Annotated in this window: 111 protein-coding genes and 1 tRNA gene (2 of these 112 cut by a window edge); 49 read left to right on the top strand and 63 right to left on the bottom strand. The window is 60.1% G+C overall.

Annotated elements, in window-relative coordinates:
- The 4 genes from JK176_RS01905 to JK176_RS01890 form a co-directional block, all read right to left on the bottom strand.
- On the bottom strand, positions 1–1252 hold the 5' portion of the coding sequence (locus JK176_RS01905) for a TonB-dependent receptor domain-containing protein (RefSeq protein WP_211586117.1). The gene continues 1712 nt to the left of window position 1, outside the view; only the first 1252 of its 2964 coding nucleotides appear in the window; its start codon is at positions 1250–1252; the stop codon falls past the left edge of the window.
- A 276-nt stretch (positions 1253–1528) separates the two neighbouring features.
- On the bottom strand, positions 1529–3169 hold the full coding sequence (gene groL, locus JK176_RS01900; protein ID WP_062495641.1) for a chaperonin GroEL: 1641 nt from the start codon (positions 3167–3169) through the stop codon (positions 1529–1531).
- 50 nt (positions 3170–3219) lie between these two features.
- Positions 3220–3510, bottom strand: coding sequence for a co-chaperone GroES (gene groES, locus JK176_RS01895; RefSeq protein WP_211574164.1), 291 nt, complete (start codon positions 3508–3510; stop codon positions 3220–3222).
- 129 nt (positions 3511–3639) lie between these two features.
- The gene (locus tag JK176_RS01890; protein ID WP_099285287.1) at positions 3640–3846 is read right to left on the bottom strand and encodes a DUF4169 family protein; all 207 of its coding nucleotides are present in this window, start codon (positions 3844–3846) and stop codon (positions 3640–3642) included.
- Positions 3847–3888: 42 nt separating this feature from the next.
- Here JK176_RS01890 and JK176_RS01885 point away from each other — a divergent pair, with 42 nt between their 5' ends.
- Both JK176_RS01885 and JK176_RS01880 read left to right on the top strand, forming a co-directional pair.
- Positions 3889–4599, top strand: coding sequence for a dienelactone hydrolase family protein (locus tag JK176_RS01885; protein ID WP_249194101.1), 711 nt, complete (start codon positions 3889–3891; stop codon positions 4597–4599).
- 106 nt (positions 4600–4705) lie between these two features.
- Complete coding sequence (locus tag JK176_RS01880; protein WP_249194100.1) at positions 4706–4969, top strand: hypothetical protein; 264 nt, start codon at positions 4706–4708, stop codon at positions 4967–4969.
- 51 nt (positions 4970–5020) lie between these two features.
- Here the strand turns inward: JK176_RS01880 and JK176_RS01875 are convergent, their stop codons facing one another.
- On the bottom strand, positions 5021–5911 hold the full coding sequence (locus tag JK176_RS01875) for an S-methyl-5'-thioadenosine phosphorylase (RefSeq protein WP_211586116.1): 891 nt from the start codon (positions 5909–5911) through the stop codon (positions 5021–5023).
- A 286-nt stretch (positions 5912–6197) separates the two neighbouring features.
- Here JK176_RS01875 and hemF point away from each other — a divergent pair, with 286 nt between their 5' ends.
- Both hemF and JK176_RS01865 read left to right on the top strand, forming a co-directional pair.
- On the top strand, positions 6198–7115 hold the full coding sequence (hemF, locus tag JK176_RS01870; RefSeq protein ID WP_211586115.1) for an oxygen-dependent coproporphyrinogen oxidase: 918 nt from the start codon (positions 6198–6200) through the stop codon (positions 7113–7115).
- Positions 7112–8194 carry a hypothetical protein gene (locus JK176_RS01865; RefSeq protein WP_211586114.1) on the top strand — a complete coding sequence of 361 codons (1083 nt, stop codon included), beginning with the start codon at positions 7112–7114 and terminating at the stop codon, positions 8192–8194. The genes hemF and JK176_RS01865 overlap by 4 nt, the downstream gene beginning before the upstream one ends.
- 5 nt (positions 8195–8199) lie before the next feature.
- Here JK176_RS01865 and JK176_RS01860 read toward each other — a convergent pair whose 3' ends face one another.
- Positions 8200–8763 carry a Smr/MutS family protein gene (locus tag JK176_RS01860; RefSeq protein WP_349291890.1) on the bottom strand — a complete coding sequence of 188 codons (564 nt, stop codon included), beginning with the start codon at positions 8761–8763 and terminating at the stop codon, positions 8200–8202.
- A gap of 156 nt (positions 8764–8919) precedes the next feature.
- Between JK176_RS01860 and JK176_RS01855 the strand changes: the two genes are divergently transcribed.
- Together JK176_RS01855 and JK176_RS01850 are read left to right on the top strand one after the other, a co-directional pair.
- Complete coding sequence (locus tag JK176_RS01855; RefSeq protein WP_211586113.1) at positions 8920–9177, top strand: hypothetical protein; 258 nt, start codon at positions 8920–8922, stop codon at positions 9175–9177.
- Positions 9178–9255: 78 nt separating this feature from the next.
- Positions 9256–10440: a lipase family protein gene (locus JK176_RS01850; protein ID WP_211586112.1), complete on the top strand. Its 1185-nt coding sequence runs from the start codon at positions 9256–9258 to the stop codon at positions 10438–10440.
- Between the two features lie 79 nt (positions 10441–10519).
- Here JK176_RS01850 and JK176_RS01845 read toward each other — a convergent pair whose 3' ends face one another.
- The 4 genes from JK176_RS01845 to JK176_RS01830 all read right to left on the bottom strand — a co-directional run bounded on the left by JK176_RS01845 (position 10520) and on the right by JK176_RS01830 (position 14865).
- Positions 10520–11995: a cytochrome-c peroxidase gene (locus JK176_RS01845; protein WP_249194096.1), complete on the bottom strand. Its 1476-nt coding sequence runs from the start codon at positions 11993–11995 to the stop codon at positions 10520–10522.
- Positions 11996–12076: 81 nt separating this feature from the next.
- Positions 12077–12895, bottom strand: a complete 819-nt coding sequence (locus JK176_RS01840) for a site-specific DNA-methyltransferase (protein WP_077802466.1) — start codon at positions 12893–12895, stop codon at positions 12077–12079.
- Complete coding sequence (locus JK176_RS01835) at positions 12892–14034, bottom strand: murein transglycosylase A (protein WP_211586108.1); 1143 nt, start codon at positions 14032–14034, stop codon at positions 12892–12894. Before JK176_RS01835 ends, JK176_RS01840 begins: the two co-directional genes overlap by 4 nt.
- Positions 14035–14070: 36 nt before the next feature.
- Positions 14071–14865, bottom strand: coding sequence for a Tim44/TimA family putative adaptor protein (locus tag JK176_RS01830; RefSeq protein ID WP_211586106.1), 795 nt, complete (start codon positions 14863–14865; stop codon positions 14071–14073).
- 208 nt (positions 14866–15073) lie between these two features.
- Here JK176_RS01830 and secB point away from each other — a divergent pair, with 208 nt between their 5' ends.
- Positions 15074–15595 carry a protein-export chaperone SecB gene (gene secB / locus JK176_RS01825; RefSeq protein WP_062033330.1) on the top strand — a complete coding sequence of 174 codons (522 nt, stop codon included), beginning with the start codon at positions 15074–15076 and terminating at the stop codon, positions 15593–15595.
- A 14-nt stretch (positions 15596–15609) separates the two neighbouring features.
- On the opposite strand, the gene JK176_RS01820 is transcribed toward secB, so the two are convergent.
- Positions 15610–16257 (bottom strand): uroporphyrinogen-III synthase, encoded by a 648-nt coding sequence (locus JK176_RS01820; RefSeq protein WP_349291889.1) that lies wholly within the window; start codon positions 16255–16257, stop codon positions 15610–15612.
- A gap of 26 nt (positions 16258–16283) precedes the next feature.
- A complete protein-coding gene (gene hemC, locus JK176_RS01815; protein WP_194261663.1) occupies positions 16284–17333 on the bottom strand; it encodes a hydroxymethylbilane synthase in 1050 nt (349 codons plus the stop codon).
- Positions 17334–17399: 66 nt separating this feature from the next.
- Between hemC and tsaD the strand changes: the two genes are divergently transcribed.
- From tsaD to JK176_RS01790, 5 genes are read left to right on the top strand one after another with little or no spacing between them, the layout of a single operon-like run.
- Positions 17400–18485, top strand: a complete 1086-nt coding sequence (gene tsaD, locus JK176_RS01810) for a tRNA (adenosine(37)-N6)-threonylcarbamoyltransferase complex transferase subunit TsaD (protein ID WP_211586104.1) — start codon at positions 17400–17402, stop codon at positions 18483–18485.
- 12 nt (positions 18486–18497) lie between these two features.
- Positions 18498–18854: a hypothetical protein gene (locus JK176_RS01805; protein ID WP_211586103.1), complete on the top strand. Its 357-nt coding sequence runs from the start codon at positions 18498–18500 to the stop codon at positions 18852–18854.
- 1 nt (position 18855) lies between these two features.
- Complete coding sequence (locus JK176_RS01800) at positions 18856–21534, top strand: DUF4132 domain-containing protein (RefSeq protein ID WP_211586102.1); 2679 nt, start codon at positions 18856–18858, stop codon at positions 21532–21534.
- Positions 21531–22370, top strand: a complete 840-nt coding sequence (locus JK176_RS01795; protein ID WP_211586101.1) for a 23S rRNA (adenine(2030)-N(6))-methyltransferase RlmJ — start codon at positions 21531–21533, stop codon at positions 22368–22370. Before JK176_RS01800 ends, JK176_RS01795 begins: the two co-directional genes overlap by 4 nt.
- Before the next feature lie 2 nt (positions 22371–22372).
- A complete protein-coding gene (locus JK176_RS01790) occupies positions 22373–23347 on the top strand; it encodes an NAD(P)H-dependent glycerol-3-phosphate dehydrogenase (protein ID WP_211586100.1) in 975 nt (324 codons plus the stop codon).
- A 9-nt stretch (positions 23348–23356) separates the two neighbouring features.
- Here the strand turns inward: JK176_RS01790 and sodC are convergent, their stop codons facing one another.
- Both sodC and JK176_RS01780 read right to left on the bottom strand, forming a co-directional pair.
- Positions 23357–23881: a superoxide dismutase[Cu-Zn] gene (gene sodC, locus JK176_RS01785; protein ID WP_194266536.1), complete on the bottom strand. Its 525-nt coding sequence runs from the start codon at positions 23879–23881 to the stop codon at positions 23357–23359.
- Positions 23882–23978: 97 nt separating this feature from the next.
- Complete coding sequence (locus tag JK176_RS01780; protein WP_211586099.1) at positions 23979–25184, bottom strand: nucleoside transporter C-terminal domain-containing protein; 1206 nt, start codon at positions 25182–25184, stop codon at positions 23979–23981.
- Positions 25185–25331: 147 nt separating this feature from the next.
- On the opposite strand from JK176_RS01780, the gene JK176_RS01775 reads away from it, so the two are divergent.
- The 5 genes from JK176_RS01775 (at position 25332) to JK176_RS01755 (ending at position 33405) form a co-directional block, all read left to right on the top strand.
- On the top strand, positions 25332–25826 hold the full coding sequence (locus tag JK176_RS01775) for a glutathione peroxidase (RefSeq protein ID WP_194261523.1): 495 nt from the start codon (positions 25332–25334) through the stop codon (positions 25824–25826).
- A gap of 106 nt (positions 25827–25932) precedes the next feature.
- Positions 25933–26178: a hypothetical protein gene (locus JK176_RS01770; protein WP_211586097.1), complete on the top strand. Its 246-nt coding sequence runs from the start codon at positions 25933–25935 to the stop codon at positions 26176–26178.
- Between the two features lie 76 nt (positions 26179–26254).
- Positions 26255–27811 carry a murein biosynthesis integral membrane protein MurJ gene (gene murJ / locus JK176_RS01765; RefSeq protein WP_211586095.1) on the top strand — a complete coding sequence of 519 codons (1557 nt, stop codon included), beginning with the start codon at positions 26255–26257 and terminating at the stop codon, positions 27809–27811.
- A gap of 105 nt (positions 27812–27916) precedes the next feature.
- The gene (mutS, locus tag JK176_RS01760) at positions 27917–30559 is read left to right on the top strand and encodes a DNA mismatch repair protein MutS (protein WP_211586093.1); all 2643 of its coding nucleotides are present in this window, start codon (positions 27917–27919) and stop codon (positions 30557–30559) included.
- The gene (locus JK176_RS01755) at positions 30556–33405 is read left to right on the top strand and encodes a [protein-PII] uridylyltransferase (RefSeq protein ID WP_211586092.1); all 2850 of its coding nucleotides are present in this window, start codon (positions 30556–30558) and stop codon (positions 33403–33405) included. Before mutS ends, JK176_RS01755 begins: the two co-directional genes overlap by 4 nt.
- Here the strand turns inward: JK176_RS01755 and JK176_RS01750 are convergent.
- Positions 33386–35068 carry a lipopolysaccharide assembly protein LapB gene (locus JK176_RS01750; RefSeq protein WP_211586091.1) on the bottom strand — a complete coding sequence of 561 codons (1683 nt, stop codon included), beginning with the start codon at positions 35066–35068 and terminating at the stop codon, positions 33386–33388. The two genes, JK176_RS01755 and JK176_RS01750, sit on opposite strands and share 20 nt — an antisense overlap.
- A 177-nt stretch (positions 35069–35245) precedes the next feature.
- Between JK176_RS01750 and JK176_RS01745 the strand changes: the two genes are divergently transcribed.
- From JK176_RS01745 to JK176_RS01720, 6 genes are all read left to right on the top strand, one after another.
- Positions 35246–35545, top strand: coding sequence for a hypothetical protein (locus JK176_RS01745; protein ID WP_249194094.1), 300 nt, complete (start codon positions 35246–35248; stop codon positions 35543–35545).
- A 48-nt stretch (positions 35546–35593) separates the two neighbouring features.
- Positions 35594–36577, top strand: coding sequence for a hypothetical protein (locus tag JK176_RS01740; RefSeq protein WP_211586089.1), 984 nt, complete (start codon positions 35594–35596; stop codon positions 36575–36577).
- A 23-nt stretch (positions 36578–36600) separates the two neighbouring features.
- Positions 36601–38001 carry a threonine synthase gene (gene thrC, locus JK176_RS01735; RefSeq protein ID WP_211586088.1) on the top strand — a complete coding sequence of 467 codons (1401 nt, stop codon included), beginning with the start codon at positions 36601–36603 and terminating at the stop codon, positions 37999–38001.
- A gap of 63 nt (positions 38002–38064) precedes the next feature.
- Positions 38065–39330: a pitrilysin family protein gene (locus JK176_RS01730; protein ID WP_211586086.1), complete on the top strand. Its 1266-nt coding sequence runs from the start codon at positions 38065–38067 to the stop codon at positions 39328–39330.
- A complete protein-coding gene (locus tag JK176_RS01725; RefSeq protein WP_211586084.1) occupies positions 39327–40658 on the top strand; it encodes a TldD/PmbA family protein in 1332 nt (443 codons plus the stop codon). Before JK176_RS01730 ends, JK176_RS01725 begins: the two co-directional genes overlap by 4 nt.
- Positions 40658–41602: a TIM44-like domain-containing protein gene (locus tag JK176_RS01720; protein ID WP_211586083.1), complete on the top strand. Its 945-nt coding sequence runs from the start codon at positions 40658–40660 to the stop codon at positions 41600–41602. Before JK176_RS01725 ends, JK176_RS01720 begins: the two co-directional genes overlap by 1 nt.
- Before the next feature lie 184 nt (positions 41603–41786).
- Here JK176_RS01720 and JK176_RS01715 read toward each other — a convergent pair whose 3' ends face one another.
- The 3 genes from JK176_RS01715 to JK176_RS01705 form a co-directional block, all read right to left on the bottom strand.
- Positions 41787–42737: a heme o synthase gene (locus JK176_RS01715; RefSeq protein ID WP_211586082.1), complete on the bottom strand. Its 951-nt coding sequence runs from the start codon at positions 42735–42737 to the stop codon at positions 41787–41789.
- Positions 42734–43912, bottom strand: a complete 1179-nt coding sequence (locus JK176_RS01710) for a cbb3-type cytochrome c oxidase subunit I (RefSeq protein ID WP_211586081.1) — start codon at positions 43910–43912, stop codon at positions 42734–42736. The genes JK176_RS01715 and JK176_RS01710 overlap by 4 nt, the downstream gene beginning before the upstream one ends.
- A gap of 87 nt (positions 43913–43999) precedes the next feature.
- Positions 44000–44680, bottom strand: a complete 681-nt coding sequence (locus tag JK176_RS01705) for a class I SAM-dependent methyltransferase (RefSeq protein ID WP_211563105.1) — start codon at positions 44678–44680, stop codon at positions 44000–44002.
- A 163-nt stretch (positions 44681–44843) separates the two neighbouring features.
- Between JK176_RS01705 and JK176_RS01700 the strand changes: the two genes are divergently transcribed.
- A complete protein-coding gene (locus tag JK176_RS01700) occupies positions 44844–45041 on the top strand; it encodes a hypothetical protein (protein WP_211586080.1) in 198 nt (65 codons plus the stop codon).
- Between the two features lie 24 nt (positions 45042–45065).
- Here the strand turns inward: JK176_RS01700 and gshB are convergent, their stop codons facing one another.
- The 3 genes from gshB to uvrB form a co-directional block, all read right to left on the bottom strand.
- Entirely contained in the window at positions 45066–46043 is a 978-nt protein-coding gene (gshB, locus tag JK176_RS01695; RefSeq protein WP_211586078.1) for a glutathione synthase, read from the bottom strand.
- Positions 46044–46138: 95 nt separating this feature from the next.
- On the bottom strand, positions 46139–46642 hold the full coding sequence (greB, locus tag JK176_RS01690) for a transcription elongation factor GreB (protein ID WP_211586076.1): 504 nt from the start codon (positions 46640–46642) through the stop codon (positions 46139–46141).
- A 1-nt stretch (position 46643) separates the two neighbouring features.
- Positions 46644–48857: an excinuclease ABC subunit UvrB gene (uvrB, locus tag JK176_RS01685; protein ID WP_283091952.1), complete on the bottom strand. Its 2214-nt coding sequence runs from the start codon at positions 48855–48857 to the stop codon at positions 46644–46646.
- A 169-nt stretch (positions 48858–49026) separates the two neighbouring features.
- On the opposite strand from uvrB, the gene JK176_RS01680 reads away from it, so the two are divergent.
- Together JK176_RS01680 and JK176_RS01675 are read left to right on the top strand one after the other, a co-directional pair.
- Positions 49027–49440 carry a hypothetical protein gene (locus JK176_RS01680; protein WP_211586074.1) on the top strand — a complete coding sequence of 138 codons (414 nt, stop codon included), beginning with the start codon at positions 49027–49029 and terminating at the stop codon, positions 49438–49440.
- A gap of 564 nt (positions 49441–50004) precedes the next feature.
- Complete coding sequence (locus JK176_RS01675) at positions 50005–52224, top strand: TonB-dependent receptor domain-containing protein (RefSeq protein ID WP_228125371.1); 2220 nt, start codon at positions 50005–50007, stop codon at positions 52222–52224.
- A 71-nt stretch (positions 52225–52295) separates the two neighbouring features.
- Here the strand turns inward: JK176_RS01675 and JK176_RS01670 are convergent, their stop codons facing one another.
- Positions 52296–53657 carry an AarF/ABC1/UbiB kinase family protein gene (locus tag JK176_RS01670; protein WP_211586073.1) on the bottom strand — a complete coding sequence of 454 codons (1362 nt, stop codon included), beginning with the start codon at positions 53655–53657 and terminating at the stop codon, positions 52296–52298.
- Between the two features lie 8 nt (positions 53658–53665).
- Complete coding sequence (locus JK176_RS01665; RefSeq protein ID WP_211586156.1) at positions 53666–55474, bottom strand: M3 family oligoendopeptidase; 1809 nt, start codon at positions 55472–55474, stop codon at positions 53666–53668.
- A gap of 123 nt (positions 55475–55597) precedes the next feature.
- Between JK176_RS01665 and JK176_RS01660 the strand changes: the two genes are divergently transcribed.
- A complete protein-coding gene (locus JK176_RS01660; protein WP_211586072.1) occupies positions 55598–56737 on the top strand; it encodes an acyltransferase in 1140 nt (379 codons plus the stop codon).
- Positions 56738–56816: 79 nt separating this feature from the next.
- Here the strand turns inward: JK176_RS01660 and JK176_RS01655 are convergent, their stop codons facing one another.
- The 4 genes from JK176_RS01655 to JK176_RS01640 form a co-directional block, all read right to left on the bottom strand.
- Positions 56817–57182 carry a hypothetical protein gene (locus JK176_RS01655; protein ID WP_211586071.1) on the bottom strand — a complete coding sequence of 122 codons (366 nt, stop codon included), beginning with the start codon at positions 57180–57182 and terminating at the stop codon, positions 56817–56819.
- A gap of 17 nt (positions 57183–57199) precedes the next feature.
- On the bottom strand, positions 57200–61720 hold the full coding sequence (gene gltB / locus JK176_RS01650; protein WP_211586070.1) for a glutamate synthase large subunit: 4521 nt from the start codon (positions 61718–61720) through the stop codon (positions 57200–57202).
- Positions 61717–63156, bottom strand: coding sequence for an NAD(P)-dependent oxidoreductase (locus tag JK176_RS01645; protein ID WP_211586069.1), 1440 nt, complete (start codon positions 63154–63156; stop codon positions 61717–61719). The genes gltB and JK176_RS01645 overlap by 4 nt, the downstream gene beginning before the upstream one ends.
- 155 nt (positions 63157–63311) lie before the next feature.
- The gene (locus JK176_RS01640; protein ID WP_249194092.1) at positions 63312–64298 is read right to left on the bottom strand and encodes a complex I NDUFA9 subunit family protein; all 987 of its coding nucleotides are present in this window, start codon (positions 64296–64298) and stop codon (positions 63312–63314) included.
- A gap of 109 nt (positions 64299–64407) precedes the next feature.
- On the opposite strand from JK176_RS01640, the gene JK176_RS01635 reads away from it, so the two are divergent.
- The 9 genes from JK176_RS01635 (at position 64408) to JK176_RS01595 (ending at position 72223) form a co-directional block, all read left to right on the top strand.
- Positions 64408–64494 (top strand) — tRNA-Leu (locus JK176_RS01635).
- Between the two features lie 62 nt (positions 64495–64556).
- Positions 64557–65201, top strand: a complete 645-nt coding sequence (locus tag JK176_RS01630) for a ribonuclease D (protein WP_194261545.1) — start codon at positions 64557–64559, stop codon at positions 65199–65201.
- Between the two features lie 18 nt (positions 65202–65219).
- On the top strand, positions 65220–66218 hold the full coding sequence (locus JK176_RS01625; RefSeq protein ID WP_211586068.1) for an SIS domain-containing protein: 999 nt from the start codon (positions 65220–65222) through the stop codon (positions 66216–66218).
- Positions 66215–66991: an LPS export ABC transporter periplasmic protein LptC gene (lptC, locus tag JK176_RS01620; RefSeq protein WP_099285337.1), complete on the top strand. Its 777-nt coding sequence runs from the start codon at positions 66215–66217 to the stop codon at positions 66989–66991. The genes JK176_RS01625 and lptC overlap by 4 nt, the downstream gene beginning before the upstream one ends.
- A complete protein-coding gene (locus tag JK176_RS01615; protein ID WP_211586067.1) occupies positions 66988–67947 on the top strand; it encodes an LptA/OstA family protein in 960 nt (319 codons plus the stop codon). The genes lptC and JK176_RS01615 overlap by 4 nt, the downstream gene beginning before the upstream one ends.
- On the top strand, positions 67944–68699 hold the full coding sequence (lptB, locus tag JK176_RS01610; protein ID WP_062033450.1) for an LPS export ABC transporter ATP-binding protein: 756 nt from the start codon (positions 67944–67946) through the stop codon (positions 68697–68699). The genes JK176_RS01615 and lptB overlap by 4 nt, the downstream gene beginning before the upstream one ends.
- Before the next feature lie 9 nt (positions 68700–68708).
- Positions 68709–70025 carry an RNA polymerase factor sigma-54 gene (rpoN, locus tag JK176_RS01605; protein WP_211586066.1) on the top strand — a complete coding sequence of 439 codons (1317 nt, stop codon included), beginning with the start codon at positions 68709–68711 and terminating at the stop codon, positions 70023–70025.
- Between the two features lie 60 nt (positions 70026–70085).
- Positions 70086–71420 carry an anthranilate synthase component I family protein gene (locus tag JK176_RS01600; protein WP_211586065.1) on the top strand — a complete coding sequence of 445 codons (1335 nt, stop codon included), beginning with the start codon at positions 70086–70088 and terminating at the stop codon, positions 71418–71420.
- Positions 71417–72223, top strand: a complete 807-nt coding sequence (locus JK176_RS01595; protein ID WP_211586064.1) for an aminotransferase class IV — start codon at positions 71417–71419, stop codon at positions 72221–72223. The genes JK176_RS01600 and JK176_RS01595 overlap by 4 nt, the downstream gene beginning before the upstream one ends.
- A gap of 20 nt (positions 72224–72243) precedes the next feature.
- On the opposite strand, the gene JK176_RS01590 is transcribed toward JK176_RS01595, so the two are convergent.
- The 3 genes from JK176_RS01590 to JK176_RS01580 all read right to left on the bottom strand — a co-directional run bounded on the left by JK176_RS01590 (position 72244) and on the right by JK176_RS01580 (position 73477).
- Positions 72244–72606: a RidA family protein gene (locus JK176_RS01590; protein WP_062033461.1), complete on the bottom strand. Its 363-nt coding sequence runs from the start codon at positions 72604–72606 to the stop codon at positions 72244–72246.
- A 23-nt stretch (positions 72607–72629) separates the two neighbouring features.
- Positions 72630–72881, bottom strand: a complete 252-nt coding sequence (locus JK176_RS01585) for a DUF1150 family protein (protein WP_062033464.1) — start codon at positions 72879–72881, stop codon at positions 72630–72632.
- A gap of 83 nt (positions 72882–72964) precedes the next feature.
- Positions 72965–73477, bottom strand: a complete 513-nt coding sequence (locus JK176_RS01580; protein ID WP_062033469.1) for an Hsp20 family protein — start codon at positions 73475–73477, stop codon at positions 72965–72967.
- A gap of 190 nt (positions 73478–73667) precedes the next feature.
- On the opposite strand from JK176_RS01580, the gene def reads away from it, so the two are divergent.
- From def to truA, 3 genes are read left to right on the top strand one after another with little or no spacing between them, the layout of a single operon-like run.
- The gene (gene def / locus JK176_RS01575; protein WP_194261668.1) at positions 73668–74222 is read left to right on the top strand and encodes a peptide deformylase; all 555 of its coding nucleotides are present in this window, start codon (positions 73668–73670) and stop codon (positions 74220–74222) included.
- A 6-nt stretch (positions 74223–74228) separates the two neighbouring features.
- Positions 74229–75143, top strand: a complete 915-nt coding sequence (gene fmt / locus JK176_RS01570) for a methionyl-tRNA formyltransferase (RefSeq protein ID WP_211586062.1) — start codon at positions 74229–74231, stop codon at positions 75141–75143.
- Entirely contained in the window at positions 75136–75945 is an 810-nt protein-coding gene (gene truA / locus JK176_RS01565) for a tRNA pseudouridine(38-40) synthase TruA (protein ID WP_211586060.1), read from the top strand. Before fmt ends, truA begins: the two co-directional genes overlap by 8 nt.
- Here the strand turns inward: truA and JK176_RS01560 are convergent.
- The 3 genes from JK176_RS01560 to dapD are packed head-to-tail and all read right to left on the bottom strand — an operon-like array spanning position 75942 to position 78543.
- Positions 75942–76565: a hypothetical protein gene (locus tag JK176_RS01560; protein WP_349291888.1), complete on the bottom strand. Its 624-nt coding sequence runs from the start codon at positions 76563–76565 to the stop codon at positions 75942–75944. The genes truA and JK176_RS01560 overlap by 4 nt on opposite strands.
- Positions 76562–77707, bottom strand: coding sequence for a succinyl-diaminopimelate desuccinylase (dapE, locus tag JK176_RS01555; RefSeq protein ID WP_211586059.1), 1146 nt, complete (start codon positions 77705–77707; stop codon positions 76562–76564). The genes JK176_RS01560 and dapE overlap by 4 nt, the downstream gene beginning before the upstream one ends.
- Before the next feature lie 5 nt (positions 77708–77712).
- Entirely contained in the window at positions 77713–78543 is an 831-nt protein-coding gene (dapD, locus tag JK176_RS01550) for a 2,3,4,5-tetrahydropyridine-2,6-dicarboxylate N-succinyltransferase (protein WP_211586152.1), read from the bottom strand.
- Between the two features lie 219 nt (positions 78544–78762).
- Between dapD and JK176_RS01545 the strand changes: the two genes are divergently transcribed.
- A complete protein-coding gene (locus tag JK176_RS01545) occupies positions 78763–80094 on the top strand; it encodes a diguanylate cyclase domain-containing protein (protein ID WP_249194091.1) in 1332 nt (443 codons plus the stop codon).
- A gap of 28 nt (positions 80095–80122) precedes the next feature.
- Here JK176_RS01545 and argB read toward each other — a convergent pair whose 3' ends face one another.
- The 6 genes from argB to rpmH form a co-directional block, all read right to left on the bottom strand.
- Entirely contained in the window at positions 80123–81058 is a 936-nt protein-coding gene (argB, locus tag JK176_RS01540; RefSeq protein WP_211586057.1) for an acetylglutamate kinase, read from the bottom strand.
- Between the two features lie 8 nt (positions 81059–81066).
- On the bottom strand, positions 81067–81735 hold the full coding sequence (gene yihA / locus JK176_RS01535) for a ribosome biogenesis GTP-binding protein YihA/YsxC (RefSeq protein WP_211586151.1): 669 nt from the start codon (positions 81733–81735) through the stop codon (positions 81067–81069).
- Positions 81736–81741: 6 nt separating this feature from the next.
- Positions 81742–83460, bottom strand: coding sequence for a membrane protein insertase YidC (gene yidC, locus JK176_RS01530; RefSeq protein ID WP_211586149.1), 1719 nt, complete (start codon positions 83458–83460; stop codon positions 81742–81744).
- A gap of 90 nt (positions 83461–83550) precedes the next feature.
- Positions 83551–83802 carry a membrane protein insertion efficiency factor YidD gene (yidD, locus tag JK176_RS01525; protein WP_211586056.1) on the bottom strand — a complete coding sequence of 84 codons (252 nt, stop codon included), beginning with the start codon at positions 83800–83802 and terminating at the stop codon, positions 83551–83553.
- The gene (gene rnpA / locus JK176_RS01520; protein ID WP_194266795.1) at positions 83799–84200 is read right to left on the bottom strand and encodes a ribonuclease P protein component; all 402 of its coding nucleotides are present in this window, start codon (positions 84198–84200) and stop codon (positions 83799–83801) included. The genes yidD and rnpA overlap by 4 nt, the downstream gene beginning before the upstream one ends.
- Positions 84201–84211: 11 nt before the next feature.
- Positions 84212–84346 carry a 50S ribosomal protein L34 gene (gene rpmH / locus JK176_RS01515; RefSeq protein WP_062033507.1) on the bottom strand — a complete coding sequence of 45 codons (135 nt, stop codon included), beginning with the start codon at positions 84344–84346 and terminating at the stop codon, positions 84212–84214.
- Positions 84347–84492: 146 nt separating this feature from the next.
- Between rpmH and JK176_RS01510 the strand changes: the two genes are divergently transcribed.
- The gene (locus JK176_RS01510; RefSeq protein WP_249194089.1) at positions 84493–84708 is read left to right on the top strand and encodes a hypothetical protein; all 216 of its coding nucleotides are present in this window, start codon (positions 84493–84495) and stop codon (positions 84706–84708) included.
- Here the strand turns inward: JK176_RS01510 and gloA are convergent.
- The 19 genes from gloA to rpoZ all read right to left on the bottom strand — a co-directional run bounded on the left by gloA (position 84692) and on the right by rpoZ (position 103106).
- Positions 84692–85081, bottom strand: coding sequence for a lactoylglutathione lyase (gene gloA, locus JK176_RS01505; protein ID WP_211586055.1), 390 nt, complete (start codon positions 85079–85081; stop codon positions 84692–84694). The two genes, JK176_RS01510 and gloA, sit on opposite strands and share 17 nt — an antisense overlap.
- Entirely contained in the window at positions 85081–85923 is an 843-nt protein-coding gene (locus JK176_RS01500) for a UDP-2,3-diacylglucosamine diphosphatase LpxI domain-containing protein (protein WP_211586053.1), read from the bottom strand. Before JK176_RS01500 ends, gloA begins: the two co-directional genes overlap by 1 nt.
- A 2-nt stretch (positions 85924–85925) precedes the next feature.
- The gene (gene lpxA / locus JK176_RS01495) at positions 85926–86783 is read right to left on the bottom strand and encodes an acyl-ACP--UDP-N-acetylglucosamine O-acyltransferase (RefSeq protein ID WP_194261672.1); all 858 of its coding nucleotides are present in this window, start codon (positions 86781–86783) and stop codon (positions 85926–85928) included.
- Positions 86784–86788: 5 nt separating this feature from the next.
- The gene (fabZ, locus tag JK176_RS01490) at positions 86789–87268 is read right to left on the bottom strand and encodes a 3-hydroxyacyl-ACP dehydratase FabZ (protein WP_086649100.1); all 480 of its coding nucleotides are present in this window, start codon (positions 87266–87268) and stop codon (positions 86789–86791) included.
- A 142-nt stretch (positions 87269–87410) separates the two neighbouring features.
- Entirely contained in the window at positions 87411–88460 is a 1050-nt protein-coding gene (gene lpxD, locus JK176_RS01485; protein WP_211586147.1) for a UDP-3-O-(3-hydroxymyristoyl)glucosamine N-acyltransferase, read from the bottom strand.
- Between the two features lie 20 nt (positions 88461–88480).
- Positions 88481–89386, bottom strand: coding sequence for an OmpH family outer membrane protein (locus tag JK176_RS01480; protein ID WP_211586051.1), 906 nt, complete (start codon positions 89384–89386; stop codon positions 88481–88483).
- A gap of 53 nt (positions 89387–89439) precedes the next feature.
- Positions 89440–91860: an outer membrane protein assembly factor BamA gene (gene bamA, locus JK176_RS01475; protein WP_194266573.1), complete on the bottom strand. Its 2421-nt coding sequence runs from the start codon at positions 91858–91860 to the stop codon at positions 89440–89442.
- Between the two features lie 180 nt (positions 91861–92040).
- A complete protein-coding gene (gene rseP, locus JK176_RS01470) occupies positions 92041–93141 on the bottom strand; it encodes an RIP metalloprotease RseP (protein WP_211574116.1) in 1101 nt (366 codons plus the stop codon).
- Positions 93134–94360: a 1-deoxy-D-xylulose-5-phosphate reductoisomerase gene (dxr, locus tag JK176_RS01465; RefSeq protein ID WP_211586050.1), complete on the bottom strand. Its 1227-nt coding sequence runs from the start codon at positions 94358–94360 to the stop codon at positions 93134–93136. The genes rseP and dxr overlap by 8 nt, the downstream gene beginning before the upstream one ends.
- Positions 94353–95183 carry a phosphatidate cytidylyltransferase gene (locus JK176_RS01460; RefSeq protein WP_211586049.1) on the bottom strand — a complete coding sequence of 277 codons (831 nt, stop codon included), beginning with the start codon at positions 95181–95183 and terminating at the stop codon, positions 94353–94355. Before JK176_RS01460 ends, dxr begins: the two co-directional genes overlap by 8 nt.
- Positions 95180–95947, bottom strand: coding sequence for a polyprenyl diphosphate synthase (gene uppS, locus JK176_RS01455; RefSeq protein WP_268898543.1), 768 nt, complete (start codon positions 95945–95947; stop codon positions 95180–95182). The genes JK176_RS01460 and uppS overlap by 4 nt, the downstream gene beginning before the upstream one ends.
- Positions 95948–95955: 8 nt before the next feature.
- Positions 95956–96522, bottom strand: coding sequence for a ribosome recycling factor (frr, locus tag JK176_RS01450; protein ID WP_194261570.1), 567 nt, complete (start codon positions 96520–96522; stop codon positions 95956–95958).
- A gap of 69 nt (positions 96523–96591) precedes the next feature.
- Entirely contained in the window at positions 96592–97332 is a 741-nt protein-coding gene (gene pyrH / locus JK176_RS01445) for a UMP kinase (RefSeq protein WP_099285561.1), read from the bottom strand.
- A 114-nt stretch (positions 97333–97446) separates the two neighbouring features.
- On the bottom strand, positions 97447–98334 hold the full coding sequence (era, locus tag JK176_RS01440) for a GTPase Era (protein WP_211574113.1): 888 nt from the start codon (positions 98332–98334) through the stop codon (positions 97447–97449).
- Between the two features lie 25 nt (positions 98335–98359).
- Entirely contained in the window at positions 98360–99094 is a 735-nt protein-coding gene (gene rnc, locus JK176_RS01435) for a ribonuclease III (protein ID WP_099285362.1), read from the bottom strand.
- Complete coding sequence (gene lepB, locus JK176_RS01430) at positions 99091–99906, bottom strand: signal peptidase I (protein WP_207728808.1); 816 nt, start codon at positions 99904–99906, stop codon at positions 99091–99093. The genes rnc and lepB overlap by 4 nt, the downstream gene beginning before the upstream one ends.
- 9 nt (positions 99907–99915) lie before the next feature.
- Positions 99916–100377 carry a holo-ACP synthase gene (gene acpS / locus JK176_RS01425; protein ID WP_194261573.1) on the bottom strand — a complete coding sequence of 154 codons (462 nt, stop codon included), beginning with the start codon at positions 100375–100377 and terminating at the stop codon, positions 99916–99918.
- A 4-nt stretch (positions 100378–100381) separates the two neighbouring features.
- A complete protein-coding gene (locus tag JK176_RS01420) occupies positions 100382–102676 on the bottom strand; it encodes a bifunctional (p)ppGpp synthetase/guanosine-3',5'-bis(diphosphate) 3'-pyrophosphohydrolase (RefSeq protein WP_211586048.1) in 2295 nt (764 codons plus the stop codon).
- Positions 102677–102710: 34 nt separating this feature from the next.
- Positions 102711–103106, bottom strand: a complete 396-nt coding sequence (rpoZ, locus tag JK176_RS01415; RefSeq protein ID WP_062033888.1) for a DNA-directed RNA polymerase subunit omega — start codon at positions 103104–103106, stop codon at positions 102711–102713.
- A gap of 201 nt (positions 103107–103307) precedes the next feature.
- On the opposite strand from rpoZ, the gene JK176_RS01410 reads away from it, so the two are divergent.
- Together JK176_RS01410 and JK176_RS01405 are read left to right on the top strand one after the other, a co-directional pair.
- The gene (locus JK176_RS01410; protein WP_211586047.1) at positions 103308–103916 is read left to right on the top strand and encodes an NYN domain-containing protein; all 609 of its coding nucleotides are present in this window, start codon (positions 103308–103310) and stop codon (positions 103914–103916) included.
- On the top strand, positions 103913–104476 hold the full coding sequence (locus tag JK176_RS01405) for a hypothetical protein (RefSeq protein WP_211586046.1): 564 nt from the start codon (positions 103913–103915) through the stop codon (positions 104474–104476). Before JK176_RS01410 ends, JK176_RS01405 begins: the two co-directional genes overlap by 4 nt.
- Before the next feature lie 30 nt (positions 104477–104506).
- On the opposite strand, the gene msrQ is transcribed toward JK176_RS01405, so the two are convergent.
- Positions 104507–105109, bottom strand: coding sequence for a protein-methionine-sulfoxide reductase heme-binding subunit MsrQ (gene msrQ / locus JK176_RS01400; RefSeq protein ID WP_211586044.1), 603 nt, complete (start codon positions 105107–105109; stop codon positions 104507–104509).
- On the bottom strand, positions 105109–106047 hold the full coding sequence (gene msrP / locus JK176_RS01395) for a protein-methionine-sulfoxide reductase catalytic subunit MsrP (RefSeq protein WP_211586043.1): 939 nt from the start codon (positions 106045–106047) through the stop codon (positions 105109–105111). The genes msrQ and msrP overlap by 1 nt, the downstream gene beginning before the upstream one ends.
- 80 nt (positions 106048–106127) lie before the next feature.
- Here msrP and JK176_RS01390 point away from each other — a divergent pair, with 80 nt between their 5' ends.
- Both JK176_RS01390 and JK176_RS01385 read left to right on the top strand, forming a co-directional pair.
- Positions 106128–107000 carry an NAD(P)-dependent oxidoreductase gene (locus JK176_RS01390; RefSeq protein ID WP_211586042.1) on the top strand — a complete coding sequence of 291 codons (873 nt, stop codon included), beginning with the start codon at positions 106128–106130 and terminating at the stop codon, positions 106998–107000.
- A 68-nt stretch (positions 107001–107068) separates the two neighbouring features.
- Entirely contained in the window at positions 107069–107677 is a 609-nt protein-coding gene (locus JK176_RS01385) for a superoxide dismutase (RefSeq protein WP_211574106.1), read from the top strand.
- Positions 107678–107763: 86 nt separating this feature from the next.
- Here JK176_RS01385 and yajC read toward each other — a convergent pair whose 3' ends face one another.
- Complete coding sequence (gene yajC / locus JK176_RS01380) at positions 107764–108108, bottom strand: preprotein translocase subunit YajC (protein WP_194261674.1); 345 nt, start codon at positions 108106–108108, stop codon at positions 107764–107766.
- 119 nt (positions 108109–108227) lie between these two features.
- On the opposite strand from yajC, the gene JK176_RS01375 reads away from it, so the two are divergent.
- On the top strand, positions 108228–109106 hold the full coding sequence (locus JK176_RS01375) for an ATP-binding protein (RefSeq protein ID WP_211586041.1): 879 nt from the start codon (positions 108228–108230) through the stop codon (positions 109104–109106).
- A gap of 53 nt (positions 109107–109159) precedes the next feature.
- Positions 109160–109615: a hypothetical protein gene (locus JK176_RS01370; RefSeq protein ID WP_211586040.1), complete on the top strand. Its 456-nt coding sequence runs from the start codon at positions 109160–109162 to the stop codon at positions 109613–109615.
- Positions 109616–109659: 44 nt separating this feature from the next.
- Here the strand turns inward: JK176_RS01370 and JK176_RS01365 are convergent, their stop codons facing one another.
- Positions 109660–112110 (bottom strand): TonB-dependent receptor domain-containing protein, encoded by a 2451-nt coding sequence (locus tag JK176_RS01365; RefSeq protein ID WP_211586039.1) that lies wholly within the window; start codon positions 112108–112110, stop codon positions 109660–109662.
- A 253-nt stretch (positions 112111–112363) separates the two neighbouring features.
- On the opposite strand from JK176_RS01365, the gene JK176_RS01360 reads away from it, so the two are divergent.
- Complete coding sequence (locus JK176_RS01360) at positions 112364–113533, top strand: aromatic ring-hydroxylating dioxygenase subunit alpha (RefSeq protein WP_211586038.1); 1170 nt, start codon at positions 112364–112366, stop codon at positions 113531–113533.
- A 1-nt stretch (position 113534) separates the two neighbouring features.
- Complete coding sequence (locus tag JK176_RS01355; RefSeq protein ID WP_211586036.1) at positions 113535–114539, top strand: bifunctional GNAT family N-acetyltransferase/(deoxy)nucleoside triphosphate pyrophosphohydrolase; 1005 nt, start codon at positions 113535–113537, stop codon at positions 114537–114539.
- Position 114540: 1 nt separating this feature from the next.
- Here the strand turns inward: JK176_RS01355 and JK176_RS01350 are convergent, their stop codons facing one another.
- A protein-coding gene (locus tag JK176_RS01350) for an SMP-30/gluconolactonase/LRE family protein (RefSeq protein WP_211586034.1) crosses the window boundary here: on the bottom strand, positions 114541–115343 show its 3' portion. Its footprint extends 91 nt past the window's final position; only the last 803 of its 894 coding nucleotides appear in the window; its start codon lies beyond the right edge, outside the window; it ends in the stop codon at positions 114541–114543.

The following is a 115343-nucleotide window of genomic DNA, read 5'->3' as shown; positions in this document are numbered from 1 at the left end:
TGATGTCGACATCCTGACCGAACGGGTTGTTCGGATCATTAGCCGGCACCGTCAGAACGGACGGTAGCGTGCTGGGAGGAACAGAGCCGTCAAACGGTTCGGCCGCCATGTAGCTGGAGCTGGTCCGATGTGAATACATCACATTGGAATACAGATTGGCATGGCGGTTGAACTCGTAGTGGAAATCACCCGAGAGGCTGGAATTCTGAAGCTGGTTGATTAGGCTCTGATGCTGGCCATACGGATAACGATTGCTGGAACCCCAGTTGCTCACTGTTTTTCCATCAGGAGCAACTGCGGCGTTCAGACCAGTCGTACTGTTCTGAACATGCGTATAGTTCGAGTAACCTGATCCGAAAACTTCTCCACCCGAGCCCACGGGATTATCCGTGAGTTGCACCGGATTGGCCCAGCCACGGTTACGCTGAAGAACACCGCCCTGCGTCATATACTGACCGAACAGCGTCAGGTTGCCCTTGTCGTGATCGAAGTTCCAACCTTTGTAGGCGGAAATCATACCGGTGTCGTTGTCGCCATGACCGGTGATGCCACCGCGGATGGTGATGTTTCCGTCCGACAGATCATGACGCATCTTGATGTTGATGACGCCCGAGACGGCGTCAGCGCCGTAAAGCTCGGAACCACCATCCTTCAGGATTTCGACGCTGGCGATCTGCTGAACCGGAAGCGCGTTCAGATCGATACAGTTCGTCTGGCCGTTCAGCGTTGCACGCTTGCCGTCAATCAGGACGAGCACGCGGTTGGAACCAAGGTTACGAATGTCAGTGCAGGATGCACCGCCCGTTCCGTTGGTCTCAGAATTGTTCGTGCCCGTTCCGCCGATGGACGGAATACGCGCGAAGAAGTCGCTGAGGGTCGTGGCGCCCGTCTGCTGAATCTGCTTGGCCGTCACGATCTGGACAGGGTTGGCGTTCTGGTTGTTCGAGGAGGCAAGCGCCGATCCCGTAACGACCATACGCTCGGAACCACCCGACACGCCCTGTGCCTCAAGAACAGCAGCACGACGGCGGCTGACAGAGGTCGGAGCCGTCGTGGCGACAGGCACAGCCACGGATTGCACGGGCGTAACAGCAGGTTTTGCAGCAGTCGTCGAAGCGGCTGTCTTGTGATGCACAGCCTTGTGGGAACGGTGTTCCGGCTGTGTCGTGGAAGCGGCGAAAGCCGTTCCTGACAGGGTCCCAACTCCGAGAATTGATGCACACAGCAACAGGTGGCGACGAGATGTGCTCATCAAAGAACAAAATCCTTCAGAAGAATGTTGTTCCCTGTCTAAAGATCTCAGAGCGTGACTGTCACGAAAAATACATACCAGCCATGTCTTCAGAGGGCACTTGAATGCAACATGTGTGATAAATGCAACGGTTATACCCAGCCAGGGTTTTGGTTTGGATTCAGTAATTAAACTGAAATTTAAAAAGCCTCTGACCCGAAGGCCAGAGGCTTTTTTGCAACAGATCTGGCATCCCGCCTCTTTCGTAAAAGAGGCGAAAGACGGACCGGACTTCGATCAGAAGTCCATGTCGCCCATGCCGCCCATGCCACCCGGAGCGCCGGCCGGAGCCTTCTTCTCGGGGCGTTCAGCAACCATGGCTTCCGTCGTGATCAGCAGACCGCCGACCGAAGCAGCATCCTGCAGGGCCGTACGGACAACTTTGGTCGGGTCGATGATACCGGCCGCGACCAGATCCTTGTACTCACCCTTCTGGGCGTCGAAACCGAAGACATAACCGTCGTTCTCAAGCACCTTGCCTGCGATGACTGCACCGTCTTCACCAGCGTTGAAGGCGATCTGGCGCAGCGGAGCCTGCAGAGCCTTACGGACGATCTCGCCACCGACGCGCTGGTCGTCGTTGTCGAAGGTCAGCCCCTTCAGAGCAGAGGATGCACGGGCCAGAGCCGTGCCACCGCCCGGAACGATGCCTTCTTCAACAGCCGCGCGGGTTGCGTGCAGAGCGTCGTCAACGCGATCCTTGCGCTCCTTCACCTCGACTTCGGTGCTGCCACCGACGCGGATGACGGCAACGCCACCAGCCAGCTTCGCCAGACGCTCCTGAAGCTTCTCGCGATCGTAGTCAGACGTCGTTTCCTCGATCTGCGCGCGGATCTGGTTGCAACGACCCTTGATGTCGTCGCTGTTACCAGCGCCTTCGACGATCGTGGTGTTTTCCTTCTCGATGTGGATCTTCTTGGCGCGACCCAGCATTTCGAGCGTGACGGATTCCAGCTTGATCCCGATGTCTTCGGAAATCACCTGACCGCCCGTCAGAATGGCGATGTCTTCCAGCATGGCCTTGCGACGGTCACCGAAGCCCGGAGCCTTGACGGCAGCGATCTTCAGGCCACCACGCAGCTTGTTCACGACCAGCGTGGCAAGTGCTTCGCCATCAACGTCTTCGGCGATGATCACCAGCGGACGGCCAGACTGCACAACGCTTTCGAGAAGCGGCAGCATCGGCTGAAGCGAGGAGAGCTTCTTTTCGTGGATCAGGATGTACGGGCTGTCGAGATCAGCCGTCATCTTCTCAGGGTTCGTCACGAAGTACGGGGAGATGTAGCCGCGGTCGAACTGCATGCCCTCGACAACGTCGAGTTCCGTGTGCAGGCCCTTGGCTTCTTCAACCGTGATGACGCCTTCGGAACCAACCTTCTGCATGGCAGAAGCGATCATCTCGCCGATTTCGGTCTCGCCGTTGGCGGAAATCGTTCCGACCTGAGCGATCTCTTCCGGAGACGTGATCTTCTTGGTGTTGTTCTTCAGCTCTTCAACAACAACGCCGACAGCCTTGTCGATGCCGCGCTTGAGATCCATCGGGTTCATGCCAGCAGCAACAGCCTTGGCGCCCTCACGGATGATGGCCTGGGCCAGCACGGTTGCAGTCGTGGTGCCGTCGCCTGCGATGTCGTTCGTCTTGGACGCGACTTCGCGGACCATCTGGGCGCCCATGTTCTCGAACTTGTCAGCCAGTTCGATTTCCTTGGCAACCGACACACCGTCCTTGGTGATGCGCGGTGCGCCAAAGCTCTTGTCGAGAACAACGTTACGACCCTTCGGGCCGAGCGTGACCTTGACGGCATTTGCGAGGATATCAACGCCACGCAGCATACGCTCGCGGGCATCAGCGCCGAACTTTACGTCCTTGGCAGCCATAATTCTTACTCCTGAATGAGGTTTTTACGAGAGGAAACGGGGACGGCTGATCAGCCGATCACACCCATGATGTCGCTCTCTTTCATGATCAGCAGCTCTTCGCCGTCGATCTTGACCTCGGTGCCGGACCACTTGCCGAACAGCACCTTGTCACCAGCCTTGACGTCCAGAGCCACGGTCTGGCCCTGCTCGTTGCGGGCACCCGGGCCGACGGAAACGACTTCGCCTTCGGTCGGCTTGTCCTTGGCGGTGTCAGGAATGATGATGCCGCCGGCGGTCTTCTCTTCGCCCGTCAGGCGACGGACCACCACGCGGTCGTGAAGGGGACGAAACTTCGTCATGGATCGCTCCATTATTGGTCACACCCTTGTAAAAAGCAGCATGACCGGGTTGCTGCACTCAATGACTGCAGTGCATTTGGCACTCTCGTATGGAGAGTGCCAATGACATAGGCGCCCAACCCGTTTCCGTCAAGGTTTCTCGCTGTCGTTCCCAGACGGACCAGAAGAAAGTTTCCGCCCGTCAAGCAGGCTTTTCAGCCGCTGTTTTTCCATGTTTTCCGTCAGTTTCTGGCCTTTGGTCCGTCCATACAAACGACGATTGGCATCCGCAACCTTGGCATCCTCAACGCCCTTGCGGCGTTTGCGTTCCCGGCGGAGATTGATGACGTCGCTCATGATTCATGGCCTTTCGGGCATGACAAAACTGGATAGACAGACATGAAACACAGCCCATCGGACAAGAAAACCCCCGCATCAGGCCAGATGGTCAAGCTGGCAGCTTCAGACGGACACAGCTTCGGTGCGTATGAGGCAGGCTCGGCGGAGTCGCCCCTCGCCCTCATCGTCGTGCAGGAAATTTTCGGCCTCACCGACCATATCCGCAATGTCTGCAACGACTTCGCCGCAGAAGGCTTCCACGTCATTGCCCCGGCCGTTTTCGACCGTGCAAAAGCCGATGTCATCCTGCCTTACTCACAGGCTGGCGTGACGGAAGGCCTCGAACTCCGTAGCCAGATTCCGTCCGACAAGACGCTTACCGATATTGCTGCCTGCGCGAAGGCCCTGCGTGATGCCGGACACCGGAAAGTCGGTATCATCGGCTTCTGCTGGGGCGGTCTGCTTGCATGGCTGACGGCGACCCAGACCCATAACGTGGACGCGGCCGTCAGTTGGTATGGTGGCAGCATCGGCAACCATGTCGATACCGCGCCGCACTGTCCGGTCGAGCTGCATTTCGGCGGCGAGGATTCCTCCATCCCCCACACCGAAATCCAGAAGATCCGCGACGCCCGCCCCGAGGTCGAGGAATATGTCTATGACGACGCCGGTCATGGTTTCGGTTGCCCCGAACGTCCGAGCTTCAACAAGGACGCCCGTGACCTCGCCTGGTCCCGCAGCGTTGATTTTCTGAAAACACATCTCGCCTGAAGCACTCTCCCGACACGGTGACACAGACTGTCGCAAAACCGTGAAACGGGTCTATACTGATAACAATCCCGGCGAATACCGCACCGGATCAGACAGGAGTTTCAAGATGAGCATCAATCCGCTCAAAAACGACCCTAAGCACGATGCCGCGATCCGTCACGAAGCGCGTCTTCTGTGGGAAGCCGATGGCAAGCCGGACTGTGGTCCAGAAGGCTATCTCGAAAAAGCCGCCGACCTGATCGCAATCAAGGGAGTGCCGCAGGGCACTCCGGTTAAGGACCTGCCGCCGGTGGAACTGGACGGCGTGGAAATTGATGATGCACGGGCAGGCATCGACCTGAACGCAGACCCGAACCATAATTTCGATTGATTATGGTTTCCGCCGCGCCCGTTTTACGCAGGCGCGGCGTTCAGCAGAGCCTCAGCCCTGTTTCAGAACACGTCCGGCCACAGCATCGAGCTTGGCCAGCAGCTTCGGATCGCGTGCAGCCGGAGCCGTGATGATTGCATGATCCAGAGCGCGCTCTGCACTGGCGTCGACCGGACGCTTCTTACCCAGCACCGGAATGACAGCCTTCACAAGGCGACGCGCATTCTCCGCATTGCCCGTCATGACCTTCACGACAGCCTCGACCGTCACGCTGTCATGCTCGCTGTGCCAGCAGTCGAAATCCGTGACCATCGCAACGGTCGCGTAGTTCATCTCAGCTTCGCGGGCGAGCTTGGCTTCCGGCATGTTCGTCATGCCCACGACCGAACAGCCCCAGGACCGGTAGAGCTCGCTCTCGGCACGCGTGGAGAACTGCGGCCCTTCCATCACCAGATATGTCCCGCCCCGCGTGAACGGAATACCGAGCGAAGCCGCTTCACCCTGCACCACATCCAGCACGCGCGCCGAAACCGGGTCCGCCATCCCGACATGCGCCACGCAGCCGGTGTCGAAGAAGCTCTTTTCACGCGCAAAGCTGCGGTCGATGAACTGGTCCACCAGCACGAAATGCCCCGGCGGCAATTCTTCCTTGAGCGACCCCACCGCCGAAAGCGACAGAATATCCGTCACACCCGCACGCTTGAGCGCATCGATATTGGCGCGGAAATTCAGGCGCGACGGCGGAATGGGGTGGCCCCGCCCATGACGAGGCAGAAACACGCACTGTACGCCCTCGAACGTCCCGAACAGCAGTTCGTCGGACGGCTCACCCCAAGGCGTTTCAACCTTGCGCCATTCCTTGTTTTCGAGTCCGTCGATATCGTACAGCCCCGAACCACCGATCACACCAATGACGGGCTGGATTTCCTGTTCCGAAGACATGTCTGTTCCTGACTGTTGTTTGGTCCGCTCGCCCGTTCTGGACCACGAGAACGCCCGACGCGCAACCCTCGCACGCCGGACATGCCCCTTTCCCGCGTTCAGCAAAATATTTTCACAAAACCCAGCGTTTTTACGAAATGAAAACGTCTTTGCGCCATCGTCCCGCCACGGATGCCCGCCACCAATGGGCGTCAGTCATGCATCAGCCAACTGTTCGACGACGGCACGATTTGCTAGGACACTGCGCGTAACGAAGTTTTGTCCTGTATAGACGGGGGAAGAAAAAATGGACCAGATCAGCCCCGGTTTCGCCGAAACCGTTCGTCCAGACGTACCTCACGACGCCCTCAAGCAGGACGCCAAAGCCTGGTTCGAAACCCTCCGTGACCGCATCTGCGCGTCCTACGAAAAGCTCGAAGACGAGGCCGCTGAAGGTGGTTCGCAGGTCCTGCGCGACCGCACCGCCCCCGGCCGCTTCGAACGCACGGCCTGGAGCCGCCCGGAAGGCGGTTCAGGTGTCATGTCCGTCATGCGCGGCCGCGTATTCGAGAAAGTCGGCGTCAATGTCTCGACCGTCTGGGGTGAGTTCTCCCCCGAATTCCGCAAAAACATCCAAGGTGCCGAAGAAGACCCGCGTTTCTTTGCAACCGGCGTCTCCCTCGTCGCCCATCCGTGCAATCCGCATGTCAGTGCCGCGCATTTCAACACGCGCATGATCATCACGACGAAGGGCTGGTTCGGCGGCGGCGGGGACATCACGCCCATGTTCCCCGACACCGCAGAAGCGCGATCGGACGCGGACTATTTCCACAAATCCTTCGAAGATGCCTGCAACCGGCACGATCCGGAGCATTACCCCCGCTTCAAGGAATGGTGCGACCGCTACTTCCACCTGTCCCACCGCAACGAACCACGCGGTCTGGGCGGTATTTTCTACGATCAGTTCTCTACCGGAAATGTGGATCAGGACTTCGCCTTCACGAAGGATGTCGGCATGGCCTTCCATGATGCCTACCCCGCTGTCGTGCGCCGCCGGATGTTCACCCCATGGACCGAAGCGGACCGCGATGCCCAGCTCATCCGTCGCGGCCGTTATGTGGAGTTCAACCTGCTGCATGACCGTGGCACGCTGTTCGGTCTCAAGACAGGCGGCAACACCGAAGCCATCCTCATGAGCATGCCGCCGGAAGTCCGCTGGCCGTGAGACTGACCCGACGTGCCGCCCTGAAAGGGCTGGCGGCCCTTGGCGGAACCGCTCGCTTCCTGAACACCCCGGCCCGCGCCGGGACTCTGACGGATGTTCAGCTCCTTCTGGGCGGCACGCTCGCCTCCATCCCCGGCCAGTTCGCAGAACTGGCAAGTGGCGCCATTTCCCACACACTGGATCTGGCGACGCCTCTCGAACTGACCCCCGATATCGGACAGGACGGCGTTCGCGCCGCAAACCTGTTCGACGCCAACAGCGCGCCTGACGGCAATACGGCGCTGGCCTTTCCCGGCGCCACACTTCTGGCATCCCTGACAGGCGATTCCCGCGTCCATTACGATTTCGGACGCTGGACCCCGGTTCTGGTGGCTTCCACCACGACCGTCGTCATCGCCCGCGCCGAACTGCACAAGACCTTGCGCAGCCGCCTGACGGGGTTCTTTCACGATCATCCTGTCCGCCTTGCCGTCTCCCGCATCGGCGGCCCGGAACTGAATGCCCTGATGGGCCTCTCGCTTCTCGGCCTGCGCCCCATTCCCGTGCCCGGTTATGTGGATTCGTCAAACGCCCTGACCGCCCTGCACGAAGGCACCGTCGATGCCGTGCAGATTTCTCCTTACACGCTCGACCGACCGCTTGATGACGTCCTCGCCAACCTGCCCGAGGGCACGAGCGCGATCTATTACACCGGCGACCTGACCGATACGCATTCGACGACCATCCCCATTTTCATGGAAGCCTATCAGCAGGCGAGGCATCGCGCGCCCGAAGGGCCGTTCTATCACGCGTGGCAGGCCGTCTCCGCCGCCGCAGATACGGCCATGGCCATTGCCCTCCCTATGCTGACCCCGCCTGAGATCGTCGCGCAATGGAACCGCGCCTGCACGGCTGCCACGGCAGATACCGGTGTGAGGCGCTGGGCCGAGACGCATCATTTCAAGCTGGTCACAGGCGACAACGCGGCCCCGTTCCTCTCACGTGCCGTTCCCGATCTGGGCGCCACGCTGGCCCTGCGCCGCTGGCTCTCCGTCAATACACCGCGCTGGCGCGAGGGGCAGGAAACACGCCATCTCTGACAGCGTCAGCGACGGCGCGTTTTCAACAAAATCCTGACTGATCCATGATTGGCCGCATGGGGATGCACAACGGCCAGAACCATCGACCGCAGATCCCCGCGCTGAAGCCACATTGGCAGCTCACGACGGATCAACCCGCTGGTCTCGCCGCTTCCAAGCCCCGTCACCACCTCTACACAACGCCAGTTTCGAACCCGCGCACGCTGCATGAAATCATACAGTCGCTCGAACGCCTCCTGCACGACATAGCCATGCAGATCGAGCCGCGCATCCACCTTCATCTGCCCGCGTGACAGACGTTTCCAGCTCGTATCATCCAAGCCCGGCGCGCGAACACCTACCGAAAGCTCCGCAGGACGCGGTTTCGGCCTCTCAGACTGTACAGGCAGGAAAGAGCGTCCCGTCACGACAGGTATGGAGCGCGGGACCTCGGGTACGGGTGCAGGAGGCTCGACCTTGGCCGCAGGCGCCAGACGACGCGGGGAGCGCGGAGACCGCAACGGCTTGATATCGCGGACAACCATCCGCCATAGCGTCGCTTCCTCCTCCCTCAGATCCCGCTTCGCCACACTATCCTCACTTCCTATCCGGCCGCCCTTGTCCATCAGACAGTTCAGGCCCCGAGCATGTAACGGCTTCGAGCATCATTGAACAATGTTCTTTCGGGACTTTCCGCCCGCGGATGCGTTTACACCTCAGGTTCCATTTTCCGAAAGAACAGGACCATGAGCCATCTGACACAGGAAGAGCGCGACAGCCTTCCCGACAGTGCCTTCGCCCTGCCCGAAAAACGCGCTTACCCGATCGATACCCGCGCCCGCGCCAGCAACGCCAAGGCCCGCGCGACACAGGAATACGAACGCGGCCTGCTGACGGCGGAAGAGCGTGAGCGGATCGACAAGGCCGCCGACCGCCGCCTCGCGCAGGACGATTGGACTGCCCGCATCACGTCAGATGCCGTCTCTTACATAAAGCCATTTTAAATTCACTTGACGTTAAGGACCATGCCGTCAGTCTCGCTTGCAACGCCAGACCGGCCCAAGACCGACCTAGGATCTTCCATGCCCCTGCCTTTCCTGCGCAAATTTGCTCCCCTTCTCGCCAGCACCGCCCTTTGTTTCAGCGCGGCACAGGCCGCAGCCCCATCCGGCGCTCAAAAACCCGGAACCATCACAACCTCGGCACCGCTGGCCGCAGCGCTCAGCCTTCCAGACGCCGGGCGCGCCCTGCGCATCACTTATCTTTCGACGAACGGCATTACCGGCAAGGGCCTCGTTCCCGTTACGGCCGAAATCATCCTTCCCCCCGGCCCCGCACCACAGGGCGGCTGGCCAATTGTCGCCTGGGCCCATGGCACTGTCGGCGTGGACGATAGCTGCGCGCCCTCCCTCAATCCCTATAACGATCGCAACAGCACCTATCTTTCAACATGGATGAAACGCGGTTTCGCTATCGTCGCAACGGACTATCAGGGCCTCGGCGGACCCGGCACGCATGCCTATCTGGACACCCGGGTCGAAGCCTATAGCGTCCTCGACAGCATCCGCGCCGCACTGGCCAACGTGCCGGACCTGAAAAACAAAATCATGATTGTCGGCCAGTCTCAGGGCGGTGGCGCCGCCGTCGCTACGGCGGCCTACGCTCCGGCCTACGCCCCCGAACTGGACATCCGCGGCACCGTAGCCACCGGAGCCCCCTACGTCACGCCCGAACTTCTTGGGGATCTGCTCAAGAATGCCGCCCATCCCGACGCAGGCTACAGCCCGCTCGTCGATTATGTCCTCTACCTTGCCACCGGACTGGCAGGACACGACCCGCATTTCCGTCCCGAAGAAGCCTTCACCCCCAAGGCGCTGCCCTTCTATCGCAAGGCGGCGCATGAATGCCTGACATCCCTGTCCCAGCAGACGCAGGCCGCTGGCCTGACATTGCACAACACGCTCCAGCCGACCTTTCTCAAGGCCATCAGCCCGGCTCTGAAGGGCATGGAGTTCCCAACCCTCAAGCTGGCCCAGCCTCTCTTCACCGGGACGGGCACAGAAGACCGTGACGTCCCACCTGCGCTCCAGCTTGGGCTGGTTAAAGCCGCCTGCGCCGCAGGATCGCTCGTTCAGGCGCATCTCTACAAGGGTCTGAACCACAGTGAGACGGTCAACGGCTCTCTGGCCGATTCCGCGATCTTCACCAACGAAGTCATGACCGGGCAGCCCGTCCCGCCGCAGTGCAACCCCGTTCCGCAGCAATAAGCCCTTACAGACAAGGCCCATAAGAAAACGGCCCCGGATGATCCGGGGCCGTTTTTTATTTCCGCAGGTTCCGCAGACTTCAGTTCGAGACCGGAGCCTGTAGCGGCTGGTCAGCGGGCACATCCTTCAGAGGAATGCCTTCGTACTTGCCTGTCAGCGTTTTGAGGAACGCCACGATATCCGCGACATCCTGATCGGCAATGTCCCGATCCGGGGTCTCGTAACGTGCCATTTCCCGAACGACCTGCTCCAGCGTGGTGGCCGAACCATCATGCAGCCATGGCCCGGTCAGTTCGACATTGCGCAGGTTCGGAACCTTGAACCGCGCCCGATCGCCTTCCGCATGCGTCACAGACAGACGCCCCTCATCCGCAGCCGTCAGCTTCGTGTGACGGTTTTCGAAATACGGGCCTTCCAACCCAAGAATCTCGTAAGCGTCACCGCCCACGGCAATACCGCTATGGCAGCCTGAGCAGCCGATTTCCTTGAAGCGCTCATAGCCGCGCTTTTCCTGCGCCGTAATCGCCTTCGCATCGCCCTTCAGATATAGATCGAAACGGCTGTCCGGCGTGATCAGCGTCTTTTCATATTCCGCAATCGCCCCCGTGATCGTGTCCTTGTCGATCTGATCGGAACCGAATGCCGCCTCGAACTGCCCGGCATAGGCGGGAGTGCTCCGAACATGCTCAGCCACTGTCGCCCAATCATGCGAACCCATTTCGAGCGGGTTCATGACCGGCCCTGCTGCCTGCTCCGCCAGATCCTTCGCACGACCGTTCCAGAACTGGGACATGCTGAACACGGAATTATAGACGCTGGGTACATTGATCGGCCCCTTTTGGCCCCCAATACCCGTCGCGGTCGTCAGATTGTCCACGCCGCCCTTGTCCAGACCATGACAGCTTGCACAGTTGAGCGTTCCGTCACCCGACAAGCCCTTGTCGAAGAACAGCGCCCGACCAAGTTCGGCCTTCTTCCAGTCTACGCCTACATTCTCGGGAATTGGCTGGATCGGCTCGCCACGGAACTGCGCTGCCACGCCCGACGTCGCATAATAACGCTCGCGCTGTTCACGCACCCAATTCAGGATATCCACGCGCTGCTTTTCGTTCAGATGGGCATGCGGATGCATCAGCAGATAGGCCGCCGGCGGCATACGGTTTTGGGTGATGACTTCTTCGATGCGGGAAAGCTGCTCGACCGAAGGCGGCTTGCCCTGCTGCAACGCGGCCAGAACCGGTGCATATTCAAAATGACGCTGCCCCTGCACCAGATCGCGCTTCATGATCTGGTTGGCCAGCGGCAGGCTGAAATAGAACGGCAGGTTCGCATTCTGCGTGTGGCAGTAATCGCAGCGCACTTCGCGCAGAGCCGCAAAAGCCGCCATGGCCGTCGGGTCCTGACGCGTTGGGCTGCTGGCAGGAAGCTGCGGTGCTCCAGCATGATCGAAATGCTCGAGATATGTGACAGTCCCGCCCCAGGCGACAACGCCCAGCGCCACCAGACCGGCAATTCCCTTTGTAATCGTGCTGGAACGCACCACTTTTCTCCTCATACTCACGGTGTCGTGATAATGTCGAAAAGTGACACGCAAAGTCAAAGTGATTGAACCTGTCAGAAAAACAGGTGTCGTCGATTAATCTTCGTCCTCATGATCGATCGCAGCCCGCACCCGCTTGCGCGCCACGTTCACATAAGACGTATCGGTATCAATCCCGATCCCCACACAGCCCATCCGCTCCGCCGCCACCAGCGTCGTCCCGGAGCCCATGAACGGGTCCAGCAACACGCCGCCCGGCCGCAGCCCGTGCAGCCGGATGCAGGCTTCGGGAAGCGCCACCGGAAACGTCCCCGGATGGCTGAACTTCTCCTTGCGGCTCCGCACGGTCTCGTAGGGAATAAACCACGTATCGCCTCGACACCGCCGGTCCGTGATGTGCTGCCGCCGCACGATATTGCTCTTGTCCGTAAACGGTACACCCGCATCCAGCCGCTGCACCGGCACGTTTCCTGTCTTGGTCAGATGGAACACATGCTCATGGTTGCGGTTGACGAAACGCGCAGAATTCAGCGGCTTGAAATGCCCGTAGGTGATCTCACCAACCGAAATCGACTTGATCCAGGTGATGTGGTTCTGAAGCACGAACAGCTTGCGCAGCCGGGTCATCAACTCGAACGGTAGCCAGGGCTGGGACGACGATCCTGCGATATTCAGGAAAAATGACCCATCATCTTTCATCACGCGACACAAACTGGTGCAGACATCCTCCAGCCAGTCCAGATACGCGTCTTCCGGCAGTCGATCCTGATACGTCCGGTACGACACACCCAGATTATAGGGCGGCGACGTCACCACCACGTCCACGCTCTGCGACGGCATCCGCTTGAGAACCGTCGTGCAGTCTCCCCGGATCAGCGTATGAACACCGAGTTTTTCCCGGCGACTGCGGATCATTGCGCCCCGGAATCCGCAGGTGGGCGCGGCAGAAACAGCACCATCCGGCCATGTGCATGCAGGTTCCCGGCGATGGACTGCGCGCTCGCACCCCACCCTGTGAACAGATCGGCGCGTCCCGCACCTTTGATATCCGTCCCGATATCCTGCGCGAACACCAGATGATCCCATGTGACGGGCTGGCCCGCGCCATAAGGCAGCTTCGTCTCAACCCAGAGCGGCATCGCAAACGGCACCAAAGACCGGTCAACCGCCACGGAGCGTCCAGCCGTCAGCGGCATCCCGAATGCGCCTTTCGGCCCCTGCGCCAGATTACCGTCGTCACGACGGAAAAAGACATAGTTCGGATTGCGCTCCAGCACGGACATCATCTGATCCGGATGCGTCTCCAGCCAGTTCCGGATGCTATCCATGCTGACGCCATCCGCAGGCAGTTCGCCCTGCTGCACAAGTACACGCCCCAGCGGCACATAGGCCTGCCCGTTGCGTCCGTCATAGCTTACGCGCACCTGCCCCCCATCGGGAAGGATCAGCCGCCCTGAGCCCTGAATCTGCAAAAACGACAGATCGATCGGGTTTTTCAGCCAGGCGATCTCAAGCCCCTGCCCTTCCAGCGCACCGCCATCAATCGCGGCACGGTCGTAATAGGGTGCGAACTGTCCGTTCACCCAGCGCCCGCTGACCATCTGACCATTGGTCGCCTTCGCCCGGACGAGATCATGCGGACGGCCATAGACCGGCGTCTGATACTCCCCTCCGCGTGTCAGGGAGGCAGGAATCTGGGGCTCGAAATAACCCGTATAGAACGCCTCAGTGCCAATCTCGTAAGGCTGGAACCATGTTTCCAGATACGTTTTGGCGTCTGTTGCTGCCGCCAGCACGGTACAAGCATTGCCCCAGTCGGCAGCATGGCGCCCGTAACTGATGGCGTCGCTTCCGCCAAGCAGCGTCTCAGGCGGCAACTGTGACAGTCGATGGCACTCCTCCCGAAGCAGCGGCATCAGCGATGCAAAATCCTCCTGCCCCCATCCGGCAAGCGAATCATATCCTACGGGAGAAAGCGAAAATGACGACGGCGCCTCTTGCGGCGTACAGCCGCACAGCACACCGAGAGTCAGCAGAGTCAGCAGTTTTTTCATCGGACAGGCAGAAAACTCGAACAGAAAAAATAACGATCAGGCCGGGCAGGACGCTGCGAGACGCCATTGCGCATCGGATTGTCCTGCCACACGCTCGAACAGCCACAGATCATGGAACTCGGTGACGGCTTCTGTTCCGACCACGGGCTCGCCCTGACGATCGGTCAGGATATTCACCTGCCGCGACACGATCCGTACCTCGATTCGGCCTGTCCGCTGCCCGTCGTCCGCCGACACTAGCATCGCATCAAGAATGGAAAGGCTCTCAACGCCGCGAAGATCACTCCGCTGCGTCTCACCAGCCTGCGTCCGAACGTCGATTGCCGCAGAAAAACTCTCCAGCGCAGCGGGCGTCAGAAGTTTTTCCAGTGCGGGACGATCCCCGACCGCAAAGGCCGGAACAACCTGCCGGAACGTGTCTTCAGCGTCTTTCAGAAAACCTGAGGGCGAGAAGCCGGGGAAAGTCGTTCCAATTTCAGCCAGAACACCACCGACACGGGTCACAGGTGCGGGAATTTCATACTCCACATCCGGCACTGTGGCAGCGAACGCACCGTTATCGCCTTTGCCCGAAGCCTGTCCCGGGAGTGGTGGGGGTGCGCCCGGACGCGTTGCATCAGGAGCAGCACCTTTCTGTGGTCCAAAACCAAACCGGCCACCGCCCGGACGTTCCTGCCGCACACCCTGCATCCCGACGCGACGGCCGAGCACACGGTAAAGCCTCACACCCAGCACCACGGCGAGCACGAACAGGACCACGAGGTCCCAGGGGAAAGAATGGCCAGCATGTGCCATGAGGCCAGCGGGGAGGTGAATGTCGTCAGAAGACATGAAGCTCTGTTTCTCACTGTCCGGACTTTGCAGTGCCCGGTTTAAAGATCCGTTGCCCTACAGATAGGGTGCAATCCCTCTGATCTCAACCATCTGTCGGCCAGAAGCGTGTCTTGGCGTTCAGCAGACATCATGCTACCGCCGAGGGATCGCAATCGTTTCAATCGATGTCCGCCATGGGGTTCGCCCCTGCGGAACCGGAGACCGCATGTCAGAGAACACCGCCGACAACACCGTGATGGGTCAGGAAAACGTGCCGGCAATGCCGCTCGCCATCAACCTGCAATACACGAAGGATCTTTCCTTCGAAGTTCCGGCTGGCGCGTCCATTTTCGCAACGCTTCGCTCTGCCCCGCAGATTTCCGTCAACATCGACGTCCAGGCCAACCGTCTGGAAGAAGACCAGGCTGTCTATGAAGTCGCTCTGGCCGTCCGCGCCGAAGCTGCCGAGCCGCCCGCACAGGAAGGTGGACAGGCCGGTCGTACGGTGTTCATCGCCGAGCTGACCTATGCCGCCGTCGTGACGCTGACCAACCCGCCGCAGGAACTGGTCGAGCCGATCCTGCTGGTTGAAGTTCCGCGCCTGATCTTCCCGTATGTCCGCGCCATCGTCAGCGATGTCACGCGTGACGGCGGCTTCCCGCCCGTCGTGCTTCAGCCGATCGACTTCGTGGCCCTGTGGCAGGCCAAGCGCGCCCAGCAGTTCCCGGAACCCGCCGGAGAAGCCTGAGTCGAAGCCTGATCTTAGGTAACTGGCCCGAGTTGCTCCAGCGGATCGGGCCACATCACCGCGCGCCATTCCTTATGGTTCAGGCGCGCGGCTATGGCCTCTGACAGACAGAGCGCCCGCACGGCAGACAGTGCCGTCACGTCTTCGGCCCCAAGCGCTTCCCGAAACGCTTCCGCCGTTTTCCCGGAATACAGCAGCACAGAATCGACTCGCCGCTCCCGCAGAGCCGCCGTCGCATCCTCCGGCAAGGTCATACGCTTGCAGGCCACATAAACTTCCGCCCGCTGCACCTCCAGATTTCTCGCCAGATCCAGACCGTAGCCTTCGCCGCTGGCCAGAAGCACGTCTGCGCCCGTAATGCCCCGCATCCGGCAGAATGCGGTCAAAGCCCGGGCATCTCCGTCTGCCGCTTCAACATGGATAAATCCGGCCTGACGCGCCCGCGCCGCCGTTTGCGAGCCCACGGCAACGAGCAGTCTATCCTTCGGCCAGTCCCGCAACGCAGGCAGTGCATTCGCGCTTGTCACCAGAACCGCACGGAAGTTTTCAGGAGCAACCGGCGCCAGTGTCGTGATGTCCAGCATCGGACACGCTATCGCCTGCCAGCCCAGCGCCCCGACTTCCGCCATGGTAGCAGACAGTCCTGGCTCCGGCCGGGTCACCAGAACGACGCGGTCCGAGAGAAGCGTCAGGGACGCCTCATGTCTTCGAAAATGTTGGACGGCGTATCGCGACGCAGTTCGTCCGCAAGTTCCGTTCCCATACGGGCGGCTTCGAGCGGCGCGCCTTCGATGTGGCGCTGCAACAGGAACGTGCCGTCCTCGCTTGCAATCATGCCCGTCAGCTTCAGCACGCCCTTCTCGATGCGGGCATAGCCTCCGATCGGCGTCCGGCAGGAGCCGTCAAGCTCCGCCAGAAGCGCGCGCTCTGCTGTCGAAACGGCCCGGGCTTCCGGATCTTCGATCGCGGACAGCAGTTCGCGCAGTTCCAGATCGCTCTCACGAACCGTCACGCCCACGATGCCCTGACCCGAAGCCGGCAGCATCTGATGCGGCTCGAACACCACATCCACACGATCTTCCATGCCCAGACGACGCAGCCCTGCCAGCGCCAGAAGCGTCGCATCGCACGCTCCGGCCCGCAGCTTGTCCAGTCGCGTCTGCACGTTGCCCCGCAGCAGCCCGAACCGCAGATCGGGACGGACATGCAGCATCTGCGCCTGACGCCGCACGGACGCACATCCGATCAGCGCGCCTTCGGGCAGGCAGTCATACGGGCGTTCGGGATCGATCTTTACGGTCCGGTCCCGCAGGATCAGCGCATCGCGCGCGTCCTCACGCTTGAGCGTGCAGGCCAGCACGAGACCGGGCGGCAGATTGGTTTCCAGATCCTTGAGGCTGTGCACGGCAAAATCAATCCGCCCTGCCACCAGTGCCTCGTGGATTTCCTTGGCGAACAGTCCCTTACCGCCAATTTCCGCCAGACGCTGAACCTGATTGCGGTCTCCCTCAGTGCTGATCTGGTATTCCTGAAACGCACCCATGTCGCGCAGGACCGGGCAGAACCGCGTCAGACGCGTCAGAAAATTGCGCGTCTGGACCAGCGCCAGCGGCGATGCCCGCGACCCGACACGAAGAGGGAGCTTGCGGCCAGTCGGCGGCTCAGCGGCATGGGAACGGCGGACGGCTTCCGCTGCAACTCGCTGGAGCGCATCGGAAGGCAGGACGGGAGCATTCATGAACGGCAGCTTTAGCCCATTCACACGGGACTGTCATGATATGACAGACTCGGCCATAATAAGGGGATGTCAGCCCCCGTTACTCATTCTCCCACACCTGCGCGTCCCCTTCTCGCAATCGAGACCTCCTGCGACGATACGGCCTGCGCCATTCTCGCTTATGACGGCACCATTCTGGCCGAAAGCGTGCTGTCCCAGATCGATCATGCCATTCTTGGTGGCGTCGTCCCGGAAATCGCGGCCCGCGCGCATCTGGACGCGCTGCCCGCTCTGGTGACGGAAGTCCTGAAAAAAGCGTCCCTGACGCTCGCCGACATCGATATTTTCGCTGGCACGACCGGTCCGGGTCTGATTGGCGGCCTGATTGTTGGCAGTTCCTACGCCAAGGGGCTGGCCATGGCGCTGAACCGTCCTTTCATGGCCGTGAACCATATCGAAGCCCATATTCTCACGCCCCGACTTCCCAGTCTCGGAGCGGAGCTTCACTTTCCCTACCTGACGATGCTTGTCTCGGGCGGCCACTGCCAGTGCGTGTCGGTCGAACAGACGGGCCGTTATGTCCGTCTGGGTGGCACAATCGACGATGCCGCCGGTGAGGCCTTCGACAAGGTTGCCAAGATGCTTGGCCTCGGCTGGCCCGGCGGCCCTGCGCTGGAAAAACTTGCCACCGAAGGCCGGGACGATGCCTATGCGCTTCCCCGACCGCTCAAAGGCCGCGAAGGCTGCGATTTCTCTTTCTCGGGCCTGAAAACTGCCGTCAGCCGTCTAATCGACACGCAGGATCCGACCGGAACGCGCGATGCCCTGCCACGCCAGTTCGCAGCAGACGTCGCCGCCTCCTTCCAGCGCGCCGTCGCGGATGTGATGGCAGACCGTGCGGAACACGCCCTCGCCCTCAGCCCGAATGCCACGGCGCTCGTGGTAGCAGGTGGCGTGGCGGCCAACAAAACCCTGCGTCATGCGCTCGAACAGGTCGCCGCCAATCACGGCATCCCTTTCTTCGCCCCGCCTCTGCGGCTGTGTACGGATAATGCGGTGATGGTTGCGTGGGCTGCGCTTGAGCGTCTTCATGCAGGCGAAACACCCAACGACATCGACACCGCCGCCCGCCCCCGCTGGCCGCTCTCTGAACGCACTCCCGCTCACGCCTGAACAGGAAGCCTCATGACCGCCATCCTCATCCGCGACGAGACCGGAACCGGCATCAGCAGACCCGCCCTGCGCTTTGACTGGAAAGCCCGCAGACATCTGCGCGTGCGGGACCTGATCGCAGAACGCGTCCGTCTCGAATGGGACAACGGCGGCAAAATAGAGAACGAAGAGACCGCCCTCGTTCCGCAGGGCGCGCCCTGTATCGAAACAGTGGAAGCCGCCATCGACCATGCCCTGAAGGCTTTTGAACGCCGGGCCTATCTGGTCATCATCAATGACCATCAGATTCCGCATCTGGATGACGGCATCACCCTCAGCCCGGACATGACCATCACCTTTATGCGCCTCATCCCGCTGGTCGGAGGCTGAGATGCAGCAGCGTGATCCAGCGCTTGTCGCCTCCCTGCCCGGTGGTCCGCTCTATCGCCTCCTGTCAAAAGTCGGCGACATGGAACAGGCCTTCATTGAGTGGCGCGCCCTGATGCGCTCCCGCTGCCCTACGGTTTTCGAAGACGCCAGAAAAAAATGGGTCGAACTCTACGAACAGCAGAGATGCGACTACAAAGGCTACGCCTTTAGGGAGCATGCGTACCAATACCTCAGCGATACCATTCCTCTCGCCGCCTATTTCCTGCCCGAGACGATGGGCACCGCGCCACGGCCTGCGTCTCCGAAATGGCTGGAGCGTCTCTCTCGCGAGAGCCTTGATCCCGAAGCTCCCATTCCACTGGCGAAACGCCATTCCTGCTGGACCCGCTTCGAAATATTCGGCTCGGGTCCAGTCCCGTCCGTGAATTCCGAATCCCATCGCATCATAGATCTGAAATGGCTAGCCCAGGCCCGAGCAGATTATGTCCGGGTTCCGGTCGAACGCCCTGGGGCGTTCCGCCTCATCCGCCAGTACATCATTCGCCTGACCCTGTATCCGAGCAATGTGGACGATCCCGTCTTTGATCGCCTCTCCACCCCCGATAATGTTACACCCTCTGTCAGAACCCTGCACGACCGAGCTGCCATTCTCGCCGCCCCTGACGGACAGGACGTTTTGACCCTGGCCCGTACTATTCTTCGCGATTTCGATACGGCGGACGGTCGCTGGATCGACGGTCCGCTCTATCGGGCCACCATTCTTCCCATCCTCATCCTGCATGCAAACAACCGCATCAAGGCCACAGGCTCCGTTCGGGAAGCGGCCTACGAACTAATCGCCAAGCCAGACGCTTTCATACCGGAACAAGAGACCCTCTGGCGAATGGACACTGCGGCACTGGGACTACAAAACCTTGGCAAACGCCCTCCAACGGAACTGCTCAAGCTCAATAAAATCCTGTGCGGCTGCCTCTGGCTCGTCGCTGTCAGTGGCAAGCCTGAAGATGTGCAACTCCTCAGCACACTGGCAAAAAACTTCCAGAAGAACGAGAAAGTCTTCGAGTTCAACCGCATCATCCGGGCTCTGGGCCTCACCGCAGACCGCGACGCCATCAACGAACAGATCGCCCTGCGCCAGAAAACCCGTCATTCCCTGATGCTCGGCCAGATCAACGCCGCCCTGGCCGACTCCGCACAAAAATCCGGCACCAGCATCACCGAACTCGAAGAACGCTCCGCCTATACCCACGACCTCGACAGCCATCATGAACGGGCCGTTCCGCTTCCCAACGGCCTGACCGCGACCCTCTCCGTAAAAACCAACGGCTCCGGCACGGTCACACTCTTCTCCGCCGATGGCACCGAACTGCGCCCGGTCCCTCCCGCGATCCGAGCCGAGCTCAAAACCATCCGCGCCTATGAAAAACTCAGGGAAGAAGCCCGCGCCCTGACAAAGGAAATGCAGGCCCACCGCCTGCGCCTCGAACGCTCCTGGCTCACTCAGGAAAGCTGGACTGCCGAACGTTTCCGCACGAACTATCTGGCCCATCCCGTCCTGTCCTGGCTCGCCCACCGCCAGATCTGGACCCTCACCGCGCCCGACGGCACACAGCGCACCGTCCTCTTCCCGAACGGCACACCCGTCGCCCCGAACGGCACCCCGACCGCCCCCCTGCGCGACGACGAAACCCTTACACTCTGGCACCCGCTGGACGCTGATATGGCCTTCGTCAGCCAGTGGCGCGACACGCTGGAAGCCATCGCCCTCATCCAGCCCATCCGTCAGGCCTGGCGCGAAACCTATGTCCTGACGGACGCCGAGCGCGCTACGTCCCCGGCCTCCCTTCGCTACGCAAAGCAGGTCCTGCGTCAGGCACAGTCTGTCGAACTCGGCCGCCAGCGCGGCTGGCGCGTGCGCACCCTGAGCATGCACATGCCCTCAAGCGAGGGCGATCCCACCAGCCTGACCATTCCCGCCGCCGGTCTGCATGCCGAAATCTGGACCGCCGGCGTCGACGGTCAGGCCGCTTTCCAGCACGGAACATTCACCCATATCCTCACTGATCGGGTTCAGTTCCGCACCGTCACGGACAAGGGCTCCTGGCGTCACGACGGCGGCAAAAAGCTCGCCATCGGCAAGGACACTGTTCCCCTCGAAAACGTCCCGCCGCTGATTTTTTCGGAAGTCATGCGCGATCTGGACCTCTTCGTGAGCGTGGCCTCCATCGGCCTCGAAGTCACCTATCTCGACGGCGCGGAAGGCCGTTCCATCGGCGAATGGCGCCGCCTGAGTGATCTCGCCATGTGGAGGCAGGACGAAACCACGTCCCTCAACGGCCGCGCCCGCATCCGCTATGAGACGCTTGAACGGATACTCCCCCGCCTCACCATCGCGGACCGCCTGGAACTCACCGACACGCATGTCCATGTCCGCGGCGTGCTGCACAGCTACCAGATCCATATCGGAACAGGGAACATCTTCCTCGATCCCGACCGGCGCTATATCTGCATCGTACCCGACCCCCGCAAAAAGAAATCCAGCATCGCCCTGCCCTTCGACGACGACCAAACCCTCTCGGTCATCCTGTCGAAACTCTTCCTTCTCGCTGCCGATGACAAAATCAACGATCCCGTCATCCTCAGGCAGTTCCCCGCCTCCACCCCGGAACAGACATCTTGAACTACCGTCACATCTATCACGCCGGAAACTTTGCCGATTGCATGAAGCACGCCCTGCTTCTCGCACTCATCAAGGCGCTGAAGCGTAAACCGGCGGGCTTCGTCGTCCTCGATACCCATGCCGGATGCGGCCGCTACGACCTCACGTCAGAAGAAGCCGAGAAGACCGGGGAATGGCGCGCGGGCATCGGCCGCCTGCTTGACGATCCTGCAGCCCCCGCGATTGCGGATTATCTCGACGCCGTTCGCCCCAACGTGCAGGACCGACACCGCTATCCCGGCTCCCCGGCTTTCGCCCGTGCCGAATTGCGTCCGCAGGATCAGCTTATTGCCTGCGAACTGCATCCTGAAGACGTCCGCCCCCTCCGCCGTCTCTTTCACGCCGACCCGCAGGCCGCCGTTCATCACCGTGACGGTTACGAAGCCCTGCGCGCGCTTCTCCCGCCCAAGGACTTCAAGCGCGGCCTCATTCTCATTGATCCGCCGTTTGAAAAACCGGACGATTTCGCCTGCTGTGCAGAGGCTGTTGCCCTGATCCGTAACCGCTTCCGCGCCGGGATCGTCGCCGTCTGGTATCCGATCAAGCACCGTACACCCGTCCGCGCTTTCTATACGGCCCTTCAGGATGCGGGCATCCGGGATATGCTCGCCTGCGAGTTTCTGCTGCGTCCGCCGGTCGATCCGTCCCGCCTGAACGGTTGTGGTCTGCTGGTCGTCAACGCCCCGTTTGGCTTTGAGGACGAGGCGCGCAATATTCTCGAAGCCCTTGCTGTCGGCCTGCGTTCTCCGGACGCGGAAGATATCCAGATCACGATCGAACGGCTGGCAAAGGAATAATCATGAGCAGACGTCCGCATATCGCCGTTATTGGCGCTGGAGCCTGGGGAACCGCGCTGGCCTGCGCCATGGCGGCTACCGGCGCGGACGTCACGCTCTGGATGCGAAACCCGGTCCCGCCCGGAACCCGCACCCTGCCGCGTTTGCCAGACATCACCCTGCCCGACACCGTCACCATTACCGGAGATTTCCCGCGCACCGCCGATGTCGTGTTGCTCGTAACCCCGGTGCAGACCGCCCGCGATGTCTCAACGCGGCTTCAGACCGTGCTCGACCCGGCCGTTCCGGTCGTGACCTGCTGTAAGGGGCTGGAACAGGCCACCTCTCTCCTGCCGCTCGATGTGCTGGCCCAGACCATGCCGAACCGCCCGACAGGCGTTCTTTCCGGTCCGAACTTTGCCATCGAAATCGCCAAGGGCCTCCCCGCTGCTGCAACGCTGGCCTGCGCGGACCTTGCGCTTGCACAGACCCTCACGGCGCTCCTCAACACATCCAGCTTTCGTCTTTATGCCAGCGATGACGCCGCTGGTGTTCAGCTTGCGGGAGCCGCCAAGAACGTCATTGCTATCGGCGCAGGCATCACGATCGGCGCTGGACTGGGCGAAAACGCCCGCGCGGCCCTTATCACCCGCGCTGTCGCCGAAATCGGCCGCCTCGCCGAAGCCATTGGAGGTCGCGCCAGCACGCTTGCGGGCCTCGCGGGCATGGGGGATCTTATTCTGACCTGCACCGGTCGCGGTTCACGCAATTACAGCGTGGGCCTGAAACTTGGCGAAGGTCGCCCGCTTGCGGACATTCTCGCTTCACGCACGACAGTCGCGGAAGGCGTTCTGACCGCGCCCGCGATGCTCGCCCTTGCCCGCAAACATAACGTACGGGTGCCGATTATCGAGACCGTCACCCGCCTCCTTAACGAAGGCGTTTCGATCGAGGAAGCGCGCCATCTTCTGCTGGACCGCCCCCCGACCCGGGAATAACGCCGCGCCTTAGTGAAGAACAGCGCAGGCTACCCGGTCGCCCGAACCACCAATCGGTTGGGTCTGGTAATCATCCGGCTTGGCATGCACCACCACAGATGCACCGTCGGCATCCATCAGCGCAGGCAGAGCTTTGCCGCCCTTCAGCGAAACCAGCGTGGAATAAAGCTCAACCGTCGCGGTCCCGTCCGGTGCGACATACAGATTCGGCAGATCACCGGCGTCATTTGCATCCGCCTTCAGAAGGCCATGCACCACCGGCGTTGTCGCATGGACATGCGCGCCCGCGCTGGTGAATTTCGGAGCCGCGCAGTTGCCCTTTTCATGAAAATGAATGCCGTGCCATCCCGGCGTCAGCCCCTGCACCTGAAGACGCAGCAGAACGCCCTTTGGCGCATCCGTCACGGTCACGATCCCATGAGACGCGCCATCCGTCCCTTTCAGTTCTCCCGAAACGCTGTCTGCCGCACAGGCCAGAGAAGGGATGGCTATGGCGGAGGCCAGAAGAAGGGTCAGAAATCCGGAACGACGCATGGGCACTCACAGTCTTTGCAAAGTCAGATGATAACTATTCTCATCTTAACTTAGGTCAGGCAAATCTTCCGATCAGAGATTCGTGATCTGCCGAAAATCAGACGAACAGCCCCGCAATAACCGCGCTCATCGCATTGGACAGCGTTCCCGCCAGGACAGCCCGCACGGCAAGCGATGCCACATCCGTCCGCCGACGCGGCTCCGCGCTGCCAAACGCGCCAATCAGAATGCCGATCGTCGAAATATTCGCAAATCCGCACAGGGCAAAGGACAGGATCGTGATTGTCCGCTGCGACAGCGCATGGGCGTGGATCAGCGGCGACAGGTTCACATAAGCCACGAACTCGTTGAACGCGATTTTCTGCCCCAGTAGCCCCCCCGCCACGACACACTCGCTCCACGGCACGCCAAGCAGCCAGGCAAAAGGCGCAAATACCATGCCCAGAATCCACGATAACGACAGCCCGACCGCACCGAGAAGCCCATTTGCCAACGCAATCAGCCCTACGAAGGCAATCAGGACAGACCCAACCGCCACCGCGATCTTCGCACCATTCATCGCACCATCGGCAATAGCCTCGAACATGCTGTGATGCCCGTGATCCGCGCCCGCAATCTGCGCGTCAGAGCGGCGTGGCCCTGGAAACAGAATGCGTGAAAACAGCAAGCCGCCCGGGATGGCCATGAAAGACGCCGCCAGCAGGTTCTCCATCGGCACCCCCAGCGACGCATATCCCGCCAGCACCGACCCCGCGATGGACGACGTTCCGCTGCACAGAACGGTCGCCAGTTCCCCCTCCGACATTTCCGCAAGACAGGTCTGAAGCGCGATCGGTATCTCGCTCTGTCCCAGAAAGATCGTCAGCACCGCTGCAAACGATTCCAGCCCAGTCGTTCCCAGGATCCGCGAGAGCGCTCCACCAATCAGCTTCGAGAGGAACTGCAACACGCCCCAATGCTGTAAAAGCCCGAGAAGTGCAGCGACATAGACGATCTCAGGGAGCACCTTCAGCGCAAAGACAAAGCCGCCATTGCCGAACAATCCGTCCATTTTCGGGCCAACAAGACCACCAAACAGAAACGCACTGCCCACATCCCCAAAAGACAGAACTTTCGTCACCGCATCGGACACGACATGCAGTCCATGTGCGCCTGCCGGAACCCACAGCACAACCGCCGCAATCAGCACCTGCAAAAGCAACGCCCGCCCCACCAGCGCCCAGTCGATAGCCCGGCGATTGCTGGACAGGAGCGCCCCCAGAAACAGAAGCCCGGCCATGCCGAAAAGGACGCGCAGGATCACTCAGGCAAACTCCTCATGAAAAACAGGTAGAACTGAACCTGAAACGACCCGAACCTGTCCATCATGTCACGTTCTGTCCACCCCTCCTCTCTCGCCTGCACGCGCCTGACCCGCTAGGATGCCGCCCGACTGATAGGGAAACGCCCCATGACCTGTGCCTATGATTTCAGCCTTCCCGGCCTGTCCGGCGATACGATCGACCTTTCGGCCTATCGCGGACGACCACTGCTGATTGTCAACACGGCTTCAAAATGCGGCTTTACTCCGCAATATGAAGATCTCCAGCATGTCTGGTCCCGTTATGGCCGTGACACCTCGGATGGTCTGATGGTCATTGGTATTCCGTCAAACGATTTCGGCGAGCAGGAACCCGGCTCTGCGGCAGATATCAAGACTTTCTGTTACCGCAACTACGGCGTTTCTTTTCCCATGACAGCCAAACAGCATGTCCGCGGCCCTGAAATTACGCCGATTTTTCAGTGGCTTGATAAGCAGGGCGGCTTCCTCGCCCGCCCACGCTGGAATTTCTACAAATACCTGATCGACCGCGACGGCAATCTTGCGAACTGGTTCACCCCGCTGGCCAAACCGGCCTCCAACCGGGTCGAGGAAGCCATCCGCAGGGTTATCCTGAGCAACTGACGGGCCGCTCTCACACAGGAGAGATGTGGGCTATCGTCTTTTTTCCTTGAATATCCGTATCGAAATCCGTCACAGTTCAAGTCAGAAATGTGACAGGAGATTCGTTATGAAGGACTCAGCACTCCGTCCGATCCTGCCCCTTCTGGTGGTTGCGGCGCTTGGTGCCCTAACCCCGGCCGTGGCCCATCACGTCACGACTTTCCTTGGCCTGTCCGGCATTTTCTGGGCCAGCGCCATGCTGATGCTGGAAGTCACGCTGCTCTGCATCGGTCTTGCTGCCGTGCGCCCCAGCATGGGCCCCTCGCAGCGCAGCAGCACGACCCCATACAACCGCGAAACGATCCTGCGCTGAGGCCAATCCGCCACGGCGTGTTTTTCCTGTCACGGAGCATATGTTGCGGCGCTGAATGATAGGCTAGGATCAGGAAATGCTTCGCAATTTCCTGACAGTCGGCAGCTGGACCATGCTTTCGCGTGTCCTCGGCCTCGTTCGTGACCAGCTTCTCGCCGCGTTCCTTGGTGCCGGCCCCGTTCAGGACGCCTACCTGATCGCGCTGAGGCTGCCCAACATGTTTCGGCGTCTTTTCGGCGAAGGCGCGTTCAACGCGGCGTTCGTGCCGATGTTCACCGAGCGTTACGAAACAAAAGGCCCGCAGCCCGCCCTGCGCTTCGCCGGTCAGGCGCTCTCCGGCCTGATGCTGTGGCTTGCACTGCTGACGATCCTTGCCGAAATTTTCATGCCACTGGTTGTGAGCTTCATCGGTTCGGGCCTCACCGGCACCCGTTTCGAAATCGCGGTGCATCTGTCGCGAATCACGTTCCCCTACATGCTGTTGATCTGCGGCGCGGCCCTCGTCTCGGGCATTCTCAACGGGCTTGGGAAATTTACTGCCGCAGCCGCTGCGTACGTCACCTTCAACATCATCGGCATCGCGGCGATTCTCCTCGGTGCTCTGGTCTGGCACAATACCGCCGTCGTGAGCGCCTGGGGCGTGACGCTTTCAGGCATCGTGCAGTTTGGCGCTCTCTACTGGGCCGCCCATCGCGCAGGCATGGGGCCACATCTGACATGGCCCAGCCTGTCGGCAGACATGCGGGCGCTCCTGCGCCGCATGGGGCCAGGCCTTGTCGGCTCCGGCGTCACCCAGATCAATCTGACCGTGGACATGATCATCGCAACCCACCTGCCTGTGGGAACGCCTTCGATCCTGTATTTCGCGGATCGTATCAACCAGCTTCCCCTCGGCGTTCTGGGCTCGGCTGCCGGGACGGCTCTTCTGCCGCTCCTGACCCGCCATATCGCCAATAACGACCGCGCTGCCGTCCATTCCAGCGTCAACCGCGCCATCGATTACACGCTGCTCCTGACGCTGCCCGCCATGATTGGCATGATCGTCCTCGCCTTCCCCATCATGGCCGCTCTTTTCAGTTACGGTCATTTCACCGTCGCAGATGCTCTCCTTTCCGGCCAGTGCCTTCAGGCCTATGCGCTCGGCCTGCCTGCCTTCGTTCTCATCAAGGTTCTCTCCCCGGCCTTTTTCGCGGAAGGCGACACCGTCACGCCCGTCCGTATCGGTTTCTTCACACTGGGGCTGAACCTTGTCCTCAACCTGCTGCTGTATCGCCCGCTGGGCCATATCGGGCCGCCGCTGGCCAGCACGATTGCCGCTTTCGCCAACTGCACCCTCCTCGCCATCATTCTGCACCGGCGCGGACTGTTCATCGCAGACCCGCTCCTCAAAGGCCGCGCGCTCCGCATTATGGGGGCCGCCGTCATGATGGCGCTCTGGGTCGCGGCTTCAGAAAAACTCGCGGCGCCCGACCTGCCTTCCTGGCATGGCGTGTGGCGTTTCAGCATGCTCATGGCTCTGATCGTCTTCGGCATGCTGGTCTATGTCATGACGCTCGATGCCTTGAAGGTGGTGCGCCTGCGTGACGTCGCCGTGGCTTTCCAGTCACGCCTGAACCGCAGACGCATCCGCTGACCCCGCCCTGCCGGTTCACACACCGGCAGGAAGACGGTATTGCCAAGGCACTGTTTTCCCCTTCCCCGACCTGACAACCCGGAGACCGGACCCATCGGCACCTTCATGCCCCTGCCTACCGCCGAAAACGCCAGCCCTGCGATGGCCCAGTGGTTCGATCTCAAACACCGCGAACCCGATGCCCTGCTGTTTTTCCGCATGGGCGATTTCTACGAGCTGTTCTTTGCCGACGCACAGGCGGCCGCCATGGCGCTCGACATCGCACTGACAGCACGCGGAACGCATCAGGGCGAGCCGATCCCCATGTGTGGCGTCCCGGTCGCGGCCGCCCCGGCCTATCTCTCGCGGCTGATCCGTCGCGGCTTTCGCGTCGCCGTCGCTGAACAGACGCAGACCCCGCCGAAAAAGGGCGAGAAGCCCCAGAAAGGCCCGCTCGCCCGTGCCATCGTCCGTGTCGTCACCCCCGGCACCCTGACCGAAGACGAACTGCTCGAAGCCGGACGCGCCAATCTCCTGCTCGCCCTCGCCCGCAGTCCTGAAAAACGCGCGAAAACGATCGGCGCGGCCTGGATCGATATTTCCACTGGCGCCTTCGAAACGGCTTCGGTCAGCGATGCCGCTTTGCCGGAACTTCTGGCAAGGCTGGACCCCGCCGAAATCCTGTCCGAACCGGACCTCATCCCGCCCGACCATGCGAACCGACTGGCCCCCGTCGCCGTCCCGCCCACGCTCGACAGCGCCCGCACCCTCGTCGCCCGCGCCTATGGCGTTGCCCAGATCGATGCCCTCGGGGACTTTCCGCCCGAACAGGCCGTTGCCTGCGCCATTGCCCTGAACTACGTCCAACGCAGTCAGGCCGGAGCGCTCCCGCGCCTATCGCGTCCCATTCCGCAGGGCACGGACGGTGTGCTGGGCATTGATCCCGCCACCCGCGCCAGCCTCGACATTCTCCGCACCCGTGACGGCGAGACGAAACACAGCCTTCTCGGCGCTGTCACCCGCACCGCTACAGCCGCAGGTTCGCGCCTTCTGGCCCAGTGGCTCGCCTCTCCGCTGACGGATGCCACCACCATCACGGATCGCCAGAATGGCTGGCTCTGGCTCCAGTCTATTCCCGACCTGTCCAGTGCGTTAGGCGATATTCTGCGCCGCACGCCCGATCCTGCCCGTGCCCTTGGCCGCATCTCCGCTGGGCGCGGGCAGCCGCGCGATCTCGCCGCGATCCGCGACACGCTGATCGCCGCCAACGACATAACGGCCCTGTTCCAGCCCGTCTGCGATGCGTCAACGCCCACGCTGATCCGTACACTCACCGCTGGTCTGTACGGCCGCGCCGATACCTTACTGGAGCAGCTTCAGGCTGCTGTCGCCGACACCCTGCCCGCCCGCATCGAAGACGGCGGCTTCATCGCACCCGGCTACAATACGGAACTGGACCGTTATCGTGGCCTGCGTGACGAAAGCCGCCGCATCATCGCCGCCATGCAGGGCGAACTGTCCGAAAAATTCGGCGTCACGACGTTGAAAATCAAACACCACGCCCAGCTTGGCTACGTCATCGAAGTCCCGTCCGCGGCTGGCGCGAAACTGCGCGACAACCCCGAACTCTCGTTCCGCCAAGGGACTGCCAGTCTCGCCCGCTTCTCCACCGAAGAGCTTGCCGGTCTGGATCGTGCGATCCTCGAAGCCGCCGACAGAGCCTCTGCGCTGGAACGCCGCATCTTCGCCGAGCTCTGCGCCCGCATTCTCCAAACCCCGGCTCTCGATGAAGTGGCGGAGTTCCTCGCCCTCGCTGACGTCCTGCGCTCCTGCGGCCTGCTCGCGGAAGGCGGATCATGGTGCCGTCCCGTCGTCACGGACGGCACGGAATTTGCGCTCGTTGCCTGCCGACATCCGGTTGTGGAAGCAGCACTGGCCGAGTCGGGAAGCGCGGATGCCCGCTTCATCCCCAATGACTGTGCCCTCCCCCCCGAACACCGCGCCATGTTGCTGACGGGGCCGAACATGGCGGGTAAATCGACCTTCCTGCGCCAGACGGCACTGGCTGTGATTCTCGCTCAGGCGGGGTTGCCTGTCCCGGCAAAATCCGCGCAGATCGGTGTCGTGGACCGTCTGTTCTCCCGCGTTGGCGGAGCGGATGATCTTGCCCGGGGCCGCTCCACCTTCATGGTCGAAATGACCGAGACGGCCGCGATTCTCAATCAGGCCGGACCGAAATCGCTTGTCGTCGTGGACGAGATCGGACGGGGCACCGCAACCCTCGACGGTCTGTCCATCGCATGGGCCACGCTCGAAGCCCTGCACACACAGCTTGGCTCGCGGACAATCTTTGCCACACATTTCCATGAACTCGGCGCGCTGACCGACTTCCTACCCCGCCTCGCGCCTTACACGATGGCCGTGAAGGAATGGCGCGGCGAGGTCATCTTCCAGCACGAAGTCCGCCCCGGTGCCGCCCGCAAGAGCTGGGGGCTACATGTCGCAAAACTGGCGGGAATCCCGGCCTCAGTCATCAACCGTGCCAGCCGTCTTCTGACCCAGTTCGAGCGCGAACAGGCCGATTCCCGATCGTCTCTACCGCTGTTTGAAGCGGTTGCGGAACCAGAGTCGGCTGCGCCTGCCACACCTCCCGCACCCACTCCGCTGGAGGACGCACTCCGCGCCTTGAACCCCGACGATCTCTCTCCACGGGACGCGCTGGATGCGTTATATTCTTTGAAACGCCTTGCCTCAGGAAACGGCACTTGAAAGAAAACTCTTTCTGGGGCGAAACTCTCCCTCTTTCCTTCGCTGACGATACGGATAAGCCCCTGTCTGACCGAACCGCCCCCCTCCCGTATGACCCGGCCTCCTCCCTGCAGAGCGCTCTCGATACGGCTGCGGAACAGGGTCAGACAAGCCGCGAAGCCGTGCTTTCGATCCTGCGCCGGCATCTCGGCAGCGGGAACGCCTCCGTCCGCTATCAGTTTGAAAAGCGCCGGATCTCGGGAATCGATGCCGCCCGTGCGCTCGCCCATCAGGCCGACGACATGGTCTGCGCTCTGGCCGATCTCGCTGCACAGAAACACGGCTCTTCCAGCGAAACGCTCTGCCTTTGCGCCACCGGTGGCTACGGCGCGGGCCTGCTCGCCCCCTTCAGCGACATCGACATCCTGTTTCTGATCCCCGGCGATCCCTCTGCCGCCATGACGGCCCGGATCGAGTTCATTCTTTACGCCCTGTGGGATCTCGGTCTGCGCGTCGGTCATGCCACGCGCTCCATCGCCGAATGCGTCCGCGATGCCGATACCGACCTGACGATCCGCACCGCCCTGCTGGACCTGCGCTTCCTGCATGGTGATCGCGCCCTCGCCCGCAATCTGCGCTGCGCTCTGGGCGCCGACCTCCAGAACGACCGTCTGTGCGACTTCGTCATGGGCAAGATCGGCGAACGCGAGCAGCGTCACCGCCGCTTTGGCGACAACCCCTACATGGTCGAGCCCAACATCAAGGAAGGCCGAGGTGGCCTGCGGGACCTGCAAACCCTGAACTGGATGGGTCGTGCCGCTTTGGGCTGTGCCGTCTCGACTCCGGAACATAATGGCCGCCCTGCCGAAGCCCCCCAGACGCCATCTTTCGCGTCTTTCGGCCTGCTGACGGAGCGTGAAGCCCATCGCGCCCGACGCTCATGGGACTTCCTGTGGACCGTCCGTCTGCATCTGCACTACATCACCGGCCGCGCGGAAGAACGCCTGACCTTCGATGTCCAGCCCGTTATCGGCGGTCGTATGGGGTATGCAACGCACGGCCGACAGCGCGGTGTTGAACGCTTCATGCGGCATTACTTCCTGACCGCCCGTGATGTCATGCGCCTGACCAGCGTGCTTCAACCCGTTGTGCTGATGCATCTTCAGGATCAGACCACCGGCGAGCCGCCCAAAATCGTTCCCGGCCCCGAAGAGTTTCAGACCATCGCCGGACGCATCTGTCCGATCGAGCCCGTCACGTTCGCAGACGAGCCCCGCGAGATGTTCCGCCTGCTCGATTGCGGCCGTCGTCACGACCTGCCGCTGCATCCCATCGCGATGCAGCAGATCATCCGCAACGAACGCCATGCCGTGACCCTGCGTGACGATCCCGAGACTGCAAAAATCTTTCTGGACCTGCTCTGCGAGCCGAGTGCGGACGACACGAAAGCCGTTCCGTTCTGGCTCCCGATCCTGAACGAAACCGGCCTTCTCGGTCGCCTCCTGCCGGACTGGTCCCGTGTTGTCGGGCAGATGCAGTTCGACAGCTATCATATCTATACGGTCGATGAGCATATCGTCGAAGCCGTTCGCATGATGGGTCAGATCGAAGCCGGTCGCATGGCGGACGAAATCCCATTGGCTTATACACTGGCCAGCGATCTCCGCTCCCGCCGTGCACTCTACGTCGCGGTTCTACTCCACGATATTGGCAAGGGACGCGGCGGCGATCATTCCGAAATCGGGGCCGATCTTGCGTTGACGATCTGTCCGCAGCTCGGGCTGGACCCCGAAGAAACCGACACCGTCTCCTGGCTGGTCCTGCATCACCTCCTGCTTTCCCAGACCGCCTTCACCCGCGACATCGACGATCCCCGCACGATTCTCGACCTCGCCGACACCATTCAGTCTCCCGAACGTCTGCGCCTGCTGCTTCTGCTGACCATCGCCGACATGCGCGCCGTCAGCCCGAAGGTCTGGAACGCCTGGAAAGCGACGCTTCTGCGCGAGCTTTTCTCCCGCGTTGCCGAGGTTCTGGAAGGCGGACTGGCTGCCACCGAGCGCGACAGCCGCGTCAACCATGCCCGGGACCTCGCCCGGGATGGCCTCACTGGCACGCTGCCTGAAAGTAGCATCGAACGCTTTCTGGAACTCGGCTACCCGAGCTACTGGCTCGGCTTCGACACCGATACCCAGATGCGCCACGCCCGCATGGTCCACGATTCGGACCGATATCGCTCTCCTGTGACGGTCGAAGCCTTCCCGATCCCCGAACGCGGTGTTACCGAACTCACCGTCCTCTGCGCCGACCATCCGGGCCTGTTCTCACAGATTGCGGGGGCCCTTGCGGTCGCCGGGGCCTCCATCGTGGACGCCCGTATTCACACTCTCAGCGATGGTATGGCGCTCGACACATTCTGGGTGCAGGACGGCGAAGGCTGCTCCTTCGAGGAGCCTCACCAACTCGGGCGCCTCAACCATCTCGTGGAACAAGCACTGTCGGGCCGTCTCGACATCCGCAAGGGCATTGAAGACGCCAGCCATCACAGCACTTCGCGCCGAATGCGCGCCATTCACGTCCCACCCCGCGTCGTCATCGACAACACGGCTTCGGACCGTCATACCGTTATCGAGGTCAACGGTCGCGACCGTCCCGGCCTGCTGCACGACATCACATCAACGCTTAGCAGCCAGTCCCTCCAGATTTCCTCGGCCCATATTACGACCTACGGCATGCGCGCCGTGGACGTCTTTTATGTGCGGGACCTGCTGGGCCTGAAAATCACCGATCCGGTCCGCCTTGCCCGCTTGCGCGAAACCCTGCTGGCGTCCCTCACAAGCCCTCCGGTCAGCGCTCACGCAAACTGAGCGCCGCTGCCACGTCCTCCAGCACAACCGACCATCCTTCAGCGATGCCTGCTCCAACGGGCGGGCGGAACTGACGGACATCGCGGTACCAGTTCACGTCTTTCCAGCGCCAGTCCCCGCCTTCACGGTTCAGCAGCCAGAGCGGACGCCCCAATGCTCCTGCCATATGCGCCACGAGCGTATCCACACTGATCACCAGCGCACATCGCCACACTTCCCGCGCCAGATCTTCAGAAGTCTCAAGCGGCACGCGCTCCATCCATTCCGGCGCATCGCCGGGCTGAAGCGCCACAAACCGTATCCCGGAAACCTGTTGCAAAGCCTCCAGACATTCAGCCGGAACCGAGCGTCTGCGATCAAAACGGTAGAACGGATTTCCCGACCAGCAGAGTCCGATGCGCCCTGCTTCAGGCTTCTCTCCAACCGCAAGATAGGGCTCAGCAGAAGGTGGCGCTTCAAGCTCCAGAACAGTCGGCAGACTTAACAGGCTGATCTCCGCCGCCACAGGCCCTTCCGCTGGTAGAATCCGCCCCTGATCCAGGTCTGGCATCAGTCCCGCCAGCGCCGACGTGCGGAACCGCAGACGCAACGGACGAAGCCGCGCCGCCTGTATCAGAAACCGCAGGAACTGGACCTCGTCGCCCAGTCCCTGCTCCCCCAAAACTGCAACAGGCTCCTCTCCCGCCGAGCCATCCCATTGTGGACTGTCCGAAACCAGCCCCAGAAGCGAGCGGCGGCTTTCAAAGTCCCGCCAGCCTTCCACAAACCGTCCCTGTCCCAACAAAACGGTTGCCCGGTTGAAACGCGCCCTCTCGGCTTCTTCCCCTGCTTCACGGGCCATGATCATTTGGAACAGAGCGTCCGCATCCTCCAAGCGCCCAATTTCCATCAGGATCGTGCCAAGATTGTTGGCAATCCGTGCATCCGAAGGACGTAACTCCAACGCCCGGCCTAATGTGCTGCACGCCGCCGCAAGCTCGCCCCGCACCATCTGCACAAGGCCCAGACTGTTAAGTGTCTCCGCAGTCCCAGCCCCAAGTTCACAGGCCCGCAACAGAACGTCTCCTGCTTCATCGAAAGCATTTCCAGCGAAAAGAGCGGCACCCAGATTGGCCAGTGCTGCGCCGTCACCGGGCCTGTCGCGCACGACCTGCCGGAACTCTCCGACCGCCTGCATCACCAAACCGTCATCGAGAAAAAGTTCCCCGATTCGGGTTCTCACATTACTTTTATCTGCCAGCAGATCCGCTGCTTTCTGCAAAGCCTCCCGCGCTTCGCCTCGACGCCCCAGCCCTGCAAGGGCCTCCGCAAGCGCAGCGTGAGCACGCGGATCGGCAGGCTGTAATAGTACGGACACATGCAATGCTGCCCGCGCCGCCTCAGTATGACCCTGTTCAAGCAAGGCCAAGCCCAGCGTTATGTGCATCCGTGCCCTGCGATCGGGAGAAACAGCGGATTTCTGCAAGGCACGCCCCATCAAGGCGACTGCTGTAGCACTTTGCCCGCGGGCTCGGGCGAGACACGCCATACCGTGCAGAGCATCCGGCTGGCCCGGTTCGGTGGTCAGAATGACGCGAAAGCCCTCCTCCGCGCCTGAGAGGTCTCCTGCGTCGAAACAAGCGAAAGCAGTTTCTGTGGGGTCAGAAGAAAATAGCACTGTCATCAATTCTTCGTGCTCCGGAAAATCCTAAAAATTCCCAAAGATAGTGTTAACGAAGTTTTCACGATTCTCTGGTCAATATTGTAAGTCCGAGACAGAAGCAGAGGTTTTTCAGCAATGCATCTTGAGCAACGAACCGGTCCTGTGCCGGGCTTGGTGTACGCGACTGTCCGGCAGGGAATGACCACCCGCACATTCCCCATTGAAGTACGCCGTACAGCTTCCGGCCACTATATCTCCCGTATGCCAGACAATCGCTGGTCCATCGAATGCCTGACCGTCGAAGCCGCGCTGCTCATGCACGCCGCAGTCCTGTTCCCGATTGAACAGGAACTCTCTCCCTGGCTCTCCAATCCCAAGCCTGCCCCGTCCGCGCTTAGCAATGCTGCTGGACCGATAAAGAGCCCGATTTCTGATGGTCAGGGGCCGCTTCCGGTGCCTCAGAAAACTCTCAAACAAAAAACCGAAGCGAACTCCTGAGTCCACTTCATCCTTGCCAAATGCGTCCGGCAAGGCAATGTCAGTCTTATGAAAACCCGTCTCCTGCACGTCGCCGCCGCAACAGGGCTGGCGGCACTGGCCTTGAGCGCCTCTCCCGCCAGAGCGGATCACCCCTGGCAGGACTCTCCCACTCAGGCTTCCATTACAGCCGACGCAGCACTCCCCGGCCTTCGATCCACCGCGCTGCTTGCAGGTAAGAACGGAACCTATCTCGCTCTTGATGCCAGCGGACATCCCGTCCGGATCGACGCCACCAACACGCCGACTCCCTTGTCCGGCCCTGACGTTCCCACCGAACCGCTGAGCGCGCTTGCGACCTCAGGCGATGATTTGTGGGGTCTTTCGACAGAGAAAACTCCCACCCTCATCCGCATGTCCCCGGATGGAGCGGCCCAGTCCCGCCTCCCGCTAACAGGTGCCGCGATTGCGGGCAGCAATCTTGTCGCGCTTCAGGTTCACGGCACGCAGGCCTATCTGGCCGACGAAGGCAAACCTGCTCTCGTCGCGGTTGATCTCAAGACTGGCAACGCAAAGCGTTTCCTGTCCTATGATCCTTCTCTCACCGGGCGTCATCCGCTCCTGCGCGCTGGCCAGCCCCGGATGGGACCAGATGGCCGCCCCATGGCAGGTGGCAATGTGCGCTTCCTGCTTCTGGATGCAAAAGGCCAGTGGCTGTTCTATCAACCCGCCTGCGGCCCGATGTCCCGCATTGACACCGCTCTGCTGACCGACACGGAGTTTACCCCCGTCGAGCAGCTTGACGGCATTACTGAATGGCGGACAACCCCTGGCATCGGCGGCGAGACCCTGACGCCGGACAACATATTTTACCTCTCCGACATCACAGGTGGCAGCATGCTGAAATTCGGCACTGACCGTATTCCCCTGCGGATACTGACAGACCCTCGTCTTTATGATGCAGACGCGCCCGCAGTCTCCGACAGCCACCAGATGGCCGTACTCGCCACGGAAGATGGCAAAACGCACATTCTTCGCATCGCCTTGCCCTGACAGGACGTGATATAAAATCCCCCATGCGCTACCGATCGACCCGCGGCGAGCTGACCGCCGACGCTCCGAATTTCTCTGACATCCTTCTCGCTGGCCTTGCGGGAGACGGCGGTCTTTACATGCCGGAGAGCTGGCCGAAGATCAGCCCGCAGACCCTGCGTGAATGGCGCGCACTCTCCTATCCGGACCTCGCAGCCGAAGTCATCGCCCTCTTCACGGAAGGCGCCATCGACGTCGACACTCTGCGCGACATGACGCGGGACGCCTATGCCGGTTTCGACCATGCCGCCGTCGTCCCGCTGGTTGAAGTCGAGCAGGACCTCTACTCCCTCGAGCTGTTCCACGGTCCCACACTCGCTTTCAAAGATATGGCGATGCAGATGCTCGGGCGCCTGTTCGATCATGTCCTGACCCAGCGCAACCGCCATGTCACGATCGTCGGCGCGACCTCCGGCGACACTGGTTCGGCCGCCATCGAAGCCTGCCGCGGCCGCGAACGCCTCTCCGTCGTCATCCTGCATCCCAAGGGCCGCACCTCGGACGTCCAGCGCCGCCAGATGACGACCGTTCAGGACGACAACATCCTCAACATTGCCGTCGAGGGCGATTTCGACACCTGTCAGGATCTGGTCAAGGCGATGTTCGCCGACCATGCTTTCCGCGACGAAGTCTCGCTCTCGGCTGTCAATTCCATCAACTGGGCCCGTATCGCTGCCCAGATCCCGTATTATGTCCGCGCGGCTCTCGCTCTTGGCGCGCCGGACCGCGAAGTCTCCTTCTCGGTTCCGACCGGTAATTTCGGCAATGTCCTCGCCGCATGGGCCGCAAAGCAGATGGGCCTTCCCATCAAAAAGCTCTGCATCGGCTCGAACCGTAACGACATCCTGACGCGCTTCGTCATCGACAACGACATGAGCGTCCGTACTGTCGAACCCAGCCTTTCGCCGTCGATGGACATTCAGGTCTCGTCCAATTTCGAGCGCCTGCTGTTCGAACTGCTGGACCGCAATTCCACGCGCTGCGCCGCCATCATGCGCGAATTCCGCGAGACCGGCCGCATGGCTGTCCCGCACGACGCCTGGACCCGCATGAAGGACGTCTTCGAGGGCATGACCCTCACCGACGAGCAAAACAGCGAAGCCATGCGCCTGTTCTATAACGAGAGCCTCTATCTCGCAGACCCGCACAGCGCGATCGGCCTCGCCGTGGGTAAGCGTTTTCAGGAACCCGGCATCCCTATGGTCGCAGCCGCCACGGCGCACCCCGCCAAGTTCCCGGATGCCGTCACCTCTGCTACCGGCATTCATCCCAAACTGCCGCCGCACCTGTCCGACCTGTTCGAGCGCACCGAGCGTTACGAGTGCATGGACAGTCAGATCGCCGGTCTTCAGGACGCTGTCCGCGCTCACATCAAACGCGCCTGATCTTCAGAAAAACACAGGCTCTCCATCCGGGGAGCCTGCCTTCCTTCGACATTACGGAACCTCATGCCCGATACGATTGAAGTCACCAGACTCGATAACGGCCTGACCATCATCACCGAACGGATGGACCGCGTTGAAACCGTGTCTTTCGGAGCTTACGTCTCCATCGGCACACGCGACGAGACCGCTGCCAATAACGGCGTCTCCCACTTCCTCGAACATATGGCCTTCAAGGGCACCGAGCGTCGTTCCGCCGCGCAGATCGCCGAAGACATCGAAAATGTGGGCGGTTACATCAACGCCTACACGGCCCGCGAAACTACGGCCTATTACGTCAAGCTGCTGAAGAACGACCTCGCGCTCGGCGTAGATATCATCGGTGATATCCTGACCCACAGCACATTCCTCGATGCCGAAATCGAGCGCGAACGCGGCGTGATCCTGCAGGAAATCGGTCAGGCCAACGACACCCCCGACGACATTATTTTCGACCAGTTTCAGGAACGCGCCTTCCCCGAACAGCCCATGGGCCGCCCCACACTGGGCTCGGAAGAGCTCGTCTCAACCATGACGCGCGACACGCTCATGTCTTACATGCGCGAGCACTACACGACCCACAACATTACGATCGCTGCCGCCGGAAACCTGCAGCATCAGGACGTTGTGGACTTGGTGAAGGAGCATTTCCGCGACCTGCCATCCCACCAGACGCCCCGCCCCCGTGCCGCGGCCTATGAGGGCGGCGAACTCCGCACGACGCGAGAACTGGATCAGGCCCATCTCGTCATGGGCTTCCCCTCGGTCAGCTACCTGCACCCCGACCATTACGCGGTCATGATCCTCGCGACCCTGCTTGGCGGCGGTATGTCTTCGCGCCTGTTTCAGGAAATCCGTGAGCGGCGCGGGCTGGTTTACAGCGTCTATTCCTTCGCGTCCCCTTTCAGCGACAGCGGCCTGTTCGGCCTCTATGCTGGTACGGGCGAGGATCAGGCTGCCGAACTTGTTCCCGTCATGATCGACGAACTCAAGCGCCTTCAGGACGGTCTGAGCGAAGCGGAACTCTCCCGCGCCCGCGCGCAGCTCAAATCCTCGCTCCTGATGTCGCTGGAAAGCACCGGCAGCCGCTGTGAACAGCTTGCCCGCCAGATTCAGGTCCATAACCGCCCGGTTCCGACGTCAGAAACCGTTGCGAAAATCGACGCTGTAACGGAAGCCGACATCCTGCGTGTCGCCCGCACTATTTTCTCCGGCACGCCGACCTTCACCGCAATCGGCCCCGTCGGCACCATGCCCTCTCTGGAGGACATCACAGCAAGGCTTGCCGCATGACCACAACGCCCGTCGAAGCCCTCCTCGCCGCTGCCCGTCGCCACGGCGCAGATCACGCGGATGCCATTTTCATCCGTGACGAGTCTGAATCCGCCCTGATCCGCAAAGGCGTTCCCGAAGGCATCGAGCGCTCCGAAAGCGTCGCGCTCGGGTTGCGCGTCTTTCGCGGCAAACAGGCCGCCACGGTTTCGACAAGCGTTCTGAACGAGGCTGAATTCGACCGTCTGGCCGAACAGGCCTGCGCCATGGCCCTCGTCATTCCCGAAGACCAATATGCCGGCCTCGCAGAATCCGCCCTTCAGGGCCGTTTTGATGCTGCCGGGCTGGACCTCGAATGCAGTTCCACGCCCAGCATGGACGATCTCCTCACCCGCGCCCGTGAAGCCGAGGATACTGCGCTGTCTTTTGCAGGCATCACCAACACCAACGGCGCCTCCGCCGGGCACGGCCGGACCTCGGTCGCACTCGGTACTTCGGCAGGGTTCTTCGGCGCTTATAGCCGCACTGTACATTCCACCAGCGCCAGCGTTCTTGCTGGCGAAGGGGCAACGATGCAGCGCGACTATGCGTATCGCAGTGCCGTACATCTGGAAGACCTCGAAAGCCCGACCATCATCGGCCGCGAAGCTGCCGAGCGGGTTCTGGCTCGCATCAATCCCGGCCGCCCCCGTACAGGCACTTACAGCGTCATCTACGACCCGCGTGTCTCCGCATCACTGCTTGGTCATCTGGTTGGCGCTATCAACGGCGCGGCCATTGCACGCGGAACGTCCTTCCTCAAAGACAGCCTTGGCAAGCAGATCCTCTCCGCTGGCCTCATTGTGCATGATGATCCGCGCCGCATCCGGGGTGCGGCGTCCCGTCCGTTCGATGCCGAGGGCTGTGCCGCCCTGCCGCTGGACCTGATCGCAGATGGCGTCCTTCAGACGTGGCTGCTCGATTCCCGCAGCGGTCGCCAGCTCAACATGCCTACAAACGGTCGTGCCAGCCGTGGGGTCGCCTCTCCGCCTTCCCCAAGTGTGACAAATCTTCATCTCGCAGCCGGAACCCTTTCTTCCGACGCCCTGCGTTCCGATATCAGTGAAGGAATCCTGATCACCGAACTCATGGGCTCATCGGTCAACATGCTGACCGGCGATTACAGCCGTGGGGCTTCGGGTTTCATGATCCGCAACGGCGAGATTGCCGAACCCGTCGCCGAACTCACGGTTGCGGGCAATCTGAAAGACATGTTTGCCCGCATGGTTCCGGGCAGTGACCTGATCCTCCGGCAAAGCGTGAATGCGCCCAGCATCCGGATCGACGGCATGAACATTGCAGGACTTTGATGCGTAATTTTCGACTTCTCCCCATCGCCTTCGCGGTCTTCTGCCTTCTTGGAACGGCAGATGCGCGTCCGGGCGGCGGCAGCTCCATCGGAAGCCGCGGCTCCCACACCTGGAGCGCCCCGCCGCGCACGTCCATCACGCCCGGCTGGGCGCGCCCGATGGACCAGTCCGCAACCCCGCGTCCCTCGCCCAATTACGGCGGCGCACCCGGCTATGCCGCTCCGGCCCGTCCGATGCCGGGTTACGGTGCTCCGGCCTACAGACCGTCCTATCCGGTCCGGCATCCGTTCCTGAGCGGCTTTGCGGGCGGCTTTCTGGGCGCGGGGCTTTTCGGTCTCCTCAGCGGTCACGGCATGATGGGCGGCATGACAGGCGGAACGTCGTTCTTCGGCTTCCTGTTTCAGGTCCTGATCATCGGCGGCCTGATTGCTTTTGTGCTGCGTCTGTTCGGCAATCGCCGTCAGAACCAGATGAGCGCCAGTTCCACAGGAATGCCCGCAGGGGCCTCGCCTTTCGGCAATAACGGCGGCAGCACACCCGTGACGCTCACGAATGACGACTATACGAGCTTCCAGAGGCTTCTGCTCGACATTCAGGCGGCCTGGAGCGCACAGAACATGCGCGCGCTTGCCAGCATGGCCACTCCGGAAATGACGGGCTATTTCAACGCACAGCTTTCCGAACTCGCCAGCCGTGGCGCACGGAACATCGTGTCCAACGTCCAGTTCCAGCGCGGTGACCTCTCCGAAGCCTGGCGTGAAGGCAATCTGACCTACGCCACCGTTGCCATGCGTTACGCCATGACGGATGTTACGACGGACTCCATGGGCAATGTCATTGACGGCAGTTCCACCGAACCCGTGATCGTAACGGAGCTCTGGACCTTCGTCCGGGCTGATGGACGGGGCAACTGGATCCTCTCCGCTATCCAGCAGGCGGGCTGAAAAAGCTCCTCAAACAAAAAAGGCCCGGAGCAAAACTCCGGGCCTTTTTATTGCCTGAACGCTTCTTAAAGCCGTGTCAGCGTAATCACGTAAAAAATCACGGCCAGCAGCACCACGCCGCTGACAATCCCCGTAATCCGGCTGAGCCGGCGCTTGCGGGCAAGATCAACATTCGTCGTCATGGTCATCCGATCAGAACCCGGTCAACAAGAAGTCCGCAGAACAGCAGGAACAGATAAGCCAGCGAGTAACGGAATGCGAAGCGCGCGGGCTTGTCCTTCGTCAGGCTCACGCCTGTTGCATCCTGCTTGTCCATCAGCACGCGAAACGCGCAGAGAATGAAGCCCAGATCCAGCAGGCTGGTCACGATCGTATAGGTCAGCCCGACTTCATGAACGAACGTCGGCACTAACGATACCGCCGTAAGAATGAACGTATAGATCAGGATCTGCCACCGCGTATGGCGCGCGCCCTTCACGACCGGCAGCATCGGAATGCCAGCCTTGTCGTAATCCTTGCAGGCATAAAGCGACAGCGACCAGAAATGCGGCGGCGTCCACAGGAACACGATCGCAAACATTGCGACCGGCAGAACCGCCATGGAATTCATGCTTGCAGCCCAGCCGATCATCGGCGGGAACGCGCCCGCAGCCCCACCGATTACGATGTTCTGCGGCGTGCTCCGCTTGAGCCACATCGTATAAATGACGCTGTAGAAAAAGATCGAAAACGCCAGAATACCGGCTGCCAGCGCATTCGTCGCGAGCCAGAGCACAACGACAGACAGAACCGACAGCACGACGCCATAAACCAGCGCCGCCTGTTCCGGCATCCGCCCGTCCGGGATGGGCCGCACGACGGTTCGCTTCATGATCGCGTCGATGTCACGGTCATACCACATGTTGATCGCACCCGCGGCCCCTGCCCCGATGCAAATGCACAGGATGGTAATCAGTCCGATGGGAATGGACGGCCAACGCGGCGCCACGGCCATACCCGCGGCCCCGGTAAACACCACCAGAGAAATCACACGCGGTTTAAGAAGTGCCAGCCACTCGCGCAGGGACGGATCATTATCCTTCCCCGGAACGGAAAAAACCCCCGAAGGGGCCAGAGGTGTTGTCGTATCGCTCATGCCGAGACCCGGGCACGCCCGGTCTCCCTCAGCAAGAACAGCCCCACCAGCCCAAAGGCCAGGAGACTGAGCCCCATCAGAACCTCACCATAAATCATCACGCCCGGCACGATTGAACAAAACGCGCCCACAAGCATGAGACCCGCATGACCTCGGCTGAGCAGCGTAGGCACCCGACCGGGGAGAAGCCTCTCAACCCAGGCATAGAACCCGCCACACAGCGCCATGATCCCACCAAACGCCACGGCCGTATGATCGCCTGAATGGCCCGGCAGACCATCTGACAGCCATCCCGCCGCAAACAGCAGGATGCTGCCGACCGCCCACAGCGCCGCTCCGTCCAAATCACGCTTCTGCTGCCACACATCCCGGCATAGCGCCCCGATCAGCACCACTGACGGCACGATCTGCGTCACCAGAACAAGACTGGCCCCTACCCCGGATGCCAAAGACCCATACAGCCCGTCCATCCAGAACAGCGGTCCGCCAATCCCCATCACGCCGAACACATAAGGTGCAACCGTCCATGATGCCCCGCCACGGGCAGAACGTGACAGAAGGGCCGACGTGACCAGCCCGAGTGCTGGAGTCAGCATCAGTGCCATTTCAGGCAGATGGAGCGTTTCGATGAGAGCGTCGGTGGTCAGTCCGTCCATCATACCGCGCGTCACGACAGCCGCCAGAACCGGCGCCACCAGAACGACACTGCATGCCGTTGCGAGAAGTGACCATGCCAACGGGGCCATGTCCCTGAAGCGGCAGGTTCGTCCTTCGAGGCAGGTTGTAATCACATCAATCGCTACGGCCAGAATACCAGCAGACCAGAGCAGCATCGCGACGAACGGCAGGAGGGGCAGAAGGACAACGCCTGCCGAAAGAAAACCGAACCCCGCCAGCGTCAGTCCGCGAAGTACCGTCCGGTCAGTTCCGAGCGCTGCCGGGAGAAGCCACTGCCCAAACCCGCCCAGCGCGGCAGGACACATGACGAAGAACGTCATGAGAATACCGTGGCAGAAGGCCTGTCCGCTTGTGGGATGTGTCTGGAGAATTGGCAGGGCCAGCGACCCACCCAGCAGGCCCGCAAACAGGGCCAGCAGAATGAAGGATGTTCCGACTCGGCGGCTTGAGCGGTCCGAGCCAGTATCCGGAGCAGTATCGACGGCCTGATAAGTCATGATCGCGTAGTCGGTCCCTGAACTTAGGAATACCGCAGCGAGCGTCGGAATACTCGGCGCCGACACACATGCGGAACCAAACGCCGATCAGGCGACCAGGGCTGCTGCGTCGCTTTTACTCTCGCATTGCGGCAATGTCACGAGTGTAAACAGCCCCGCAGGCGGAACCGGCGTCAGCGTGGCACGGCGCAGGTCTTCCGGCGGCAAGAGCGACTCAATGGCGAAATCCGGATGCCAGCCCAGCGACCGCGACGCCCGGGCCATGCCACGCTCCACCGACAGACGCACCCCACCTGTTGCCAGAAAATGGTTCACGAAAAGAATGTGCCCACCTGGCTTCACGACGCGCTTGAGTTCGGCCAGCAGCCGGTCAGGGTGCGGGACAACGGAGGCCACAAACATCGCCACCGCAATATCGAAGCTGTCATCTTCGAACGTTGTGGCTTCCGCATCCATTTCCAGCAGATCGTCCACATTCGTCAGATGCTCCTGAAGCACCCGCATCCGTGCACGCTCAAGCATGTCTTCGGAAAGATCGATTCCCGTGATGCGTTTGCTCTGGGAGTAGGACGGCAGGGCCAGCCCCGTTCCGACACCAACTTCCAGAACCCTCTCGCCTGGCAGAGCATTGACCGCAGCCACTGCTCTCTTGCGCCCGTAACCCGAAATACCGCCAAAAACAGTATCATAAACACGGGCCCAACGACGATAAGCCGTCTTGACGGCTTCCGCGTCCAGTGCCGAACGCGGGGAAAGGGTTGAGGACATCGTAATATGCGACCTTCTTTGTCCGCCCGGCCTTCGCAGGCCAGAGCTATCCGGAACATGTTCAATTCGCACCTTCTTGCCCTCCCCGATAGGCATCTGGCAAGACACGCAGTGTGCATGACCCTTCAAACCCATGCCGTGAACAAGACCAAGGAGGACAAACGTGCTGATCTATTTCCTTGTGGCGTTCACTTGCGTGGCCTGGGGCAGCATCTTTTTCATGTATTTCCGCAAGCATCTTGAGGAGTGGTTCGGCAACCGTTTCGGCCGGGACCAGCCCCCCAAGGTGAAAGAACTTCCGCCGGAGGAACCGCGGACGTCTTTCGCTCACAGGTTTCCTTCAGAGGACGGACAGCCCTGACCGGCAGCCCGTCCCCGACAGACTTCACGCCAGAACGCGTCTCTCAATCGCATCCCAGATCAGCCCCGCACTGTTGATGCCATCAAAGCGGTCCAGTTCCTGCAAACCGGTTGGGGACGTGACGTTGATTTCCGTCAGCCAGTTCCCGATCACGTCGATTCCTGTAAAAATCAGCCCATGGTCGCGCAGATATGGCCCGATCGACTCACAGATTTCCCGATCACGCGCCGTCAGTTCCACACTCATGGCCCGGCCGCCGACATGCATGTTCGAGCGCGCCTCTCCCGTTGCCGGAACCCGGTTGATCGCACCGATCGGCTCGCCATCCACCAGAATGATGCGCTTGTCTCCCTGACGCACGGCCGGCTCGTAACGCTGGATCATGAGCGGTTCACGCGAACGTGCGAAATGCATCTCCAGTAGCGCGCCCAGATTTTCATCATCCGGCTTGATCCGGAAAATCCCGGCCCCACCATTGCCGAACAGCGGCTTGACGATCAGGTCGTGATATTTTTCGCGGAACGCCAGAATCTCGCGCGTATCCCATGTCACGAGGGTCGGGGGCATCAGATGCGGAAAATGAGTCACCAGCAGCTTTTCCGGCGCGTTCCGCACTGCCACCGGATCGTTCACTACGAGCGAGCGTCCCTCGCCCACACCATGCACGTGCTCGAGCATATGCGTGGCCGTGATGTAGCCCATGTCGAACGGCGGATCCTGACGCATCAGGATCACATCCGTCTGCCCCAGATCCAGAACCTGCTCTTCGCCGAACGTGGCATGATTGCCACGCTCACGCCGGACTTCAACCGGCCTTGCCCGCGCCTGAACACGCCCACCCCGTCCCTGTCCTTCGACAAGGCTCAGCGTCGTCACCGGATAGACCCACAGTTCATAGCCGCGCGCCTGAGCCTCAAGCATCATCGCAAACGTGGAGTCGCCGTCAATATTGACGGACTCCAGGGGGTCCATCTGAACAGCAACGCGAAGAGAACGGGACATCAGGAAACTCCGGTCCGGGGAAATGGGAGTGGAACAGTCTGTGTAAACGCAGGTCGTACTTTTTCAAAGCCACGCCCCTGCCGCGCGTGTATACGTCAGGCAGCTACCGCCACGGGATAAGAGATCTTCACGATTTCGATCTCGACCGGCCCGCGCGGCGTCTGCAACATCGCAACATCCCCTATGCGCGTCCGCATCAGTGCCCGCGCCACCGGCGAGACCAGACTGACCTCGCCGCGCGCCAGATCGGACTCGTCCACACCGAGGATCGTCACCGTGTGCTCGACGTCATCTTCGTCCACATAGGTCACGGTCGCACCGAAAAACACACGATCTCGCGTCGTCTGGGCCGCAGGATCGACAATCACCGCGTTTTCCAGCCGCTTGCCCAGAAACCGCATCCGCCGGTCGATTTCCCGCAGCCTGCGCTTGCCATACTGATAATCGGCGTTCTCCGAACGATCGCCATTACTGGCTGCCCAGGACACGATTTCCACAATGCGTGGCCGTTCCTTTTGCGCCAACTCCTTCAGTTCAGCCCGCATGACAGACGCCCCTTTTGGCGACAGATAATGCGATAGCGGCGTTTTCTCAGCCATCTCAGCGGCCTCCCCGACCGCGTTTTTTCTTGGCCGGATCATAGCCGCCCCCGCCCGGTCCCAGAGGAACAGGCGTCTTCGGAGCCTTTCGCGCTCCCGGGCGTCCAGCGGTCGAGTTGGCAATCGGCGGCGGTTCCAGCCCCATATCAATCGCCTCAAGCCGCTTGACCTCATCACGCAGTCGGGCGGCCTGTTCGAAGTCCAGATTGGCCGCGGCCTCCCGCATCCGCTTTTCCAGATCCTGAATCGTGGCAGGCAACGACTTGCCGACGAACTGTTCCGTATCCCCCGCCCCATCGGGCGCGACCGTCACATAATCCTGCTCGAACACCGACGACAGCGCATCGCCGATCTTCGACCGCACCGTCATCGGCGTAATCCCGTGCGCCTCGTTCCATTCCGTCTGCTTGGCCCGACGCCGCGCCGTCTCTTCGATCGCGTATTTCAGACTGTCCGTCATCTTGTCCGCATACAGCAGCACACGCCCATCGACGTTACGCGCCGCACGCCCGATCGTCTGGATCAGCGACGTCTTGGACCGAAGGAATCCTTCCTTATCGGCGTCTAGAATGGCCACGACCGAACATTCCGGAATATCCAGCCCCTCACGCAGCAGGTTGATCCCCACCAGCACATCGAAAGCCCCGAGACGCAGGTCGCGAATGATCTCGATCCGCTCCAGCGTATCCACATCCGAGTGCAGATACCGGACCTTGACGCCCGCTTCCCCGAGATAATCGGTCAGATCCTCGGCCATCCGCTTGGTCAACGTCGTCACGAGCACACGCCCGCCCTTGCTGATCGCATCCCGACATTCATGCAGCAGATCATCGACCTGCCCTTCGACAGGTCGCACATCCGTCACCGGATCGATCAGCCCCGTCGGACGAATGATCTGCTCGGCAAACACGCCGCCCGTCTGCTCCATTTCCCACGGCCCCGGCGTCGCGGAGACGAAAATCGACTGCGGTCGGAATGCGTTCCACTCCCCAAACGCCAGTGGGCGGTTGTCGATACAGGACGGCAGACGGAACCCGTAATCTGACAGCACGCTTTTCCGCGCCCTGTCCCCACGCTCCATCCCGCCGATCTGCGGCACCGTGACATGACTTTCATCCACGATCAGCAGCGCATCTTCTGGCAGATATTCGAACAATGTCGGCGGCGGATCACCCGGACCACGCCCGGACAGATAGCGTGAGTAGTTCTCGATCCCCTTACACGCACCCGTCGTCTCGATCATTTCCAGATCGAACGTGGTGCGCTGCGACAGACGCTCCGCCTCCAGCAGCTTTCCGTCCTCGGTGAACTGCTGGAGCCGCCCGCGAAGTTCGTTCTTGATCCCGATCATCGCCTGATTGAGCGTGGGACGTGGCGTTACGTAATGCGAGTTCGCATAGACGCTGATTTCCGCCAGATCCGCCGTCTTGTTTCCCGTCAGCGGATCGAACTCCACGATCTGATCGATCTCATCGCCAAACAGCGACACGCGCCACGCCCGGTCCTCGTTCTGCACCGGGAAAATATCGATCTGCTCGCCCCGTACCCGAAACGTCCCACGCTCGAACGCCGCATCATTGCGCCGGTACTGCAATTCCACCAGCGCTTTGATCAGCCGTTCGCGATCGATGGAGCCACCGACCTCAAGTCGCACGACCATCTTCGAATATGTCTCGACCGACCCGATACCGTAGATACAGGACACAGACGCCACGATGATGACGTCATTGCGCTCCAGCAGCGCCTGCGTGGCCGCATGGCGCATCCGGTCGATCTGCTCATTAATCTGGCTGTCTTTTTCAATATACGTATCCGACCGCGGCACGTAGGCCTCCGGCTGATAGTAATCGTAGTACGACACAAAATATTCGACCGCATTATCCGGAAAGAACTGCTTCATCTCCCCATAAAGCTGCGCCGCGAGCGTCTTATTCGGAGCCAGAATGAGCGTCGGCTTCTGCGTCGCCTCAATGACTTTCGCCATGCTGAACGTCTTGCCCGAGCCCGTGACACCCAGCAGGACCTGATCCCGCTCGCCGTCTTCGACGCCCTTCACAAGCTCCGAAATCGCCGTCGGCTGATCGCCCGCCGGATTGTAATCCGACTTGACGACGAGCCTGCGCGTTTTGGGTTTGACGGGCTGTCTCTCAGGAAGAAACTGCGTTAGGGGCATGGATGCGGCATTGCGAATGGAAGAGGTCGGTTTTTTGGCCATCATCGCAAGATGGGAAACCGCGCGACACAGGGCAAGAGGCATCTGCACAGAGGCCTCTCCGGACAACATTTCGCCCGCATATCTTTATGACATTTTATTGCTGAAAGGGATGGAGAGACTCGCCGTCCGGCGTTATCAACGACCATGTCTCTTTGAAGGAAAAACCGTCATGGACGTCCAAACGATCGAACAGACCTACATCCAGCTCCAGCAGCAGGCCCAGCAGACCGCGCAGGCACTCCAAGCTCTCGGGTCCAAGATGCAGACTGCTGTCCAGAGCGGTGATATGCAGGCCCGGGAATGGTCTCTCGACCTGCGCGAACTCGCCCTCGCTTTTCAGGCCGAACAGCAGCAGGTCACGAATCTTCTGCAGCAGCTTCACGCAGCCCTGTCCAACGCCCAGCCCGATGACGGCACATCAACAACCTATCAAGCCCCGACGCAGCAGATCCCCGTCCAACCGGTTCAGACCCTTCCCGACAATAATTTCATTTCCGATATCCTCAATTCCGGTTTTGCCCGCTCGGTCGAAGCCGGCGCAGGGTTCAGCATTGGCAACGACCTTATCAAGGAAATCTTCTGATTTTCCGTACATTCTGACACGTTCTATTGCGCAAAGTCATGATCAGGCCCGACTTGCCAACGGGCCAGCCTCTAGCAATCTCTAAAACGAAAAGCTTTTTACCGACCGCTCCAACATATAATGAATAAAAAATATCCAATAAGATAATAATATAAATTTTCAGTTGCATTATTTGATAATTATATTCCGAATTGTTTTTTATTTATAAAATTCTCTCCGAAATCTTCGGCGCAACAATTCGTTTCATATGTGATGTATTTGCCAGCCCCACTGGAATTATGACTTATTGTTTAATAAACATATTGCAGTGTTTCAATTCGATGACATAGCGTGAATTCCAGAATTTTCATGAACAGGAACTGGAACCCGCTCGTGCAGTCAGCCTTGGGACGATATCTTTTATCCGGTGTCGCATTGATCGGCCTTCTGGTCAGCCCGACCCGGGCCGCCAGCACTACGCACAAAACACGTCCGCATCATGCAAACCACGTCAGGACCACGACGCCTACACACCGCGCACTCCCGACGCATAAACATGCAACAGTGGCATCCGGCACTGAAGACATGACGGTTCATGCGCAGCGCAGAGGCTCGCATAGTGCGGTGGAAGTCGTCACACGTGAGACAATGGATCATTTCGTCGCCGGCACCAGCCCGATGCAGATCCTTGCTCTGACGACACCTGGCGCAAACTTTGCCTCCGATGATGCTTTCGGCCTCGATACAGTCGCTAACACCCTCTATGTCCGCGGCTTTAATCAGACCCAACTCGGTGTCTCGCTCGACGGGATCCCGATGGGTGGACAGGGCTTCCACAACTGGAACGGCCTCGGTGTCGACCAGATGGAAATTCAGGAAAACATCACCAGCCTGACCATGTCTCAGGGCGCAGGCGCACTGGACACGCCATCAGCCCAGACGCTTGGAGGCGCCATTACTTTTACTTCTGCAGACCCTTCCGACAAGGCAGGCGGTCAGATCAGCCAGCTTTTCGGCAGCTATAACGGCTTCAGAACTTTCGGCCGTGTGGATAGTGGCAAGCTGAATTCCAGCGGCACCAAATTTTACGCTGCCTATGCCCGGACCGATCAGGATCTCTGGAAAGGCTATGGCGATCAGCAGGAACAGCAGGCCAATTTCAAACTGGTCCAGCCCGTTGGCGATCGTGGTAAAATCACGGCAGTTTTCGACTATTCAAACTTTGAACAGTACAACTATCTCAGCCTGACCAAGAACATGTGGCAGAAGATGGGGCGCAATACGACCTATCTGAAACCCAATTATGCTCTTGCCAAAGAATACGCCTATTATGCCCAGAATGGCGGCGTCCCGGCTGGTCTTGAAGGGGTTCTGTCCAACGATGAAATTGGCGATTACGCTTACGACGGCACCCAGACCCAGCGGAACTATCTCTCCGCCATCACGGGTGAGTTCCAGCTGTTCCCCAACGTCACATCCAAGACAATCGCTTACGCCCACGTCTCGAACGGCGATTACAGCGCTACGAACCCGTTCCTGACCTCCCCGACCTCACAGGTTCCCATGGCGATGGAAACCGGCCATCCCGACGTTCGACGTCTCGGTTTTGTCCAGAATTTTGATATCCATGCCGGTCATAACAACGATATCAAAACCGGCATCTGGTACGAAAACGACCGCTTTAACTACCCGATGATGATGTATGAAGACGGCGTCGATACACCGCATTCCTCCATCTCCAACTTCAAGAACGGAACAACCTGGTGGGCAGACTCCTTTAACACCAATACATTTCAGTTCTATTTGCAGGATACATACCACATCATCCCGGGCATGACCGTTGAGGCAGGCTTCCGCTCCCTGCTGCAAACGACGCATGGCGGAACCAGCGTCGACAACACAAGCACGCTGTCCTCATGGGGCGTCTATTACAGCCATCCTGCTTCCGGTAATCTGACGGCAGCGAATGCGTTCCTTCCGCATTTCAACTTCGACTATCATTTCCTGAATCAGCACGAAGTCTATTTCGATATTGCTGAAAACATGCGCGCTTATGATTACTCCGCCCAGAGTTCCAGCGGATCGCCCTGGTCCGGTCTTGGAAGCGCGGCCAACCCGGCACAGACCGTCTTTGACGAGAACAAGAAATCCCTGCGTCCGGAGCGGACCTGGAACTATGTGGTCGGCTACCGTTTCAACTCCCACTTCTTCTCCGGAAGTGCCGATTTCTACCACACCGATTATTATAACCGCCTTGCCGCCATCACCAGCGGATCAACCGGCAACACCTACAGCGCATTCATGAATGTGGGTCGTGAAACCATGAACGGCGCAGACGTCGCAGGAACGTTCCGCCCGCTGCCCGGTCTGGCCATCACCAACAGCTTCAGCTGGAATGATGCCACCTACGAAGACACGCATCTGCCGTATAATGGCGGTTACGTCAGCATCAAGGGCAAGCAGCAGGTCTACTACCCGAAGTTCATGTATAAGGCTGACGTGAGCTACACATGGCATCGCGCAACCTTCAACTTCAACACGACGTACACCAGCGCACGTCAGATGACCTACACCAACGACGAGCAAATCCCCGCTTACTGGACGTCAAACCTCAATGTTGCCTACGATTTCGGCAAGGTCGGCTTTGCCCAGAACCTGAAGACGTCCTTTGGCATCACCAATCTCTACAATCAGAACTATATCGGCGGCGTGTACGGCGCAGCCTCGGTTGCTGGCGATGACAACGCAAACCTGTTTGTCGCAGCGCCGCGCGAATTCTTCGGAACGATTGCAGCCCAGTTCTGAACCGTTATCAGCACTCCAGAAACAGAAAAGGCGCTTCCTGCAAAGGAAGCGCCCTTTTTTAACTGAACCCTTTAAAGTGAAGACAGTGCCGGGGGCACCTTCGCTTTTTCCAAAGCTTCTTTCTGACGCGCGGCCAGAACATTCACATCGAAGCCCTCGATCAGTTCCTCAAACATATTGTGCCAGTTCAACCGTGCCTCCAGACGCAGGAACGCGCTGCCCAGCCCGATCGCGGACCGGTCCATCAGTACGAACTCACGCGGCAGCTTCACACCGCCCGTGCGCTTGAGACCGTCATAGACTTTCTCAAGAACCTGACGCGCTTCCGCCGGATCGTTGCTCTCCTGCATGGAGCAAACACGGTCTGTCATGAGTGGACGGTAGAAGAACCGTGCCCATTCATTCAGAATACCCGCCGTTTCACGCGAGATTCCGACGAAGCCCCACTTGCTGTAGGCATGGAACGCCAGCTCTTCGTTGTTCTCACGCAGCGCCGTGAACAGGTCGATGATCCCTTCCACAAAGCGCGGCGAGAAAATCCGAACAGCCCCGAAATCCAACAGGTTCAGGCCGTAGTCATCCCGTACGGTGAAATTGCCCATATGCGGGTCACCGTGAATGACACCATAGCGATACACCGGCGTATACCAGGCCTTGAACAGCGCCGTCGCCATCGCATTGCGATCCTCAAGCGGCAGGTTTTCACCCAGAACGGCCCGCATACTGCGCCCGCTTACCCAGTCCATCGTCAGCAGCCGTCCGGTGGACAGTTCCTCCACCGGAGCCGGAACCGTGACTTCGGGCGTTTCCGAGAGCATGTCCCGATACAGCCGCAGATGGCTTGCTTCCCGCCGGTAATCCAGTTCCTCGCGCAATCTGTCCGCGAGTTCGGTGTAAACCTCGTCCTGACGGATCGTCGTCTCGAACTGCTTGTAAATGCCCAGTGCAGCCCGGAACTGCCGCAGATCCGAATCCACGGCCGCCTGCATGTCCGGATACTGCAACTTGCACGCCACTTCGCGCCCATCGACCAGACGCGCCCGGTGCACCTGCCCGAGCGACGCCGCTGCCACGGCTTCGTGGCTGAAGGAGCGGAAATGCTTTTCCCAACCCGCCCCAAGCTCTGCCTGCATGCGACGGCGCACGAAGCTCCAGCCCATCGGCGGCGCGTTGGACTGCAAATGCGCCAGTTCTTCCGCATATTCGTCCGGAAGCGCGCCGGGAATGGTGGAAAGAAGCTGGGCCGCCTTCATCAGCGGCCCCTTGAGGTTCCCCAACGCAGACTTCAGGCCCTCTGCATGAACGCCCTTGTCCGTCTTGAAGCCCAGACGGTTCCCCGCCATCCGCGCTGCAATACCGCCGACCGCGCCGGAAGTCCGCGCCATGCGACGCAGTTCCCCCATAAGGCCGGTGTTGTCGAGATCCCTCGCCATGATGCTCCTCAGTCCTCCTGCTCGAGCTGATCGATCAGCCCCGAGATCACATCCAGTCCTTTACGCCAGAAACCCGGATCTGTCGCATCAAGTCCGAACGGCGCGAGCAGGTCCTTGTGCCGCAGCGTTCCGCCGGCTTCGAGCATGGTGCGATATTTCGCAGCAAAACCCTCGGATTTTTCCTGATAAACGCCATAGAGCGCATTCACCAGGCAGTCACCGAAAGCATACGCATAAACATAGAACGGGGAATGCACGAAATGCGGAATGTAAGACCAGTACAGGTCATAATCTGGTGTGAAGTGGAACACGGGCCCCAGACTCCGAACCTGAACCTCCCGCCAGATTTCTCCCAGACGCTCCGACGAAAGCTCACCCTTCGCCCGCTCGTCATGGACCTTCACTTCGAACTGATAGAACGCGATCTGCCGGACAACCGTGTTCAGCATGTCCTCGACCTTCGCCGCCAGCATATGACGACGGCGCTTCGGATCACTCTCCGCATCCAGCAGGGACTGGAACGTCAGCATCTCGCCAAATACCGATGCCGTCTCGGCCAGCGTCAGAGGCGTATCGGCATTCAGATAGCCTTGTTTTTTCCCGGCCAGCGTCTGATGCACGCCATGCCCTAGTTCATGCGCCAGCGTCATGACGTCCCGCGGCTGCCCGCGATAATTCATCAGAATATACGGATGCACGGACGGGACGCAGGAATGGGAGAACGCCCCCGAAGACTTCCCCGGCACTGGTGCAGCATCAATCCACGGATTGGTCAGGAAGTTCTGGACGATCTCACCCAGAGCCGGATCGAACCCGGCATAGGCCGTCCGCACGATCTCTTTGCCCTGCTCCCAGTCGATCGGACGCGCCTCCACACCTGGCAGCGGGGCATTGCGGTCCCAGTGCTCCAGCTTTTCCAGCCCGAGCCACTTCGCCTTGAGCGCATAATACCGGTGCGCCAGACGCGGATAAGCCTCGTCCACCGCGCCCACCAGCGCATCGACAACCTCGTCCTCGACCATATTTGCCAGATTGCGCGAACTCGTCGGGCGCGGATAGCCGCGCAGTTTGTCCCCGATCGCCTTGTCCTTGGCGAGCGTGTTGGTAATCATCGTCAGCAGACGCGAATTCTCGCCCAGAACCGCACTGATCTGCTGCGCCGCAGCCTCGCGCTTCGCACGATCCGCATTCGTCAGCAGATTGAACGCCTCGCCCAGCGGCTTGTCCTCACCGTCGATCGTGACGCTCAGCGTCGCCATCGTTTCGTCGAACAGCCGGTTCCAGGCATTCCGTCCCGTCACCGACTTGTCCATCAGCACCTGCTCAACCTCATCGGAGAGCTGATAGGGCCGGTACATCCGCAGATCCCGCAGATACGCATCCCATTTACGCATTTCCGACGCTTCACAGATCCGCGCCAGATCCTCGTCCGCGATCCGATTCAGTTCCAGCGTGAAGAACATCAGATCGGAGGCCACCTCCGTCATCCGCTCCTGCACACCCTGCGCAAACCGCCCCCAGACCGGATCAGTCGTATGCGCCGCAAAGCCGAGGCTGGAGAAAGACCCGATCTTCCCGAGGCCTTCTTCAATCGCTTCATAGTCGGCAAAAGCCGCCGCGAGTCCGGTACCATTCAGGCTGCCCAGACGCCCTTTATACGTCTCGCAGAAACGGCGCGCCTCCTCCGCCCAGCGATCGAAATCCGTCGCCAGAACCGGATCTTCCGGCGAAGCATAGAGATCGGACAGGTCCCAGCGGGGCGGCATCTGCTCCCCGGAGGACGAATTGGGCGTGCCGTCAGCGGCAGAAAAGAGCATGGTCATACCCTGACCTTAGAGCCACAATCCGCGCCGTCAAACGGGATGTTGATGACAAATCTGTAGTATAAAATCGCCTCTCGGAGCCTAATGGAGCCACACTCCGGGATCTTCCGCCATTTCATGAAAAAATACCCCCCCCAGGCATCAATCACTCTGACATCCTTTGAAAATCTGCCGCAGCGAATCGCAGGCCCTGATCTGCTGCGTTCGGTCGCCATCCTCGATGTCCTGATCTGCCATGACGGAAGCCTGTTTCTGGACTGGTGGCACCGCGTGCTTCCGTTCCATCTGGTGATCCTCGGCTTTTACGGCGTGATGCTGTTCTTCGTCCTCAGCGGCTTTCTGATCGGCACGATCATGCTCGATCTGCTTGAACGCGGAACCTCCCTCAAAGGCTGGGGAATTTTTCTCGTCCGCCGATGGATGCGCACCCTCCCGGCCTATTATGTCTGGCTGTTCGCACTGCTGATCCCGCTCGCCCGTTTCGGCCCCTACGGCGTGACATGGGACGAAGCCCGACGCGTCCTGCCCTGGTTCCTGACCCTGACGCAAAATCTCGGCTGGCCCATGGTTTCGAACTGGTATGGCGTTACATGGTCGCTTTGCGTGGAGGAATGGTTCTACATCACCTTCCCCACTTTGCTACTCATGCTTCTTGCCTGCCGGATCAGACCCGCTTGGGCGTTCGGACTCACACTTGCGGCTTTCTTCATCGTTCCGGTCTGTTGGCGCCTGTCGCTGCCCACAGACCTCAACTGGGAGGAAGCCATCAGTAAAATCGTGCCCTGCCGTCTTGACTCCATCGCATGGGGCGTCGCCGCCGCGTGCCTGAACCGATATTCGAAAAGCATCCCCCGCCTGTACAAACCCCTGGGCATTCTTGGCACAGGGATCGTCCTCACGACATGGCTGGGGGATCTTTTGCCCATCCCGCTCTGGCCGCCACGCTTTAGCGCCATCATTTCATTTGATACTGTAGGCTTCGGTTATGCGCTCTGCATGCCTGCAATGATGCGCCTGCGAACCCTGCCGCCTGTGATCGGCCCGGCAGTCCGCAGCCTCAGCACCCATAGTTACGGGCTTTATCTGTGCCATCTCCCGCTGGTGATGATGGCCGGAGACCTTCACATCCGCTACGGCCTCAGCCGCCGAAACGCCGTACTTCTCACGATCCTCACCACGATCGCCGGCGCAATCCTCTCATGGCGCCTCGTGGAGCGCCCCTGCCTGAAACTCCGTCCCGGTCAACCTCTTCCATAACCAGCGCAAAGCAATAGCCAAATCGGAAAATCCTGAATTCAGACGTTGTCAAACCAACATGAACAGCTGGGTCACTAGCCTATATTTTCCTATATTCATGAATATAATTGTAAATTTTGTCTTTTGTGATTCCAAAATCGCAGGTTTCATAGTCGATATATTTTTTGTATGTCGAATAAATCCCGATAGCCATCTCTCCATGAAAAATACAACTCTTTATGATTTTACAATCATCATCAGAGAATATATTCGTATATTCTTTTTTATCCCACCTTATAAGAGAATATACCTTGTTTGCCATTGATAATATTTCATCAGCCTGAAACATTCCCAATATTCCAATTTCAATACAATCAGAAAATTCAAAAACTGTTGCGATGAGATAGCTCCTCAGCGAAGCCATCTCATCATAAGTCAATGTCAGATCACCGACAGTCTCGACCATCTTCCTTCCGCCCTTCTTCAAGCCGAAAGCTGCGACAGATCTTCCTGCACGTAGCCAATGATCCGCGCATAATCGCGCGGCACGACATGCCAAAAGCGCTCCAGCGTCCGCTCCCAGCAGTGCAGCAGATCTTCGGCATAGGTACTGCCGGTCTCCGCCACATGCCGCTCCACCAACGCCCGAAGCTCCTGATCCCAGCGGCTGCCAGCCTGCACACGGCTCCAGATCACCGTATCGGGATTGATCTGCGCCTCGAACCGTCCCTTCACGTCCAGCACATAAGCCATGCCACCCGTGAAACCGGCGCCGAAATTGTCGCCTGTCTCTCCAAGGATCACGACCGTGCCGCCGGTCATGTATTCGCAGGCATTCGAGCCGCAGCCCTCGACCACCGCCGTCGCACCGGAATTCCGCACCGCAAAGCGCTCACCCGCCTGACCGGCTGCAAACAGCGTGCCTGCCGTGGCGCCGTACAGAACGGTATTGCCGATGATCGCGCTCTGTTCGGAGGCCCACTGCGCGGCCGGTGACTTGCGGACAACGATCGTCGCGCCTGACAGGCCCTTGCCGACATAGTCGTTAGCATCGCCCTCGACCTCGATCTTGAGCCCCTGCACACCGAACGCGCCCAGAGACTGCCCGGCAGACCCGCGCAACGACAGCGTGAGCTGGCCTTCCGGAAGCTCCTTCATGCCGAACTTGCGCGTAATCAGCCCCGAAACCCGCGTGCCGATCGCACGATGGGTATTCTGCACCGTGTAATGCAGGTGCAGCTTCTCCCGACGTTCGAACAGCGCCGTCGCATCAGGGATGATCTGCCCGTCCAGCGTCTCCGGTACTTCGTTACGCCCTTCACGGGTGCAGTAACGCGCATGCTCTCCCGGATCGGCCTGAACCAGCAGGGAGTTCAGATCCAGATCGTCCAGATAATCCGCACCACGCGACACCTGACGCAGCATATCCGTCCGCCCGATCACCTCTTCAAGCGACCGCACACCCAGCTCTGCGAGAATATGCCGGATGTCTTCCGCAATCAGCGTGAACAGGTTGATGACCTTCTCCGGCGATCCCCCGAACTTCTCCCGCAGTTTCTCGTCCTGCACACACACGCCCACCGGGCAGGTATTGGAGTGGCACTGACGCACCATGATGCAACCCATCGCCACCAGTGCCGCCGTGCCGATACCGAATTCTTCGGCACCCAGCATCGCCGCCATGACAACGTCGCGGCCCGTCTTGATGCCGCCATCCGTCCGCAGCACCAGACGATGCCGCAGCCGGTTCAGCATCAGCACCTGATGTGCCTCCGACAGCCCCATCTCCCACGGCAGACCCGCATAATGGATCGAAGACTGCGGGCTTGCCCCCGTGCCGCCCGAATGGCCGGAAATCAGAATCGCATCTGCCTTGGCCTTCGCCACACCGGCCGCAATCGTGCCAATGCCCGTCCGCGCCACCAGCTTGACCGTCACGGTCGCCGTCGGGTTGATCTGCTTGAGATCGTAAATGAGCTGCGCCAGATCCTCGATCGAATAGATGTCGTGATGCGGCGGCGGCGAAATCAGTGTGACGCCCGGCGTCGCATGACGCAGCCGCCCGATCAGCTCCGTGACCTTAAAGCCCGGAAGCTGTCCACCCTCGCCAGGCTTCGCACCCTGCGCCATCTTGATTTCGATTTCGCGGCAATCGTTCAGATACTGCGCGGTCACGCCAAAACGTCCGGACGCCACCTGCTTGATCGCCGAAGACGCATTGTCCCCGTTCGGACGCGGCTTGGACCGCTCGGCATCCTCGCCACCTTCACCGGAATCGGATTTCGCGCCGATCCGGTTCATGGCAATCGCCAGCGTCTCATGCGCCTCGGGGCTCAGAGCCCCCAGAGAAATCCCCGGCGCTACCAGACGACGGCGGATCTGCGTGATGCTCTCCACCTCATCCACCGGAACCGGCGCATGAAGCGGCTTGAAATCCAGCAGATCGCGCAGCGCCACCGGCGGCATCTGGCGCACCGCATCCGCATAGCGCCGGTACAGCGTGAAGCTGTTCGCCGTCACCGCACTCTGAAGCATGTGCACAAGCTGGCCGGAGAAGGCATGCGTCTCACCCTGACGGCGCAGTTTGTAGCGTCCGCCGACCGGAAGTGCTTCGACCTTCCGGTTCCATGCGGCCGCATGTGCGCCCAGGATGTTGCGCGCGATTCCCGGCAGACCAATCCCCGAAATCCGCGACGGCATACCGGGGAAGAACTCCGCCACCAGCGCGCGGGACAGCCCGATCGCCTCGAAATTATACCCGCCACGATAGGCCGAAATGATCGAAATGCCCGACTTGGACATGATCTTCAGAAGACCCTTGTCCACGGCCTTGCGATAGCGCTCCATTGCCTCACGCAGCGACATCTTGCCGAACAGACCACGCCGCAGCCGGTCCGCCACACAATGCTGCGCCAGAGCCGGGTTCACCGTCGTCGCACCCACCCCAATCGTAACGGCAATCGCGTGCACGTCGATCGCGCCGGACGTCCGCACGTTCAGCGACGTGAACGTCCGCAGCGAATTGCGCACCAGATGGATATGCACGGCCGCGGTGGCGAGGATCATCGGGATCGCAACCCGCACCGCATCCGTATTGTCGTCCGTCAGGAACAGATGCGTGCATCCACCGCGAACATGATCTTCCGCCTGCACGCGGATGGAGGCAATCGCCGCCCGCAGACCTTCCTCGCCCTCTTCAGCCGGGAAGGTGCAGTCGATCACGCCCGCATTCTCGCCGCACACCTTCCGCAACTCGTCGAACTCACCGATCGTCAGGACCGGGCTCGGCAGCTGCAACAGGTCGCACTGCTCCGGCGCCTGATCGAGAATATTCCCCAGATTGCCCAGCCGCGTGATCAGACTCATCACCCGCGTCTCACGCAGGGAATCGATCGGCGGATTCGTGACCTGACTGAACCCCTGACGGAAATAATGCGCCAGCCCACGATAGATCTGCGACAGCACCTGAAGCGGCGTATCATCGCCCATGGAGCCCAGAGCCTCAGCCGCCGTCTCGACCATCGGGTGCAGGATCGTCTCCAGCTCCTCATGCGTCAGACTGACCGCCATCTGATGCCGCCGCAGCACATCCGGGTCCAGCGCCTCGGGTTCCACAACATCGCGCACGATCGGCTCGATATCGCGGATGCGCTTCACCCAGCCCTGGAAATCCTGACGCGAGGCCAGCATTTCTAGCAGTTCTTCGGACTGGTAAAGCCGCCCTTCCTTCAGATCGAGCGCCAGCGTCTGCCCTGGGCCAAGCCGCCCGCGGCTTTTAACGCGTGCATCCGGTACCCGGACCATCCCGGTCTCGGAGCCCACAATGAGGAGCCCGTCCTGCGTGATGCTGTAGCGCAGCGGCCGTAGCCCGGCGCGATCCAGACCCGCCACAACCCAGCGCCCATCCGTCGCGCACAAAGCTGCCGGACCATCCCACGGCTCGATCACCGCATTGCAGTACCGGAACAGCGCACGCGCCGCGTCGGACATTGCCGAGTTCGCACCGCCAGAGGCCGGTACCAGCATCGTCTTCGCCATCGGCGCATCGCGCCCGGCGAAGGTCAGCAGTTCAAACACATTGTCCAGAACCGCCGTATCGGAACCCGCAGCCTGCACCACAGGCTTCAGATCTGCCATGTACGGGTCCAGATCCGGATGGGCGAGCCGCGTTTCGTGCGAACGCATCCAGTTCGTGTTGCCCGAAATCGTATTGATCTCGCCGTTATGCGCCACCTTGCGGAACGGCTGGGCGAGCTTCCAGGTCGGGAACGTGTTGGTCGAATAGCGCTGATGGTAGATCGCAAACCGCGAGACGAACCGTTCATCAAGCAGATCCGGATAGAAATCCGTCAGGTTTTCAGCAAGGAACATGCCCTTGTAGATCACCGAGCGGCAGGACATCGAACACACATACAGATCAACCTGCTGCGCCGTCGCCTGCTTCTCGATCCGCCGACGCAGCACATAAAGGTCGCGCTCGAACTCGTCCTCGGACCGGCCAAGCCGGTTGCGGATCATGATCTGCTCGATTTCCGGCCGAGTCTGGTTGGCCTTCTCGCCAATGCACGCCGTATCGATCGGCACCTGACGCCAGCCATAGATCCCGTAACCGAAGTTCAGGATCTCCGTCTCAATGATCTGACGGCCCCGCTCCTGCGAGCCTAAATCGGTCTTGGGCAGGAACACCATGCCTACTGCGATGCGACCGTCAATCGTATCGTCGCTGGAACTGTTATGGATCGCCTCGGCAAAGAAATCCTGAGGGATCTCAACATGGATGCCCGCGCCATCGCCGGTCTTGCCATCGGCATCGACCGCACCGCGATGCCAGATATTGCCCAACGCCTCGATGCTCGCCAGCACCACGCTGCGCGACGGCTTGCCATCCAGCGACGCGACCAGACCCACACCGCAGGAATCGCGCTCCTGCGACGGGTCATACAGACCCTTCAGACGTTCAACGTTCTCGGCATGCTCGCGGATGAAATCGTTATTCTGTGTCATTCCGCGGCCTCCAGAGAACCGGTTACTGTTTCAGTCAGATGATGATGGATCGCATCGGCCGCATCCCGGCCGTCCTTGATCGCCCAAACAACAAGGCTCGCCCCGCGCACAATGTCGCCACCAGCGAACACGCCCGGAAGGCTCGTCTCAAAACCGCCCGGCGGCACCGTCAGCGTGCCCCAGCGCGTCACGGCCAGATCGGGGGCCGCGAATTGTTCCGGCAGATCTTCGGGATCAAAGCCAAGAGCCTTGATGACCAGATCGCCCTCGATCACGTCATGCTGTCCCGTGCCCTCGATGGAGCGGCGCCCCGACGCATCCGGAGACCCCAGACGCATCTTCATCACGCGCACGCCCGATACACTGCCATCGCCCAGAAACGCTTCCGGCGAGCCCAGCCACTCGAACTGCGCGCCTTCTTCCTCGGCATTGTGAACTTCCTGCCGCGACCCCGGCATGTTCGCCCGGTCCCGACGGTAAACGCAGGTCACACGCTCGGCACCCTGACGGATCGACGTGCGCACGCAGTCCATGGCCGTGTCACCACCGCCAATGACCACGACCCGACGACCCTTCGCATGAAGCGCAGCATCTTCGCCTGGATCTTCATCGTAACCGCGGCGGTTAGACGCCGTCAGGAAGTCGATCGCATCGACAACACCCTCAAGCCCGGCCCCCGGCACCTTCACATCGCGCGAGCGGTACACGCCCGTCGCAAGGAACACCGCATCATGCCGCGCCCGCAGATCCTCAAGGGACGTCTCGCCACTCCCCGAACCCACAGGCGTGGAGAGATGGAACACGATCCCCTGCTCCTCCAGCAGCGCATGACGGCGTGCCACCACATGCTTTTCCAGCTTGAAGCTCGGAATGCCGTAAGTCAGCAACCCGCCCACACGGTCCTGACGCTCATAGACATGAACCTCATAACCCTGTGCCCGCAGTCGCTCCGCACAGGCCAGACCCGCCGGGCCGGAGCCCACGATCCCGACGCTGCGCCCAAGCTCCCGCTCCGGCAGAGACGGCTTGACCCAGCCCTGCTCGAACGCATTTTCGGTAATGAAGCGCTCGACAGCGCCGATCGTGACGCTTTCGAAGCCCTTGTTGATGACGCAGTTGCCTTCGCACAGCCGGTCCTGCGGACAGATGCGCCCGCAGATCTCCGGAAACGTATTCGTCGCGGACGACATCTCATACGCTTCCTCAAGCCGGTCTTCCGCTGTCAACTTCAGCCAGTCGGGAATGTTGTTCCCCAGCGGACAATGCACGGAGCAAAACGGAATCCCGCACTGCGAACACCGCGACGCCTGTTCTTCCGCCCGGCTGCGCGCGAACCCACGGTAAATCTCCCCGAAATCCTGACGGCGTTCGGCCGCGTCGCGCTTCTCCGGAAGCACCTGGGGGTGGGTGACGAACTGCAACATCCGTTCGGCCATGCGTCGTGTCTCCTGCAAACATGCGAGTAAGAATGCAGCTATTCCGTCACTTTATTCAATAACAGTCAGCAATGCTGACCTTTCGTGCGAAATGACCCATCTTCTTATCGTATGAGCCATTTTTCACACAGATTTTTAGGTCCGAAACGGACTAATCACTTTCGGAAGCGCCGCCAGCTCTCACAAACACTTCCCCTCAGATAGTCTGGAACGATACTCCGCATCGCCGCAGGCCTGATCCCAAGCGCTTGAAGATCGACCGCTCCGTGCTGCACCACATTGTCCACGCCCATCATCGCCACCTGATCGCGCGTCAGCAGATGTCCCGGCAGTGACTCAAGAATATCGGCCTCCAGTTTCGCCGCCCATCCCGGCACAGACACCAGAATCCGATGACGCCCCGATGCCTCCAGAACGAACGTCATCAAGTCCTTCATACTCAGAACATCCGGCCCACCTGCTTCGACAGTCAGACCTTCGTGCCCCGGTTCAGTCAGTGTGACGATCGCCCGCGCCACGTCGCCTACATAGACCGGCTGAAAAAGCGTCTTGGGCGCAAACACCGGCAGAACCGGCGAGAGCTTCGCAATCAGCGCGAACATGTTGAAGAAACTATCCTGCGGCCCGAAAATCACCGAAGGCCGCAACAGCACCGCTTCGGGAAAGACCTCCCGTACCATCCTTTCGGCCAGTCCCTTGCTGCGCCCGTAATTCCCCGGCGACGTCAGCGACGCGCCGATGGCAGACATATGCAGGTATTGCCCCACGCCCTCACGCCGCGCCACGAGCGCCGCCAGCCGCGCACCTTCGACATTGACCCGATGCATCGCCTGCACGTCCGGCGACATGATGGACACCAGATTGACCCCCACATCCGCCCCGGCAAACACATGCTCCAGCGCAGCAGCGTCATTCACGGATGCCTTGATGAACTCCACACGCCCGTCACCCGGGAACCGTGCCAATCCCTGATCATCTTCGGGGTTTCGGCTCCCCACCCGCACGACGTGCCCCAAGGCCACGAGCCGTCCGACAAGTTCGCGCCCGACAAAACCTCCTCCGCCCAGAACCGCCACAACCCTTGGACTGCGGCCTGCTCCCTCTCCGCTCGACATCCCGACCACGGAAAAATTTCTACGCATTTGCATTTTTCTTTCAGTTGGCTGTTGACGCCCCATACGTGGAGGGGTAAACGCCTCTTCACCGAGCCGGGATGCTTCAGGAAACTGAAAAAACTCCGGTGCTTTCTGAGCCCAGATGGCGGAATTGGTAGACGCGCAGGTTTCAGGTACCTGTGTCCGAAAGGACGTGGAAGTTCGAGTCTTCTTCTGGGCACCACAGACGATCAGGCGATCAATCGCCTCGATCCTCTGGTGATCAAAAAAATTTGGTGACGACAAATGAGTTCGCAAGACGCCATCCATCTTCATGACGGCGATCTGCCGGATGACTTTGATCTTGGCCCTGTCGTTGCCATCGATACCGAGACCATGGGTCTCAATCCCCATCGTGACCGCCTCTGCCTCATCCAGCTCTCAGCCGGCGATGGCGAAGCCCATCTTGTGCAGATCAAACCGGTCTCCATGGGTGGCCGGGGCTATGACTGCCCAAACCTTAAAGCGCTCCTGACAGACGATTCCGTCACCAAGCTGATGCATTACGCACGCTTTGACGTCGCAGTCCTGCAGAACGCCTTCAATATTACGATCCCGTCTGTCATCTGCACCAAAATCGCCGCCCGGCTGGTCTATACCTTCACGGACCGTCATGGCTTGGCCTATCTGTGCCGGGACCTCCTTGGCGTCGAAATCTCCAAACACCAGCAGAGCTCTGACTGGGGTGCCGAGACCCTCACCCCCGATCAGCTTCGCTATGCCGCATCGGACGTGCTGCATCTTCACGCATTGTGGGATAAGCTCGAAGCCATGCTGATCCGTGAAAACCGACGCGACCTCGCGCAATCCTGCTACGATTTCCTCCCGGCCCGCTGCCGCCTCGACCTGCTGGGCTACGACGAGTCCGACATTTTCTCGCACCGCGCCTGAATTCCGGCCCGACTGATCATGCATCGCCCGTCGCCCGGTTTTTCCCGCACCGCTCTGGAATCGGCCCTCCAGACCGTCTCCATCGAACGCAAAGGACTGGAAGCGCTCGAACAGGCCCTCTCTGGCCCGCTCGGAGTTGCGTTCAGCGAAGCAGTCGACCGCATCGCAGAAAGTCGCGCGCGTCTGATCGTGACCGGAATCGGGAAATCCGGCCATATTGCCCGCAAAATTCAGGCAACCCTCGCCTCTACCGGTACACCCTCGCTGTTTCTGCACCCCGCTGAAGCCGCACATGGCGATCTTGGGATGGTAGCACCCGGCGATCTGATCCTCGCTTTCTCCAATTCGGGCGAAACCGCAGAACTTGCCGCGATTCTGGCCTATGCCACCCGACAGAATCACTGCGTGATCGCTGTGACCGCCGTCGGCACCTCGGCCCTCGCCCGTGCCGCACAGATCCCACTGGTCCTACCCACCAGCGCAGAAGCCTGCCCGATGGGCTTAGCGCCGACGACGAGCACCCTGCTGCAACTGGCTCTGGGCGACGCGCTCGCCATCGCACTGTTGGAAAAGCGCGGTTTCACCGCCCGCGATTTCGGCGCTTTTCACCCCGGAGGGCTTCTCGGGGCGCGCCTGCGCCCGATCAGCGACCTCATGCATACCGGCGACGCTCTGCCCCTTGGACAGGGCAGCCTCCCGCTCCGCTCCGTCATTCTCGAGATGACACGCAAGTCATTCGGGTGCATGGGTGTCATTGATGACAATGGTGAACTTCAGGGCCTCATCACAGACGCCGATCTGCGCCGCGCTCTCTCCGGCGACCTCGACGCAACCACGGCGGCGGACGTCATGAATCCCGCCCCCGTCACTGCACGTGCCGACACGCTGGCGCAGGACGTGTTGCATCTTATGAACCAGCGCGAGCGCCCCATCACGAGCATATTCATCGTGGACGCAGGACGCCGCCCTGCGGGAATCGTCCATATTCACGACCTCCTGCGAAGCGGCCTGTCATGAGCGACCCCACGCCCGATAATGGCGAACACCGCATCCGCCGGGAAGATTTTGACCCGAACCGGACAGAGAGTCTCGCCCGTCTCGACAACCTGCGCCGCGCCGCCTTCCAGCGGATCCGCCAAGCCCCCAATGCGCAGGAACTCGCCCGACGCCGCTCGCTTCTGGGATTTGCCAAATGGGCACTGCCAGGGCTGGCTCTCGTCCTCCTCAGTTCCATCGCGGCCTGGCCCGAGATTTCCCATCTCATGAACCAGAACCGCGCCGCCCTGAAGGAAATGGCCCGCCTGCGCGTGGAAAGCGGCAATATGGAACAGGCCACCTATCGCGGCCTCGACGCCCACGACCATCTTTACATGATCACGGCCCGCACCACCCACCAGCAGGGCCCGGACCGCGTGGACCTGGTCGATCCGGTTGCCGACATCCAGCTTTCAGGGAATTCGTGGGCACATATCAAGGCTGATCGTGGCGTCTATATGCAGCACGAACAGACGCTCGATCTTGACGACAATGTCGTGCTCTACCGCGACGATGGTTTTCTCCTGAATGGCCCCTCGGCCGATCTGGACCTCAAGGCGGACGTCATCGCCTCGCGGGACTGGGTCCATGCGGAAGGTCCGTTCGGCACGCAGGATGCCCAAGGCTATTTTCTGGACCAGCATGCGGGTATCATGCAGTTTACGGGACCCGGACTGACGGTCCGCAACGATGACAACGGCCCTCCGAGTGCGGCGGCCCGCCTGCACCTGCAAGGACTGAAGACAGAGAAATGACCCGCCGTTCCGCAGCCTTCCTTCCCCTTCTGATTGCACTTCCTCTGGCTCTCCCGTCCGCGCCCGCCTATGCGGACGGGCTGGACATGTCCCACGGTGAAGCCGTGCAGCTGTTCTGGAAAAAAGAAGAAGTCTACGACCGCAATGCCCAGACCGTGACGCTCACGGGCGGAGCGCGGGCCGTGCGCGGAGATACGACCGTCGATGCGGACACGCTGATCGGATATCTGCGCAAGAAAGCGCCTGCTCCCGAACAGCCCGCACATACGCCGACACCAGCTGATGGCAAAAGCGCCAGCAGCAATGATCCGATGGGCGGTTCGCTTGAACTGTACCGGATCGAGGCGCGCGGCAATGTCCATATCTACAACCAGACCGATCAGGGCTGGGGCGATCATGCGCTGTACGACATGGATCAGGGCGTCATGGTCATGACCGGCAAGCATCTGAAACTGACGACGCCGCAGGACGTTCTGACGGCCCGCGACGTTATGGAATATCATTCCAAGACGCGCATGTCGGTTGGCCGGGGTGATGCGACTGTCACCACCAATGACGGCAAGCAGGTCAAGGCGGACGTGCTGGTCTCGTTCAGCAAACCCAACGACGCGCCTGCTCCGGGACAGTCTGCAAAATCGGGACAGGCGGCCGCAGATTCGTCCAACCCGATGGGTGGCGGTTCCTCGAAGCTCGACCGGGCCTATGGCTGGGGGCATGTCGTTCTGCGGACACCGACCCAGACCGCCACGGGCGATCGTGGCGTCTATGTTTTCGATACCCAGATCGCCCGCCTGATCGGCCATGTGCATGTCACGCAGGGGCAGAACCAGAACAATGGCTCGCAGGCCATCGTGAACATGAAGACCGGCATCGCAACCATGCTGCCGGGCACGGATTCCCCCATTCAGGGGCTCGTCGTGCCAAACGAGGCCAACAGCAGCCAGGCACCCAAGTGACAGACAGCCATATCCCCTCTCAGCCGCCCGCAACCGGTCTGGTCGCAAGCGGTATCGGCAAATCTTACAAGAAACGCGCCGTCGTCAAAAACGTCTCGCTTCAGGTGCAGCGCGGCGAAGCCGTCGGTCTCCTCGGCCCGAACGGCGCGGGCAAGACCACCAGCTTCTACATGATCGTCGGTCTCGTTCAGCCCGATACCGGCACCATCACGCTGGATGGCGCGGACATTACGCAGCTTCCGATGTATCGCCGCGCGCGCCTTGGCGTCGGTTACCTGCCACAGGAAGCCAGCATTTTCCGTGGGCTCAACGTCGAACAGAACATCATGGCCGCCCTTGAGGTCGTCGAGCCCGATCCGGAAAAGCGGGACCTGATGCTCAACGGCCTTCTGGCTGAATTCGGTATCACCCATCTGCGCCGCTCCCCTTCGCTGGCCCTGTCCGGTGGTGAGCGCCGTCGTCTGGAAATCGCCCGTGCGCTGGCCAGTCAGCCGAACTACATCCTGCTCGATGAACCGCTTGCTGGTATTGATCCGATCGCCGTCGGAGAAATCCGCGATCTTGTTTCGCATCTGAAGGATCGTGGCATCGGTGTGCTGATTACGGACCATAACGTCCGCGAAACGCTCGAAGTTATCGACCGCGCCTACATCATGCATGGCGGTCAGGTGTTGATGGAAGGTACGCCCGAAGCCATCGTTGCGAACGAAGATGTCCGCCGGGTCTATCTCGGAGAGAATTTCTCGCTGTAACATGCCGGGATGCTTGTCCCGGGTCTGATCCAGCGTCAGTCGCAGTCTCTCGTCATGACGCCCCAGCTGCGTCAGGCGATTGCCCTGCTGCAATACACGCAGATCGATCTCGCCCAGCATCTGCGACAGGTCTGCGAAACCAATCCGCTCCTCATTCTGGAGCCCGGCGACACAGCGCCCGAAGCTGCACCGTCTTCGGAAGAGTTTCACGACGACGACCCGGACCGCTTCACCACGACCTCTGATCGCCCGGAAGCCGCAGCCCCGCTTCCATCTGCCCGGGACGATCTGATCCTTCAGATCAGCCTTTCTTTTTCTCCAGACGAGCAGAACGCGGCGCTGCATCTTCTGGACAGTCTGAATGAAAGCGGTCGCCTTCCCGTTTCGGTATCGGATCTTGCAGACAACCTTCGCATGGAGGCGACAAAGCTCGAAGCCATTCGTCAGAGTCTCATGCATTTTGAACCTGTCGGGCTTTTCGCCAGATCGCTTGAAGAATGTCTGGCTGCACAACTCCGCGTGCGAAATCGCCTTGATCCCGCGATGCAGGTTTTGCTCGATAATCTTGACCTCCTCGCACGTCGGGACTGGCGCAGGCTGCGCGAGAAATGCGCTCTTGAGCAGGACGATCTGCTGGAGATGCTCACCGAGATTCAGGTGCTCGATCCGCGTCCCGGCCTGACCCTGCCACCGCCCGAGCCCCCCATCGAACCCGATCTGATCGTCCGGCCCAACGGCGCTGGCTTCCGTCTGACCCTCAACACGCGCCTGCTGCCGAAACTCCGCTTTGATGACACGATGCGCGCGCAGCTCGACGGGCGTACGGACGCTGGTAAGACGCTCCTTGCCTGTGCGGGAGAGGCCACGGCTCTGATCCGCGCGCTGGACAGCCGCAAGCAGTCCTTGCTTACGGTTGGTCGCGCCATTGTGCAGCATCAGGCCGATTTCCTGCGCGATGGTCCCAGCGCTCTGCGCCCGCTGACCATGCGCGACATCGCCGAGCGCACGGATCTGCACGAAAGCACCATCAGCCGCATCGTGAGCAGCAAATATATCGACACGCCACAGGGCACCGTCCCGCTCAAGCTATTTTTTTCTACAGCCCTGACGTCCGAAGACGGCACGTCCCAGAGCGCCCATGCGATCCAGCATCGTCTTCAGGCTCTAGTCTCGGCGGAAGGGGACAATGTTCTGTCCGACGATGCCCTGACGACCCTTCTGCAAAAAGAAGGCTTCTCCATTCAACGCCGCACCGTTGCGAAATATCGTGAGGGGCTTGGCATTGCGAAGTCCAGCCAGCGCAAGCGACTGCGACGCACGTCCTGACACTTCAAGCAGAACTGCAAGGCTTTGACAGGCTGGCAGGACTTCCCTTACGGAGCCTGAATGTCTCGCGTTTCGCTGCCGCTCACTGAAATCCCCTGGAGACCTCCCGAACAGGCGCTTTCTGCCATGAAGGCTGCCCCCTGGGCCGCGTTTCTCGATAGCGGAGGCCCGGACACGGACGAACGGGCGCGTTGGTCCTTTCTGTGTCTGTCCCCTGCCGAGACCCTCGACTGGCAGGGGGAAAACCTGTGCAGGAACGGCGTGTCCGTAGAGGACGATGTCTGGACACATCTGCGCAGTATGGCCGCTGCCGCGCCCCGTTACCCAAAAGCGGAGGGCATCATTCCCTTTACGGGGGGGATGATCGGGATGGTAAGCTACGAAACAGGCATGGCACTTGAAAACGTCCCGTCCCGTCATGTTTCTTCTGCGCCCAGACTGGTTGCGGCCTCCTTTACGGACGTACTGGCTTTCGATCGATATGAAGAACGCTGCTGGTGGATCAGCCAGACTGGAAACCCGGTCCCTGATCTGACCTCTCCCCTCGTCCATTCCGCGACACCTTCCCTGCACTTTGCGCCTGAACAGTCCCGGGATGTCTGGACGGATGCAGTTCGCAGCATTGTCGATTTCATTCGGGCCGGGGATATTTTTCAGGCCAATCTGACGATGCGTTGGGTTGCAGAATGTGGTGACGATTTCGATGAACTGGCTGCCTATCAGACGCTGCGGGAAACCTCTCCGGCCCCATTCGGGGCCTATCTGAAAACACCGGATTTTTCGCTGCTCAGTGCGTCTGTGGAACGGTTCATTTCACTCTCGCGGGGCGGCCTGATCGAGACGCGCCCTATTAAGGGCACCATTGCCCTCGGACACACTCTGGAAGACACAGCCCGGAACAGCCGGACACTGGCTGCGGACGAAAAAGAGCGTGCCGAAAACCTGATGATTACAGACCTGATGCGGAACGATATTGGTCGTGTTTCGGAGATCGGCTCCGTCCGTGTTCCGCAACTCTCGAAAGTTGAGCAGTTCCCGCATGTCCTGCATCTGGTCTCGGCAGTTCAGGGACAGCTTCGACCCGAGCTGGACGCCATTGATCTGCTTCAGGCCACGCTTCCGCCGGGTTCCGTCACGGGAGCACCGAAAAAACGGGCCATGGAGATCATCGACCTGCTGGAAGCCTCGGCCCGCGAGGCCTATTGCGGCAGCCTGTTCCGTATCGGGAATGATGGGGCGATGGACAGTTCCGTCATTATCCGCAGTCTGGCGAGATCGGGCGATACCGTCTCCGTCGGCGCAGGGGGCGGCATTACCGTGCTGTCCGATCCGATGCGGGAATATGAGGAAATGCTTCTGAAAGTCGCCCCGCTCCTGAAAGCGTTTGGAGCATGAGCACGACAGTCTGGCTCAACGGGCGCCTTCTGGACATTACAGATGCCCATATTGCCCCGAATGACCGGGGATTTCTGCTCTCCGATGGTCTGTTTGAAACAATCCGCGTTGCTAACGGACAAACGCCTCATCTGGCACGGCATTTCGCACGACTGGAAGAAGGATGCGCGATCCTCCGCCTGTCTGCGCCAGACCGGACGCTGCTGACACAGGCCATATCCGACCTGCTCCATGTTACGAATCTGTCAGACGGATCGCTGCGCCTGACTGTCACACGAGGCACCGGACCGCGTGGCCTTGTGCCACCTGCTATGCCGCATCCGACAGTTCTCATTCAGGCCACGGCTTCCATAATGACCGTGCCTGCTCCGGTCCGGCTGGGCCTCAGCCGCTACCGGCGGGACGGGGATTCTCCACTGGCGCGTGTCAAATCGCTGGCCTGTCTGCTCTCCGTTATGAGCCGCATGGAAGCCGTCGCAGCAGGACTGGACGATGCGCTTCTTCTGGGAACGACAGGGGCTGTTGCAGAAGCCAGTGCTGCGAACATCCTGTTTTTGCGGGAGGGATGCCTGCAAACGCCCCCCATCGCTGACGGCGCTCTGCCGGGAACGTCCCGCGCCCGACTGCTGGACAGCGGTTTCTGCATGGAAAGCCGTCTTCTGCCGCAGGACCTCAAAACGGTGACGAGGGCTTGGCTGGTCAATGCGTTGTCCCTGACAGCCGTTTCAAGCATCGACGGCCATGATCTGCCCTTGGACGCAGAACTGGACCGTCGATTGAGAGCGTTTCTGTTCCCAGCCTGAACCGGCCCCGCTGACTGCTCTTATTTCAGCGCGGCAATCGCCGTCATTTCCACGCGCCATTCCGGAACGGCCAGCTTTGCTTCAACCGTGGCACGGGCGGGTTTGCTGTCCGTGTCCAGCCACGCATCCCAGGCCCGGTTCATCGCCCCGATTTCCGCAATATCCGTCAGGAAGATCTGCACCGACAGTATCCGGCTCTTATCCGTTCCCAGCGATGCCAGAAGCGCGTCGATCTGGCGCAGGATATCAACCGTCTGGCCTTCCGTATCGAGCGTGGCGTCGTCCGCGACCTGCCCGGCCAGATAGGCTAGTCCGTTATGGACGACGACGCCTGCAAGGCGCTGTTCTTCAAGGTGACGGGAAATATCGGCGTTTTTGCTCACGGTTGCGGACCTTATGAAAGAGGTTACTGAAGAAGCGTCGGGATCATTTCATGCTCAAGGATGGCGTCGAGCGCGCTCTCCTCGTCTTCTGCAACGGCCATGGGTGTGCCGTCGGCAGCGTGGATGGCCACGAGCATTTCGCCCTCATGCATGACGGATCTGACATAGGCGAGACGGGACATGCCCAGCGTCAGAAGCTGCGGCCCCGTGATGCGGCGCAGATCCGCAGGCAGTTTTTCGTCCGAACGATCACCGTTTTCGAAGGGATTGTTCAATTCCGTTTCCTTTTGGAGCCGCAGCGGCTTCTGCCGCCCGGCCTTGGGTTCAGTCTGTAAAAATTGTAAGCGCGCGGCCGGTCTTATTCGTCGTCGATATCGCGCGCAGGACGCGTTGCGCGCCGGGTTTTCACGACAGGCGGCACCACTTCGTGGTGAACCGTCGGAGCAGGTGCCGGGCTCCTCCGCCCCTGCGAAATCGCAATCCGCTTGACCCGAACTTCGGGCTCGGGACGCAGAAGATCGATATGCAGCAGGCCATTATCAAGCCATGCCCCGCCAATTTCGATGCCTTCTGCTAGTACGAAGGCTTTATGGAACTGCCGCGCCGCAATGCCACGATGCAGGAAAATGCGCCCCTGACTGTCATCCGTCTGACGCCCACGGATCACGAGCTGGTTGTCTTCCTGCGTAATCTGAAGGTCGTCCATGACAAAGCCAGCAACAGCCAGCGTAATGCGCAAGGCCGTGGAGCTGAGCTGCTCGATATTATAGGGGGGATAGCCATCGGACGTCGACTTGGCAGCACGCTCAAGCATCTGCTCGAGGTGATCGAAGCCGAGGAACATCGGGGACGTGAACAGGCGACCGGACATAGGGCGAGAGCCTCCTCCATGAGCGAGACGTAAAACAGAGCCAGTCCCATTATGCGGCAACTGGCTGGTCCTACGATATGGTGACCACCCCTAGGGATGCAAGCTCTGCTCTCAACCAAACACGTGCAAAACCGACGTTCATGGCATGTTGCACTGGCATTTGCCGCCCGTGCTCGCTACATCGCAGGGCATGAGCGAATTCGATTTCCTGTCCGGCATCGACGATGTGCCGCCCACCCCGATCCTGATCGCCCCCCAGCCCGTGCTGCGGGAGGTCGCCCGTGAGGTCCGCCCCGAGGATATCGCCTTCATCCGCGATCAGCTTCCGGGCATGTTTTCCGCCATGTACAAGGCCCCCGGCATCGGCCTCGCCGCGCCGCAGGTCGGTCTTGGCATGCGCTTTGCTCTGGTGGACGTGGCCGAAGAAGACGCGCCGCGTGAGCCCATGCTGCTGATCAATCCGGAAATCGTTACGGATTCAGAGCAGATGGCGGCTCGCGAGGAAGGCTGTCTTTCGTTGCCGAACCAGTATGCCGAAGTCGTCCGCCCCGAATCGATCCGCGTGCGCTATCGTAACCTCGCGGGAGAGACGATCGAGCGTGATGCATCCGGCCTTCTCGCCACCTGCATCCAGCACGAGATGGACCATCTCGACGGCATCCTGTTCGTCGATCATCTCTCGACGCTCAAGCGCAACATGATCATGCGTCGCCTTGCCAAAGAGCAGAAAATCGGAAGGCGCTGATTCCCGATGCGGCTGATTTTCATGGGAACGCCGGACTTCTCGGTCCCGGCGCTGCACGCTCTGCTCGACGCCGGTCACGAGGTGGTTGCGGTCTATACACAGCCGCCGCGTCCGGCAGGTCGTGGCAAGGCGCTGCGTCGCTCGCCTGTTCATGAAGCCGCTGAAGCCGCCGGGATCGAAGTTCGAACGCCCGCGCGCGTTCGTCGCGACACGAGGGAGCATGCGGCTTTTGCTGCCCTGAATGCCGACGCCGCCGTGGTCGCCGCCTATGGCCTCATTCTGCCCAAGGAAATGCTGGACGCCCCGCGTCTGGGGTGTCTGAACATCCATGCCAGCCTTCTGCCGCGCTGGCGTGGGGCTTCGCCCATCCAGTCCTCCATCCTCGCAGGCGACACCCAAAGCGGCGTTTCTATCATGCAGATGGATGAAGGTCTCGACACCGGCGCGGTTCTGCTGGAGGAAGCCACACCCATCAGCGCGACCGATACCGCCAGCACACTGCATGACCGTTTGTCCGAAATCGGGAGCCGTCTGGTCGTGCGTGCCCTCGCCGAGCAACCGACACCCGTGCCGCAGCCCACAGACGGCGTGACCTATGCCGAACGCCTGACCCGCGACGATGGCCGTATCGACTGGACGCGCACAGCAGCCGAGATTGACCGCCAGATTCGCGGCCTCACGCCTTGGCCCGGCGCGTTTACGACGCTCGATGGTGTTGTGCTAAAAATCGGCACGGCCACTCCGCTGCCGGACACAGCCCACAACGCCTCCCCCGGCACCACGCTCGACGACGCCCTGACGATCGCGTGTGGCGCCGGTGCGATTCGTATCGAGCGCCTTCAGAAGCCGGGGCGCAGCATGATGTCCGCCGCCGATTTCCTGCGCGGTCAGCCCGTGCCGAAAGGGATGGGAATTGTCTGACGCACAGGCTCAGGAGCATGAACCTTCCGGCCTGAACCGCTGGGCCTTACGCATCGAATATGACGGCACCGGCTATCTCGGCTGGCAGAAGCAGAATGACGGCGTCTCCATTCAGAGCCTGATCGAAGCTGCCGCCTCGAAACTGGTCCGCAACCGGCTCGTGCCCAGCATCACTGCCGGACGCACGGACGCAGGCGTCCATGCCGCTGGGATGGTCATCCATCTCGATTTCCCGGATGACGCCCCGATCGACGCCCGCCAGATCCGCGACGGCATGGGATATCATCTCAAGCCCCACCGTGTTGTTGTGCTCGAAGCCGCGCAAGTCGGGCCAGAGTGGAATGCGCGTTTCTCCGCCACATGGCGCAGCTACCGCTACACGATCCTGAACCGCCCTGCCCGTCCGGGTCTGATGGAAAACCGTGTCTGGCATATCAAGCGCCCGCTGGATGTGGATCTCATGCAGCAGGCCGCGAACCATCTCCTCGGCCCGCATGATTTCACATCCTTTCGTGCGGTCGCCTGTCAGGCCAGAAGTCCCGTTCGCACGCTGGACATTCTGACCATCCGTCGCGAGGGCGAACTGGTCATGATCGACACGAAAGCGCGCTCCTTCCTGCATCATCAGGTCCGCAACATGGCCGGAACCCTGATGATGATCGGCGCGGGTCTGTGGCCGGTCGAAAAAATGATTGAGATTCTGGAAGCGAAAGACCGCTGTGCCGCAGGACAGACGGCCCCGCCGGAAGGGCTCTGCCTGATGGATGTCGGCTATCCCGACAATCCGTTCAGCAGGACCTAAAACGAGATCCCGAGCAGATCCACCACCGCATTGTAATGCGGCGGCAGAAGCCACAGAATCCAGAGGAATGCGGCAACCGGCAGGGTCTGAAGAAGCGTCATGACAAAAGCCTGCCACCCTGTCGTCAGAAGCCCGACTTTCGTGACGTACCAAGTCAGCCACAGCGTATAAAGCTGTGCCCCGAAGGCGAGACCGGCCAGCGCCTGACCGGAGGCCGCAGCCCCTGGAAACACAAGATGCAGCACGCCTTGGGCCACAATGAGCATGACCAGCGGCAGCCAGCCACACCATAAAGAGGCTGTCGCATAGCGCGTCCACAGCCCCTTGCGGCTCAGAAAAACCGCGTAAAGCTCTGACACTACAAGCTGCAACAACGTGCAGACCAGCGGCACCACCGCCCGTACCAGCCCCATGACCCGTTCAGCAGGCGGCAGCATGAAGGCCATCCACACACCGATGAGCGCCAGTGCGATCGTGGGTGCCAGAGCCGCGAACAGCGCACCTGCTCCCGGAGCGAAACAGTTGATCCCTTCGGAACGCCCGCGCCCTAGAAGCCACACACCCAGCGGGATGGCCATGTTCCCGGAGGGAGGAAACGAACCCTGCCGTCCGGAATTCACAGCCCGTATCCTTCCATGAACGCCAGATAGATCCGCGTCAGATCCTCCAGCGTTTCAAGTCCCACATGCTCGTCCCGTTTGTGCATGGTCGCCCCCACAAGACCGAACTCCGCGACGTCGCAATAGCGCGAGATGAAACGCGCATCGGACGTACCGCCGCCGGTATCGAGCCGGGGCGTACGCCCCGTCACCTGACGTACGGCATCCGACAGGCACGTTACGGCGTCTCCGGGCTGCGTCAGAAAAGCCTCACCGCTGATGGCCACCTGCACATCAGCGGAAGGCGCGTGACGCCGGACGACATCCTCGATCCACGCCGTTAGAGCGGCACCGGTGTGCAGGTCATTGAAACGGATGTTCAGCCGCCCGATGGCCTGCGCCGGAATAATATTGGTCGCGGGATTACCCACGTCGATGCTCGTGACCTGAAGCGAAGTCGGATCAAACCACTCGCTGCCCGTATCCAACTCGCGCGCCGTCAGTTCGGAGAACGCTGCCAAGAGACGGTGCACCGGATTATCCGCCAGATGCGGATACGCCACATGCCCCTGAATGCCCTGAACGGTCACCACGGCATTCATGCTGCCACGTCGGCCGATCTTGATGACATCGCCCAGAGCCTCGGGATTCGTGGGCTCACCCAGCAGACAGAAATCCGGAAGCTCTTTGCGTTCCGCCAGCCATTCGATGACTGGCTTCGTCCCGAAATGCGCAGGGCCCTCCTCATCTCCTGTAATCAGCAGGGAGATGGAGCCGTTCAGCGGCCCCTGTTCCAGACGCCGGGCCACGGCGGCCACGAAACAGGCCACACCGCCCTTCATGTCCGCAATGCCGCGTCCATAAAGCCGACCGTCCTGAACCACAGCCGCAAACGGATCATGCGCCCAGCCTTCGCCGGGAGGCACGACATCCGTATGTCCCGCAAAGCAGAGCACGGGATGACCCGACCCCAGGCGGGCATACAGATTGGGCGTCGGTGCGTCGGCGGGGCCGAAAGGAAGATGGACTGTTTCGAAGCCCATCCCCTCCAGCACACCTGCCAGAAGCGCCTGTGCGCCTCCATCGGCCGGGGTCACGGACGGGCAACGCAGCAGATCCCGCGCCAGTGTCACGGGGTCTGTCGGCAGGTGTGATCCGCTCACGACACTCAGTCGCGCAAAAGGTCGTTGATGGAGGTCTTGGAGCGCGTCCGCTCATCCACACGCTTGACGATCACCGCACAGGCCAGAGACGGCATGCCTGGCTCTTTCGGCGGCAGCGTTCCGGGAATGACGACGGAATAGGCCGGGACGCGGCCCATGAAAATCTCGCCTGTCGCACGGTCCACGATCTTGGTGGACGCGCCGAGAAACACACCCATCGACAGAACGGAGCCCTTCTCGACCACGACACCTTCGGCCACTTCAGACCGCGCACCGATGAAGCAGTCGTCCTCGATGATAACCGGAGCCGCCTGCAACGGCTCCAGAACGCCGCCGATCCCTGCACCACCGCTGATGTGGCAGTTCTTGCCGATCTGGGCGCAGGAGCCGACTGTCGCCCAGGTGTCGATCATCGTGCCGCTGTCGACGCGTGCGCCTACGTTCACGAAGCTCGGCATCAGCACCACATTCGGCGCAATGAAGGCGGAACGACGCACGATCGCACCCGGAACAGCACGGAAACCGGCTTCTGCGAAACGGAACTGGTCCCAGCCGTCAAACTTCAGGGGAACCTTGTCGAAGGCCGGCTCACCACCGCAGCCGCGTTCCATAACGCGGCTATCGTTCAGACGGAACGACAAAAGAACGGCTTTCTTCAACCATTCGTGAACGACCCAACCGTTTTCGGAAGGCTCGGCGACGCGCAGGGTTCCGGTATCAAGCGCGGAGAGGGCTTTTTCCACGACGTCGCGGTCTTCGCCTTCCGTACGGGCGCTGAGAGTCGTACGACGCTCCCACAGGGCTTCGATGGCAGTACGAAGGGGTGCATTCGGCATCAGGTCGTTCCGGTCAGAAAAGCAGAAATCCGCCGGACCATGCGGTTCCCGACGGTGCATGTCAACGGATCTTTACCCCGGAGTTCACCTTACACACATTCGCGCGTTGTTCATGAATCCTTAATCCGTCAAGCTTATGAAAGCGAGGGGCTTTGACTGGCTGGCCCGACCTAGAGCTTTCTGCGGGATATGTCACTCTTGCCTGATATACGTTCCTTGATGTCCCAGTTCGTGAATCCATCTGCGGCAGGCAAAACGCAGCAGGATCTGCGGAACATGCTGGCGTCCACGCTGGAAAGCCGCGAACGATGGCGTTCCCTGCTTTATCAGGCAGTAGATCTGGTCTTCGAGACAGACAGTCGCGGTCGGATCATTCTCATTTCCCCGGACACATGGCTCGGGCAGCCGACCACCCCTCTGATCGGGCATCCTTTCAGCGCATTATGCGATTCTGTAGATATTTTTCAGCCCCATACGGGCACGCCCGCTTCCATCACGCCCCCGCAAGGGCCGCCTGTGACCGCGATCCTGTCTTCCTGCCCGTTTCACGACAGCGAAGGACGCATTACAGGAACACGCGGCACACTCACATCCGTTTCCGCGCCCCTTTCCAGCCTTACAAACGAATCCGTCCCTGCCCCTGAACACGATGGAATCGCCATTCTTGCTGCCGTGACGACAGCTTTGCGCAAGGCGATCGTACCCCGACTGGCCGCTGCTTCCGCCATGGAGGCTCTGCTGGAGCCACTCGCCGCCGAGGGTGCCCTGCTGGATACGGCAGCTCCCGAAACACTTCTGTTCAGTTCCTCAAGTCTGACAGACGACATTCAGGCCGTTCTCTCCGCCACCCCCGCACGGACAGGGACAATCGTTTTCAGAGCTGGCACCCGCTATGCCATGATCTGTCGCGAAAACATCCGCAGTCTCGAACAGATGTGTCTGGTTGTCTGGCGCGCGACCTCATGGTCACTGCCGGAACAGCAACTCTGTCAGGCCGTCTGCTCCCTGCTGGCTGGTTTTTGGGAACTGGACAGCATTCACCGCCGGATCCTGCTCGATTCCGACTATGATGTTTCCTCCAATCTGCTGAACTGGCAGGGCTTAAAGGCGGAAATAGAACGTCGTACCCGTCGGCTGGATCAGGAGGTCATGCCCGCCACCCTGATCATCGCGCGCGTTCCCGGCCTGACGGAACTCTCAAAAACACGGGGGTTTGAAGGAGGCGAAGAAGCCCTCAGACAATGCGTCGCACTGCTCCGCAAAGCGGTTCGCCCGACGGACGCGATAGGCCGCATCAGTAATAATATTTTCGGGCTCTGGATGGATGGCGGCGATCGTTTCGCAGCAGCCGAACGGGCCGAACGCATGACGGCGCACGGCATTCCCATCCTGATCGACCCTCCCGTCCATCTTCCACTACAACTCGGGCTCGTCTCCCGTGAGGCCAATGCTGAGGAAACGCCGGAAAGCCTGCTGGAGCGCGGGATGCTGGCTTTACAGGAAGGACTGGCCGAAAACAGAAAATGGCGCTTCTCACACGAAGCGCCATAATCCTTGATCCAATTGACTGTCAGGCCGATTAAGCCTTGATGAGCGTTCCGGGCCCTGCCCGCGTGAAAAGCTCCAGCAGACAGCTATGCGGCACCCGACCGTCCAGAATGACAGCCGCCTTAGCACCCTGACGAACGGCCTCAAGGCAGGTTTCGACCTTCGGAATCATGCCTCCCGAAATCGAACCGTCAGCAATCCGGCGCAGAGCCTCTTCAGCACTCAGCTCTTCAATCAGCTTGCCGTTCTCATCCAGCACACCCGGAACATCCGTCAGCATCAGCAGACGCGAAGCATGGACCGCACCGGCGATCGCACCTGCTGCCGTATCGGCGTTGATGTTATAGGTTTCGCCGTCCGCACCCACGCCAACCGGAGCAATCACAGGGATCAGCCCGGCCCCAAGCAGCGCATAGAGGACCCGTGGATCAATCTTTTCCGGCTGCCCGACGAAACCAAGATCAATGACCTTTTCGATCTCACTGTCCGGATCGCGCTTTGTCCGTGTCAGGCGGCGCGCCTGCAGCAGACCACCATCCTTGCCGGAAATACCGACAGCCAGTGCACCAGCCCGGTTAATCAGTTCGGCGACCTGTTTGTTGACGCTGCCTGACAGAACCATCTCGATCACGTCAACCATTGACTGGTCCGTAACTCGAAGGCCGTCAATGAATTCGGAGCGGATTTTGAGACGGTCCAGCATAGCGCTGATCTGCGGTCCGCCACCATGCACCACGATCGGGTTGATCCCGACCAACTTGAGCAGCGCGATATCATAGCCGAACGCATGCGCCAGCTTGCCCTCGCCCATGGCATGACCGCCGTATTTAACGACAATCGTATCCCCGGCATAACGTCGCAGGAACGGCAGCGCACTCGACAGGATGGCCGCCTGTGCCTGCGCTTCTTCCGCGTTCACGACCGGCGGCACGTCCGGCAGTTTGGAGCTGTGGGTCTTGCTGGTCATGATCCGGACTATCCTTCCCCTGACGTCTCGAGTGGCATGGCAAAACGGGCGATTTCTGCCCGAAGATCCTCGATCCCGAAACCGGTCTCGCTGCTTGTGGAGATGATGCGCGGATAGGCGGCGGCATGCTTGAGCGCCAACGCTTCGACTTCAGCGGTCTTCGTTGCGAGCACCTTGGGACGTACCTGATCGCACTTGGTGAGCACGATCTGGAACACCACGGCAGCACGATCCAGCAATTCCATGACATCCTTGTCGGACGCCTTGAGCTCGATGCGCGCATCCAGAAGCAGAATGACCCGCTCCAACGTGGTGCGTCCCCGAAGATAGGCGAACATCATGTCCTGCCAGTCTTCCTTGACTGACTTCGCAGCCTTGGCAAACCCGTAACCCGGCATATCCACAAGGGAGATGCGATCCGCGAGATTGAAGAAATTGAGCTGCTTGGTCCGCCCCGGCTCGGAAGAGGCCCGTGCCAGCGCACGACGCCCCGTCAGCGCATTGATGAGGCTCGATTTACCGACATTGGAGCGGCCGGCGAAAGCCACTTCAGGTCGACCGATGGGAGGAAGCTGGTCGATCTTCTGCGAGCCGAAGAAGAATTCACATTCTCCCGCGAACAGAAGCCGCCCATCCTCGATCTGGGCCTCGGTCGGAGGCCCGGGTATTTCTTTCATCATGCCTCAGGTCCGGGACACCGGAACGGGGAGAGCGGTCCGGCGCTGTATGAACATCTGCTGCGCGACCGTCAGCAGGTTATTCCATGTGTAATAGACCAGAAGGCTGGCCGGGAAGCCGGACATGAAAAACACATAAGCCAGCGGCATGAACTGCATCACGCGTGCCTGCGCCGGATCAAGGCTTGCCGTCGAACTGGTCTGGCGCTGCAGCAGCCAGAACGTCAGGCCGAGCGCCGCACCCCAGATGCTGACATGCAGAAATGAAGAATAATGCGTCGGATCGAAGGGCAGCAGGCCGAACAGGTTAAAGACGTTCGTCGGATCCGGCATCGACAGATCGCGGATCCAGCCGAAGAACGGCGCATGACGGGCATCAATGCTGATGTTCAGGATTTTGTAGAGGCAAAAGAAGATCGGAGCCTGGATCAGCATCGGCAGACAGCCGCTGGCCGGGCTGACCTTCTCTTCACGATACAACGCCATGACCTTCTGGTTCATGGCCATCGGATCGTCCTTGTTCTTCTCCCGGATTTCCTTGACCTTGGGTGCCAGCAGACGCATCCGCGCCGAAGACTGGGCCGCCTTGGAGGCCAGCGGGAAGAGAACGATCTTGACGATCAGCGTCAGCGCCATCAGCGCGAGACCGAAATTGCCGATATGCAGATACAACCAGTGCAGAAGCGTCAGCAGCGGACGGGTCAGGAAGCTGAACCAGCCGAAGTCGATCGCCTTGTCCAGATCAGGAATCCCAAGCTGTTTGCTATAAGCCTGTAACAGGCTGAGAACCTTGGCCCCGGCGAAAACATGGCTTTTCTCGGTAATGGAGCCGTTCGGCATGATCTGCTGGGGAGCCTGTGTGGACATCCCAACCTGATAAGATGCCGGCGCTCCCGGGACGTAAGCAAAGCTCGCCGTAACGGGCGTACCGTCGGCAGGAGCCACGGCTGTCAGCCAGAACTTGTCACTGATGCCATCCCAGCCACTCGTGCCCGTCGATGACCAGGAGACATGGTCCGGGTGGTCAGCGCCCTTGCGGAGGTTCTTGTAGCTCTCGTCCTGCATCCGGCCACCGACGACCGCGATCGGACCTTCATGCGCGGTGAAAGCCCCTTCCGGCGCGTCATAGTCCCGCTGGACGCGCTGGAACGGAACAAGCGCCACGGGCTGCCCGGAGTGGTTCTCGACCGTCTGGTTGACCGCAAACATGTAGTGGTCGTCCAGCCCGATCTGGATGGAGAACACCAACCCCTGCCCGTTATCCCAGTGCAGCGTCACCGGATGGTCCGGCGTCAGCGTTTCGTCCGCACTGTCCCAGACCGTATTTAGGTCCGGCACATGGGCGTTGGAGCCGGGAGCATTCGTCCAGCCGATCACAACGAAATTTGGATGCGCGCTTCCCGCTTTGTCCAGCAACCGCACGAGCGGGCTGTTTTTGGCAAGCGTCTCGCGATATTTCGTGAGAATCAGATCATCCAGAACAGCGCCCTTCAGATTGACGGATCCCTGCACGTCCGGCCCGGATAGTGGGATGCGCCGTGCGGCAACCTGCGTCTCCGCAGATGTGTCAGACGCGGCAGCAGGCGCGCTGGACTGAACCTGCGCAGCGGGCGCATGAGGGACGGAATGGGGATCGTCCTGATGGGGCTTCGGCATGAAATAGTCGAAACCGATCAGGATAAGGGCCGAGAGAAGTGTGGCCGCAATAATGCGCTTGATGTCCATCGGGCGGATGCCGGTCTTTCGTCTCACTGAATGGGGCTTGCGCTTCAAGTGGCCGAAAACCGCATCCAAAACAATAGGTGGCGGGTGTTTTTAATGCCGGTGTGGCTTTGGAGGCAGATCCGTACCCCCTTCCGACCAGGGATGGCAGCGCCCGATCCGGCGCATGGCCAGCCAGCCACCACGAATGGGGCCATGCTCGCGGATCACCGTCAGCGCGTAAGTGCTGCATGTCGGATCGAACCGGCAGTTGGTGCCGATAAATGGACTGATGAAGAGCTTGTAGGCGTCAACTAGCGACAGCATCAGGGTCGTGACGGCTTTCCTGATGAGGGACGCAATCATTTCGTCCGATTCCGGGCATGATTGGGATTTCCAGAAGGTTTTTCCCGGAAATTGACATCCAGACCTTTACGAAGGGCCTGTCGCAGATCGTCTTTGAGAAGGGAGAACTCGCGCCCACGGGTCTTGTCCCGCCCGATGAGGACGAAATCGCCGGAAGGCAAACCGTCTTCCCGTGCAACGAGGCGAAGAGCCTCGCGGAGACGACGGCGGGTGCGGTTACGGATGACAGAATTACCGACTTTTTTCGTGACCGTGAAACCAACGCGGGTTTCGGTCGCTGTGTCATCCGGCAGGATCTGCACAACCATGCCGGGAGTGGCGACCTTGCGCCCTTTCCCGGCTACACGCAGAAACTGCGGCCGTTTTTTAAGACGGCTCGGTGTATGGGTCGTACCGATCTGGGTCGAACTCAGGCGGAGAGCTTCTTGCGACCCTTGGTGCGACGGTTGGCCAGTACGCGGCGGCCGCCGACGGTTTCGCTACGCGTACGGAAACCGTGACGACGCTTGCGAACCAGCTTGGAGGGTTGATACGTGCGCTTCATGACGTTGATCCTTAAAAACCAGGCGGACGCCTCAACTGCTGGACATCCGCGTCGATCGGGCGCACGAAACGCCCGGTTATTGAGACCCGGGCTTGTAAGCACGCAGGCCCTTCATGTCAATGCCAGAGCTACAGGAACTTGAACCTATGACCGAGTCCAGTAACAATCCGTCTTCTGGCGCAGCGCTTCAGGACGCCGCCACCTTTCGTCACGACCTGCGCAATGCTCTGGCCCCTGCCCTCCTCTGTGCCGATATTCTCAGCAGTCATCAGGACAGGACAGTCCAGCAGAACGCTCAAACCATCATCGAGGCGCTGGAAAAAGCCCTGAAACTGCTTAAAAACTCTACTTTTTCTCGATAAGCTCAATTTTGTAGCCGTCGGGGTCTTCAACAAAGGCGATGATGATCGTTCCGAATTTCAACGGACCGGCTTCCCGTGTCACCTTGCCGCCACCAGTACGGACTGTTTCAACAAGATCTGCCACGTCCGGAACACCAATCGCAAAATGTCCGAAGCCGGTTCCGACCTCGTAGTCGGATTCCTGATCCCAGTTATAGGTGAGTTCGATTTCGGCCTGACCGTGTTCGTTATCATCGAATCCGATGAAAACAAGCGTGTAGCGCCCTTCCCGGACCTCCTTGCGACGAAGCTCCTTCATGCCAAGGAGCTTGTAGAATGCCAGACTCCGGTCGATATCCCGGATTCTCACCATCGTATGCAGAAACGTACTCATCACTTGTCCTTCAGATCTTCCGGTGTCAGCCCATACAGAAACAGCCCGTAACGATCCGCCAGTTTCACGCAGCCGTCAGGGTCCGTCATGAGCGTTACTCCCGGCTGGAACGCAACGCCCCGCAATCCGTTCCGAGCCGCGTTTTCCAGTGTCTCCGGCCCGATCGTCGGCATATCAGCTCGAAGATCCTGTCCGGTTTTGGGCATCTTCACCAGAACGCCACCACTTCCTGCCTGCATCAGGCGCCCGCAACGACCCAACATGGCATCGGTGCCCTCTAAGGCCTCGACCGCCAGCACAAGCCCGTTCTGAACCACACATCCCTGACCAATGTCGAGCACGGCCATCGCTTTAAGAACATCGACACCACGGGCGATGTCCTGTCGGGCCTGCGCGTCAGGCAAAACACGCCCCAGTGTCCCTGAACGACCCGTGGCATGTTCGAGAAATTCGTGCGCGCCCCGGACAAGAAAGCCCTCTTCGCCAAGGACACGGACGATTGCGCCGAGAAGTCCGTCATCGCCGGAAAAAATCGCCCGCCCGAGACGCGCTAGAATTCGCGCACCCTCAGCGTCGGGACGCAGATCCCGCCATGCAGGGCGACGGACCGGCCCAATCAGAACCAGTTCGCGGCAGTTGTTTCTCTTGAGAGCGCCGAGAATATCACCCGCAGCCGCAAGGCGAATGATTTCATGCGGGTAAGGATCAAGAAGTGCACGATCTGCGAAGTCGCGAAAGCCAATAACAAAGACCTTACGTCCCTTGGCGATGGCGGCGGCGGCGACCTGCGCGGGAAGAGGTCCCGAACCAGCCAGAATACCGATGCAGCCCCGATCGCCCACGATCAGGCGCCTTCGGTTTCGGACTGCCCTTCCTGACGCGCAACACGTGTCAGGCCCCGTCGGCTTGGCGCTTCCATGAAGTCCAGCATCTCGGCGATGCGCGGAAGATGCCCGTATTCCGCCCTGACTTCAGCGATGCGGCTTTCCAGAACGGCTTCCGTCGCACCATGACGCGGATAAAGCGTGCGGAACGCACGGCGCATGGCCTGCATTTCCTCCGGCCCAACCCCTGAACGTTTCAGGCCGATCCAGTTCAACCCGACCAGACGGGCACGGTTGCCCAGAACGCTTCCGTAAGGAATAACGTCCATTTCCACACCGCAGACGCCACCGACGACAGCCCCGCGCCCGATCCGAACGAACTGGTGCAATGCCGCCGACCCCATAACCTTGGCATCATCATCGATCTCAACATGGCCGCCCATGACGACGTTGTTGACGATGATGACACGGTCACCGATGACGCAGTCATGCGCCACATGGGAATTGGCCATGATCAGACAGTTCGCGCCGATACGCGTAAGAGCATGGCCCTGCGCCGTACCACGATGAATCGTCACATTTTCACGGATGACCGTATTGGCGCCCACTTCGCAGAGTGTGGGTTCGCCAGCATATTTCAGGTCCTGCGGAGCCAGCCCGATCGTCACGAACGGATAGACCTCCACGTTTTCGCGCAGGGTCGTGTATCCATCCACAATAACTGATGCGTGCAGGCAGACCCCGTCACCGATGGTAACGTTAGGACCAACCAGACACCAGGGACCGATCCGCACGTTTTCGCCGATGCGCGCACGCGGATCAACGAGAGCAGTTGCATGGATTTCAGCGGTTTCGGGACGCTTCCCTGCCATCTGCATCAACGTCAACCCATGATCATCGCACTGAAGGTCGCTTCGGCAACGGCCACGCCATCAACGCGGGCCACACCTTTGAACTTCCAGACATTGGCGCGGGAACGCTCCTTGTCCACATGAATGCGGAGCTGGTCTCCGGGGCCGACCGGACGGCGGAACTTCGCGTTTTCGATCGTCATGAAATAGACCAGCTTGCCTTCAAACGCTTCACCCAAAGTCATCACAACCAGCGTGGCTGCGGTCTGGGCCATGGCTTCCACGATCAGGACGCCGGGCATGACAGGATGGGAGGGGAAATGCCCCTGAAAGAACGGCTCGTTGACCGTCACGTTCTTGATGCCGATGGCGGACTGCCCGGCATGGATCTCAACCATCTTGTCGATCAGCAGGAACGGATACCGATGTGGGATCGACTGCATGATCTTGAGGATGTCGATGCTCTGCGGAAGCTGATGGCCTGCAGCGGCGGCGTCTGTCGCGGGAGTCATCTGTTCGGCTGGAGCGTCCACTCGGTCCATCGTTTCACCATGCCCTTCAAGCGGTGTTGTCTGTCAATTGCTACCCAGTGGCAGCGCGAATGGCTTCCCTTAGCAAACCTGAGGGGGTGTTACCATCCGCGCCACAGAGCGGCTAGTCACTGCTTTTGCGGGAGAGCTTCCGCAAGGTGGCGACATTCCGGAAAAACTCGCGGAACGGCATGGCGGGGCTACCAATGACATCGGCCCCAGCATCCACGTCTGACATGACGCCACACTGGGCGCCAATCCGGGCCTTGGAACCAATCTTGATATGTCCGATCAGACCGGCCTGCGCGGCAATAGTAACGAAATCGCCGAGTTCCGTGGAACCGGAAATCCCCGCCTGCGACACCACAATGCAGCACCGTCCCAGACGGGCGTTATGACCGATCTGCACGAGATTATCGATGCGGGTGCCTGCACCAATCAGCGTATCCCGCATGGACCCGCGATCAATCGTGGAATTGGCGCCGACTTCCACGCCGTCTTCAAGAACGACCAGACCGAGTTGTGGAACGGTTTCAAACCCTTCCGGCCCGACGGCGAACCCGAAACCATCCTGCCCAATACGGACGCCGGGATAGAGCGTAACGCGATCGCCGATACGCGCATGAGAAATGGCGGCATGAGCACCGATACGGCACCGCGAACCGATTTCAACGCTCTGACCAATGCTGACATGGCTGGCCACGATGGTGTCACGACCAATACGGGCTCCGCTTCCGATAACCGCAAAGGGACCGATTTCAACATTGTCGCCAATATCTGCGTCGTCTGCGATGCAGGCCGTCGGATGACGGATTCCGGTAGATTTGGGATCAGGGTGAAACAGCGTGGCGACACGAGCCCAGGCGAGATAGGGCGCTTTGCAGACCAGTCCGGCCGTATCTGGCGGAAGTTTGTCGGAAAACGCTGGCGAAAGAATAACGGCCCCCGCTTTCGTTTCGGCCAGAAGCGGCAGGTAACGACGATTATCGAGAAAACTGACCTCGTCAGGCCCAGCAACGTGCAAAGGGGCCACGCCGCGAAACGATGCCACGCTTTTGCCGGAGGCGGCCGTAATCACCTCGCTACCAGAAGCCTCAGCCAGCTGATCCAGACCAAAAGGTCCAGAACGCTGGAAAAACCGACTGTCGCCGGGACGGGTCTCGTTTGCTGTCATCTCAGACACGGTCACTCGCTTCAGTGATGCTGACGAAGAACGGACTCGCTCGGTGCAGAGGCCGGAGCCTGCTGGGTCGGCGCACCTTGAGCCTGCCGCTGTTCGTCAGCGGTTGTCGGCATTTTGCCGGAACGAGCGAGCTGTTCCGGATCCACACCGTCGTCGGGGATGAAGACATGCGGCAACGCCTTGTTGAGTTGCGCACCCACTTCCTCGGTAATGTCCTGACCACCGACATGCAGCACGACCTGCTCAGCATGCAGGATCAGGTTCATGTTATGCGCGGCAGCAACGGCGGCGATAATGCCGTTGGGCTCTTCCAGTTCACGCTCGATCTGGTGCATGGCGACCTGAGCCGCTTCCTGAATAATCCGGGCCTGACCGCCGAAATCATGCTGGTCCTTGGCGCGACGTTCCTGAAGGTGACGCTCCCGCAGCTGGATCTGGTCGGATGTCAGAGTCCGGGCCTGAGCCTGCAATTTCTGCTGCTCACCACGCCACGCGGCCTCTTCACGCTGCACAGCCTGCGCCAGACGATCCCGACGCGCACCCAGAACCTGCTGGATTTCCTGCCATGCACTGGAAATCTGCATGACGGCCTGAACATTAATCACACCGATAATGGCAGCCGGAGGTGGAGCGCCCTTGGCAATGCTCGGAGGAGCCGGGATTGGAGGCAGAGGCAGGACGGGAGGAGCCTGCTGCTGATCGGAAGGAGCGGCTTCCTCTTCCTCTTCAGGAGCGGCTTCGGGAACGCGACGCTGAACGGGGCGCGGCGGCGGAGCATCAGGATGAGCGGCTTTGGGAACGAACCAGCCACCATTGCCGCCAGCAGCCTGAGCGTAGGCGCCCGGAGTAGAGACAAAAAGGGACGCGGCCAGAAGCGCGCCGGCCGAAACCGTGCGCATCAGGGAATTGAGGGTCATGACCACCTCTTGGCAAGGGGTTGGAAAACAGGATGGCAAAAGGTTTAGGCAGATCAGAACTGCTGGCCAAAACCAAAACGCAGCGGATACAGACGGTCGCCATGTTCTTTGCGGATCGGCACGGCGCCATCGATGTTGACGAGGCCAAATGGGCTCTTCCACGACACACCAAGACCGCCGGAAACGCGCGGGATCAGATTGTCACCGGTGATCGGGGTATAGTTGTCCCCGTCATTCGTACGGTTCGTGTAAAGATGCTTGACGCGCACACCCGCGAGACTACCGGCATCAATGAAGCCACGACCGGAAATCCCGAGATCGTCCCCCATGGGCAGCGGGAAGTTAAGCTGTGCGGAGGCCGTATACATGAAACGACCACCCAGAAGATCTTCCTGTCCCTGAGCCGGAATATAAACGCCGTTGATTTTAAGATGGCCTGAACGCGGCCCAACACCACCCTGAAGGAAGCCTCGCAGGTTTTCACCACCAAGATAGAAGTTATCAATGATGTTGCGGTTTCCGCTGGAGCTCCAGTCTCCCATGTAACCGACGCCACCTTTGAACTGGAAGGTCCAGTCATGGTTTCCGGTCAGGTCATCAAGCGGCAGGTAATAGGCTCCGTCAGCCTTAACGCGGGCATATTTGGAGTTACCGCCTAGACCCGCAAAGTCACCACCAACCTTGAACATATAACCGGAGTGCGGCTTTGCCCGCTGGTCACGACGATCATAGGTTATGGACGTGCTGAGCTGCGACAGCAACGACCAGCCAGCAGATTGCTGGACATAGATCGAGGGGACCCACTGGATCAGGCTCGGATCAGAAGCAACCGCAGAAGCATCGTAGAAATTACCGACCTGACGATCAACGAGAGTATAGTTCCACGACTGCGACAGATAGCGGTTATAGGCATAACCCAGACGCAGGCTCATGCCGTACTGGGATTCCTTATAGCTCTGATACGTCTGGTAGTTGTTCTGGATGAAGTAGAAATCCGCGCCCGCCACAAGATTGCGGTTCAGGAAGTACGGGTCCGTGATCGAGATGTCGGCCTGTTTTTCGTAATAGGCGACCGTACCCGAAATACCGGCATCCACACCCGTTCCGAGCAGGTTATGCTGTTTGATAGAGGCGTTACCAAGGATACCAACGTCCGTCGAATAACCACCACCCAGCGAGAATTCGCCAGTCGGTTTTTCGACCACGTTTGCGGAAACGTTGACGCGGTCGGGCGCGGAGCCTTGCGTCTGATCAACGGAAACGGAGCTGAAATATCCCAGATCCTGAAGACCGAGCTTGGAATACTTGCGATCGAACGGGGTGTACGGGTCCCCTTCCGCCATCGGCAGGTTCCGGCGGATTACGTCGTCATGCGTGATGGTGTTGCCATTGATATCAATGCGCTCGACATAGACATGCGGCCCCTCGGTCACGTCGAACAGCAGATCGACAACACGCTTTTCCGGGTTTCGGGCGATTTCCGAACGGACCATGGCAAACGGATGACCCGTAGCCTGCAGCCATTCCTGCATATTCTTGGTGTTGTTCTGGATCGCCGTGCCGTCATAAATCTGGTGCTGGAACAGCTCGATATGCGGGCGGAGCATTTCCGGCGTCACATGGCGAACGCTGGAACGGACGTCCATCTTGCCCAGACGATACCGGTCACCTTCATGGACGGTGAAGGTGATGTAAAAAGATTTGTGATCGGGAGAAAGCTCACCCGTTGCATCGACCATGTGGAAATCCACAAAGCCGTTATGCAGATAGAAACGACGCAGCAGCTCGGCATCGTACTTGATGCGCTCGGGATTGTATTCATCCGAAGACGAGAAGAAGCGGTACCAGATCGATTCTTTGGACGAGATGACCTGTGCCAGACGCGCTTCGCTGAAGGCGTGATTGCCGACAAAGACAATCTTCTTGATCAACGTCTGCTGGGCTTCGTTGATGTTGAACACCACATCGACGCGATTATGAGACAGCTTGACGATCTGCGGCGTGACAGTCGCGCCAAAGCGGGCTTTGCCGGCATACTGGTTCAGGATCTTCTGACGGTCGGCCGCCGTGGTTTCCGCCGAAAACACCGCGCGAGGACGCAGGCTGATTTCCTTGCGGAGATCCTCGTCCTTCAGCGCATGATTGCCTTCGAAAACGATGCGATTGACGATCGGGTTCTCGACGAGATCCACGAGCAGCGTGTTGCCGTCGCGGTGTAGCGTGACGTCCTTGAACAGACCGGTGGCGTAAAGCGTCTTCAGAGAACGGTCGAGGTCGTCCTGATTGAACGTGTCACCCGGCTGGGCGACCATGTAGGACAGCACCGTGCTCGTCTCGATCCGGGTATTTCCCTTGACCGAGATCGCCTGGATGATGTTTCCGCCGGGGGCTGATGCCGGGGCCTGATGACGAACGGAACGCGCCTGAGCTGTTCCGAGGACGACCGGCAGCAGACAGGCTGATGCAAGAAGCATCAGACGCGTGTTCGAAGACCGGGAACCTCTTGACCGTGATCCTGACAAACCGGCTTTCCTTGTAACATATTTTTTGCAGGCGACTGACACGTTACGCCACTGGCCGAGGTATCCGATAACCCCTGCCCCGCGCAAGATGCCCTGACGTGTTCAACTGTATCACAAGTCTTTTCAGAATATTTAGCTTACTGCGTGAAAGATCCAGTGAAACAGTCCGATGTTGGTCAGATCGTTGAATGTCGAAAAGAGGAAAAGAGCGCCGATCAGCGCCATTCCGACCTGCATGCTGATCTCCTGGACCCGGCGCGAGACGGGGCGACCGCGGACCAGTTCGCACGCATAAAAGACCAGACGCCCCCCATCGAGCACGGGAATTGGAAAGAGATTGATCAGGCCAAGATTGATCGAAAGCAGCGCCATAAAGGAGATGATGCTGGCCAGACCGTAGCTGGCGACCTGTCCTGAGAGCTGTGCGATGCGAATCGTACCTCCCAGTTCCTTGGCGCTCCGCTGGCCGCTGACGATCTGCCAGACGCCCTGCAAGGTCATGACCGATTTGTCCCAGGTTTCCTCAATGCCCATAATGAAAGCTGAGGGAAGCGAGACCGGACGTCCGCGGGAAATGGCAAAAGCAACCCCGAGGCTACCCATCTCATGACCCCCATTTTTCACGGTATCAAATGTGACAGGTAAACTGAGATTCTCAGCACCACGATGGATCCCGAGAACTGTCTGCTGACCTGGATGGGAAGAGACGGTGTTCATCACATCCTCGGCGCCGAGGATGTGGGTCTCTCCAATCTGGGTAATCACGTCGCCCGGCTTGATTCCGGCACGGTCCGCAGGACTTCCCACGACAACCTGCGAGATATCGCCATGAAGCTCCGGCTTGCCCACGACTGCGAACAGCACCGTGAACGCCAGAATGGCGAAGAGAAAATTGAAGACCGGCCCCATAAGAATGACGATCGCCCGCGATCCCACGGGTTTGTCATGGAATGTTCGCCCCGGAATCCACGCAGCTTTCTGTTCTTCGGTCGCATCTTCCGGACCTTCAAAGCCGTGCGGTTTGACGAAACCGCCCAGAGGAATGGCGCTGATCCGCCACTCGGTACCGGACTTGTCATGCCAGCGATAGAGTGCGGGACCGAAGCCGATCGAAAACGTATCGACCTTCACGCCGCGCCAGCGCGCCGCAAGATAATGCCCAAGTTCGTGAATGAAGACGAGAATGCCCAGAATCAGGACATAGGCCAGAATGGTCCGAAGAAGATCATGCATTCAGAGCGGCCTCGCTGAGATGGTTTCGCAAATGCCCGCTAGTCCGCAGGATATGAGCCTCGGCGAGGTCTCGGCCCCGCGCGTCCCAGTGCAGGACATCATCCAGACTTTTGAGTTCGGGATTTTCAGTCATGGCCTGAAGGGCAGCGTCGATCGTCTCACCAATACCGAGGAACCCGATACGGCGGTTCAGAAAGGCCTCGACGGCGATTTCGTTGGCAGCAGAGAACACGGCTGGGGCCGCGCCGCCTGCCCGCAGAACCTGCCGGGCAAGGCGAAGTGGGGCAAACCGCACTTCATCCGGCGCTTCAAACTCCAGACGGCCATAGGCGGCTAGGTCCAGACGTCCGCAAGGCGTCTCCATCCGCTTGGGCCAGGCGAGCGTGTGGGCAATGGGAATACGCATATCGGCAGAGCCCATCTGCGAGACGAGGCTGCCGTCCCGGAACTGCACGAGACCATGCACGACAGACTGCGGATGAACCAGAACATCGATCCGGTCTTCGGTCAGACCAAACAGACGTGCGGCTTCGATGACCTCCAGACCTTTGTTGGCCATGGACGCCGAATCGATCGTAATTTTGGCGCCCATCGACCATGTCGGATGCTTCAGGGCCTTTTCCGGGGTGGCTGCGCGCATGTCTTCAAGCGTCGATTGGCGGAACGGGCCACCAGACGCCGTCAGGATAATCTTTTCAACGGTTTCCATATCGCAGCCGCCCAGAGACTGGGCGATGGCGTTATGTTCCGAATCGACGGGCAGAAGGGTGGCTCCGGCTTCAGACACGGCACGCAGCATGACATCGCCCGCGCAAACGAGCGCTTCCTTGTTGGCCAGAGCCACAGCATGTCCGTTGCGAACGGAAGCCAGTGTGGGCTCCAGACCCGCAGCACCCGTAATCGCAGCCATGGTCCAGTCGGCTTCCATGGCCCCGGCTTCGATCACAGCCTGACGACCGGCGGCCGTCCGGATACCAGTGCCTGCCAGCAGCGATTTCAGTTCGTCGTGACGGCTTTCGTCATGCAGAACAGCCACTTCGGCATTCAAAAGACGGGCCTGTTCTGCCAGAAGCGACGCGTTGCAGCCTCCAACCAGCGCCCGCACTTTGATCTCATCCGGAATTCGGGCGAGGAGATCGACCGTGGAGGTTCCGATACTGCCGGTGCTGCCCAGCACTGTGATGCGACGGCGTGTGGACCGTGCAGAACCGTCAGTCATGCGAAGAACTCCCGTAAGAAGTAGGTAAATGTGCAGGAAGGATGGACCAGAAAGGCTGCGTTGCCACCGCAAGAGATAACAGGGCCGCGGCAGGAGCCGCAGCAAGAAGGCCGTCAAAGCGATCCAGAAGACCGCCATGCCCGGGGATGAGGCGTCCTGAATCTTTCACGCCCAATCGACGCTTGGCCGCGCTCTCAAGAAGATCCCCGCTTTGGGAAAAAATTCCCAAGACCGCACCGCAGATCAGACCACCGATCTGCGTACCCGGCACGGCCAGCCATGCAACAAGGCCGCCCGCCAGAGACGCTCCAAGAAGCCCTCCGATCGCGCCGGAGCGGGTTTTGCCCGGAGAAATGGACGGAGCCAGCTTCGGGCCACCAAAAACACGACCTGTCAGATACGCGAAGCTGTCGCTGGCAATCACGACGGACAGAACGAAAAGAACGGACGCCACCCCAAAAGGCAGATGACGTAGCCACAAAAGCGACAGGCCCCCGACAATGGCGATTATGACGGGAACGCTGGCAGGAAAGCCAAAAATCAGCGTGGGCCAGATCATCCAGAAGGCGGCGCTCCACTCCCCTTTCAGGGCAGCAAGGCCAGCAATCACGGGCCAAGCGAGCAGCAGACCGCCACGCCACGTTTTTAAAGGTTGACGAATAAGAGTCTCGCCCTCCCAGACCAGACCGAACATCGCCAGCAGGATCAGGGCATCATAGACCAGACCACCGCGCCAGATGCAGAAAGCCGCAACCGGCACGAGGACCGCGGCCGAGAGAAGACGCAATCTCAGATCGGACCAGCGTGCTGAAGCACTGCTCATGCGGGGCGTCCACCAAATCTGCGCTGACGACCGGCAAAACGTGACAGGGCATCCAGAAATTCTGACTCACCAAAATCGGGCCAGAGCACATCCATGAAAATCAACTCGGCATATGCACTCTGCCACAGCAGGAAATTGGACAACCGGCATTCGCCACTGGTCCGGATTACCAGATCGGGATCAGGCATATCGGCCGTCTGAAGCGCATCATGAAGCGTGTTTTCAGTGATGCTGTCAGGTGTAATCCGGCCTGCAACAGCATCTTCAGCGAGACGGCGGGCGGCCTGTACGATTTCCGCACGGCCACCATAGGACAACGCGAGCGTGAGGGTCAGCGTCGTGTTGTGAAGTGTGAGGGTTTCAGCGCGACGGAGTTCTTCCCGCAGAGGCCCTTCGAACCGCTCCGGTTCGCCGATGATCCGCAGCCGGACACCCTGCGCATGAAGTTCATTGATCTTGTGGCGCAGATAAAAGCGCAGCAGAGACGTCAGATCCCCGACTTCTTTCGTCGAACGCCGCCAGTTCTCGGAAGAAAATGCATAGAGCGTGAGGTAACGCACACCCTGTTGGATGGCCGCACGGACGCATTTCTGCACGGATTCCGCACCCTGACGGTGTCCTGCGATGACCGGGAGTCTGCGCGCACGTGCCCAGCGGCCATTTCCATCCATGATCACAGCGACATGGACGGGAACGGCGTTCGCCCCTCCCCCGGCGGGAGAGGAGACCGTACCTTCAGAGCGGGGAAAAGATCCTAAGGGCAAATGCGCAATCAGACCTGTTTGATCTCGCGTTCTTTGTCCGCGAAAATATCGTCCACTTTCTTGATGTACTGGTCCGTCAGCTTCTGGATAGCGTCAGTCCAGGTTTTCATATCGTCCTGACTGATCTCGCTCTTCTTTTCCAGCGCCTTGGTCTGCTCCATACCGTCGCGACGTACGCCACGGACGGAAATCTTGCCATTTTCGGTATAGCGGGCAGCGGCACGGGCGAGTTCGTTACGGCGCTCTTCGGTCAGGGCCGGAATGGGCACGCGGACTGTTTGGCCGTCCGTGGACGGGTTGAGGCCGAGGCCACTGTCGCGGATGGCGCGTTCGACGGCGCCCACGACCGTGCGGTCCCAGACGGAAACCGTCAGCATCCGGGCCTCAGGAACGGCGATGGAGCCGACCTGTGACAGCGGCACCTCGGACCCGTAGGCTTCGACGCGGACCGGCTCCAGAAGGTTCGGACTGGCGCGGCCCGAACGCAGGCCGGAAAGGTCCCGGCGCAGACTTTCGATCGCACCGTCCATACGGCGGGTCAGATCGGCAAGAAGGTCATTCAGGTCAGCAGGCATGAGCTGTTCCTTTTCAGTTCGACGTTGGTCTCAGGACAAAGCCTGAAGATTTCGTTGAAAATGCGAAGATCAGTCCGCTTCGATAATCTTGGTAAAACGCCCTTCCCCACGCATGACCGCGCTAAAAGAGCCAGGAGCATGCATGTTGAAAACTACGATGGGCAATCTGTTTTCGCGAGCCAGACTGATGGCCGCAGCGTCCATGACGTTCAGATCGCGGGCGAGGACTTCAAGATAGGTCAGGCGGTCGTAACGCTGGGCGTCCGGATTACGGCGCGGATCGGCGGAATAGACGCCATCCACCTGCGTTCCCTTGAAGAGCGCGTCGCATTCCATCTCGTTGGCACGCAGGGCGGCGGCTGTATCCGTTGTGAAGAACGGATTGCCCGTACCGGCTGCGAAAATGACGACCCGGCCCTTCTCCATGTGGCGCACGGCGCGACGACGGATATAGGGCTCGGCAATCGAGGCCATCTGGATCGCGGTCATGACACGCGTTTCCATGCCCCGGCGCTCCAGCGCATTCTGTAGCATCAGCGCATTGATGACGGTTGCCAGCATGCCTGCGTAATCACCCTGAGCACGATCCATACCCTTGGCGGCCGCGGCCAGACCGCGGAAAATGTTGCCACCTCCGACCACGAGGCAGACTTCTACGCCCGAAGCCCGCACTTCAGCGATATCGGCGGCAACCATGTCCACCATCGCGGGATCGACTCCCGACGGCCCATCGCCCATCAGCGCCTCGCCGGACACCTTGAGCAGGACACGTTTGTAGGAGGAGCTCTGTTCTGGGTTTTCGATCGTCATGCCCGTCTCCGGCTGGATGTGGTGTCTTGATTTGCGCCCGTCATACAGACGCAACGGGATTGGAACAAGCGATGTCAGGATGCCGGATTTCAAACGCTCCGGCACCTGTGTTTTTCAGTCGTCCAGACCAATGGCGCGAAGCCGGGCCTTTTCCTCGTCCCATCCTGCACGCTCCTTGACGTTCAGGAAAAGATGGCACTTGCGGTCGAGAAGCTCCTGAAGCTCCATGCGCGCCCGCGCCCCGAGGGATTTGATCTTGTGACCGCCCTCGCCAATCAGAATGGCCTTGTGTCCGGGACGGGACACATAGATCGTCACCTCGATCCGCACTGAGCCATCGGGACGTTCCTTGAAGCTCTCGGTCTCGACCGTGGCCTGATAGGGGATTTCCTCATGCGTCTGCATGAAGATCTGCTCACGAACCAGTTCGGCAGCCAGAAGACGATCGGGCAGGTCGGTCAGGTCGTCTTCAGGATACAGGAACGGACCTTCCGGCAGTTCGGTCGCCAGACGGGCCATGAGGTCGTTCACGCCCTCGCCCGAACGCGCGCTCAGCATAAAGACATGCTCCACGCTGATCAGACCGCCGATTTCCTGCGTGAGAGGAAGCAGTTCGCCACGCTCCACGAGGTCCGTCTTGTTAAGAACGAGCCAGATGCGGCCCTTGCTCTCCGCAAGTTTCGCAATGATTTCGCGGACGTCCTCGCGCAGACCCGACTTCGCATCCACCAGAAGCAGCGTCAGATCCGCGTCCTGCGATCCCGACCAGGCAGCGTTGACCATGGCCCGGTCGAGACGGCGGCGTGGCTTGAAGATACCCGGCAGATCCACGAGGATAATCTGGGCATTGTCCTGCATGACGATGCCCAGCGTCCTAAAACGGGTCGTCTGCGCCTTGGGGCTGACGATGGACAGCTTGGCTCCGGCAATCCGGTTGAGCAGGGTGGATTTCCCCGCGTTCGGAGCCCCGACGAGAGCCACGAAACCGCAGCGCGTGGTCATGTTCTGATCCTTTGTTGATGACATCTCAGGACGCCACATTCTGACCGAGACGTTTCAGCAGGGCGGTTGCCGCTGCCGTTTCTGCCAGCCTCTTGCTGCCGGCCTCTCCCGTTCCTGTCTGCCCGAGCGTCGTCACACTGACACGGAAAACGGGCGCATGGGAGGGACCATCCGAAGACAGGAGTTCATAATTCGGAAGCGGCAGACCCTGTGACAGCATATATTCCTGCAGCAGGGTCTTGGGCTCCTTATGGGGCCGGTCGGCAGTATCGAGACGGTGCTGCCAGTACTGGCGGACCACGCGACGCGCCGGCTCCAAGCCGCCATCCAGATACAGCGCCCCCAACAGAGCCTCCATCGCATCAGCCCGGATGCTGGACAGACGTCGAATCCCGGCATCTTCCTCATGCGGAGAGATCTGGAGGCAACCGGAAAGCCCGACCTGATCGGCGATTTCAGCCAGAACCGTGCGGGACACCAGATGAGCATGGCGCGGACCGAGTGCGCCTTCCTGCTCGTCCGGATAACGTTCCAGCAGCCACTCCGCCATCAACAGACCCAGAACGCGATCCCCGATGAACTCAAGACGCTCGTTCGAGCCCGTGCCCTTGGGTCGCTGGCTACGACGCGCGCGACGCGGATCGCGACCAGAAACGGCAGAGCGATGGGTCAGGGCTTCGCTTAGCAGTTCAGGCTTTGCAAAATCATGCCCGAGAGCAGCCTGCATCGACGCAAGAGCGTCTGTTGAAGAGAGCTTCATGTGACGAGATGCAAAAAGCGGTTCCAGCGGATTTCGGTCGGCCAGTACCAGAACTGCCATGCAGGATGGCGCATATCCATCGAGAACAGAACGATCGGCGCACGACCGACGAGGTTCTGCATGGGCACGAACCCGAGATCGTCCGGGCCATCACCCTGAAAACGACTGTCGGCACTGTCGTCACGGTCATCGCCCATGGCGAAGAACGATCCCTCCGGCACCACATATTCCGGCGTATCGTTTGCGAAACCGTCATCCGTCAGCTTGAGAATATCGTGCTCAACCGGCGGACGTCCGCCGCTTCCGGGGAGGCTTTCGCGATAGAGTTCACCACTGAGGAGGCGGTTGTTCTCGTCGAGTACCTCGTAATGACCAAGCGCCGTCCGGGGAACTTCGATTCCGTTGAGAATCAGATGCCCTCCCGTGACCTGAATATGGTCCCCGGGTAGGCCGATGATGCGCTTGATGTAATCCACGGACGTATCACGCGTGAAACGGAAAACCGCAACGTCACCACGATGCGGCTCGGAGCCAAAAATCCGGCCACTGAAGACGTTTGGCGAAAACGGAAAGGAAAAGCGGGAATATCCGTAGCTGAACTTCGAGACCAGAACGAAATCACCGATCTGCAATGTCGGGATCATCGAACCGGAAGGGATATTGAAAGGCTCCACCACAAGGGAGCGCACGGCAAACACCGCCAGCAGCAGCACGCAGAAATAACGGATGCTTTCGCCAAGCGTCTCTTCGCGGCGTGCGGGCTTGTCACCCGTACTTTCTGAACCCTGCACGGGTCTGTTCTCCTTGATCATCAGACGCTCTTAACGCAGCTTGGCGGCGTTGGCGAGCGCTTCAATCGGCCCGGACTGTCCAGACAGCCCCGACGGAACAGATTGTATGATGACCTGCGCGAGTGCGAACGGAGGATCATCCGTCAGGCTGACCAGAAGCTGGGCGCTCTGTCCCGCAGGCGTCAACTGATGCAGGACTTCCTTTGCTCTTCCGGAGAGCTGCAATTCAGGAGCACCACTCGGGCCATTACAGACCCCGATATCCTGAAGCTGGACCCCATGGGCAAAGCCGGTTCCCAGTGCTTTGACGCAGGCTTCCTTGGCGGCCCAACGCTTGGCGTAGCTGCCCATGCGCGCGACTCCCGAAAGCCGGTCGGCATAACTGCGTTCGGCTTCTGTGAAAACGCGGATGAGAAAGCGGTCACCAAAGCGGTCGACGCTTTTCTCAATGCGCGAGATCATGCACAGATCCGTCCCCATTCCGAGGATCATGAAATCACCCCTTGGCGCGCTCGACCTGCATGACGCCTACAGCCGTTCTGAAGGCCGCGATCATGGACGAGAGGTGACGCAGATCCTTTACCTCCAGATCCACCAGAATTTCCATGAAATCGAGCTGACGGTTTACGATCTTGAGGTTAAGGACACTACCATTGTGCTTTGCGGCCACGTTCGTCAGGGTCGCGAGAACCTCGGGCTCGTTGGCAGCCACCACCGACAGTCGGGCCGTATAGGGCTCGGCGCCCTGACGGCGGCCAAGGGCTTCGTAATCCCAGTCCACTTCCAAAAAACGTTCGGGCGTGTCCGCGAAACTGGACAGGTTCTGACAGCCGCGCCGATGAATGGTGACGCCCTTGCCCTGCGCGATAATGCCGACGATCGGGTCTCCCGGCAGGGGACGGCAGCAGCCCGCAAAACTGATAGCGATCCCTGAACCGATTCCCTTGATCGTACTCCCCGAATGCGCCGTCGTCTTCGGGGCACCATGCCCCGATCCCAGCATGAGGGACTGCCCGAAACGGGGCGACAGACCCGGCACCATCCGGGGCGCACGGACGCTCTGGCGCAGCTCGGGATACGCCGTGTTGACGACATCCTTGGGGCCAAGCTGGCCGTTGCCGACCGAGACGTACAGATCTTCAACCGAAGCCTGACGAAGTTCCTTGAGGATACCGTCGAGCACCCTTTCGGAACCGTCCACGCCTTCCTGACGGAAAGCCTTGGCGATGGCGGCACGACCGTTGTCGATATGGCCCTGCCGCTGCTGCTGCGTCACAAAACGCCGGATACGGGCGCGGGCCTTGCCCGTTGCGACGAAACGCTCCCAGGACGGCGACGGCGTCCCGCCACGGGCGGTCATGATTTCGACCTGATCGCCATTCTGCAGTTCATGCCGCAGCGGCATCAGACGTCCGTTTACCTTGGCACCAACACAGGTATCACCGACCTGACTGTGTACGGCATAGGCGAAATCGACGGGAGTGGCACCGCGCGGCAGGGAAATCAGCTGCCCCTTGGGAGTGAAGCAGAAAACCTGATCCTGATAGAGTTCCAGCTTGGTGTTTTCGAGGAACTCGTCAGGAGCCTGACTGTCCTCAAGGATTTCCAGAAGATCCTGCACCCAGCGCAGCTTGCGGGTCGGCGCGCCAAAGGCTGACGACAGGGCCGCGGCTTCGCGCTCGCTGGGGGTTGCGTGTTCCTTGTAAGCCCAGTGAGACGCCACACCGTTTTCAGCCAGATCGTGCATTTCGGCAGTGCGGATCTGGACTTCGATTTTCTGGTTGCGCGGATGGCGCAGGGTCACGCCGGTATGAAGGCTCTGGTAGCCGTTGGCCTTGGGAGTGGAAATGTAGTCCTTGAAGCGCCCGGCGATCATCGGATAGGCGCCATGAATCGCCCCGAGCGCCATGTAACAGGCGTCACGCGTGGGAACGAGCAGGCGGAAGGCCATAATGTCCGAAAGCTGTTCGAACGCCACGTTCCGGCGCTGCATCTTCTCCCAGATCGAATAGGGCGATTTTTCGCGGCCCGTAACTTCGACCCTGTCGATCCCGGTTTCCGTACACAGGGCCATCAGTTCCTGACGGACCTGTTCGATGACATCTGCCCCCTGCCCCCGCAGGAAGTTCAGACGCGCGCGGATTGTTGCATCAGCTTCGGGTTCGAGCTGAGCGAAAGAAAGGTTCTGAAGCTCCGTCTTGACGCGGTCCATACCGATGCGCTCGGCGAGCGGCGCATAGATATCCATTGTCTCGCGGGCGATACGCTGCCGGCGGTCCGTGCGCTGCACATAATGGAGCGTACGCATATTGTGCAGACGGTCAGCCAGCTTGACGATCAGAACGCGGATATCCCGCGACATGGCCAGAACGAGCTTGCGGAAATTTTCGGCCTGCTTGGTGCGGTCGGACTGGAGTTCGAGCCGCGTCAGTTTCGTTACTCCGTCAACGAGCGCGGCAACATCCTCGCCAAAGCGGGCTTTCAGAGAGTCACAGGAAACACCGGTGTCTTCGACAGTATCATGAAGCAACCCCACCATAATGGAGGTCGCATCCATGCGGAAACCCGCAAGGATATTGGCGACGGCAATAGGGTGCGTGATGTAGGCGTCGCCATTATCGCGACGCTGCTCGTTATGGGCGTTGGCCGCCACATCATAGGCGGCCTCGATCTGCGCAAGATCGGCTGACGGATCGTAGCTTTCGATTCGTCGCAGCAGTCCGGCTATGGACGGCTTGAAGTCTCCGCTTGCGACAGGCGGAGACGTAATTGGAGGAGATGCATCAGGCATGAAGCATTCCTCCCTCAGTAAAGCCGGTCAGAGATCAGCGACGACCCCGACCACCCAGCTCAGCTTCAATGGCAGCCGCTTCGTCAGCGGACATGTTCTCAGCCATGTGAGCATGCTCTTCTTCGGCAGAGACATCCTGCAGGCCAAAAATGTTCTGGTCCGTCGGGATGAGATCCAGCACTTCTTCGTCCACGGGCTCCGGCTCAGGCGCGCGGGCCAGCGAACGGATGATCCCTTCGCGCAGAACGGGCAGGCTCACCTTGTCTTCAGCGATCTCACGCAGGGCAACGACCGTGTTCTTGTCGTTTTCACGATCGAGACGGATTTCTTCACCGCGTGACAGGCCACGGGCACGCTGGGCGGCCAGCAGGACCAGTTCGAAACGGTTAGAAACCTTCTCGATGCAATCTTCGACGGTTACGCGCGCCATGCGACAGGCCCCCTTCGGGTAAGACAAAAGAATAAAATAAGAGAGAACGCTGGCAATAACATGCAGTTCATGCGAATGCAATCGGCGCCTGCCCCACCTCCGGAATTGAACGCGAGTGCCTCCATGCCTGGTCGCAGCTGGATGGCAGCCTCTGCCTCTCTCGCGTGGGACGACATATTTTATATATCAGGATTACTCTACATGCTTTTGCGCCAGAACGAACGCACCGCCCTTTTCATTGACGGCGCCAGCCTCCATCACGCCGCCCGTAATCTGGGATTTGAAGTCGATTTCCGCAGCCTTCGCAAACTGTTTGAAAATGCCTGCCTTTTCCAGCGGGCCTTCTATTACGCCGCCATGCCCGAAACAGACGACTACTCTCCGCTCCGGCCGTTGACCGACTGGCTCTCCTATAACGGGTACCATCTCGTGCTAAAAACTGCGCGGGAGTTTACGGATCCTTCAGGAAGACGGCGTATCAAGGGAAACATGGATGTCGAACTGACAGTGGATCTTCTGGAACAGTCGGGCCGCCTTGATCACGCCGTGATCATCAGCGGTGATTCCGATCTGCGTCGCGCCGTTGAGGCTGCGCAGGCGCGCGGGGTCCGGGTTACGGTCATTTCCTCAATGCGTTCGACCCCGCCCATGATCGGAGACGATCTGCGGCGCCAGGCGGATATGTTTGTGGAACTGGCTGACATCGCGCCGTCGTTCACACGGCGTCAGGCCGAACCACGCAATCCTCCCCGACAGGGGCCGGTTCGTCATCCTGCTGATATCAACAGTGACGAGACCAACGACACATGACCCCTCGGGCTTCTACCGGAACGATCCCCGCCCCGCCTCCGCTCCCTGCCTTTACAGAAGGCACGCGGTCAGGAACAGGGCCGCTCTCAGCCGAAATGCTGATTGTCTGCCTCGATCCGGAAGACGCCACGGCGACACTGGCGTCCTTTCTGGACGCCAACAACATCGTTTTCGACACAGCCCTTGCCGGACCAGAGGCCATTCTGGGACGGATCACCAGAGTCATGCAGCCCCTGTCGCCACAGCCGCTGGCACTTCCGTCCGAACTCGAAGCCTGCAGCACCGCTCTCTGTACCGAACTTCAGAGTATGCCTAGGCTGAAACTGGTCCTCACACTTGGAATCAGCGCGCATATTGTGGTTTTGGGGGCATGCGGCATTCCGTTGTCTCGCCTTGATTTCCGCCCCGGCGAAATCACCCATCTTCCCGATGGCCTGCTTCTGGCCGATGGATGCCATTTCCCCAATACGCCATTCCCAGCCGAAATGATGACTCAGCGTCGTTCGGCCCTGAACGAGCTTTCACCCAAGATCCGCGCCGCATTACGTCCGACGGTCTGAGAAACCGATGGGCTCTGGTTCAGAGCCCGCTTATCTCCGTTTTTCAGGCAGGACACGACACAACAGAAGCAGTGCAAGACCAGCCAGATACGGCGCGGAGACAGCGTTCAGTGTCTTGAACGACAGAAAGAAGTGGATGCCCGCTAGAACTGCGGCCAGGTAGATCAGCCTGTGCAGCACCTTCCAGCGCCGCTTCATCAGGCGCATCGAAAACGCATTTGAGGTCAGCGCGAGCGGGACCAGCAGAACCAGCGCGCTCATCCCGAGAATAATGAAGGGACGGTGCGTGATGTCTGTCCACAGAACGCCCCAGTCAAACCCGTGATCCAGACCGATATAGGCCAGCACATGCAGACTGGCGTAGAAAAACGCCAGTAACCCGGTGAGGCGTCGGTATCGAAGCAGGTTGATACCTGCAAAGCGTTTCAGCGGAGCCAGCGCCAGACAGGCCAGCAGAAAGCGGAAGGCCCAGAGACCCAGTGACCGCTCGAACACATTGACCGGATCGGCACCAAGCGCCCCATGCTGCCCCTGCCAGACCAGCCATGCAGCCGGCATCATGCCGATCGGATACAGAATGACGCGCCAATGCCGTTTTACGGCTCTTAAGGCGGACACAGAATCTGACGGCATCAGAAGTTTTTCCGCAAATCCATGCCGCGATACAGATCCGCTACCTGTTCGCCATATCCGTTGAACATCAGCGTCGGCTGCCGTGTGGCGCCGAACAGGGAGTGTGCGCCTATGACGCGCTCTGTCGCCTGACTCCAGCGGGGATGATCGACCTGCGGATTGACGTTGGCATAAAAGCCGTATTCGTCAGAGGCGAGACGGTTCCATGTCGTAGGCGGTTCGTGATCCAGCAGGCGAATGCGCTGGATGGACTTGATGCCCTTGAAACCATATTTCCACGGGACGACCAGACGAATGGGCGCGCCATTCTGGTTCGGAAGCGTTTCGCCATAAACACCGAGTGCGAGCAGCGTGAGCGGATTCATGGCCTCATCCAGACGAAGTCCTTCCACATAAGGCCACTGAATCCCCGACAGACCGTCGTTCTGTCCGGGCATCTCCGACGGGCGCAGAACGCTCTCGAAAGCGACATGGGTGGCGCGGGGATCGGGATCGGCGTCCTTCAGCAGACTCGCAAGCGGAATACCGTCCCACGGAATTACCATGGACCACGCCTCGACGCAGCGCATCCGATAAATCCGCTCTTCCATCGCCGCAGAACGCAGAAGCTGCTCGACATCCAGACGGACGGGCTTGCGGACGAGGCCTGTAATTTCCAACGTCCATGGGAGCGGATGGAAATCCTGCGAACGGGCCGCAGGGTCAGCCTTGCCCATCCCGAACTCGTAAAAATTATTATAATGAGTCACGTCTTCGTGTGGCGTCGGCGTCAAAGTGCCGGAATACGGACCGGGATGTGTCTGGAGGGAGGCAGCCTTTGCCGTAGTGGCAAGCGCGCTCAGGGCTACGGCACCGCCGATCAGGGCGCGTCGGGAAAGATAGGCTTCTTTCGACGTAATCTCGGACGGCTGGGGTCTGGGGTACTGAAAAAGTGCCATGATCAATTTCCGGACTTTGAGAAACTCTGGCACCTATGATGCGTGAGTCTGTCGTAACGCATCATAAGGAGCCAGTATCCATGTCCCGTCCTAAAATCGGTTTTATCGGCTACGGCGCGATGGCTCAGCGTATGGGCGCCAATCTGCGAAAGGCTGGCTACCCGGTTGTGGCGTTCGCGCCTTCAGGCGGTAAGGACGAGACGGAGATGCTGCCCTCACCCCGCGCAATTGCCGAAGCCGCCGAGATCATCATTTTCTGCGTGCCGAACGATGCAGCGGAAATTCAATCCCTGTCCGGCGAAAACGGTGCCCTCAGCGCACTGACGGCTGACAAGCTTGTCCTCGATACATCCACGGTCTCGCCGGATCAGGCGGACGCTTTTGCAAAACTTGCCGTCGAACATGGTTTTTCCCTGCTTGATGCCCCCATGTCCGGCAGCACGCCAGAAGCCGAGAGCGGCGATCTGGTCATGCTGGTAGGCGGTGACGAGGCCGTGGTGAAGCGGGCCCAGCCCGTTCTGGACGTCATCGGTAAACTGACGATCCATGCCGGCCCAGCGGGCTCTGCGGCACGCCTGAAGCTGGTTGTGAACGGTGTGATGGGGGCCACGCTCAATATCGTGGCCGAAGGCGTGTCTTATGGTCTTGCCGCCGGACTGGACCGCGATGTCGTGTTCGAGACACTTCAGCAGGTGGCCGTCGTCAGCCCGCATCACAAGCGCAAGCTGAAGATGGGCCAGAACCGGGAGTTCCCGTCGCAGTTCCCCACGCGCCTCATGTCCAAGGACATGGGACTTCTGCTGGATGCCGGTCGCAAGGTCGGCGCGTTCATGCCGGGCATGGCTGTTGCCGATCAGGCACTGGCCCTTTCAAACCGTCTGCATGCGGATGAGGATTACTCTGCCCTCATCGGTGCGATGGAACACAGCGTTGCCAATCTTCCTCATAAATGAGAACGATACGCGGGAGCGGCCGTCTCTAAGGGCGGTCACCTCGCCTTATTCTGCCAAGGAGTGACATCATGGCTTTCGAACTTCCCACCCTGCCCTACGCTGAAAATGCTCTTGCCGATGCTGGCATGTGCCAGGAAACGCTGGAACTGCACCACGGCAAGCACCATCAGGCCTATGTCACGGCTCTGAACGGTTTCGCGGAAAGCAAACCGGAACTGGCTGGCAAGACGCTTGAGGAGATCGTTACGTTCTCCTACGGCAAGCCTGAAATCGCGCCGGTCTTCAACAATGCGGGCCAGCACTGGAACCACGTCCTGTTCTGGAAGAACCTCTCCCCAAAGGGCGGCAAGATTCCGGCTGGTCTGGAAAAGAAAATCGCTGAAGACTTCGGCTCCGTCGACGAGTTCAAGAAGCTCTTCAAACAGGCTGCCACGACGCAGTTTGGTTCCGGCTGGGCCTGGCTGGTACTGGACAAGTCCGGCAAGCTTGCCGTGACGAAGACGGCAAATGGCTCCAACCCGCTGGCCGAAGGTCAGGGCAAGGCGCTGCTCGGTCTCGACGTCTGGGAACACGCCTACTACCTCGATTTCCGCAACCGTCGTCCGGACTATGTCACGAACTTTCTGGACAAGCTCGCCAACTACGAGTTTGCCGAAGCTGAACTGAAGTCTGCCTGATTTCTTTTCGGGTTCATCAGATCAGAAAAAGCCCCGTCCGGTTTTCCGGGCGGGGCTTTTTCGTGAACGGCTTTGCAAGTTCCAGTTCAGGAATCGTTGGCTGGCTTTTCACGCGACGTAATATTCGTGATCGTGCTGCGAACGATTTTCACGCGCACGCCCTGAGCGATCTCGACATCCACTTCATCGCTGTCATCGCGGGTCGCCTGCACGACGCCGACGATGCCACCGGCCGTCACAATCCGGTCGCCACGACGAAGGGAGCTTTGCTCGTCACGCAGTTTGCGCGCGCGCTGCTGCTGGGGACGGATCAGCAGGAAATAGAACACCACGAAGATGAAAATCATCGGGGCGAACTGAAGCACCTGCGGGTTGGAGAGCAGACCACCACCATCGGCGGCCTGGGCGGAAGAAATGAACAGACTGCTCATGGATGTCAGGGTCCAGTCTTGAGTGAAGCTGGCGGGGACCATATCGTCCGGGGGCTGCCCGTCAAGCGTGGCGCCGATGTCTTTTGATCTCAACTTCTTTCAGACCGGAACCGTTTTCCATGACCGACCACGCCCTGCTCAGCGCTCTCGAACGTATTGCCGCCAGTCTGGAGCGCATGAGTCCGCCCCCGCCGAGCGCAGATATCCTCCACAAACACGACGCCTTTCTGTGGCAGGCCGCGCTGGGCGTACTGACGCCGGTGGAGAAGGTTTCGGGCGTGCCCCTGTCCCTGCTTCAGGGCGTGAAGCGTCAGATGGATCAGGTCATGGCCAACACGCGGCATTTCGCGGAAGGCTTCAGCGCCAACAACGTCATGCTCTGGGGCGCGCGCGGTATGGGGAAATCTTCGCTCGTGAAAGCCTCCGTTGCAGCGGTGAACGCGGAGCAGCGTGCGAAGAACGGCGGGACACTCGCGCTGATCGAGATCCAGCGTGATGAACTATCGTCCCTGCCAAAACTGCTGGGTGTCCTGCGGACCACGAAACGCCGCTGTATCCTGTTCTGCGATGATCTGTCATTCGAGAGTCAGGACGCGGATTACAAATCCCTCAAATCCGTGCTCGATGGTGGCATCGGCGGTCGGCCCGAGAACGTCCTGATCTACGCGACGTCAAACCGGCGGCATCTGATGCCGCGGGACATGATCGAGAACGAGACGGGAAGCGCAATCAATCCATCCGAGGCGATTGAGGAAAAGGTCTCGCTTTCGGACCGGTTCGGCCTTTGGATCGGGCTGTATGGCGCAACACAGGACGATTATCTGGCGATCGTGGAGGCTTATGGGGCTTATTATAACCTGCCGGTCTCTCGTGAAGACCTGCGGCGCAAAGCGTTACAATGGGCTATGGCGCGCGGCAGCCGGTCCGGCCGCGTGGCCTCGCAGTTCATCAGCGATCTGGCTGCGGAACTAGGTGTAACACCCGAACAAGATGCCTGAATTTTACGGTTATTTTTACTCGCACAAAACATTGAAGATATGAGAGTAATAATATGATCATCCTGATGATAATCGCCGCATTCTTTCTGGCTTATGCCGCTCCAGATACATCCATCGGCAGAATCTGTCGTGATAGACTTGTGACGCGACCCTTCCGATGGGTGAGAGAATTTCCTTACACTTTAGGAATGCTCGCGTTGGTAACTATTCTGTTTGTAAGCAGTGCCACATGGCTGCTGGGGCATGATGGTTTTGCCAGCAGCATGCGGATGGCTCCCGATTTTCTGACTTTTGCGACCAGCTTTGAAGTGACGTCCTTTATCGAAGCAGCATCCAGCATTGCGTGCATGGCGCTGATGACAGGCGTAGGGAAAAACATGCTGGTTCTGCGGCAGCTGTTCCGACGAACAGCGCAACGCGGCAGCCGCATGGTGAGCGCAGCCCGCGCATGTTTAAAGGGCCGGAATACAGATGACCCTGACCCGGCACTTCTTTCAGCTTATGCCTAACGATGAAAGCAGGCGGACCGAAGCGCCGCCTGCCTTGGCGTCGTTCAGAATGACGCGCTGACGGTGCCGAAGAATTCGCGGACAGCACCGCGTTCCATGGACTGGTAATCACCCACGGCGGGGTTGTCGTTCTCACCCATCATAGAAATGTATTTGGTGTTGAACAGGTTATAGACATTGAAGCTCGCCGTAACGTCTTTGAGAACGCTGAGCTTGCCGAAACGATACTGCGCACCGGCGTTAGCCAGCCAATAGCCGCCGATCGACGTGTCATTCATGAAGCTGTAGTAACGGCGGCTGTAGTAGTTCGCATCAAAATGCGCTGTCATGCCCTTCCAGCTATAGGCAACGGACGTTTTGTACATCCATGCCGGATAGTTGACGATATTCTTGCCAGCCAGCGCGTAATAGCCGCCGACCGTATCGACGTTCCGGTCATAGGTACCCTTGTTGTAGCTCAGGTTGTTGCTGATGCTCAGGCCATCGATGGGGGTGATGGTGATGTCGCCATTCGCACCCGTCATGGAAATATGTCCGAAATCAATGACCTGCGAGACCGGGTTGGTCAGGGAGCCCACAGCAGCGGCCAGAATCGGATGGATCAGGCTGGCGTGATAGACGGTCGCATTTACCTGAAGAAGTTTGGACGAATAGCGGTAGCCACCGAGATAGACCCAGGCCTTTGACGGTTCGAGAGACTTCTTCTGGGCCTGGAACGTCGCCTGATCCTGCACGGAATAGACCGAGTTCGCCACGCCATACGCCGAGACTTCATAGGCGCGCATGTTTTCGGCCACGTCCACATAGATCTCGTGATGGCGGTTGATGTGCCAGTCCAGATTGACATGTGGCAGGAAGGCCTGAGACGCCGTCAGCGATCCATTCGGCAAGGCGTCAGCACCCGTCCAATCAGCATTGTTATACTGCGCGCCACCGGATGTGGTGGCGGTCATGGACTTGAAACCGGCATGCAGAACCAAGCCCTCAGTAAGCTGGATGCTGTCCTGAAGATGGAATTGCATGACATTGGTGTTCCACTGGAAGTTGTAACCTTCCAGATAGGCCGGGCCGTAAACATCATAAGGTCCGACGGCCTTGAGCGGTGCGCCCTGCCCCAAGATCGGCTCACGGTAATTGAAGAGCCCGGCCTGCTGGTTATTGTTTTCGTACCAGACGCCGCCTTCGATCGTATGGCGGCCCCATTTGTAACGCAGGCTGGTATCAAAGCCGTAGCGTTCCTGACGGTTCTGCCAGACTTCCTCGGACAGAGGCGCACCACCCTCGACCTGATCGTCGGGGTCGCTGTCGGTATAGCTGTAATAGCCAGTCTGGCTATGACCGTAGATCGTACTGTTCCAGGTTAGATGGTCAGTGAGGGCAAGGTCGAAATGCAGACCGCCCATGTAATTGGTTTCGGCCTGACCGCCATCATACATGGCGATATTGGAGCCATCGATGCCGGGAACGCTGTTATAGCCCGCCGGATAGGGGCGCGTGCCGTTGGCGATGCCGTAAGCCAGCGCGTAATTCGGATAAAGATGCGGTGTGCGCCAGCCAAGATTCTTCAGAATTCCGATGGACGTATCGGGATAGTTCCACTGGGCAAGGCTGGACCAGTTGAAGAAGGCCGACATACGGCTGCGTTCGTTGATCGGCTGGACGAGCTTCGCATCGACCTGCTGCATGAACTGGTCGCCGCTGCCCATCCACATGCCTTCGTCGGTCCGGGCATAGGAGGTGTAGAGCTTCGTACCGGTCTGGTTCAGCTTGCCGGAATCCAGACGGACATAGGTGCGATAGGAGCCATAGCTGCCAAAGGACTGGCTCACCTTACCGCCGCGTTTGTCGTCAGGGTCCGAAGAGCCGATCTGGATCGTCCCGCCCAGCGTGTTCATGGAAGGCAGTTCAACCGAGCCTGCGCCCTGCGACATCCGCATGGACTGGATGTCGTCTGGAATAATGGCCGAGGCAAGGCTCATGCCGCTGACGGACTGGTAAGTCTGATCGTTCAGGGGAACGCCATCCACCGTCACGCCCATCTGGTTCATGAAGAAGCCACGGACGTAGAGATTGGCGCCGAAGCTGTCGATGCCGAACGGATCAGTGGAGGTGAAGCTCACGCCCGGCGTACGGTCCAGCATCTTGTAGGCGCTGGTTCCGGGAACATACTGGCGCATGATGGCTTTCGAGACAGCCTGCTCGGCATCACGACCCGTCAGCTGCCGTCCTGTGACAGCGACGCTCTCGGTCGCGCGGGATTCCAGAGCCTCGGTCTTGCGACGGGCCGGTGCGGCAGCTTCCGCGCTCTTCCGTGCAGATGCGCCAGAAACAGCTTTCGGAGCTGTTTTCAGGGCATGATGCTTCGCCGGGTGTGCAGACACCGAAACCGGCGAAGCATCATCGGCTGCCGGAAGAGGCTGATGCCCTGCCGCCAGAGCAGACTGGCGGACTGCGAACAGTGCGATGGAGGACAGCAGCAGGGATCTGGTTCGCACCGTGGACGAAACTCCGGAATCTGGGTTTTGTAAACTTTGGGAAGCGGTGTCCTAAACGTGCCTGCACACTGCGAAAAGCGCCAGCATTGCTAGATGATGTTTCAATGACACGAAAACGGTGGTTTTTGTGCCGCATGTTGCGGGAAAGACGCGCTCTGCGCGGATGAATGATCGCTTCCTGTCGGGGGGCTTTGCCTGTTAGGTTTGTCCTTAGCAAGACAATGTCGCGGTTTCATCACGGATCAGGATACTCATGTCGCAGACGCTTTCTGTCTCTTCTGCTGCCGAAAACTCTCCTTCGGACACGGATCGGGTGATCGACCCGAATATCGGCGAATATTCTCCTGTGGAGGATGTGGTTCGCAAGACAGGAGATCTCCGTCGCGTCCTGTCCAATCCCGATTACTGGTACCCCGTCGCGTGGTCCCGTGAACTCAAGCGCGGCAAGACGATTGGCACGCGCTATGCCGGACAGCCGATCGCACTCGTGCGCCCGATGGATGGCAGCGTGTTTGCGCTGGAAGACCGGTGCGCGCATCGTCAGGTGCCGCTCAGTCTGGGCAAGGTCAGCGGTGAAGCAGTTCAGTGTTGCTATCACGGCTGGGCTTATGGCCGTTCGGGACGGTGCATCGATGTGCCGTATCTGGGCAAAGGCAAGCTGCCGAACGGCGTGCGGACCTATCCGTGCCGCGAGGAAGGCGGCCTGATCTTCATTTTCCCGGGCGATCCCGCGAAAGCCGAAAGCACACCATTCCCGCAGATGGGTTCGGTCGGCAATCCCGAATACAAGACGCGCCGCTTCGGCGAGACGGTCGCGTGCCATTACAGTTTCATGCATGAAAACCTGATGGATATGAACCACCAGTTCATGCACATGAAGCAGATGGGCCAGATGAAGCCCCGCTTTCTGGGCGGGCGGGACGAACCCACACTGGTCGAAGCGCGCTATAGTTTTGCCCGAACCGGCGGCAAGCAGCCCTGGGGTGAGACGTTCATTTTCGGTGAACGCCGGGATGCGAGCGAAAAATACGCTCATAAAGACGTCATGACGATCCGGACGGAATATCCGTACCAGACACTTCGCATCGCAACGGGCGACGAACCGCCGGTTATGGATCTGTGGATCGTCTATGTCCCGCAGGATGCGGAACAGAAGACCTGCCGCGTCTTCGGACTGCTTTCGATCCGTCGCCCGAAAGCGAAGCTGGTTCTGGACATCGCGTGGCCGTTCCTCGTCGCGTTCACGGAGCGGATCTTCAAGGAAGACCGGGACATCGTGGAACTGGAACAGGCGGCGTGGAACGAGCAGGGCGGCGATCGCAATCAGGAAGTCTTCCCGGTCATCAACATGCTGCGTCGGCTTCTGGCCCGATGCGGCGTTCCAGCCGACAAACCTACAGAACAGCAGGTTCCACAATCCTGACATGACACCTGAACTCAAGGCAGGGGGCCTCGTTCTGCGCGCCCTGCAGCCGGAAGACGCTCCGGCCGTCCATCGGCTGATTAATGACTGGAGCGTCGTGCGGATGCTCAGTCGCCTGCCCTTTCCGTATCCGCGCGATCTGGCGGAACAGTGGATCGACTCCACACGTCATGACAGCGCGCAGGGCAGCGCCCATCATTTCGCCATCACCCGTGATGGATCGCTTCTGGGCGCGATCGGTCTTGTTCTGTCCGAAGACCGGCGGTCCGGCTCGTTGGGATACTGGCTTGCTCCGAGCGTCTGGGGACAAGGACTGACCACCCAGGCAGCCCGGCGTGTGATCGAATGGGGACTAACGGTTCTGCGTCTGGAGAAAATTACTGCGGACGCAGCGCAGGATAATGCGGCCTCTCTTGCGGTTCTTGGCAAGCTCGGTTTTGCAAAGACGGGCACGTCCAGCCGACGCTTCGTGTCGCGCGGACAGGATTGTCCGATTGATCTATTCGAATTGCTCCGGACGACATTCCTTTCTGAAGCGCCCGAGCCGGTTGAGGCTCCTGCGCAGCAGGCCGAAATGACTCCTGTCGTTGTGGAAGCGCCCAAGCCGCGAACGCTGCTGGTCGTGGCAGCCGCACTTCTGGACGCACAGGGACGGATTCTTCTTGCCAAAAGACCGGAAGGCAAACGTCTCGCGGGGCTATGGGAATTTCCCGGCGGCAAGGTCGAGCGTGATGAGACGCCAGAGCAGGCGCTGATCCGGGAAATGCGTGAGGAACTCGGGCTGGATCTGACCGGCTCCTGTCTGGCACCCTTCACCTTCGTCAGCGAAAATGTCGGGCCGTTTCATCTGCTGATGCCACTATATGTGGTGCGGCGCTGGCGGGGCGTTCCCACCCCGCGCGAAGGTCAGACACTGGAATGGGTGGCCGCCACCGATCTGGGCCGTTATCCCATGCCGGACCCGGACCTTCCGCTGATCCCGCTTTTGCAGGAGCTTCTGGGCTAGGTCAGCCGTTAAGACGGAAAACCTGCTGGTCCACACCTGCAACATCCGTGCGAAACACGAACAGCGAACCGGCCTGCGGCTCCTTCGCAAGCGTTTCCGCATCCAGTCCTTTGCGTGCCGTTGTCACGAAAACGGTTTTCAGGTCGTCGCCACCGAACGCGACCTTGGTCACGTTCGTAACCGGCATGGGAATAGACGAAAGCGCCGTGCCATCCGGCTTGAAACGCATGATGCGTGAGCCACCCCATACGCCGGACCAGACCGTGCCCTCGCTATCGGTCACGATTCCGTCGGGATATCCCTGCTCCAGCCGCGCAAAAATCCGCTCGTTCGCGAGTTCGCCCTCGGGCTGGATGTCGAAAGCATAAATCGTCTGTTCCGGGCTGTCGCAGACATAGAGCGTCTTTCCGCAGGGGGAGACGGCAGGGCCATTGGAGACGGTATAGCCTTCATCATGATGCGTCACGTTCAGGGCGGCCCCTTCGTGCACAACGCGATAGATCGAACCGGAAGGCTGTTCCTCGCCATCATCCATCGTCCCGAACCAAAGTCGCCCCTGCGGATCGACACAGCCGTCATTCAGACGATTACCGGGTTTCTCAGGCTCAACGAGTTTGTGATCCGAAAAAGTGCCGTTCTTCGGATCGAAACGGCGCAGACCGTCAGGCATGCCCGCAAGGAATGTCCCATCTTCGACCGGCAGAAGAAAGGCCACACGGTCCGGCGCGCTCCAGCTTTCATGAGCTCCCGTCGCGGGTGTGAAACGGTGAATTCTCGCCTCGGGGATATCGACGAAATAGAGCG

The organism is Gluconobacter sp. Dm-73 (genome assembly GCF_018256215.1).
Taxonomy (GTDB): domain Bacteria; phylum Pseudomonadota; class Alphaproteobacteria; order Acetobacterales; family Acetobacteraceae; genus Gluconobacter; species Gluconobacter cadivus.
The sequence above is the reverse complement of the archived record's forward strand: the minus strand, read 5'-3'. Positions and strand labels throughout refer to the sequence as shown.

What these genes read in the sequence shown, in the direction of transcription:
- groL (WP_062495641.1), bottom strand. Translation starts at nt 3,169, where the DNA reads ATGGCTGCCAAGGACGTAAAGTTCGGCGCTGATGCCCGCGAGCGTATG.
- groES (WP_211574164.1), bottom strand. Translation starts at nt 3,510, where the DNA reads ATGACGAAGTTTCGTCCCCTTCACGACCGCGTGGTGGTCCGTCGCCTG.
- JK176_RS01890 (WP_099285287.1), bottom strand. Translation starts at nt 3,846, where the DNA reads ATGAGCGACGTCATCAATCTCCGCCGGGAACGCAAACGCCGCAAGGGC.
- JK176_RS01885 (WP_249194101.1), top strand. Translation starts at nt 3,889, where the DNA reads ATGAAACACAGCCCATCGGACAAGAAAACCCCCGCATCAGGCCAGATG.
- JK176_RS01880 (WP_249194100.1), top strand. Translation starts at nt 4,706, where the DNA reads ATGAGCATCAATCCGCTCAAAAACGACCCTAAGCACGATGCCGCGATC.
- JK176_RS01875 (WP_211586116.1), bottom strand. Translation starts at nt 5,911, where the DNA reads ATGTCTTCGGAACAGGAAATCCAGCCCGTCATTGGTGTGATCGGTGGT.
- hemF (WP_211586115.1), top strand. Translation starts at nt 6,198, where the DNA reads ATGGACCAGATCAGCCCCGGTTTCGCCGAAACCGTTCGTCCAGACGTA.
- JK176_RS01855 (WP_211586113.1), top strand. Translation starts at nt 8,920, where the DNA reads ATGAGCCATCTGACACAGGAAGAGCGCGACAGCCTTCCCGACAGTGCC.
- JK176_RS01850 (WP_211586112.1), top strand. Translation starts at nt 9,256, where the DNA reads ATGCCCCTGCCTTTCCTGCGCAAATTTGCTCCCCTTCTCGCCAGCACC.
- JK176_RS01845 (WP_249194096.1), bottom strand. Translation starts at nt 11,995, where the DNA reads ATGAGGAGAAAAGTGGTGCGTTCCAGCACGATTACAAAGGGAATTGCC.
- JK176_RS01840 (WP_077802466.1), bottom strand. Translation starts at nt 12,895, where the DNA reads ATGATCCGCAGTCGCCGGGAAAAACTCGGTGTTCATACGCTGATCCGG.
- JK176_RS01835 (WP_211586108.1), bottom strand. Translation starts at nt 14,034, where the DNA reads ATGAAAAAACTGCTGACTCTGCTGACTCTCGGTGTGCTGTGCGGCTGT.
- JK176_RS01830 (WP_211586106.1), bottom strand. Translation starts at nt 14,865, where the DNA reads ATGTCTTCTGACGACATTCACCTCCCCGCTGGCCTCATGGCACATGCT.
- secB (WP_062033330.1), top strand. Translation starts at nt 15,074, where the DNA reads ATGTCAGAGAACACCGCCGACAACACCGTGATGGGTCAGGAAAACGTG.
- hemC (WP_194261663.1), bottom strand. Translation starts at nt 17,333, where the DNA reads ATGAATGCTCCCGTCCTGCCTTCCGATGCGCTCCAGCGAGTTGCAGCG.
- tsaD (WP_211586104.1), top strand. Translation starts at nt 17,400, where the DNA reads ATGTCAGCCCCCGTTACTCATTCTCCCACACCTGCGCGTCCCCTTCTC.
- JK176_RS01805 (WP_211586103.1), top strand. Translation starts at nt 18,498, where the DNA reads ATGACCGCCATCCTCATCCGCGACGAGACCGGAACCGGCATCAGCAGA.
- JK176_RS01800 (WP_211586102.1), top strand. Translation starts at nt 18,856, where the DNA reads ATGCAGCAGCGTGATCCAGCGCTTGTCGCCTCCCTGCCCGGTGGTCCG.
- JK176_RS01790 (WP_211586100.1), top strand. Translation starts at nt 22,373, where the DNA reads ATGAGCAGACGTCCGCATATCGCCGTTATTGGCGCTGGAGCCTGGGGA.
- sodC (WP_194266536.1), bottom strand. Translation starts at nt 23,881, where the DNA reads ATGCGTCGTTCCGGATTTCTGACCCTTCTTCTGGCCTCCGCCATAGCC.
- JK176_RS01775 (WP_194261523.1), top strand. Translation starts at nt 25,332, where the DNA reads ATGACCTGTGCCTATGATTTCAGCCTTCCCGGCCTGTCCGGCGATACG.
- JK176_RS01770 (WP_211586097.1), top strand. Translation starts at nt 25,933, where the DNA reads ATGAAGGACTCAGCACTCCGTCCGATCCTGCCCCTTCTGGTGGTTGCG.
- murJ (WP_211586095.1), top strand. Translation starts at nt 26,255, where the DNA reads ATGCTTCGCAATTTCCTGACAGTCGGCAGCTGGACCATGCTTTCGCGT.
- mutS (WP_211586093.1), top strand. Translation starts at nt 27,917, where the DNA reads ATGCCCCTGCCTACCGCCGAAAACGCCAGCCCTGCGATGGCCCAGTGG.
- JK176_RS01750 (WP_211586091.1), bottom strand. Translation starts at nt 35,068, where the DNA reads ATGACAGTGCTATTTTCTTCTGACCCCACAGAAACTGCTTTCGCTTGT.
- JK176_RS01745 (WP_249194094.1), top strand. Translation starts at nt 35,246, where the DNA reads ATGACCACCCGCACATTCCCCATTGAAGTACGCCGTACAGCTTCCGGC.
- JK176_RS01740 (WP_211586089.1), top strand. Translation starts at nt 35,594, where the DNA reads ATGAAAACCCGTCTCCTGCACGTCGCCGCCGCAACAGGGCTGGCGGCA.
- thrC (WP_211586088.1), top strand. Translation starts at nt 36,601, where the DNA reads ATGCGCTACCGATCGACCCGCGGCGAGCTGACCGCCGACGCTCCGAAT.
- JK176_RS01730 (WP_211586086.1), top strand. Translation starts at nt 38,065, where the DNA reads ATGCCCGATACGATTGAAGTCACCAGACTCGATAACGGCCTGACCATC.
- JK176_RS01725 (WP_211586084.1), top strand. Translation starts at nt 39,327, where the DNA reads ATGACCACAACGCCCGTCGAAGCCCTCCTCGCCGCTGCCCGTCGCCAC.
- JK176_RS01720 (WP_211586083.1), top strand. Translation starts at nt 40,658, where the DNA reads ATGCGTAATTTTCGACTTCTCCCCATCGCCTTCGCGGTCTTCTGCCTT.
- JK176_RS01715 (WP_211586082.1), bottom strand. Translation starts at nt 42,737, where the DNA reads ATGAGCGATACGACAACACCTCTGGCCCCTTCGGGGGTTTTTTCCGTT.
- JK176_RS01710 (WP_211586081.1), bottom strand. Translation starts at nt 43,912, where the DNA reads ATGACTTATCAGGCCGTCGATACTGCTCCGGATACTGGCTCGGACCGC.
- JK176_RS01705 (WP_211563105.1), bottom strand. Translation starts at nt 44,680, where the DNA reads ATGTCCTCAACCCTTTCCCCGCGTTCGGCACTGGACGCGGAAGCCGTC.
- gshB (WP_211586078.1), bottom strand. Translation starts at nt 46,043, where the DNA reads ATGTCCCGTTCTCTTCGCGTTGCTGTTCAGATGGACCCCCTGGAGTCC.
- greB (WP_211586076.1), bottom strand. Translation starts at nt 46,642, where the DNA reads ATGGCTGAGAAAACGCCGCTATCGCATTATCTGTCGCCAAAAGGGGCG.
- uvrB (WP_283091952.1), bottom strand. Translation starts at nt 48,857, where the DNA reads ATGGCCAAAAAACCGACCTCTTCCATTCGCAATGCCGCATCCATGCCC.
- JK176_RS01680 (WP_211586074.1), top strand. Translation starts at nt 49,027, where the DNA reads ATGGACGTCCAAACGATCGAACAGACCTACATCCAGCTCCAGCAGCAG.
- JK176_RS01675 (WP_228125371.1), top strand. Translation starts at nt 50,005, where the DNA reads ATGACGGTTCATGCGCAGCGCAGAGGCTCGCATAGTGCGGTGGAAGTC.
- JK176_RS01670 (WP_211586073.1), bottom strand. Translation starts at nt 53,657, where the DNA reads ATGGCGAGGGATCTCGACAACACCGGCCTTATGGGGGAACTGCGTCGC.
- JK176_RS01665 (WP_211586156.1), bottom strand. Translation starts at nt 55,474, where the DNA reads ATGCTCTTTTCTGCCGCTGACGGCACGCCCAATTCGTCCTCCGGGGAG.
- JK176_RS01660 (WP_211586072.1), top strand. Translation starts at nt 55,598, where the DNA reads ATGAAAAAATACCCCCCCCAGGCATCAATCACTCTGACATCCTTTGAA.
- JK176_RS01655 (WP_211586071.1), bottom strand. Translation starts at nt 57,182, where the DNA reads ATGGTCGAGACTGTCGGTGATCTGACATTGACTTATGATGAGATGGCT.
- gltB (WP_211586070.1), bottom strand. Translation starts at nt 61,720, where the DNA reads ATGACACAGAATAACGATTTCATCCGCGAGCATGCCGAGAACGTTGAA.
- JK176_RS01645 (WP_211586069.1), bottom strand. Translation starts at nt 63,156, where the DNA reads ATGGCCGAACGGATGTTGCAGTTCGTCACCCACCCCCAGGTGCTTCCG.
- JK176_RS01640 (WP_249194092.1), bottom strand. Translation starts at nt 64,298, where the DNA reads ATGCGTAGAAATTTTTCCGTGGTCGGGATGTCGAGCGGAGAGGGAGCA.
- JK176_RS01630 (WP_194261545.1), top strand. Translation starts at nt 64,557, where the DNA reads ATGAGTTCGCAAGACGCCATCCATCTTCATGACGGCGATCTGCCGGAT.
- JK176_RS01625 (WP_211586068.1), top strand. Translation starts at nt 65,220, where the DNA reads ATGCATCGCCCGTCGCCCGGTTTTTCCCGCACCGCTCTGGAATCGGCC.
- lptC (WP_099285337.1), top strand. Translation starts at nt 66,215, where the DNA reads ATGAGCGACCCCACGCCCGATAATGGCGAACACCGCATCCGCCGGGAA.
- JK176_RS01615 (WP_211586067.1), top strand. Translation starts at nt 66,988, where the DNA reads ATGACCCGCCGTTCCGCAGCCTTCCTTCCCCTTCTGATTGCACTTCCT.
- rpoN (WP_211586066.1), top strand. Translation starts at nt 68,709, where the DNA reads ATGCTTGTCCCGGGTCTGATCCAGCGTCAGTCGCAGTCTCTCGTCATG.
- JK176_RS01600 (WP_211586065.1), top strand. Translation starts at nt 70,086, where the DNA reads ATGTCTCGCGTTTCGCTGCCGCTCACTGAAATCCCCTGGAGACCTCCC.
- JK176_RS01595 (WP_211586064.1), top strand. Translation starts at nt 71,417, where the DNA reads ATGAGCACGACAGTCTGGCTCAACGGGCGCCTTCTGGACATTACAGAT.
- JK176_RS01580 (WP_062033469.1), bottom strand. Translation starts at nt 73,477, where the DNA reads ATGTCCGGTCGCCTGTTCACGTCCCCGATGTTCCTCGGCTTCGATCAC.
- def (WP_194261668.1), top strand. Translation starts at nt 73,668, where the DNA reads ATGAGCGAATTCGATTTCCTGTCCGGCATCGACGATGTGCCGCCCACC.
- fmt (WP_211586062.1), top strand. Translation starts at nt 74,229, where the DNA reads ATGCGGCTGATTTTCATGGGAACGCCGGACTTCTCGGTCCCGGCGCTG.
- dapD (WP_211586152.1), bottom strand. Translation starts at nt 78,543, where the DNA reads ATGCCGAATGCACCCCTTCGTACTGCCATCGAAGCCCTGTGGGAGCGT.
- JK176_RS01545 (WP_249194091.1), top strand. Translation starts at nt 78,763, where the DNA reads ATGTCCCAGTTCGTGAATCCATCTGCGGCAGGCAAAACGCAGCAGGAT.
- argB (WP_211586057.1), bottom strand. Translation starts at nt 81,058, where the DNA reads ATGACCAGCAAGACCCACAGCTCCAAACTGCCGGACGTGCCGCCGGTC.
- yihA (WP_211586151.1), bottom strand. Translation starts at nt 81,735, where the DNA reads ATGAAAGAAATACCCGGGCCTCCGACCGAGGCCCAGATCGAGGATGGG.
- yidC (WP_211586149.1), bottom strand. Translation starts at nt 83,460, where the DNA reads ATGGACATCAAGCGCATTATTGCGGCCACACTTCTCTCGGCCCTTATC.
- yidD (WP_211586056.1), bottom strand. Translation starts at nt 83,802, where the DNA reads ATGATTGCGTCCCTCATCAGGAAAGCCGTCACGACCCTGATGCTGTCG.
- rpmH (WP_062033507.1), bottom strand. Translation starts at nt 84,346, where the DNA reads ATGAAGCGCACGTATCAACCCTCCAAGCTGGTTCGCAAGCGTCGTCAC.
- JK176_RS01510 (WP_249194089.1), top strand. Translation starts at nt 84,493, where the DNA reads ATGACCGAGTCCAGTAACAATCCGTCTTCTGGCGCAGCGCTTCAGGAC.
- gloA (WP_211586055.1), bottom strand. Translation starts at nt 85,081, where the DNA reads ATGAGTACGTTTCTGCATACGATGGTGAGAATCCGGGATATCGACCGG.
- lpxA (WP_194261672.1), bottom strand. Translation starts at nt 86,783, where the DNA reads ATGCAGATGGCAGGGAAGCGTCCCGAAACCGCTGAAATCCATGCAACT.
- fabZ (WP_086649100.1), bottom strand. Translation starts at nt 87,268, where the DNA reads ATGACTCCCGCGACAGACGCCGCCGCTGCAGGCCATCAGCTTCCGCAG.
- lpxD (WP_211586147.1), bottom strand. Translation starts at nt 88,460, where the DNA reads ATGACAGCAAACGAGACCCGTCCCGGCGACAGTCGGTTTTTCCAGCGT.
- JK176_RS01480 (WP_211586051.1), bottom strand. Translation starts at nt 89,386, where the DNA reads ATGACCCTCAATTCCCTGATGCGCACGGTTTCGGCCGGCGCGCTTCTG.
- bamA (WP_194266573.1), bottom strand. Translation starts at nt 91,860, where the DNA reads ATGCTTCTTGCATCAGCCTGTCTGCTGCCGGTCGTCCTCGGAACAGCT.
- rseP (WP_211574116.1), bottom strand. Translation starts at nt 93,141, where the DNA reads ATGCATGATCTTCTTCGGACCATTCTGGCCTATGTCCTGATTCTGGGC.
- dxr (WP_211586050.1), bottom strand. Translation starts at nt 94,360, where the DNA reads ATGACTGACGGTTCTGCACGGTCCACACGCCGTCGCATCACAGTGCTG.
- JK176_RS01460 (WP_211586049.1), bottom strand. Translation starts at nt 95,183, where the DNA reads ATGAGCAGTGCTTCAGCACGCTGGTCCGATCTGAGATTGCGTCTTCTC.
- frr (WP_194261570.1), bottom strand. Translation starts at nt 96,522, where the DNA reads ATGCCTGCTGACCTGAATGACCTTCTTGCCGATCTGACCCGCCGTATG.
- pyrH (WP_099285561.1), bottom strand. Translation starts at nt 97,332, where the DNA reads ATGACGATCGAAAACCCAGAACAGAGCTCCTCCTACAAACGTGTCCTG.
- era (WP_211574113.1), bottom strand. Translation starts at nt 98,334, where the DNA reads ATGACCACGCGCTGCGGTTTCGTGGCTCTCGTCGGGGCTCCGAACGCG.
- rnc (WP_099285362.1), bottom strand. Translation starts at nt 99,094, where the DNA reads ATGAAGCTCTCTTCAACAGACGCTCTTGCGTCGATGCAGGCTGCTCTC.
- lepB (WP_207728808.1), bottom strand. Translation starts at nt 99,906, where the DNA reads ATGATCAAGGAGAACAGACCCGTGCAGGGTTCAGAAAGTACGGGTGAC.
- acpS (WP_194261573.1), bottom strand. Translation starts at nt 100,377, where the DNA reads ATGATCCTCGGAATGGGGACGGATCTGTGCATGATCTCGCGCATTGAG.
- JK176_RS01420 (WP_211586048.1), bottom strand. Translation starts at nt 102,676, where the DNA reads ATGCCTGATGCATCTCCTCCAATTACGTCTCCGCCTGTCGCAAGCGGA.
- rpoZ (WP_062033888.1), bottom strand. Translation starts at nt 103,106, where the DNA reads ATGGCGCGCGTAACCGTCGAAGATTGCATCGAGAAGGTTTCTAACCGT.
- JK176_RS01410 (WP_211586047.1), top strand. Translation starts at nt 103,308, where the DNA reads ATGCTTTTGCGCCAGAACGAACGCACCGCCCTTTTCATTGACGGCGCC.
- JK176_RS01405 (WP_211586046.1), top strand. Translation starts at nt 103,913, where the DNA reads ATGACCCCTCGGGCTTCTACCGGAACGATCCCCGCCCCGCCTCCGCTC.
- msrQ (WP_211586044.1), bottom strand. Translation starts at nt 105,109, where the DNA reads ATGCCGTCAGATTCTGTGTCCGCCTTAAGAGCCGTAAAACGGCATTGG.
- msrP (WP_211586043.1), bottom strand. Translation starts at nt 106,047, where the DNA reads ATGGCACTTTTTCAGTACCCCAGACCCCAGCCGTCCGAGATTACGTCG.
- JK176_RS01390 (WP_211586042.1), top strand. Translation starts at nt 106,128, where the DNA reads ATGTCCCGTCCTAAAATCGGTTTTATCGGCTACGGCGCGATGGCTCAG.
- JK176_RS01385 (WP_211574106.1), top strand. Translation starts at nt 107,069, where the DNA reads ATGGCTTTCGAACTTCCCACCCTGCCCTACGCTGAAAATGCTCTTGCC.
- yajC (WP_194261674.1), bottom strand. Translation starts at nt 108,108, where the DNA reads ATGAGCAGTCTGTTCATTTCTTCCGCCCAGGCCGCCGATGGTGGTGGT.
- JK176_RS01375 (WP_211586041.1), top strand. Translation starts at nt 108,228, where the DNA reads ATGACCGACCACGCCCTGCTCAGCGCTCTCGAACGTATTGCCGCCAGT.
- JK176_RS01370 (WP_211586040.1), top strand. Translation starts at nt 109,160, where the DNA reads ATGATCATCCTGATGATAATCGCCGCATTCTTTCTGGCTTATGCCGCT.
- JK176_RS01360 (WP_211586038.1), top strand. Translation starts at nt 112,364, where the DNA reads ATGTCGCAGACGCTTTCTGTCTCTTCTGCTGCCGAAAACTCTCCTTCG.
- JK176_RS01355 (WP_211586036.1), top strand. Translation starts at nt 113,535, where the DNA reads ATGACACCTGAACTCAAGGCAGGGGGCCTCGTTCTGCGCGCCCTGCAG.